The organism is Pseudomonas umsongensis (genome assembly GCF_012647205.1).
Lineage (GTDB): Bacteria > Pseudomonadota > Gammaproteobacteria > Pseudomonadales > Pseudomonadaceae > Aquipseudomonas > Aquipseudomonas umsongensis.
Genome location: NZ_CP051487.1, coordinates 2,284,289 through 2,397,200, shown reverse-complemented (window position 1 = coordinate 2,397,200; position 112,912 = coordinate 2,284,289). Strand labels below are relative to the sequence as shown.

General features: G+C 59.2%; 103 protein-coding genes and 6 pseudogenes (2 of these 109 cut by a window edge). 59 read left to right on the top strand and 50 right to left on the bottom strand.

Going from position 1 to position 112,912, the window contains the following annotated elements; all coding sequences use genetic code 11:
• From HGP31_RS10740 to HGP31_RS10730, 3 genes are all read right to left on the bottom strand, one after another.
• Nucleotides 1-116: the beginning of an AraC family transcriptional regulator gene (locus tag HGP31_RS10740; RefSeq protein WP_083348693.1), read on the bottom strand. The gene continues 859 nt to the left of window position 1, outside the view; only the first 116 of its 975 coding nucleotides appear in the window; the start codon lies at nucleotides 114-116; its stop codon lies off the left edge, out of view.
• 85 nt (nucleotides 117-201) lie between these two features.
• Nucleotides 202-1,557, bottom strand: a complete 1,356-nt coding sequence (locus HGP31_RS10735; RefSeq protein WP_033044825.1) for a spinster family MFS transporter — start codon at nucleotides 1,555-1,557, stop codon at nucleotides 202-204.
• A 41-nt stretch (nucleotides 1,558-1,598) separates the two neighbouring features.
• A complete protein-coding gene (locus tag HGP31_RS10730) occupies nucleotides 1,599-2,840 on the bottom strand; it encodes an OprD family outer membrane porin (RefSeq protein ID WP_020801120.1) in 1,242 nt (413 codons plus the stop codon).
• A gap of 373 nt (nucleotides 2,841-3,213) precedes the next feature.
• Here HGP31_RS10730 and acmB point away from each other — a divergent pair, with 373 nt between their 5' ends.
• Together acmB and HGP31_RS10720 are read left to right on the top strand one after the other, a co-directional pair.
• Nucleotides 3,214-4,398: a methyl acetate hydrolase AcmB gene (gene acmB, locus HGP31_RS10725; RefSeq protein ID WP_020801121.1), complete on the top strand. Its 1,185-nt coding sequence runs from the start codon at nucleotides 3,214-3,216 to the stop codon at nucleotides 4,396-4,398.
• Nucleotides 4,399-4,453: 55 nt separating this feature from the next.
• A complete protein-coding gene (locus HGP31_RS10720; protein ID WP_033044824.1) occupies nucleotides 4,454-5,377 on the top strand; it encodes a transporter in 924 nt (307 codons plus the stop codon).
• A 79-nt stretch (nucleotides 5,378-5,456) separates the two neighbouring features.
• Here HGP31_RS10720 and HGP31_RS10715 read toward each other — a convergent pair whose 3' ends face one another.
• Nucleotides 5,457-6,485, bottom strand: coding sequence for an AraC family transcriptional regulator (locus tag HGP31_RS10715; protein WP_168757667.1), 1,029 nt, complete (start codon nucleotides 6,483-6,485; stop codon nucleotides 5,457-5,459).
• Between the two features lie 273 nt (nucleotides 6,486-6,758).
• Here HGP31_RS10715 and HGP31_RS10710 point away from each other — a divergent pair, with 273 nt between their 5' ends.
• Nucleotides 6,759-8,249, top strand: coding sequence for an aldehyde dehydrogenase family protein (locus HGP31_RS10710; RefSeq protein ID WP_168757666.1), 1,491 nt, complete (start codon nucleotides 6,759-6,761; stop codon nucleotides 8,247-8,249).
• 92 nt (nucleotides 8,250-8,341) lie between these two features.
• The gene (locus HGP31_RS10705; protein ID WP_168757665.1) at nucleotides 8,342-8,614 is read left to right on the top strand and encodes a DUF4242 domain-containing protein; all 273 of its coding nucleotides are present in this window, start codon (nucleotides 8,342-8,344) and stop codon (nucleotides 8,612-8,614) included.
• A gap of 53 nt (nucleotides 8,615-8,667) precedes the next feature.
• Here HGP31_RS10705 and HGP31_RS10700 read toward each other — a convergent pair whose 3' ends face one another.
• Complete coding sequence (locus HGP31_RS10700) at nucleotides 8,668-10,572, bottom strand: sigma-54-dependent Fis family transcriptional regulator (protein ID WP_168757664.1); 1,905 nt, start codon at nucleotides 10,570-10,572, stop codon at nucleotides 8,668-8,670.
• A 258-nt stretch (nucleotides 10,573-10,830) separates the two neighbouring features.
• On the opposite strand from HGP31_RS10700, the gene HGP31_RS10695 reads away from it, so the two are divergent.
• The 6 genes from HGP31_RS10695 to pqqE all read left to right on the top strand — a co-directional run bounded on the left by HGP31_RS10695 (nucleotide 10,831) and on the right by pqqE (nucleotide 16,406).
• The gene (locus HGP31_RS10695; protein WP_033044819.1) at nucleotides 10,831-11,763 is read left to right on the top strand and encodes a transporter; all 933 of its coding nucleotides are present in this window, start codon (nucleotides 10,831-10,833) and stop codon (nucleotides 11,761-11,763) included.
• Between the two features lie 55 nt (nucleotides 11,764-11,818).
• Nucleotides 11,819-13,915 (top strand): PQQ-dependent dehydrogenase, methanol/ethanol family, encoded by a 2,097-nt coding sequence (locus tag HGP31_RS10690; RefSeq protein WP_168757663.1) that lies wholly within the window; start codon nucleotides 11,819-11,821, stop codon nucleotides 13,913-13,915.
• An 88-nt stretch (nucleotides 13,916-14,003) separates the two neighbouring features.
• Nucleotides 14,004-14,075 carry a pyrroloquinoline quinone precursor peptide PqqA gene (gene pqqA / locus HGP31_RS10685; protein ID WP_003243383.1) on the top strand — a complete coding sequence of 24 codons (72 nt, stop codon included), beginning with the start codon at nucleotides 14,004-14,006 and terminating at the stop codon, nucleotides 14,073-14,075.
• A 159-nt stretch (nucleotides 14,076-14,234) separates the two neighbouring features.
• Complete coding sequence (gene pqqC, locus HGP31_RS10680; protein ID WP_020796018.1) at nucleotides 14,235-14,987, top strand: pyrroloquinoline-quinone synthase PqqC; 753 nt, start codon at nucleotides 14,235-14,237, stop codon at nucleotides 14,985-14,987.
• A complete protein-coding gene (gene pqqD, locus HGP31_RS10675) occupies nucleotides 14,984-15,259 on the top strand; it encodes a pyrroloquinoline quinone biosynthesis peptide chaperone PqqD (protein WP_168757662.1) in 276 nt (91 codons plus the stop codon). Before pqqC ends, pqqD begins: the two co-directional genes overlap by 4 nt.
• Nucleotides 15,231-16,406, top strand: coding sequence for a pyrroloquinoline quinone biosynthesis protein PqqE (pqqE, locus tag HGP31_RS10670; protein WP_168757661.1), 1,176 nt, complete (start codon nucleotides 15,231-15,233; stop codon nucleotides 16,404-16,406). Before pqqD ends, pqqE begins: the two co-directional genes overlap by 29 nt.
• Nucleotides 16,407-16,423: 17 nt before the next feature.
• On the opposite strand, the gene HGP31_RS10665 is transcribed toward pqqE, so the two are convergent.
• Complete coding sequence (locus HGP31_RS10665) at nucleotides 16,424-17,380, bottom strand: LysR family transcriptional regulator (RefSeq protein ID WP_080725407.1); 957 nt, start codon at nucleotides 17,378-17,380, stop codon at nucleotides 16,424-16,426.
• Nucleotides 17,381-17,768: 388 nt separating this feature from the next.
• Between HGP31_RS10665 and HGP31_RS10660 the strand changes: the two genes are divergently transcribed.
• The 10 genes from HGP31_RS10660 to HGP31_RS10615 all read left to right on the top strand — a co-directional run bounded on the left by HGP31_RS10660 (nucleotide 17,769) and on the right by HGP31_RS10615 (nucleotide 31,874).
• Nucleotides 17,769-18,098, top strand: coding sequence for a DUF485 domain-containing protein (locus HGP31_RS10660; protein WP_020800907.1), 330 nt, complete (start codon nucleotides 17,769-17,771; stop codon nucleotides 18,096-18,098).
• Entirely contained in the window at nucleotides 18,095-19,744 is a 1,650-nt protein-coding gene (locus HGP31_RS10655; protein ID WP_033045241.1) for a cation acetate symporter, read from the top strand. The genes HGP31_RS10660 and HGP31_RS10655 overlap by 4 nt, the downstream gene beginning before the upstream one ends.
• Nucleotides 19,745-19,911: 167 nt before the next feature.
• Complete coding sequence (locus HGP31_RS10650; RefSeq protein ID WP_020800833.1) at nucleotides 19,912-21,162, top strand: OprD family porin; 1,251 nt, start codon at nucleotides 19,912-19,914, stop codon at nucleotides 21,160-21,162.
• Between the two features lie 1,708 nt (nucleotides 21,163-22,870).
• Entirely contained in the window at nucleotides 22,871-24,574 is a 1,704-nt protein-coding gene (locus HGP31_RS10645; protein WP_033044907.1) for an AMP-binding protein, read from the top strand.
• Between the two features lie 102 nt (nucleotides 24,575-24,676).
• Nucleotides 24,677-26,185, top strand: coding sequence for a CoA-acylating methylmalonate-semialdehyde dehydrogenase (locus HGP31_RS10640; RefSeq protein ID WP_033044906.1), 1,509 nt, complete (start codon nucleotides 24,677-24,679; stop codon nucleotides 26,183-26,185).
• A 160-nt stretch (nucleotides 26,186-26,345) separates the two neighbouring features.
• On the top strand, nucleotides 26,346-27,242 hold the full coding sequence (mmsB, locus tag HGP31_RS10635; protein ID WP_020800498.1) for a 3-hydroxyisobutyrate dehydrogenase: 897 nt from the start codon (nucleotides 26,346-26,348) through the stop codon (nucleotides 27,240-27,242).
• Nucleotides 27,239-28,327 carry an enoyl-CoA hydratase/isomerase family protein gene (locus tag HGP31_RS10630; RefSeq protein WP_168757660.1) on the top strand — a complete coding sequence of 363 codons (1,089 nt, stop codon included), beginning with the start codon at nucleotides 27,239-27,241 and terminating at the stop codon, nucleotides 28,325-28,327. Before mmsB ends, HGP31_RS10630 begins: the two co-directional genes overlap by 4 nt.
• Nucleotides 28,328-28,344: 17 nt before the next feature.
• Nucleotides 28,345-29,496, top strand: a complete 1,152-nt coding sequence (locus tag HGP31_RS10625; protein WP_020800496.1) for an acyl-CoA dehydrogenase family protein — start codon at nucleotides 28,345-28,347, stop codon at nucleotides 29,494-29,496.
• A gap of 63 nt (nucleotides 29,497-29,559) precedes the next feature.
• Nucleotides 29,560-31,188, top strand: coding sequence for a methyl-accepting chemotaxis protein (locus HGP31_RS10620; protein WP_168757659.1), 1,629 nt, complete (start codon nucleotides 29,560-29,562; stop codon nucleotides 31,186-31,188).
• Between the two features lie 32 nt (nucleotides 31,189-31,220).
• Nucleotides 31,221-31,874, top strand: a complete 654-nt coding sequence (locus tag HGP31_RS10615) for a TetR/AcrR family transcriptional regulator (RefSeq protein WP_083348681.1) — start codon at nucleotides 31,221-31,223, stop codon at nucleotides 31,872-31,874.
• A 116-nt stretch (nucleotides 31,875-31,990) separates the two neighbouring features.
• Here HGP31_RS10615 and HGP31_RS10610 read toward each other — a convergent pair whose 3' ends face one another.
• From HGP31_RS10610 to HGP31_RS10580, 7 genes are all read right to left on the bottom strand, one after another.
• Complete coding sequence (locus HGP31_RS10610) at nucleotides 31,991-32,998, bottom strand: Ldh family oxidoreductase (RefSeq protein WP_168757658.1); 1,008 nt, start codon at nucleotides 32,996-32,998, stop codon at nucleotides 31,991-31,993.
• Between the two features lie 93 nt (nucleotides 32,999-33,091).
• Complete coding sequence (locus HGP31_RS10605) at nucleotides 33,092-33,925, bottom strand: substrate-binding periplasmic protein (protein WP_020800492.1); 834 nt, start codon at nucleotides 33,923-33,925, stop codon at nucleotides 33,092-33,094.
• Between the two features lie 58 nt (nucleotides 33,926-33,983).
• A complete protein-coding gene (locus tag HGP31_RS10600) occupies nucleotides 33,984-34,643 on the bottom strand; it encodes an amino acid ABC transporter permease (protein ID WP_008059832.1) in 660 nt (219 codons plus the stop codon).
• Complete coding sequence (locus HGP31_RS10595) at nucleotides 34,640-35,281, bottom strand: amino acid ABC transporter permease (protein WP_020800490.1); 642 nt, start codon at nucleotides 35,279-35,281, stop codon at nucleotides 34,640-34,642. The genes HGP31_RS10600 and HGP31_RS10595 overlap by 4 nt, the downstream gene beginning before the upstream one ends.
• Entirely contained in the window at nucleotides 35,281-36,090 is an 810-nt protein-coding gene (locus HGP31_RS10590; RefSeq protein WP_020800489.1) for an amino acid ABC transporter ATP-binding protein, read from the bottom strand. Before HGP31_RS10590 ends, HGP31_RS10595 begins: the two co-directional genes overlap by 1 nt.
• Nucleotides 36,091-36,103: 13 nt before the next feature.
• Nucleotides 36,104-37,411: a M24 family metallopeptidase gene (locus HGP31_RS10585; protein WP_168757657.1), complete on the bottom strand. Its 1,308-nt coding sequence runs from the start codon at nucleotides 37,409-37,411 to the stop codon at nucleotides 36,104-36,106.
• A gap of 126 nt (nucleotides 37,412-37,537) precedes the next feature.
• Entirely contained in the window at nucleotides 37,538-39,574 is a 2,037-nt protein-coding gene (locus tag HGP31_RS10580; protein ID WP_168757656.1) for an NADH:flavin oxidoreductase, read from the bottom strand.
• 125 nt (nucleotides 39,575-39,699) lie between these two features.
• On the opposite strand from HGP31_RS10580, the gene HGP31_RS10575 reads away from it, so the two are divergent.
• Complete coding sequence (locus tag HGP31_RS10575) at nucleotides 39,700-40,347, top strand: TetR/AcrR family transcriptional regulator (protein WP_020800486.1); 648 nt, start codon at nucleotides 39,700-39,702, stop codon at nucleotides 40,345-40,347.
• Between the two features lie 245 nt (nucleotides 40,348-40,592).
• Nucleotides 40,593-41,783: a cation:proton antiporter gene (locus HGP31_RS10570; RefSeq protein WP_042955806.1), complete on the top strand. Its 1,191-nt coding sequence runs from the start codon at nucleotides 40,593-40,595 to the stop codon at nucleotides 41,781-41,783.
• A gap of 284 nt (nucleotides 41,784-42,067) precedes the next feature.
• On the opposite strand, the gene HGP31_RS10565 is transcribed toward HGP31_RS10570, so the two are convergent.
• Nucleotides 42,068-42,949, bottom strand: a complete 882-nt coding sequence (locus tag HGP31_RS10565; RefSeq protein WP_033044895.1) for a LysR family transcriptional regulator — start codon at nucleotides 42,947-42,949, stop codon at nucleotides 42,068-42,070.
• A gap of 109 nt (nucleotides 42,950-43,058) precedes the next feature.
• On the opposite strand from HGP31_RS10565, the gene HGP31_RS10560 reads away from it, so the two are divergent.
• The 3 genes from HGP31_RS10560 (at nucleotide 43,059) to HGP31_RS10550 (ending at nucleotide 46,167) form a co-directional block, all read left to right on the top strand.
• Nucleotides 43,059-44,060: a zinc-dependent alcohol dehydrogenase family protein gene (locus HGP31_RS10560; RefSeq protein ID WP_033044893.1), complete on the top strand. Its 1,002-nt coding sequence runs from the start codon at nucleotides 43,059-43,061 to the stop codon at nucleotides 44,058-44,060.
• Nucleotides 44,061-44,478: 418 nt separating this feature from the next.
• Complete coding sequence (locus HGP31_RS10555) at nucleotides 44,479-45,288, top strand: glycosyltransferase (protein WP_168757655.1); 810 nt, start codon at nucleotides 44,479-44,481, stop codon at nucleotides 45,286-45,288.
• A gap of 75 nt (nucleotides 45,289-45,363) precedes the next feature.
• Nucleotides 45,364-46,167 (top strand): 2OG-Fe(II) oxygenase, encoded by an 804-nt coding sequence (locus HGP31_RS10550; RefSeq protein WP_083348676.1) that lies wholly within the window; start codon nucleotides 45,364-45,366, stop codon nucleotides 46,165-46,167.
• Nucleotides 46,168-46,732: 565 nt separating this feature from the next.
• On the opposite strand, the gene HGP31_RS10545 is transcribed toward HGP31_RS10550, so the two are convergent.
• Complete coding sequence (locus HGP31_RS10545; protein WP_168757654.1) at nucleotides 46,733-48,067, bottom strand: HAMP domain-containing sensor histidine kinase; 1,335 nt, start codon at nucleotides 48,065-48,067, stop codon at nucleotides 46,733-46,735.
• Nucleotides 48,064-48,723 carry a response regulator transcription factor gene (locus HGP31_RS10540; RefSeq protein ID WP_083348674.1) on the bottom strand — a complete coding sequence of 220 codons (660 nt, stop codon included), beginning with the start codon at nucleotides 48,721-48,723 and terminating at the stop codon, nucleotides 48,064-48,066. Before HGP31_RS10540 ends, HGP31_RS10545 begins: the two co-directional genes overlap by 4 nt.
• Nucleotides 48,724-48,855: 132 nt before the next feature.
• Here HGP31_RS10540 and HGP31_RS10535 point away from each other — a divergent pair, with 132 nt between their 5' ends.
• From HGP31_RS10535 to HGP31_RS10510, 6 genes are all read left to right on the top strand, one after another.
• Nucleotides 48,856-49,179 carry a PepSY domain-containing protein gene (locus HGP31_RS10535; RefSeq protein WP_083348673.1) on the top strand — a complete coding sequence of 108 codons (324 nt, stop codon included), beginning with the start codon at nucleotides 48,856-48,858 and terminating at the stop codon, nucleotides 49,177-49,179.
• A gap of 92 nt (nucleotides 49,180-49,271) precedes the next feature.
• On the top strand, nucleotides 49,272-49,742 hold the full coding sequence (locus HGP31_RS10530; RefSeq protein WP_083348672.1) for a DUF2271 domain-containing protein: 471 nt from the start codon (nucleotides 49,272-49,274) through the stop codon (nucleotides 49,740-49,742).
• 25 nt (nucleotides 49,743-49,767) lie between these two features.
• Nucleotides 49,768-51,942: a PepSY domain-containing protein gene (locus HGP31_RS10525; protein WP_168757653.1), complete on the top strand. Its 2,175-nt coding sequence runs from the start codon at nucleotides 49,768-49,770 to the stop codon at nucleotides 51,940-51,942.
• On the top strand, nucleotides 51,932-52,897 hold the full coding sequence (locus HGP31_RS10520) for an FAD:protein FMN transferase (protein ID WP_083348670.1): 966 nt from the start codon (nucleotides 51,932-51,934) through the stop codon (nucleotides 52,895-52,897). The genes HGP31_RS10525 and HGP31_RS10520 overlap by 11 nt, the downstream gene beginning before the upstream one ends.
• Before the next feature lie 69 nt (nucleotides 52,898-52,966).
• Nucleotides 52,967-53,668 (top strand): VIT1/CCC1 transporter family protein, encoded by a 702-nt coding sequence (locus HGP31_RS10515; protein WP_083348669.1) that lies wholly within the window; start codon nucleotides 52,967-52,969, stop codon nucleotides 53,666-53,668.
• Between the two features lie 368 nt (nucleotides 53,669-54,036).
• Nucleotides 54,037-54,498 (top strand): hypothetical protein, encoded by a 462-nt coding sequence (locus HGP31_RS10510; RefSeq protein ID WP_141195525.1) that lies wholly within the window; start codon nucleotides 54,037-54,039, stop codon nucleotides 54,496-54,498.
• Between the two features lie 96 nt (nucleotides 54,499-54,594).
• Here HGP31_RS10510 and HGP31_RS10505 read toward each other — a convergent pair whose 3' ends face one another.
• Entirely contained in the window at nucleotides 54,595-55,368 is a 774-nt protein-coding gene (locus HGP31_RS10505) for an IclR family transcriptional regulator domain-containing protein (RefSeq protein WP_168757652.1), read from the bottom strand.
• 145 nt (nucleotides 55,369-55,513) lie between these two features.
• Between HGP31_RS10505 and HGP31_RS10500 the strand changes: the two genes are divergently transcribed.
• From HGP31_RS10500 to HGP31_RS10485, 4 genes are read left to right on the top strand one after another with little or no spacing between them, the layout of a single operon-like run.
• Nucleotides 55,514-56,332, top strand: coding sequence for a shikimate dehydrogenase family protein (locus tag HGP31_RS10500; RefSeq protein ID WP_168757651.1), 819 nt, complete (start codon nucleotides 55,514-55,516; stop codon nucleotides 56,330-56,332).
• A gap of 32 nt (nucleotides 56,333-56,364) precedes the next feature.
• Entirely contained in the window at nucleotides 56,365-58,143 is a 1,779-nt protein-coding gene (locus HGP31_RS10495) for an FAD-dependent oxidoreductase (RefSeq protein ID WP_168757650.1), read from the top strand.
• Nucleotides 58,112-58,432 (top strand): NIPSNAP family protein, encoded by a 321-nt coding sequence (locus HGP31_RS10490; protein ID WP_020800477.1) that lies wholly within the window; start codon nucleotides 58,112-58,114, stop codon nucleotides 58,430-58,432. Before HGP31_RS10495 ends, HGP31_RS10490 begins: the two co-directional genes overlap by 32 nt.
• Nucleotides 58,433-58,491: 59 nt before the next feature.
• Nucleotides 58,492-60,213 (top strand): FAD-dependent oxidoreductase, encoded by a 1,722-nt coding sequence (locus HGP31_RS10485; protein ID WP_240963533.1) that lies wholly within the window; start codon nucleotides 58,492-58,494, stop codon nucleotides 60,211-60,213.
• Between the two features lie 36 nt (nucleotides 60,214-60,249).
• On the opposite strand, the gene HGP31_RS10480 is transcribed toward HGP31_RS10485, so the two are convergent.
• Complete coding sequence (locus tag HGP31_RS10480; RefSeq protein WP_020800475.1) at nucleotides 60,250-60,885, bottom strand: response regulator transcription factor; 636 nt, start codon at nucleotides 60,883-60,885, stop codon at nucleotides 60,250-60,252.
• Between the two features lie 10 nt (nucleotides 60,886-60,895).
• Complete coding sequence (locus tag HGP31_RS10475; RefSeq protein WP_168757649.1) at nucleotides 60,896-63,166, bottom strand: PAS domain-containing sensor histidine kinase; 2,271 nt, start codon at nucleotides 63,164-63,166, stop codon at nucleotides 60,896-60,898.
• A 238-nt stretch (nucleotides 63,167-63,404) separates the two neighbouring features.
• On the opposite strand from HGP31_RS10475, the gene HGP31_RS10470 reads away from it, so the two are divergent.
• The 4 genes from HGP31_RS10470 to HGP31_RS10455 all read left to right on the top strand — a co-directional run bounded on the left by HGP31_RS10470 (nucleotide 63,405) and on the right by HGP31_RS10455 (nucleotide 67,965).
• Nucleotides 63,405-65,027, top strand: a complete 1,623-nt coding sequence (locus HGP31_RS10470; protein ID WP_168757648.1) for an acyl-CoA synthetase — start codon at nucleotides 63,405-63,407, stop codon at nucleotides 65,025-65,027.
• Between the two features lie 111 nt (nucleotides 65,028-65,138).
• Entirely contained in the window at nucleotides 65,139-66,911 is a 1,773-nt protein-coding gene (locus HGP31_RS10465) for an acyl-CoA dehydrogenase C-terminal domain-containing protein (RefSeq protein WP_168757647.1), read from the top strand.
• 177 nt (nucleotides 66,912-67,088) lie between these two features.
• Nucleotides 67,089-67,487 (top strand): hypothetical protein, encoded by a 399-nt coding sequence (locus tag HGP31_RS10460; protein ID WP_168757646.1) that lies wholly within the window; start codon nucleotides 67,089-67,091, stop codon nucleotides 67,485-67,487.
• 43 nt (nucleotides 67,488-67,530) lie between these two features.
• Entirely contained in the window at nucleotides 67,531-67,965 is a 435-nt protein-coding gene (locus HGP31_RS10455) for a VOC family protein (RefSeq protein ID WP_168757645.1), read from the top strand.
• A 234-nt stretch (nucleotides 67,966-68,199) separates the two neighbouring features.
• Here the strand turns inward: HGP31_RS10455 and HGP31_RS10450 are convergent, their stop codons facing one another.
• The 6 genes from HGP31_RS10450 to HGP31_RS10425 form a co-directional block, all read right to left on the bottom strand.
• Entirely contained in the window at nucleotides 68,200-69,531 is a 1,332-nt protein-coding gene (locus tag HGP31_RS10450; RefSeq protein WP_083348662.1) for an LLM class flavin-dependent oxidoreductase, read from the bottom strand.
• A gap of 89 nt (nucleotides 69,532-69,620) precedes the next feature.
• Entirely contained in the window at nucleotides 69,621-70,382 is a 762-nt protein-coding gene (locus tag HGP31_RS10445) for an ABC transporter ATP-binding protein (RefSeq protein ID WP_168757644.1), read from the bottom strand.
• Nucleotides 70,383-70,407: 25 nt separating this feature from the next.
• Nucleotides 70,408-71,193, bottom strand: coding sequence for an ABC transporter permease (locus HGP31_RS10440; protein WP_020799240.1), 786 nt, complete (start codon nucleotides 71,191-71,193; stop codon nucleotides 70,408-70,410).
• On the bottom strand, nucleotides 71,190-72,095 hold the full coding sequence (locus HGP31_RS10435; RefSeq protein WP_151141455.1) for an ABC transporter permease: 906 nt from the start codon (nucleotides 72,093-72,095) through the stop codon (nucleotides 71,190-71,192). Before HGP31_RS10435 ends, HGP31_RS10440 begins: the two co-directional genes overlap by 4 nt.
• Before the next feature lie 4 nt (nucleotides 72,096-72,099).
• Nucleotides 72,100-73,212 carry an ABC transporter substrate-binding protein gene (locus HGP31_RS10430; protein ID WP_083348661.1) on the bottom strand — a complete coding sequence of 371 codons (1,113 nt, stop codon included), beginning with the start codon at nucleotides 73,210-73,212 and terminating at the stop codon, nucleotides 72,100-72,102.
• Between the two features lie 33 nt (nucleotides 73,213-73,245).
• Nucleotides 73,246-74,157 carry a TauD/TfdA dioxygenase family protein gene (locus HGP31_RS10425; RefSeq protein WP_083348660.1) on the bottom strand — a complete coding sequence of 304 codons (912 nt, stop codon included), beginning with the start codon at nucleotides 74,155-74,157 and terminating at the stop codon, nucleotides 73,246-73,248.
• A gap of 379 nt (nucleotides 74,158-74,536) precedes the next feature.
• On the opposite strand from HGP31_RS10425, the gene HGP31_RS10420 reads away from it, so the two are divergent.
• From HGP31_RS10420 to HGP31_RS10410, 3 genes are all read left to right on the top strand, one after another.
• Nucleotides 74,537-75,343: a lytic transglycosylase domain-containing protein gene (locus tag HGP31_RS10420; RefSeq protein WP_168757643.1), complete on the top strand. Its 807-nt coding sequence runs from the start codon at nucleotides 74,537-74,539 to the stop codon at nucleotides 75,341-75,343.
• Nucleotides 75,344-75,418: 75 nt separating this feature from the next.
• Nucleotides 75,419-76,537 (top strand): low temperature requirement protein A, encoded by a 1,119-nt coding sequence (locus HGP31_RS10415; RefSeq protein WP_020799246.1) that lies wholly within the window; start codon nucleotides 75,419-75,421, stop codon nucleotides 76,535-76,537.
• Between the two features lie 101 nt (nucleotides 76,538-76,638).
• Nucleotides 76,639-76,782, top strand: a complete 144-nt coding sequence (locus HGP31_RS10410) for a hypothetical protein (RefSeq protein WP_020799247.1) — start codon at nucleotides 76,639-76,641, stop codon at nucleotides 76,780-76,782.
• Nucleotides 76,783-76,861: 79 nt separating this feature from the next.
• Here the strand turns inward: HGP31_RS10410 and HGP31_RS10405 are convergent, their stop codons facing one another.
• The gene (locus HGP31_RS10405; RefSeq protein ID WP_168757642.1) at nucleotides 76,862-78,316 is read right to left on the bottom strand and encodes a TrkH family potassium uptake protein; all 1,455 of its coding nucleotides are present in this window, start codon (nucleotides 78,314-78,316) and stop codon (nucleotides 76,862-76,864) included.
• A 316-nt stretch (nucleotides 78,317-78,632) separates the two neighbouring features.
• On the opposite strand from HGP31_RS10405, the gene HGP31_RS10400 reads away from it, so the two are divergent.
• Both HGP31_RS10400 and HGP31_RS10395 read left to right on the top strand, forming a co-directional pair.
• Nucleotides 78,633-78,824: a hypothetical protein gene (locus tag HGP31_RS10400; protein ID WP_240963532.1), complete on the top strand. Its 192-nt coding sequence runs from the start codon at nucleotides 78,633-78,635 to the stop codon at nucleotides 78,822-78,824.
• 22 nt (nucleotides 78,825-78,846) lie between these two features.
• Nucleotides 78,847-79,272, top strand: coding sequence for a GNAT family N-acetyltransferase (locus HGP31_RS10395; protein ID WP_168757641.1), 426 nt, complete (start codon nucleotides 78,847-78,849; stop codon nucleotides 79,270-79,272).
• 200 nt (nucleotides 79,273-79,472) lie between these two features.
• Here HGP31_RS10395 and HGP31_RS10390 read toward each other — a convergent pair whose 3' ends face one another.
• Entirely contained in the window at nucleotides 79,473-81,119 is a 1,647-nt protein-coding gene (locus tag HGP31_RS10390; protein WP_168757640.1) for a phosphoethanolamine transferase, read from the bottom strand.
• A 428-nt stretch (nucleotides 81,120-81,547) separates the two neighbouring features.
• Between HGP31_RS10390 and HGP31_RS30470 the strand changes: the two are divergent.
• Nucleotides 81,548-81,713, top strand: a pseudogene (locus tag HGP31_RS30470) (phenylacetate--CoA ligase); the annotation flags it as partial.
• A 59-nt stretch (nucleotides 81,714-81,772) separates the two neighbouring features.
• On the opposite strand, the gene HGP31_RS10385 reads toward HGP31_RS30470, so the two are convergent.
• On the bottom strand, nucleotides 81,773-81,985 hold the full coding sequence (locus HGP31_RS10385; RefSeq protein ID WP_020800164.1) for a phage integrase family protein: 213 nt from the start codon (nucleotides 81,983-81,985) through the stop codon (nucleotides 81,773-81,775).
• Between the two features lie 107 nt (nucleotides 81,986-82,092).
• Between HGP31_RS10385 and HGP31_RS10380 the strand changes: the two are divergent.
• Together HGP31_RS10380 and HGP31_RS10375 are read left to right on the top strand one after the other, a co-directional pair.
• Nucleotides 82,093-82,209, top strand: a pseudogene (locus HGP31_RS10380) (VOC family protein); the annotation flags it as partial.
• A gap of 257 nt (nucleotides 82,210-82,466) precedes the next feature.
• Nucleotides 82,467-82,655 (top strand): ribbon-helix-helix protein, CopG family, encoded by a 189-nt coding sequence (locus tag HGP31_RS10375; RefSeq protein ID WP_020800162.1) that lies wholly within the window; start codon nucleotides 82,467-82,469, stop codon nucleotides 82,653-82,655.
• A 19-nt stretch (nucleotides 82,656-82,674) separates the two neighbouring features.
• Here HGP31_RS10375 and HGP31_RS10370 read toward each other — a convergent pair whose 3' ends face one another.
• Entirely contained in the window at nucleotides 82,675-84,336 is a 1,662-nt protein-coding gene (locus HGP31_RS10370) for a SulP family inorganic anion transporter (RefSeq protein WP_168757639.1), read from the bottom strand.
• A gap of 175 nt (nucleotides 84,337-84,511) precedes the next feature.
• Between HGP31_RS10370 and HGP31_RS10365 the strand changes: the two genes are divergently transcribed.
• Nucleotides 84,512-84,742: a hypothetical protein gene (locus tag HGP31_RS10365; protein WP_033039294.1), complete on the top strand. Its 231-nt coding sequence runs from the start codon at nucleotides 84,512-84,514 to the stop codon at nucleotides 84,740-84,742.
• Here the strand turns inward: HGP31_RS10365 and HGP31_RS10360 are convergent.
• The 3 genes from HGP31_RS10360 to HGP31_RS10350 form a co-directional block, all read right to left on the bottom strand.
• Nucleotides 84,717-84,959 carry a hypothetical protein gene (locus HGP31_RS10360; RefSeq protein ID WP_168757638.1) on the bottom strand — a complete coding sequence of 81 codons (243 nt, stop codon included), beginning with the start codon at nucleotides 84,957-84,959 and terminating at the stop codon, nucleotides 84,717-84,719. The two genes, HGP31_RS10365 and HGP31_RS10360, sit on opposite strands and share 26 nt — an antisense overlap.
• 220 nt (nucleotides 84,960-85,179) lie before the next feature.
• Nucleotides 85,180-85,950 carry a class II aldolase/adducin family protein gene (locus tag HGP31_RS10355; protein WP_168757637.1) on the bottom strand — a complete coding sequence of 257 codons (771 nt, stop codon included), beginning with the start codon at nucleotides 85,948-85,950 and terminating at the stop codon, nucleotides 85,180-85,182.
• A gap of 52 nt (nucleotides 85,951-86,002) precedes the next feature.
• A complete protein-coding gene (locus HGP31_RS10350; protein ID WP_168757636.1) occupies nucleotides 86,003-86,842 on the bottom strand; it encodes a TauD/TfdA dioxygenase family protein in 840 nt (279 codons plus the stop codon).
• A 237-nt stretch (nucleotides 86,843-87,079) separates the two neighbouring features.
• Between HGP31_RS10350 and HGP31_RS10345 the strand changes: the two genes are divergently transcribed.
• Complete coding sequence (locus tag HGP31_RS10345; RefSeq protein ID WP_240963531.1) at nucleotides 87,080-87,733, top strand: TetR/AcrR family transcriptional regulator; 654 nt, start codon at nucleotides 87,080-87,082, stop codon at nucleotides 87,731-87,733.
• A 61-nt stretch (nucleotides 87,734-87,794) separates the two neighbouring features.
• Here HGP31_RS10345 and HGP31_RS10340 read toward each other — a convergent pair whose 3' ends face one another.
• Complete coding sequence (locus HGP31_RS10340) at nucleotides 87,795-88,721, bottom strand: LysR family transcriptional regulator (RefSeq protein ID WP_168757634.1); 927 nt, start codon at nucleotides 88,719-88,721, stop codon at nucleotides 87,795-87,797.
• Between the two features lie 152 nt (nucleotides 88,722-88,873).
• On the opposite strand from HGP31_RS10340, the gene HGP31_RS10335 reads away from it, so the two are divergent.
• Nucleotides 88,874-90,079, top strand: coding sequence for an MFS transporter (locus HGP31_RS10335; protein WP_168757633.1), 1,206 nt, complete (start codon nucleotides 88,874-88,876; stop codon nucleotides 90,077-90,079).
• 83 nt (nucleotides 90,080-90,162) lie between these two features.
• Here the strand turns inward: HGP31_RS10335 and HGP31_RS10330 are convergent, their stop codons facing one another.
• From HGP31_RS10330 to tnpA, 4 genes and pseudogenes are all read right to left on the bottom strand, one after another.
• Nucleotides 90,163-90,645, bottom strand: a complete 483-nt coding sequence (locus HGP31_RS10330; protein ID WP_168757632.1) for an OsmC family protein — start codon at nucleotides 90,643-90,645, stop codon at nucleotides 90,163-90,165.
• A 46-nt stretch (nucleotides 90,646-90,691) separates the two neighbouring features.
• Nucleotides 90,692-91,800, bottom strand: a pseudogene (gene tnpC, locus HGP31_RS10325) (IS66 family transposase).
• A gap of 81 nt (nucleotides 91,801-91,881) precedes the next feature.
• The gene (gene tnpB / locus HGP31_RS10320; protein ID WP_033038983.1) at nucleotides 91,882-92,217 is read right to left on the bottom strand and encodes an IS66 family insertion sequence element accessory protein TnpB; all 336 of its coding nucleotides are present in this window, start codon (nucleotides 92,215-92,217) and stop codon (nucleotides 91,882-91,884) included.
• The gene (tnpA, locus tag HGP31_RS10315) at nucleotides 92,214-92,546 is read right to left on the bottom strand and encodes an IS66-like element accessory protein TnpA (RefSeq protein WP_093935838.1); all 333 of its coding nucleotides are present in this window, start codon (nucleotides 92,544-92,546) and stop codon (nucleotides 92,214-92,216) included. The genes tnpB and tnpA overlap by 4 nt, the downstream gene beginning before the upstream one ends.
• Before the next feature lie 246 nt (nucleotides 92,547-92,792).
• Here tnpA and HGP31_RS30465 point away from each other — a divergent pair.
• Nucleotides 92,793-93,023 (top strand): annotated as a pseudogene (locus HGP31_RS30465) (cytochrome c); the annotation flags it as partial.
• 435 nt (nucleotides 93,024-93,458) lie between these two features.
• Here the strand turns inward: HGP31_RS30465 and HGP31_RS10310 are convergent.
• From HGP31_RS10310 to HGP31_RS10300, 3 genes and pseudogenes are all read right to left on the bottom strand, one after another.
• Nucleotides 93,459-94,235 (bottom strand): SDR family oxidoreductase, encoded by a 777-nt coding sequence (locus HGP31_RS10310; protein WP_083348636.1) that lies wholly within the window; start codon nucleotides 94,233-94,235, stop codon nucleotides 93,459-93,461.
• Nucleotides 94,229-94,561 (bottom strand): nuclear transport factor 2-like protein, encoded by a 333-nt coding sequence (locus tag HGP31_RS10305; RefSeq protein WP_168757631.1) that lies wholly within the window; start codon nucleotides 94,559-94,561, stop codon nucleotides 94,229-94,231. The genes HGP31_RS10310 and HGP31_RS10305 overlap by 7 nt, the downstream gene beginning before the upstream one ends.
• A 92-nt stretch (nucleotides 94,562-94,653) precedes the next feature.
• A pseudogene (locus tag HGP31_RS10300) lies at nucleotides 94,654-94,914 on the bottom strand (response regulator transcription factor); the annotation flags it as partial.
• Nucleotides 94,915-95,107: 193 nt separating this feature from the next.
• Here HGP31_RS10300 and HGP31_RS10295 point away from each other — a divergent pair.
• Complete coding sequence (locus HGP31_RS10295; RefSeq protein WP_033038972.1) at nucleotides 95,108-96,025, top strand: LysR family transcriptional regulator; 918 nt, start codon at nucleotides 95,108-95,110, stop codon at nucleotides 96,023-96,025.
• Nucleotides 96,026-96,048: 23 nt separating this feature from the next.
• Here HGP31_RS10295 and HGP31_RS10290 read toward each other — a convergent pair whose 3' ends face one another.
• A complete protein-coding gene (locus HGP31_RS10290; RefSeq protein WP_168757630.1) occupies nucleotides 96,049-97,488 on the bottom strand; it encodes an HD domain-containing phosphohydrolase in 1,440 nt (479 codons plus the stop codon).
• An 88-nt stretch (nucleotides 97,489-97,576) separates the two neighbouring features.
• On the opposite strand from HGP31_RS10290, the gene HGP31_RS10285 reads away from it, so the two are divergent.
• Complete coding sequence (locus HGP31_RS10285) at nucleotides 97,577-98,350, top strand: alpha/beta fold hydrolase (protein ID WP_033038968.1); 774 nt, start codon at nucleotides 97,577-97,579, stop codon at nucleotides 98,348-98,350.
• A gap of 26 nt (nucleotides 98,351-98,376) precedes the next feature.
• Nucleotides 98,377-99,960, top strand: a complete 1,584-nt coding sequence (locus tag HGP31_RS10280; protein WP_168757629.1) for a GMC family oxidoreductase — start codon at nucleotides 98,377-98,379, stop codon at nucleotides 99,958-99,960.
• 143 nt (nucleotides 99,961-100,103) lie between these two features.
• Here the strand turns inward: HGP31_RS10280 and HGP31_RS10275 are convergent, their stop codons facing one another.
• Nucleotides 100,104-101,003: a DMT family transporter gene (locus HGP31_RS10275; protein ID WP_168757628.1), complete on the bottom strand. Its 900-nt coding sequence runs from the start codon at nucleotides 101,001-101,003 to the stop codon at nucleotides 100,104-100,106.
• A gap of 77 nt (nucleotides 101,004-101,080) precedes the next feature.
• Nucleotides 101,081-102,160: an SDR family oxidoreductase gene (locus tag HGP31_RS10270; RefSeq protein ID WP_168757627.1), complete on the bottom strand. Its 1,080-nt coding sequence runs from the start codon at nucleotides 102,158-102,160 to the stop codon at nucleotides 101,081-101,083.
• Nucleotides 102,161-102,234: 74 nt separating this feature from the next.
• Here HGP31_RS10270 and HGP31_RS10265 point away from each other — a divergent pair, with 74 nt between their 5' ends.
• Nucleotides 102,235-102,624, top strand: a complete 390-nt coding sequence (locus HGP31_RS10265) for a MerR family transcriptional regulator (RefSeq protein ID WP_168757626.1) — start codon at nucleotides 102,235-102,237, stop codon at nucleotides 102,622-102,624.
• A 61-nt stretch (nucleotides 102,625-102,685) separates the two neighbouring features.
• On the opposite strand, the gene HGP31_RS10260 is transcribed toward HGP31_RS10265, so the two are convergent.
• Nucleotides 102,686-105,271: a bifunctional diguanylate cyclase/phosphodiesterase gene (locus HGP31_RS10260; protein WP_168757625.1), complete on the bottom strand. Its 2,586-nt coding sequence runs from the start codon at nucleotides 105,269-105,271 to the stop codon at nucleotides 102,686-102,688.
• Between the two features lie 319 nt (nucleotides 105,272-105,590).
• Here HGP31_RS10260 and HGP31_RS10255 point away from each other — a divergent pair, with 319 nt between their 5' ends.
• From HGP31_RS10255 to HGP31_RS10245, 3 genes are all read left to right on the top strand, one after another.
• Nucleotides 105,591-106,133, top strand: coding sequence for a DUF3455 domain-containing protein (locus tag HGP31_RS10255; protein ID WP_168757624.1), 543 nt, complete (start codon nucleotides 105,591-105,593; stop codon nucleotides 106,131-106,133).
• A 66-nt stretch (nucleotides 106,134-106,199) separates the two neighbouring features.
• A complete protein-coding gene (locus HGP31_RS10250; RefSeq protein WP_168757623.1) occupies nucleotides 106,200-106,805 on the top strand; it encodes a sigma-70 family RNA polymerase sigma factor in 606 nt (201 codons plus the stop codon).
• Complete coding sequence (locus HGP31_RS10245; protein WP_168757622.1) at nucleotides 106,802-107,533, top strand: anti-sigma factor; 732 nt, start codon at nucleotides 106,802-106,804, stop codon at nucleotides 107,531-107,533. The genes HGP31_RS10250 and HGP31_RS10245 overlap by 4 nt, the downstream gene beginning before the upstream one ends.
• A gap of 34 nt (nucleotides 107,534-107,567) precedes the next feature.
• Here HGP31_RS10245 and HGP31_RS30950 read toward each other — a convergent pair.
• Nucleotides 107,568-107,721, bottom strand: a pseudogene (locus HGP31_RS30950) (KUP/HAK/KT family potassium transporter); the annotation flags it as partial.
• Nucleotides 107,722-108,140: 419 nt separating this feature from the next.
• The gene (locus HGP31_RS10240) at nucleotides 108,141-108,293 is read right to left on the bottom strand and encodes a YHYH domain-containing protein (RefSeq protein ID WP_240963530.1); all 153 of its coding nucleotides are present in this window, start codon (nucleotides 108,291-108,293) and stop codon (nucleotides 108,141-108,143) included.
• Nucleotides 108,294-108,548: 255 nt separating this feature from the next.
• Between HGP31_RS10240 and HGP31_RS10235 the strand changes: the two genes are divergently transcribed.
• The gene (locus HGP31_RS10235; protein WP_168757621.1) at nucleotides 108,549-109,625 is read left to right on the top strand and encodes an ArsO family NAD(P)H-dependent flavin-containing monooxygenase; all 1,077 of its coding nucleotides are present in this window, start codon (nucleotides 108,549-108,551) and stop codon (nucleotides 109,623-109,625) included.
• Nucleotides 109,626-109,973: 348 nt separating this feature from the next.
• On the opposite strand, the gene arsJ is transcribed toward HGP31_RS10235, so the two are convergent.
• The 4 genes in view from arsJ to arsH are tightly spaced (at most 23 nt apart) and all read right to left on the bottom strand, a layout consistent with a single transcriptional unit that may run on beyond the window.
• Nucleotides 109,974-111,194 carry an organoarsenical effux MFS transporter ArsJ gene (gene arsJ / locus HGP31_RS10230; RefSeq protein ID WP_168757620.1) on the bottom strand — a complete coding sequence of 407 codons (1,221 nt, stop codon included), beginning with the start codon at nucleotides 111,192-111,194 and terminating at the stop codon, nucleotides 109,974-109,976.
• A 9-nt stretch (nucleotides 111,195-111,203) separates the two neighbouring features.
• Nucleotides 111,204-112,208 (bottom strand): ArsJ-associated glyceraldehyde-3-phosphate dehydrogenase, encoded by a 1,005-nt coding sequence (locus HGP31_RS10225; RefSeq protein WP_168757619.1) that lies wholly within the window; start codon nucleotides 112,206-112,208, stop codon nucleotides 111,204-111,206.
• Nucleotides 112,209-112,231: 23 nt separating this feature from the next.
• Nucleotides 112,232-112,744 (bottom strand): phosphatase domain-containing putative toxin, encoded by a 513-nt coding sequence (locus tag HGP31_RS10220; RefSeq protein WP_168757618.1) that lies wholly within the window; start codon nucleotides 112,742-112,744, stop codon nucleotides 112,232-112,234.
• 12 nt (nucleotides 112,745-112,756) lie between these two features.
• A protein-coding gene (gene arsH, locus HGP31_RS10215) for an arsenical resistance protein ArsH (protein ID WP_020799268.1) crosses the window boundary here: on the bottom strand, nucleotides 112,757-112,912 show its 3' portion. 561 nt of this gene lie beyond the right edge of the window; only the last 156 of its 717 coding nucleotides appear in the window; the start codon falls outside the window, past its right edge; it ends in the stop codon at nucleotides 112,757-112,759.

Below are 112,912 nucleotides of genomic sequence, written 5' to 3'. Positions count from 1 at the left end.
CGCAGCACGTTGAAACTGTGCGGACACAGGTAATGACTGACCTTGTCCTTGATCTCGCGGTAATCGGCCGAGCTGAGCAGGCTATGCCGCTCCAGTAGGTGTACGTCATTCAACATCGGGATTCTCCTGGCCTGGAAGTGCTTCAGCCCCGCTGCATACAAACGCAGCGGGGCCGAGGCACCGATCATGAACTATGACCAATCAAGCGCGGCTCGGATACTCCCGCGCATAGCTTTCGCGGAAACGCCGGCAACCACGCCAGAGCAACAACACGGTCAACACCGACGCACCGGCGATCACCAACGACATCGACGAGCCCACCGCTGCCGGCGAACCGAAGTAGCGGTCGGTCAACAGCGCCACCAGCGTGGTGCCCAGGCCCAACCCCAGCAGGTTGCTGATCAGCAGGAACACCGCCGAGACCTGTGCGCGTACCTGGTTCGGCGCGAGGATCTGCATCGCCGCCGTGGATGCCGGCATCGGGAACGAGGCGAAGAACATGGCTGGCACCAGCAGGGTCACCGACAGCCACAGCTGATCGGCTTGCGGGAACAGCACGGCCGGTACAGCCATGCCCAGGGCACCGATGACACCCGTGCGCATCGCCGCGTCCTGATGACCCTTCTTGGCCAGGTAGTCGGTGAGCCATCCACCGAACAGCACGCCGGCGGTATTGGCCACCAACAGCACGGTGCCGAGCATGTAGCCGGCCTCCATCGGCGACAGGCCGAACTTTCGGATGTACAACGCCGGGCTCCAGCTCATCATGCAAAAAAGCGCCATGGCGTAGAACGAAAAGCCCAGGTAATGGCAGGTGAAAGTGGCACGGTGACGACCCAGGAAGCGCAAGCCATCGCTCATGGCGACCTTCTTGGCTCGACCCTGGGCATCGACCTGCAGGCCTTTACGCGCTGGGTCGCGCACGGTCAGCCAGATCAACAGGCCGACCACGATACCGGGCAGGCCGACAATGAAGAACGCCAGTTGCCAGGCTTTCATCGCGCCGAGAAAGGCGACCTCGATGGTGTTCATGTCCTTGAGCATGGCGATCACATAGCCACCCACCAGGAAGGCCAGGCCGCCACCGACGAACGAGCCGATCGAGTAGATGCCCACGGCGCGACCGAGTTTCTCCTTGGGGAACATGTCGCTGAACATCGAGTAGGCCGAGGGCGACAGGGCCGCTTCGCCAACGCCGACGCCAATGCGCGCGAGGAACATGTGCAGGAAGTTCTTGCTCAGGCCGCAGGCTGCGGTCGCCAGGCTCCAGAACACCACGCCGACGGCGATGATCCTCGGCCTGGAGAAGCGGTCAGCCAGATAGGCGATGGGCATGCCCATGAAGGCGTAGAACAACGAAAAGGCCAGCCCGTGCAGCAGGCTGAACTGGGTGTCGCTGATCTGCAGGTCGGCCTTGATCGGTTCGATCATCAGCGCCAGGATCTGCCGATCCACAAACGAAAAGATGTAGGCGATCATGCACAGCGCCACCACGTACCACTCGTAGACGTAGGTTTTCTTGCGCTGCAGGACCGGGTTATCGACCTGTATATTCACTAGTCTTTGCTCCTATTTGTATTGTTATGGAGTCAATGCGCTTACCAGAACTTCCACGTGTAGGTCGTGGCGACACGGAACTCGTTGTAGTCGTAGCCGTACTTCTGTTTCACATCGATGTTACGCAGGTCCAGTCCAAGGCCTTGCAGCGCCCCGCTCTGTACCACGTAATTGAGCCCCAGGTAGCGTTCGCTTTCCTGGTTGTCGCTCAAGTTGCCGCCGCGGTCCCAGTTCGTGCCCTTGATGTAGCGCGTGTAGAATTTCAGCCCCGGCACGCCCATCCCGGCAAAGTCATAGCTGTAGCGCGCGCCCCAGGACTTTTCATCGGGGCGGACAAAACCCAGGGACGACCAGTGCACCAGGTAAGGTTGCGGGATATAGCCGTTCATGGTCGGGAACACGCTGTCACCGAGCATGCGCTGGTAACTGAGGCCGAACATGTGCGCCCCCTTGAGCAAGCTGAACAGGGCACCGTAGGAGCGGTTGTCAATTTCACCGTTCAAGGCACTGCCGTCTTCATTGTTATTGAAGTAGCGCAAGTCGGTTTTAAGTTTGTAGCCATTGCCCAGGTCAGCCATGTGCATCAGGCCGAAATAGTGCTGCTGGTAGATATCGTGCAGGACGCCGTAGAAGTAACTGGCTTGCAACGTCTTGCTGATGTCGTAAGTGACGCCGCCAAAATCCAGGCCGTCACTGTCGAGATTATCGGTGGAGCCAAACTTGTAGAGCTTTTCGTGATTGGAAGACTCCCGTGTCACGGCAGACCAGAAGCGGCCACCGGTCACGGTCAATCCGTCAATTTCCTTGGACTCGACCACGGCCCCTTGATAGATGGTATCCAGCTGTCGACTGGGGTCATCGAACGCCACCGGCAATTGCGGGCGCAGGTCACCCACCTTTAACTCGGTCTTGCTGTAGCGCATCTTGAAGGTCGCACCGGCGCGACTGTAGTCATTGGCCGTCTGTTGATCGCTCACACTGTACGGCAGCGAACCGTCGTTGCCCGAGGAATCCAGACGCACGGCGTATTGCGCATCCACATCCAGGCCAATGGCCAAGGCCGTGTCGGTGTAGCCGGAGGTAAATTGCGCATCGAAACCCTGAGACCAACTGTGCACTTCAGACACCGGTGCATGGGTGTTGGTGTAGTTTCGGTGCAAGTAGAAGTTACGCGTATCCACTTTGAAATGACTGTCATCGATCACATCGGCATGAGCTGCCAATGGCGAACAGATAACCCCGATCACACTGGCAATACCGAGCCCACGGCAAGATTGCTTCACCTGATATCTCCATTCTTATTGTTATGGGGTAAGCGCAAGGCGAGCTCAATGGAACAGTCCGCTACGACGACACGCTTCCTGTGTGCGCAAGGTAAGCGAGTAGACGCCGCGCCGGTATCAAGATGAACAGCATCCGAAGGGGGGAAATCTCCCGTGCGGCTAAAGGTTTCCCTTAGGCGAAGCAGGTAATTGGATAAATGCCGGATTCCGACACCCTCTGCCGGCAGCCGACAAACGCTCCGGTTTTATTTTCTTAATCTCCCCTGGCCCGACGTTCATCGCTTCACGTCGGCCCAATCAGTCCTGTCACTGCACATCCCGCTCCAGGCGCTAGCCAAGCGCACCAGGGTTGGGTTTAAGGAGAATAAGAATAATGAATCCAGGTTCTACATCAGCATTCGACCAGATACTCGAAACCGTCACCGTTGGGCAGCAGCGCGTCCCAGGCGTCGTTGCTGCCGTCACCGGGCGAGACGGTTTGCTCTACGAGGGTGCTTCAGGGCAACGAACGCTCGGTCAACCAGAGGCAATGACGACCGACAGTGTTTTCGCGATGTTTTCCACGACCAAGGCGATAACCGCCACGGCCGTGCTTCAGTTGGTCGAGGAAGGCCGACTGGATCTCGATGCGCCCGCCAGGGACTACCTGCCGATGATCGGCGAACTCAAGGTGCTCGAAGGGTTTGATAGCGACGGCACCCCACGGCTTCGCCCTGCGAAAAATCACATCACCACCCGAATGCTCCTGCTTCACACCGCAGGCCTGGGTTACGAATTCTTCAACGAACACTACAACAGGCTGGTCCAGGAGCAACGACAACCCAGCATCATCAGCGGATCGTTGGCTGCCCTGAAAACGCCCTTGCTGTTCGAGCCGGGTGAGCAGTGGGAATACGGTTCCAACATGGACTGGGCCGGCCTGGTGGTCGAGGCCATTACCGGCAAGCGCCTGGGTGAAGTCATGCAACAGCGTATTTTTGAGCCTCTGGGCATGACCGACACGGCCTTCACCATGACCCCGTCAATGCTCCAGCGACGGGCTGGCATGCACCAGCGTGAAGAGGATGGATCGCTGAGCCCGGTCGAAGGCTCCCTCCTCCCGCCGGAACCCGAAGTGCATATGGGAGGCCATGGCCTGTTTTCGACAGTCAAGGATTACTGCCTGTTCATCCGCGCCTGGCTGAACGATGGACAAGGCGATCACGGACGGATCCTGAAGCCGGAGACGATTCGTTTCGCCGAGCAAAACGGCCTCGACAACTTGAAGATAAAAGCCCTTCCCTGCGTGATTCCGAGTATTTCCCATACTGCGGAATTCTTCCCCGGCATGCCAAAGTCGTGGGCGTTGAGTTTCATGATCAACGAACAAGACGCTCCCACCGGTCGCCCTGCGGGCTCCTTGGCGTGGGCTGGATTGGCCAATCTCTTCTATTGGATCGATCGCAAGAATGGCATCGGTGGCTTTTGGGCCACCCAGATACTGCCATTCGTAGACCCTGTATCGACCCAGGGTTATCTGGATTTCGAAACGGCGGCCTACCGCAACCTGAGCCGCTGAGCCGGTTCCTGATTCACCCCTCTCTAAAACCTACAAAAACAAAAACAGGTGACTCATGGAGATCTCCACGCGTACCCCTGCGCGCGCTCGTTTCTCAGCTTGCGCATTGGATACTTCAATGATCGGTGCCGCATTGCTGCTGGCCACCCTGGCCGGCAACGCCCATGCCATCGATGTGGACGCCGGCGAATACGCCGCTGCGCTTCCAGCCGGCAGCAATATCGGCTTGCTCTACCTGCAGCATGCCGAGCGGCGGTCGCTCTACAGTGACGGTCACAAGGTTGCGATCAAAGCGGGACTCGACTCGGATATCGGCATACTGCGCGTCGCCAATTACCAGCAGTTGGGTGACTACACGATCAATACGCAGTTCCTGTTGCCCTTCGGTCGCCTGGAAGGAACACGCGACAACGACGCGTTGGGACAAACCAGTGGCACGGGTGATCTGATTCTGGCCTCGACCCTGTGGCTCGTGAACGATCCGGCGAAGAACCGTTACTGGGGCATTGCGCCCTACCTGTTCGTGCCGACCGGTAGCTATGACCGCAACGATGCACTCAACCTCGGTGAAAACCGTTGGAAGATGACGTTGCAGACCGGTTATGTGACCGGCCTCACTGACAGATTGTCCCTGGACCTCACCGCCGACGTCACGCTGTTCGGCAAGAATGACGACCTCACGAGTCAAGGCCTGACGTTGCGCCAGAAGCCGCTATGGCAAGCCCAGACCTACCTCAGGTACGCCGTTACACCCAAGCTGTCGGTGCACGTCGGCGCGTCTCAACTCTGGGGCGGCGAGACGCGCATCGATGGCCAGGACCAGAACGATGAACCCGGTACCAGCAAGTATCGTGTCGGAGGATCCTACTGGATGACCCCGACCTTCCAGGCCCTGCTCAATTACGGCCAGGACGTATCGGTCGACAATGGTTTCAAGGAAGAACAGCGGGTTAACCTACGGTTGCTGTGGGTGTTCTGACCCGCTGCGATTGGCTGGGTTGGTAGGCACCGAGAGTGGCGTTGACGTTACTCTCGGTGCCCTTTTTTTCATCAAGCCGCTAGCGCAACCGGCGCTGCAAGGTTTGTGACGGCAGTTCACTGAAACGCTTGCGATAGAGCCCCGCGAAATCACCCAGGTTCAGATAACCCCATCGAAAGGCAATGGCAGAAACTGTCGCGCCCGACTCTGGATCCGCCACCCATAAATCGCGGTGTACCCCCTGTAGCCGCTGCTCGCGCAGGAACGCACCGGGCGTCATACCGCGAAAGCGCGAGAAGGCCCCACTCAATGCCCGCACACTGGTCCCGACCGCACTGGCAACCTCTGCCATCGTCGGCAGGCTAGCTGCATTGGCACTCATGAATTCTTCGGCAGCCCTCACGTAGCGGGGCGCAATCCGGTTCTTTGGACTGTTGAAATCAAGTCCGGCTTGTGCGGCGCGGCCAGCCCACTCTCGCAACAGATGAACGCACAGCGCTTGCTGCAGATGAGCCCCCATACGTCCCTCAGTCATGTGTTCGCCAGCTTCGGCAACACACCGAACCGTGTACTCCAGCAGACTTAGCCAGCTCGAACCGACCCCACCGATGATGCACTTATGCCTCCAGAATCGATCGTCGGGCACGAACCCAAACCACTGCTGCGCCATCTGCTCCAACACTGCATGTGGAAGGGTCAGATTCAGTTGCAGGTGATCCGGATCCAGGTCAACCCGGTATTCGACACGACTGCAATCGGCAATGAAGGACTCACCCACTGCCGTATCTTCAGTGTCTGAACGTTGTGTCCAATGCCGGGCATTGCCGCCAATGGTCGTGAGCAGCAAGGCATTCCCCGCCTCAGGCGAAAAATCATCGACGCTCACCGCCACGCCATAACCAAAACGGGTCAGCGTCAACTCCCCAATCCTGGATGAATGCATGGTGGCGCGAGGCTTGATGGCTTGCCCTTTGGGGGTGACACGATAGGGCATGTAAACGCGATCCGACCAGGCGCTGATTTCATCCCACTCGGTTGAAAAAACTTTGTGCTGCTGGCGTATCGGCTTGCCGCTGACATCTGTTAACAACGCATGGTCGAGAAGCATGAAGACACCTGTTTTTTATTTTTCTAGGGTCGGGTGAATGCTCTTGCTGGACTGGGATCATCCGGTGCCAGTGACCCTGCGTAAAGAGCTTTTTGATGGTGACTGTCCCGTTCTGAAACAGTTGTACGGGTTCGATACAGCCCTGCCTTCGTCATACCTGTGCGCAATGCTCATTGGCAACGCATCACGCCCGGCGCCACGGCGTTTTTAGCAGGCTGGCACAGGCGTTGCTCCGGGGCTTGGGACAAAAATCACAACAACGAGGCCTCGCCCATGGAACACCTTCCACTGCATCCCAAGACCGTTGAATTCCTCTCCAGACGATCGCGCATGCTGATCGGCGCCGAATGGATGGACGCCGCCAGCGGCGCGACGATGGCCGTGCGCAATCCGGCCACCGGCAAGCTGCTGCTGGACGTGCCGTCCGCCAACCATGTCGATGTGGATCGCGCCGTGCAAGCCGCGCGACGCGCTTTCGATGACTCCGCCTGGAGCCACATGCGCCCACGCGAGCGGCAGAACCTGCTGTGGCGGCTGGCCGACCTGATCGAGCGCGACGCCCAGGTGATCGCCGAGCTGGAATGCCTGAACAACGGCAAGAGCGTGCAGATGGCACGCCTGGTGGACGTCCAACTGTCTATCGACTCCCTGCGCTACATGGCCGGCTGGGCCACCAAGGTCTCGGGTACTACTGTGGACCCGTCCCTGCCGCTGATGCCGGACAGCCAATTCCACGCCTTCATCCGCCGCGAGGCGGTTGGGGTGGTTGGCGCCATCGTTGCCTGGAACTTTCCCTTCATGCTGGCTTGCTGGAAACTCGGCCCGGCCTTGGCCACCGGTTGCAGCCTGGTACTCAAGCCTGCCGACGAGACACCCTTGAGTGCCCTCAAGCTGGCCGAGCTTGTGCTGGAAGCCGGCTACCCCACCGGCGTGTTCAACGTGGTCACTGGCACCGGTCTTAACGCTGGCGCGGCACTGAGCAATCACCCGGGAGTAGACAAGCTGACCTTCACCGGGTCCACCGAAGTGGGCAAGCAGATCGGCAAGGCGGCCATGGACAACATGACTCGCGTGACCCTGGAGTTGGGCGGCAAATCGCCAACCATCGTCCTGGCGGACGCCGACCTGCAGGTGGCCGCGGCCGGTGCCGCCAGCGCGATCTTCTTCAACCAGGGCCAGGTGTGCTGCGCCGGTTCGCGCCTGTATGTGCACCGCAAGCATTTCGACCGGGTGGTGGGCGACATCGTCGATATCGCCAATGGCATGAAGCTCGGTAACGGCCTGGACCCCAGCGTGGCCATGGGGCCGCTGATCTCCGCCAAGCAACAGGATCGGGTGCACAACTACATCGAGATGGGCCGCGAACTGGGCGCCACCATCGCCTGCGGCGGCGAGAAGTTCGGCCCCGGCTACTTCGTCCAACCCACGGTGATCGTCGACGTCGACCAGCAGCATCGCCTGGTGCAGGAAGAAATCTTCGGCCCGGTGCTGGTGGCCATGCCCTTCGACGACATCGACCAGGCCGTGCACCTGGCCAACGACAACAGCTACGGTCTGGGGGCCAGCATCTGGTCCAATGACATGAGCGCGGTGCACCGCATGATACCGCGCATCAAGTCCGGCTCGGTCTGGGTCAACTGCCACAGCGCCCTCGACCCGGTGCTGCCCTTCGGCGGCTACAAGCTCTCCGGCGTCGGCCGTGAACTGGGTGCGGCAGCGATCGACCACTACACCGAACTGAAGACGGTGATGATCAAGCTGTAACCCCTTCTCAGGCTGGGGCCGGCTTGCGCGGTCTCTGCCTTTTTAATCTCGGGTGATGCGTCATCGCTCACCACTCATTTGAAGGAACTGTCATGCCTCAATATGTCATCGAACGGGAAATCCCGGGAGCTGGAAAACTCTCGGCCGAGGAACTCCGGGCCATCTCGCAGAAGTCCTGTGCCGTGCTCAGCACCATGGGGCCTCACATCCAATGGCTCCACAGTTATGTGACAGGCGACAAGGTCTACTGCCAGTACATCGCGGCTAACGAACAGTTGATCCGCGAACATGCCGAGCAAGGCGGCTTCCCGGCCAACAGCGTGGCCGAAGTGCTCGATATCATCGGCGCGAACACCGCCCGCTAGGACCTCGTGCGCAAGGCCGCCGCTCCTCGTGGAGCGAGGTCTTGCCCGTGGCGTTAATCTTCCTGCATCCCCTTGAGCTTGCGGTACAGCGTCGCGCGCCCGATCCCCAGGCTGCGCGCGGCAGCCGAGAGGTTACCGCCGCTCGCCTCCACCGCCGCCTTGATTGCACGCTGCTTGGAGGCCTGCAGGGTATCCCCCGCCTGCGGCTGCGACTGCGGCCTGCCTGCCGCTGGCGAGGCCGGGGTATCACCAACCTCCATTACGTCGTCCGGCAAGTGCTGCAGGCCGATCTCGCCTTCATTCTCGGCCAGGGCGGCGGCCAGGCGCAGGGTCTGGTAAAGCTGGCGGACATTGCCAGGCCAGCGATAGGCCAACAGCGCCTGCAGCGCCGCCTTGTTCAGCCTGGGCGCCTGCTGTGCGGTGTTTTCGGCGCACAACAGGTGCTGGATCAGTTCCACTAGATCGTGCCGTTCGCGCAACGCTGGCAGCACCACGCGCAGGCCGTTGATGCGGTAGTAGAGATCCTCGCGGAATCCATGGTTGGCGCTGAGCTGCTTGAGGTCGCGGTGGGTGGCGCAGATCAGCGCGCAGTCCACCTTGATCACCTCGCTGCTGCCAAGGCGGGTCAGGCTGCGCTCCTGCAACACGCGCAGCAGGCGACCCTGCAGCTCCTGGGGCATGTCGCCGATCTCGTCGAGGAACAGGGTGCCTTTGTGCGCCTGCTCGATCTTGCCGCTGGCGCCGCCCTTGCGGCTGCCGGTAAAGGCACCTTCGGCGTGGCCGAACAATTCCGACTCGATCAGGCTGGCCGGAATGGACGAGCAGTTGATCGCGATGAAGGCTTCGCCAGCGCGGCTGCTGCCTTCGTGCAACAGACGGGCGAAGACCTCCTTGCCAGTGCCTGTCTCGCCGTTGATCAATACCGGGATGTCGCGGGCGAAGGCCTTGCGTGCGCGGGCCAGAGCCTCCTGCAGGGCCGGATCCTGCAGACAGGGGCCGGCTTGCGGCGGTGGCAGCGGCTCGGCGGTTTTCGCACGCGAGAGTACCGGAGGCTGTCCCCGCATCGGTTTCTGCCCGGGGCCGAGCGTGATGCAAGCATGCAGTTCGCCGCGGTGGTGACTGCGCAGGCGCAACGGCGCGCTGAGGTCGTGGCGGCAGTAACAGGTGGCATGAACGAAGGGCATGTCGAACAGTTCGGCGAAGTCCAGGCCGGCCTGGATCTCGCCGAGCGTCAACAACTGTGCGGCGATGCGGTTGGCGCAGCGCAGTTTGCCGGCAGGATCGAAGGCCAGCAGGCCTTCCAGTGGCGTGCCGAGGATGTCCAGGCGATGGTGCAAGTGCACCAGCAGCACATCGCCGAGCTGGGCGAACATGCGGTTTTCGATGGCACGCGCGGCGAACACCAGGGAATCGAGGGTGTACACCGAGGGCACGCCATGTTTGCTGCTGGCGTCCAGTACCCCGACTATGCCGCCATCCAGGCCGAAGATCGGCGTGGCCAGGCAGGAGAACTGGCGAGCCTCCTCCAGGTAATGCTCCTCGCCGACAAAAAATACCGAGTCGCGCTCGGTGAGGACGCAACTTGGTGCGGTGGTGCCGACGTTTTGTTCGGATATCTGCGCACCGACGCGGAACACCTGATTCAACTCGCGGTTGTCCGGGCTGAGTCGGCCCAGGCTGCTGAGTACCACGCCTTCCAGATCGAGGCAGGCCAGCACCCAGTCTTTCGGCGACAAGGCGGCGTGCAGCTGCTCCATCTCCGGAGCGGCGCAGGTCAGCAACAGGCGATTGCTTTCAGCGATCTGCTCGCGACTGGCAACCACCGGCGCGTCAAACAGCAGATTGTCGCGCTGGCACAGGCCGTAATTCTGCGAGCGCTGCCAGGATCTCTCGATCATTTGTGAGTCGACGAAACGCTTGCGCGAAGGGGGTGTCGCGGGGCTGTTGGATTTGGGCATGGCATGCGTCTCGCGGCCGAATGTCTCGAAGTGGGCCAGCTCGACCCCAAGCCACTGTCTCAAATTGAGCCAGCGATACAGCGGGACTCTTCCCGCACGGCCTTCGACACTTCTTATTATTACTCAAGCCATTGATTTAAAAGCTTTTTTATTAATCCAGAAAAAGCTGGCACAAGCTCTGCTCAATGACTTCACGTTAGTCCGGATAACCGCTCCGGCACTAAGTTGATCATAAACAAAAACAATAAAGGTAATGTCATGAAAATGAGCACAGAGCCGGCTCCTCGCAGCCCGGGCTGGCCACCACACAAGTTTCGCCTGGCCCATCTGTTGCACGCTTCGCTCTTCGGCCTGCTGGCCGGTTTCTCTTGCAGCACCCTGGCGGTGGACGTCGATGCCGGCGATTACACCGCACTTCCCGAAGGCACCAACCTGGGCCTGGTCTATTACCAGCATGCCGAACGCAATGCCCTCTACTCCGACGGCCACAAGGTACCGATCGATGCCGGCCTGGATTCCGACATCGGTATTTTGCGCGGCGTGCACTTCACCAAGATTGGCGATTACATCGTCGACCCGCAGTTCCTCCTGCCGTTCGGCAACTTGCGAGCCAAGGATGATCTGCAAGACCTGGGCAACGACAGCGGCACTGGCGACCTGATCCTTGCCGCCACCGTCTGGCTGCTGAATGAACCGAAAAATCGCCGCTACTTCGGCATCACCCCGTTCCTCTACGTACCCACTGGGAGCTACGACAAGGACCGCGCGATCAACCTCGGCGAGAACCGCTGGAAGCTCGCCCTGCAAGCGGGCTATATCACCGGCCTGACCGAAAAGCTGACCCTCGATCTGGTCGGCGACGTGACGTTCTTTGGCCACAACGACGACTTCGGTAGAGCCAGCGAAACCCAGAAGCAGGACCCTCTCTATCAGGGCCAGGCTTTTCTACGCTACAACTTCACCGAGCGTTTCGATGTGCGCGCGGGCGTTTCGAAGCTCTGGGGCGGTGAAAGCAACATCAGTGACATAGATATGGACGACAAGCCGGGCACCAGCAAATTCACAGTCGGCACGTCGTACTTCGTCACCCCGAGCACTCAGTTGATGGTCAATTACGGGCAGGACATCGCGGTGGACAACGGCTTCGAGGAGGACAGCCGCATCAACTTGCGCATCCTGCAGTTGTTCTAGCCACTGCCGCTCGCCAGGGTCTCATTCCAATTTCAATAACAGGAGTCCTGCGTCTATGAACACGCAGTCTGCATCCCGAATTCTCGCTGGCCTGGCCTTCGCCTTGCTGGCGCCGCTGGCCGTCGCCGCACAGGTCGACCAGGCCGCCATCATTGCCAGCAAGCAAGACGGTAGCCAATGGCTCAGCCATGGCCGCACCTACGACGAACAGCGCTTCAGCCCCCTGGACCAGATCACCGCGAAGAACGCCGACAAGCTGGGCCTGGCCTGGTCCCTCGACCTTGATAACCACCGTGGCCTGGAAGCCACGCCGCTCTTCGCCGACGGCGTGCTCTACACATCGCTGTCCTGGAGCCGCGCGATGGCGGTGGATGCGCGCACCGGCAAGACGCTCTGGACCTTCGATCCGCAGATCGCCCGCGAAAAAGCCCGCGACGCCTGCTGCGACGCGGTCAATCGCGGCGTCGCGCTGTGGAACGGCAAGGTCTTCATTGGCACCCTGGACGGGCGACTGATTGCCCTCGATGCAAAAACCGGCAAAGAGGTGTGGAGCCAGCAGACCACCGACAACAGCAAGCCCTATACCATTACCGGCGCGCCACGTGTGGTAAAGGGCAAGGTCATCATCGGCAACGGCGGCGCCGAATACGGCGTGCGCGGCTACTTCTCCGCCTATGATGCCGAGACCGGCAAGATGGCTTGGCGCTTCTACACGGTGCCCGGCGACCCGAACCAGCCCTACGAACACCCAGAGCTGGCCGAAGCGGCCAAGACCTGGAAGGGTGACGAGTACTGGAAGCTTGGGGGCGGCGGCACGGTATGGGACGGCATGGCCTATGACCCTGAGCTGGACCTGCTGTACATCGGCACCGGCAATGGTTCGCCGTGGAACCGCGAGCTGCGCAGCCCCGGTGGCGGCGACAACCTCTACCTGTCCTCGATCCTCGCGCTCAACCCGGACACCGGTCGGCTGGCCTGGCACTATCAGGTGACCCCGGGCGACTCCTGGGACTTCACCGCCACCCAGCAGATTACCCTGGCGACCCTGGAGATCGGCGGCAAGCCGCGCAAGGTGCTGATGCAAGCGCCGAAAAACGGCTTCTTCTACGTCATCGACCGCCAGACCGGCGAGCTGCTCTCTGCCGAAAAATTCGGCAAGGTCACCTGGGCCGAGAAGATCGACCTGGCGACCGGCAAGCCGGTGGAGGCACCCGGTGTGCGCTACGAGAAAGAGCCCATCGTCATGTGGCCGAGCCCCTTCGGCGCGCACGGCTGGCATTCGATGTCATTCAACCCGCAAACCGGCCTGGTTTATATTCCCTATCAGGAGATCCCGGGTGTCTATCGCAACGAAGGCAAGGACTTCATAAAGCGCAAGGGCTTCAACACCGGCGCGGGCTTCTCCGACGCCACCGAGATTCCCCGCGAGGCTGTTTCCGGTGCATTGCTGGCCTGGGACCCGGTCAAGCAAAAGGAATCCTGGCGCGTACCCTACGATCACTACTGGAACGGCGGCACCCTCAGCACCGCCGGCAACCTGGTGTTCCAGGGTACGGCCAACGGCAACTTCGTCGCTTATTCCGCAGACAAGGGAAAAAAACTCTGGTCGTTCGGCGCACAGACCGGCATCGTCGCCGCCCCCATCACCTACAGCCTGGACGGTGAGCAGTACATCGCCGTGATGGCCGGTTGGGGCGGTGTCGCCCCGCTGATCGGAGGCGATGCCGCCGTCGCGCCGGGAGCCGGTAACCTCAGCCGCCTGCTGGTGTTCAAGCTCGATGGCAAGGCCTCCCTTCCGCCACTGCCGGAAAAAGCCGTGGTGGCGGTGAACCGCACGCCAACACCGGTCGACGCTCCCGCCGCGGATATCGCCGCCGGCCAGCAGTTGTACGGCGCCTACTGCTCCGTCTGCCACGGGGTGGGCGCGCAAAGTGGTGGCTTGATCCCCGATCTGCGCAAGTCCGATGAATCGCGCCGCCACCTGTTCCAGCAGATTGTCCTGGACGGCGTACTGCGGCCGCTAGGCATGCCCTCCTTCAAGGACAGCCTCGAGCCCGCCGATGTCGAGAAGATCAAGCACTACATCATGAGCCAGGAGTACGCCGCTTACCTCAAGGCACAGCAACCGGTTGCGGCCAAGGCCACGCCGTAGACGTAGCGTAAAAGTGGCGAGTCCGGATGACCGCGCTCGCCACCCTGCCGGGCAACTAACCAACCCAAAAACAATGAGGAACTCGATCATGTGGACCAAACCTGCCTACACCGACCTGCGCATTGGCTTCGAAGTCACGATGTACTTCGCCAACCGGTGACCCTGTAGTGACGGCATGAGTCTTGTGCTGTAACCGATGGCCCCTTCGCGAGCAGGCTCGCTCCCACAGGGGGAAGGCGATCTACTGTGGGAGCGAGCCTGCTCGCGAAGAGGCCGGTAATAACGCCTCATTTCTACGGCTGTTCGTTGGAGAACCGCAATGACCGACACCCCCATGTCCCCCGCCGAATTCGAAGCCGCCCTGCGCGCCAAGGGCGCCTACTACCACATCCACCACCCCTACCACGTGGCGATGTACGAAGGCAGGGCCACCCGCGAGCAGATCCAGGGCTGGGTCGCCAACCGCTTTTACTATCAGGTGAACATCCCCCTGAAGGACGCGGCCATCCTGGCCAATTGCCCGGACCGCGAGGTCCGTCGCGAATGGATTCAACGCCTGCTCGACCATGACGGCGCCCCCGGCGAAGACGGCGGTATCGAAGCCTGGCTGCGCCTGGGCCAGGCCGTCGGTCTCGACCCGGACCAATTGCGTTCACAGGAACTGGTGCTGCCCGGCGTGCGTTTTGCTGTCGACGCCTACGTCAACTTCGCTCGTCGCGCCCGTTGGCAGGAAGCGGCCAGCAGCTCGCTGACCGAGCTGTTCGCCCCGCAGATCCACCAATCGCGCCTGGACAGCTGGCCGCAGCACTACCCGTGGATCGACCCCACCGGCTACGCGTATTTCCGCACGCGCCTGGGCCAGGCGCGGCGCGATGTCGAGCACGGCCTGGCCATCACCCTCGAGCACTACACGACCCGGGAAGGCCAGGAACGCATGCTGGAAATTCTCCAGTTCAAACTGGACATTCTTTGGAGCATGCTCGATGCCATGAGCATGGCCTATGAGTTGAACCGCCCGCCCTACCATACGGTGACGAGTGAACGGGTCTGGCACAAAGGAATCACCCTATGAGTTTCGATCGCAGCAAGACCCCGACCTGGCGTCCTGGCTACCGTTTCCAGTACGAACCGGCACAGAAAGGCCACGTGCTGCTGTACCCGGAAGGCATGATTAAACTCAATGAAAGCGCGGCGCTGATTGGCGGCTTGATCGATGGCGAGCGCAATGTCGCCGCGATTATCAAGGAACTCAACCAGCAGTTCCCCGATGTGCCTGAGCTCGGTGACGACATCGAGCAATTCATGGAGGTTGCCCGTGCACAGCACTGGATCGAACTTGCCTGATTCATCCAGGCAAGTGCCGCCCAAGCCCGAGATCGGCCTGCCTCTTTGGTTGCTGGCCGAACTGACTTATCGCTGCCCGCTGCAATGCCCGTACTGCTCCAATCCGCTGGATTTTGCCGAACAAGGCCAGGAGCTCAGTACCGAGCAGTGGATCAAGGTGTTCCGCGAGGCACGCGAGATGGGCGCGGCGCAGCTGGGCTTTTCCGGTGGTGAGCCGTTGGTGCGCCAGGACCTCGCCGAGCTGATTGCCGAAGCGCGCCAGCTGGGGTTCTACACCAACCTGATCACCTCCGGCATCGGCCTGACCGAGCAGAAAATCAGCGATTTCAAAAAGGCCGGTCTCGATCACATCCAGATCAGTTTCCAGGCCAGCGACGAGCAGGTGAACAACCTGCTGGCGGGCTCGAAAAAAGCCTTCGCGCAAAAGCTGGAAATGGCCCGCGCCGTGAAAGCCCATGGCTATCCGATGGTGCTGAACTTCGTGACCCATCGGCACAACATCGACAAGATCGACCGCATCATCGAGCTGTGCATTGCCCTGGAGGCCGACTTCGTCGAACTCGCCACCTGCCAGTTCTACGGCTGGGCGCAACTCAACCGGGTGGGGCTGCTGCCGACCCGGGAACAGCTTGTTCGTGCGGAGCGCGTTACCAACGAATACCGCGCCAAACTGGAAGCCGAAGGGCATCCGTGCAAGTTGATTTTCGTCACCCCGGACTACTACGAAGAACGCCCGAAAGCCTGCATGAACGGCTGGGGCAGTATCTTCCTGACGGTCACACCGGACGGCACCGCCCTGCCCTGTCATGGCGCCCGACAGCTGCCGGTGCAGTTTCCCAACGTGCGCGAGCACAGCATGCAGCACATCTGGTACGACTCGTTCGGCTTCAACCGCTTTCGCGGTTACGACTGGATGCCGGAGCCATGCCGCTCCTGCGACGAGAAAGAAAAGGACTTCGGCGGCTGTCGCTGCCAGGCCTTCATGCTCACGGGGGATGCGCGCAACGCGGACCCGGTGTGCAGCAAGTCGCCTCATCACGGCGTGATCCTCAAGGCCCGCGAAGAGGCCGAGCACGCGACCCAGACCATTGAACAACTGGCCTTTCGCAATGAACGAAACTCACGCCTGATCGTCAAGAACGGTTGAATGCGTTAACCCAGGATTCAGGGCGACGGCAAGTACGCCATCACACGGGACTCGCCCATCAGCAGCGGCTGATTGAGTTCCGCGCAGGCACGCAAATAGTCGGCTACCAGAGTGATCCGCTTGAGCTTGCGCAGATCCTCGCTGTAGTACATCCAGAACTGTCGAGTGACCTCGACCTCATCCGGCAGCACTTCACACAAGCGCGGGTCGGGACCGGCGAGGAAGCAGGGCAAAATGGCCAGCGCGCGGCCTTCCAAAGCCGCATGGTACTGGGAGACTACGCTGGTGCTGCGCAGGCGGCTGTGCGCGCCGGGCAGCAGGTCGTTCAGGTAGAGCAGCTTGAAGCTGAAGGCCAGGTCCTCGACATAGGTCACGAACGGGTGACTGGCCAAATCCTCGCTGCTGGTAATCGGTGGATGATCGGCCAGGTACTGCGGTGTCGCATACAGGCGCAAGCGATAGTCGCACAGGCGCGAGCACACGTAGGGCCCCCGTTCAGGACGCTCCAGGGTGATGGCGATGTCCGCCTCGCGTCGCGACAGGTTGACGAAGTGCGGGACCGGCAGGATGTCCACTGAGATGTGCGGATAGTGAATGATGAAATGGCTCATCTGCGTGGTGATGAAACAGGAGCCGAACGCTTCGGTACAGCCGATGCGCAAATGCCCGGCGAGCCCCGCGGTGGTTCCCGATACCTGCTCGCACGCTGCCAGCAATGTACTTTCCAATGATTCGGCGTGACTGATCAGGCGTTGCCCCTCGACCGTCATGACAAAACCCGACGCACGGGACTTCTCGAAAAGCAGTGCGCCAAGGCTTTGCTCAAGGGCGCGGATGCGCCTCGACACCGTGGTGTAGTCGACCCCCAGGCGGCGTGCTGCGCCACTGGCGGTGCGCGCACGGGCGACCTCGAGAAAGAAACGCATATCGTCCCAATTCACTTGGTTTTGCGTTGTGCGATTTTGCATATTCATCAGGCTTTTCTGCCAATTCTTATTGGAAATTAGCCAACATATACTCGCATCCAGCCTGGTTTTACCAGCAGCATTTCGCAAGCGGAAAGGCCCTGATTTCAATCAGGGCTGACGGCCTGAATGCAGGCTCAAAAGCCTGTTTTCAAGGCGAAAAAAGGCAACTGCGCGGCAGTGCAATCTGTCGCATTCGTACCCACCGCGGGTTCATGCGGCGGGCCCACTGTTGGCACCCGATTTCGCCATCAACATCCCCTCGCCTCCGGAAGATCGCCAGGGCAGCAACGACTCCAGCAGCATTCAGGTGACGCTCCGTTTCGGAACGTCGCCCGGGTACCCGTACGCCCCTCAAAAGGCCGACAAACAACAATTAAAAAAGCGGAGCCTCACGATGACGACTGACCATCCGAACCATGTCCAGATCTGCGCCCAGGTCAGGGCCAATCCCAACTTCCAACGCCTTACGCGCCAGCGTTCGCTGCTGGCCTGGTCCCTGAGCGCCGTGGTCCTGGCCGTTTATTACAGCTTCATCATGGTCGTGGCCTTTGCACCCGCCTGGCTGCACTTGCCAATGTACGACGGCAGCCACCTGAGCCTCGGGATGCCGATTGGCGTGGCGATTATCCTGCTGTCCTGGTTGTTGACCGCCTGGTATGTGCACACCGCCAACACCCGCTTCGACGCGCTCAGCGCGCAGATCCTGCAGGAGACCCGCGCATGAAACCCCTACTCGCCCTGCTCGCCTTCAGCCCCTTGCTGGCCACCGCCGCCCCCATCACTGCCGAGAAACAACCGCTCAATGTGCATGCCATCGGCATGTTCTTCGTCTTCGTCCTCGCCACTTTGCTGATCACCTGGTGGGCGTCCCGTCGTACGCGTTCCGCTGCCGACTTCTACAGCGCCGGAGGCGGTATCACAGGCTTCCAGAATGGCCTGGCGATCGCCGGGGACTACATGTCTGCCGCCACGTTGCTGGGGCTCTCGAGCCTTGTGTTCACCAAGGGCTATGACGGCTTCATCTACATCATCGGCTTCTTCGTCGGCTGGCCCATCGTCACCTTCCTGATGGCCGAGCGCCTGCGCAACCTGGGCCGCTACACCTTCGCCGACATCGTCTCCCTGCGCCTGGACCAGACTCGCGTGCGCAGCTTCGCCGCCCTCGGCTCGCTGACGGTGGTGTGTTGCTACCTGGTGGTGCAGATGGTCGGTGCCGGCCAACTGATCAAGCTGCTGTTCGGCCTCGACTATCGTACGGCGGTGGTGGTGGTCGGTCTGCTGATGCTGGTCTATGTGATCTTCGGCGGCATGCTGGCGACCACCTGGGTGCAGATCACCAAGGCGGTCCTGCTGCTGGCGGGCGGCACGACCCTGATGTTGATGGCCCTGAGCCGCTTCGGTTTCAGCTTCGAGACGCTGTCGGCCCAGGCCGTAGCGGTGCATGCCAGCGGCGTGCAGATCATGGGCCCGGGCACCTTGCTGGCCGATCCGGTCAACGCGGTGTCACTGTCCCTGGGCCTCGTCTTCGGTATCGCCGGCCTGCCGCACATCCTGATGCGCTTCTTCACCGTGCCCAATGCCAAGGAGGCGCGCAAATCGGTGTTGTTTGCCACGGTGTTCATCGGCTTTTTCTTCCTCGTGGTCTGCATCCTGGGCTACACCGCCATCGTCATCGTTGGCACAGACCCGCAGTACTACGTCGACGGTAAGCTCGGCGGTGCCATGATCGGCGGCGGCAACATGGTAGCCATGCACCTGGCCAAAGCGGTGGGCGGCAACCTGTTTCTGGGATTCCTTTCCGCCGTTGCCTTCGCCACCATCCTTGCAGTGGTAGCCGGCCTGGCCCTGGCCGGCGCCTCGGCGATCTCCCACGACCTGTATGCCTCGGTATTCAAGAAGGGCAAGGCGGACGAGAAGCAGGAAATGCGCGTGTCGCGCATCGCCACTGTCGGCCTGGGCATTGTCGCAATCTCCCTGGGGATTCTGTTCGAAGGCCAAAACATCGCCTTCCTGGTCGGCCTGACGTTCGGCATCGCCGCCTCGGCAAATTTCCCGGTACTGATCATGGCCATGTACTGGGGTGGCCTGACCACCCGCGGCGCCCTCTACGGCGGCTTGACCGGCCTGGTCAGCGCCCTGGCGTTAGTCATCGGTTCGCCGTCGGTGTGGGTCGGTGTACTGGGCCATGCCCAGGCGATCTTCCCCTACGACCAGCCGGCACTGTTCTCCATGCCCCTGGCCTTCCTGGTCATAGTGGTGGTGTCCAGGCTGGACCGCAGCGAGCGTGCCGATCGTGAACGCGCGGCCTATGCCGATCAGTTCGTGCGCGCCCAGACCGGCCTGGGCGCTGCCATGGCCAGCAGTCACTGACGCTGCAGTTTTTCCGGGGCCAATGCCTCGAGCGCGAGTGCGCCCCTTGGCTTCGCGCTTTTTTACGCCCGCCCTGCGCCGCCCGGCCAGGGCACCGCCAACCAGCCTTCCCTCCACCGGCCACGGCCAGTGCGGGATCGGCTTGCCCATAACAACAAGAGACAAACATGAAACCTACCCTTTTCAGTCTATTCCTCGCAGGCACCAGCCTTGCCACCCAGGCCCATGCGGACTTCATCAAAGACAGCAAGGCCAGCCTGGAGCTGCGCAATTTTTACTTCAACCGAGATTATCGTCAGGCCAACGCCGCCCAATCCAAACAAGAGGAATGGGCCCAAGGCTTCCTGCTGCGCTATGAATCGGGCTTCACCGAAGGGTTGATCGGTGTCGGTTTCGATGCCATCGGACTGGTCGGCGTCAAGCTCGACTCCAGCCCTGATCGCGCAGGTTCCGGCCTGCTCAAACGCCATCGCGACACGAGCAAGGGTGCGCAGGACGAGTACGGCGAACTGGGCCTGACCGCCAAAGTGCGCGCCTCCAAAAGCACACTGAAACTCGGTACGTTGCTGCCGAAGCTGCCGACGGTACTGGCTAACGATTCACGGTTGTTGCCGCAAACCTTCAAGGGCGGTCAGTTGACGTCGCTGGAACTCGAAGGCCTGACCGTGGACGCCGGGCGCCTGACGCAGGTCAATCAGCGCGACTCCTCGGACTACGAGGACATGGGCATCACCCGAACCGGCGCCAAGGGCATCACCACACGTCACATCGACAGCGACCGCTTCGATTTCGCCAGCCTGAACTACAAATGGACCAGCAACCTCGCCACCGGCTATAGCTACGGTCACCTCGACAACTTCTACAGCCAGCACCTGGTCAACCTGACCTACGTGTTGCCAGTGACGACCGGCCAGTCGTTGAAGACGGATCTGCGCTTCGCCCGTTCAACGGACGATGGGGGCAGCAATGTCGATAACAACGCCATTGGCGCAATGTTCACCTATAACCTTGGTGGGCATGCGTTGGGCCTGGGTTATCAAGGCATGAGCGGCGACACCGGCTACGCCTACGTCAACGGCACCGACGCCTTCCTGGTGAACTTCGTGCAGATTGGCGACTTCGCCAGCAAGGACGAACAGTCCTGGCAGGCGCGCTACGACTACAACTTTGCGGCCATTGGCGTGCCGGGCCTGACCTTCATGACCCGCTACCTCAGCGGCGACAACATCGATCTGGGCGCAAACCGCCCGCAAGGCAAGGAGTGGGAACGGGATACCGACATTGGTTACGTCGTACAGAGCGGGCCGCTGAAAAATGTCGGCGTGAAGTGGCGCAACGCGACGGTGCGCTCGACCCATTTCGGCAGTGACCTGGATGAGAATCGACTGATCCTCAGCTATACCCTGGCGCTCTGGTAAATCCCCCCCGCCACTCGGTGCCTCGCTGGGGTTCGGCATGCCCTCTCTCCGGCCATCGTGGTTAACGGGGCGCTCGCGATCAACAGCAAAGCGAGGCGGCCTGACAGCCGACCTGCTTTTGGTGATGCCTGTGTTTTGATCGTTCCCACGCTCTGCGTGGGAATGCCGCCAGGGACGCTCCGCGTTCCACTGACAACGTATTAATTGAGCCGTGCGCAACGTTGATGCGGGGGCGTCACAAGAAGCCCTGTGTGAAATTGGTTGTCGGAGTACATATCCATTGCTGCGGTTACGGCCACTTATGGTTTTGATCGTTCCCACGCTCTGCGTGGGAATGCCGCCAGGGACGCTCTGCGTTCCACTGACAACGTATTAATTGAGCCGTGCGCAACGTTGATGCAGGGGCGTCACAAGAAGCCCTGTGTGAAATTGGTTGCCTGCGTGCATATCCATTGCTGCGGTAACGGCCTCCTATGGTTTCGCCCTTACGGCGACTCCCTTTTTCAAACGCCAAAAAGGAAGCAAAAGGCTTTGCCCCACCACTCGGTGCCTCGCTTGGGCTCGGCATGCCCTCTCTCCGGCATTGCTCCGTGGGTCGCCGCGATGGGCCATCCTTGGCCCAGCGCGGCTAAACCGGCGTCCTGCCGGTTTCCCCACTGCGCAATGCCTGCGTTCGGCCAGCGTGGTTAACGGGGCGCCCAGATCAAAAACAAAAGCGAGGCGGCCTGACAGCCGACCTGACTTTGACGGGTGTACCTCGATCCCCTGTAGGAGCGAGCCTGCTCCGGGCGGCGTTCCGACGATGGTCGTCAACGATAACGCGGGGCACCTGGTAGCCCGCGGTGCTCTCGGGTTCATCGCGAGCATGCTCGCTCCTACAGAAGGTACGCGCATGGCTTCCGATCAGGCCGGCCGGTCGGCCGCCTCGCTTTTGATTGTGATCTGGCTTTTGATGTTCTTGCCCCCTCGAGAGGCCGAGTGGAGGTTCTGCGCAGTGGGTAAACCGGCATGGATGCCGGTTTGGCCGCGCTGGGCCAGGGATGGCCCATCGCGGCGACCCACGGAGCAGGACCGGAGCGAGGCACCGAACGCCAGGGGCAAGAGCGTTTGGTTACTTTGCGCCGGGCGGCGTTCCGCTTCTCAAAGTGACTCGCTGTAAAAGCGAAACCATAAGTGGCCGTTACCGCAGCAACGGATATGTACACCTGAAAGACAACTATCGTCTGCCAGGACGCCTTCGCCGGCAAGCCTGGCTCCTACAGTAAAAGCGAAACCCTAAGTGGCCGTTACCGCAGCAATGGATATGTACTCAGTCACAAAATCTCCATTGGCCGCCTGGACGCCTTCGCCGGCAAGCCTGACTCCTACAGTAAGGGCGACCCGCATTACCTGACAGTGCGATTGGCCTGCCATCCAACGCACCACAGCTATGACTTTTCTGCACAACGCACCGGCTTTTATGAGCATTTTTAATTCATTTTTGCATGCATATACTGGACTCAAGCACCGGTCATGATCCGGGCCAGACCCAACAAAAACAAACAAGGGCATACACCGTGAAGACATCCATGCTTGCCATCGTCTCCCCGCTCTCAGGTACCCGCACGCGTCACGTACGCATCGCCGCCCGCAGCGAAGCGCCCCTCGCCGCCTGACCATCCCGTACCCGTTACCGCGCCGATCGCCCCCGCGATCGATGGAGACTCCAATGAACAGCAACTGCCAACCCTTCATCAAAGCTCGTGATTTCCTGCTGGCCCACCGTACCGACTACGCCACTGCCACACGGGACTTCCAGTGGCCGCAACTGAGTGAATTCAACTGGGCGCTGGATTACTTCGATGCCATGGCCGAAGGTAACCAGGCCAACGCCCTGTGGATCGTCGAAGAAGACGGCAGCGAGCAGCGCTACAGCTTCCAGCAACTGGCCGCGCGCTCCAACCAGGTGGCCAACCACCTGCGTGCCCTTGGCGTGCGCCGTGGCGAGCGCATCCTGCTGATGCTCGGCAACGACGTAGCCCTGTGGGAAACCATGTTGGCCGCCTTCAAGCTGGGCGCCGTGGTCATCCCTGCCACCGCACTGCTGACTTGCGATGACCTGGCCGATCGTATCGAACGTGGCCAGGTTCGCCATCTGGTGGTCGGTGCCGCCCATGTCGACAAGTTCGACGGCCTGGGTGAAGGCTGCAGCCGCGTCTGCGTCGGCCCGGCCCCCGCCGGCTGGACACCCCACAGCGCCGCCAGCGAATACTCCGAGCAGTTCGACAGCGAGGGTCGCACCCTGGCCACCGACCCGATGCTGCTGTACTTCACCTCCGGCACCACCTCCAAGCCAAAGATGGTGTTGCACAGCCATCAGAGCTATCCGGTCGGCCACTTGTCGACCATGTACTGGATCGGCCTGCAGCCGGGCGACCTGCACTTGAACATCTCGTCACCGGGCTGGGCCAAGCACGCCTGGAGTTGCCTCTTTGCCCCCTGGAACGCCGGCGCCTGCATCTTCATCCATAACGTCGCGCGCTTCAGCGCCCCTGCCCTGCTGGGTGCCCTGGAGCGCTATGGCGTCACCAGCCTGTGCGCCCCGCCCACGGTCTGGCGCATGATGATCCAGGAGGACCTGGCCAGTTACAAGGAGCGCCTGTGCCTGCGCGAACTGGTGGGCGCCGGTGAGCCGCTCAACCCGGAAATCATCGAGCAGATCCTGCATGCCTGGGACTTGCCATTGCGCGACGGTTTCGGCCAGTCGGAAACCACCGCCCTGGTCGGCAATACGCCCGGCCAATTGCTCAAGCCCGGTTCCATGGGTCGTCCGCTGCCGGGCTACCGAGTGACCATGCTCGACCCCGACGGGGCACCTGGCAATGAGGGCGAAGTCGCCTTGCCGCTGGACGTGCGCCCACTTGGCCTGATGCTGTGCTATGAGGACAGTCCGGAAAAAACCGCCGAGGTGATGCGCGACGGTTACTACCGCACCGGCGACACCGCGCAGATTGACGATGATGGCTACGTCACCTTTGTCGGTCGCGCCGACGACGTGTTCAAGGCCTCCGACTACCGCATCAGCCCCTTTGAACTGGAGAGCGCTCTGATCGAGCACCCGGCGGTGATGGAATGCGCCGTGGTCCCCAGCCCCGACCCGCTACGCCTGGCCGTGCCCAAGGCGTTCCTGATCCTGGCCCATGACGAACCCGGCAGCGCCGAGCTCGCCGGCAATATCCTCGCCTTCGCCCGCGAGCACCTGGCGCCGTACAAGCGAGTGCGACGCATCGAGTTCGTCACCGAGCTGCCCAAGACCATCTCCGGGAAAATCCGTCGGGTGGAGCTGCGCCAGATGGAAGTGCAGCGTCGGCAGAGTGACGCGCGCGGCGCACAAGAGTACTTCGAAGAAGACTTCCCTCAGCTCAAGGGCTGAATCCGGGCCGGTGCGCCGGCCCTCCTGAACTCACCTCCGACCACTCGGCCAACCAGGCCGAGGGGCCACTCTCGACTCAAAGAAAGCAGACAGGACCCGAAAATGACCTCATCCAGCGTTCCAAGCGTCAAGCTCCTCATCAACGGCGAGTTCGTCGAATCGCGCAGTACCGAGTGGCGTAACGTGGTCAACCCGGCCACCCAGGAAGTCCTCGCTCGTGTGCCATTCGCCACCGCCGAGGAAATGGATGCCGCCGTGGCCAGCGCCAAGGAAGCCTTCAAGACCTGGCGCAAGACCCCGATCGGCGCCCGCTCGCGGATCTTCTTCAAATACCAGCAGCTGATCCGCGAGAACATCAAGGAACTCGCCGCCCTGCTCACCGCCGAACAGGGCAAAACCCTGCCGGATGCCGAAGGTGATGTGTTCCGCGGCCTGGAAGTGGTCGAGCACGCCACATCCATCGGTAACCTGCAGATGGGCGAGTTGGCCAACAACGTCGCCAACGGCGTCGACACCTACACCTTGATGCAGCCGCTGGGCGTGTGCGCTGGCATCACCCCGTTCAACTTCCCGGCGATGATCCCACTGTGGATGTTCCCGATGGCCATCGCCACCGGCAACACCTTCGTCCTCAAGCCGTCCGAGCAAGACCCACTGGTGACCATGCGCCTCGTCGAACTGGCGCTGGAGGCCGGTGTACCCAAGGGCGTACTCAACGTCATCCACGGCGGCGTCGATGCGGTGAACCTGATTTGTGATCATCCGGACATCAAGGCCGTGTCCTTCGTGGGTTCGACCAAGGTCGGCACTCACGTCTACAACCGCGCTACGCAAAACGGCAAACGCGCACAGTGCATGATGGGCGCGAAGAACCATGCCATCGTCCTGCCCGATGCCAACAAGCAGCAGACCTTGAACAACCTGCTGGGCGCCTCCTTCGGCGCCGCTGGCCAGCGCTGCATGGCCCTGCCGGTAGTGATTCTGGTAGGTGAAGCGCAGACCTGGTTGCCGGACCTGATCGAGCGGACCAAAACCCTCAAGATCAATGGCGGCACCGAACCTGGCACCGACATCGGCCCGGTCATTTCCTGCGCTGCCCTGGATCGCGTCAACAGCCTGATCGCCAGTGGCATCGAAGAAGGCGCCAAACTCGAACTGGATGGCCGCAACCCGAGCGTGCCTGGCTACCAGGACGGCAACTTCGTCGGCCCGACCATCTTCTCCAACGTCACTGCGCAAATGTCCGTGTACCGCGAAGAAATCTTCGGCCCGGTGCTGTGCGTCATGCAGGCCGCCAGCCTGAGCGAGGCGATCGAGATCATCAACGCCAACCCGAATGGCAACGGTACCGCCCTGTTCACCCGCTCCGGCGCGGCGGCCCGTCACTTCCAGGAGGAAATCGACGTTGGCCAGGTGGGCATCAACGTGCCGATCCCGGTACCGGTCCCGCTGTTCTCCTTCTCCGGTTCGCGCGCCTCCAAGCTCGGCGACCTGGGCCCTTACGGCAAGCAAGTGGTGACCTTCTACACCCAGACCAAGACGATCACCCAACGCTGGTTCGACGAGGACGACGACGTTGGCGCGGTGAACACCACTATCACCCTCAAATGATCTGTGGCGAGGGGATTCATCCCCGCTGGGGCTGCGAAGCAGCCCCAGCGACCGTTCAAACAGACCGAGTTGTCTGGATTGGGGCCGCTTCGCGACCCAACGGGGCGGTGCAACGTTTCGGTAGATCCCCTCGCCACCACACACGCAAAAGGTAGCCATCATGCATATCGGATTTCTCGGCCTCGGCAACATGGGCGGCCCAATGGCCCGCAACCTGCTCAAGGCGGGCCACAGCCTGACCGTCTTCGATCCCTTCGCGCAGGCAGTCGCCGCGTTGGTGGAGGCCGGCGCCAGCGCCGCCGACTCACCCGCAGGCGTGGCCAAGGCCGGGGTGGAAGTGATCATCACCATGCTGCCAACCGCACACCACGTGAAACAGGTCTATTGCGCCAAGGACGGCCTGTTGGCCAACATCGGCCCAGGTGTGCTGTTGATAGACAGTTCGACCATCGACCCGCTGAGTGCGCGCGAAGTTTCCAGACTCGCCCTCGCCCAAGGCAACTCGATGCTCGACGCGCCGGTCTCCGGCGGCACCGGCGGTGCGACGGCAGGCACCCTGACGTTCATGGTCGGCGGCCCCGTCAGCGTATTCGACCAGGCCTTGCCGATCCTCTCGGCCATGGGCAGGAACATCGTGCGCTGCGGCGAAGCCGGTAACGGCCAAGTGGCCAAGATCGCCAACAACATGCTGCTCGGCATCTCCATGGTCGGCGTCGCCGAGGCCATGGCCCTGGGTGTGGCCCTGGGCATGGACGCCAAGGTGCTGGCCGGTGTCATCGGCACCTCCACCGGTCGCTGCTGGAGTTCGGAGATCAACAATCCGTTCCCGGGCGTGCTGGAAAATGCTCCGGCCTCCCGTGGCTACAGTGGCGGCTTCGGCACCGACCTGATGCTCAAGGATCTCAGCCTCGCTACCGAAGCAGCCAAACACGCGCGTCAGCCGGTGGTGCTCGGTGCTGCCGCCCAGCAGCTGTACCAGACCTTCAGCCTGCAAGGTCATGGCGGCCTGGACTTCTCCGCCATCATCAAACTGTTCCAAGGGGAAGCCCAGGCATGAGCGAGCAGCAAGCCCCGGTGCTGGCCTGTGTGCGCAACCGCATCGGCCACCTGACACTGAACCGGCCCAGCGCGCTGAACACCCTCGACCTGCCGACGGTGAAGCTGCTTTGCCAGTACCTGTGGATCTGGGAACAAGACCCGGACATCGTCGCCGTCACCCTGCGTGGTGCCGGGGAAAAAGCCTTCTGCGCCGGTGGCGACATCCGCATGCTGTACGACAGTCACAAGGCCGGAGACAACCTGCACGAGCTGTTTCTCGAAGAGGAATACGCCCTGGACGAGTACCTGCATGGCTACTCCAAACCGGTGCTGGCGCTGCTCGACGGGTTCGTCCTGGGCGGTGGCATGGGCCTGGCGCAGGCGGCCTCGCTGCGGGTGATCACCGAGCGCACGCGCATGGGCATGCCGGAAGTCGGCATCGGCTTTTTCCCCGATGTCGGTGGCAGCTATTTCCTGCCGCGGCTTCCCGGTGAGCTGGGTATCTACCTGGGCGTCACCGGCTGCCAGGTACGGGCCGCCGATGCGCTCTATGCCGACCTCGCCGACTACTACCTGCCCAGCGAGCGCCTGGTCGAACTGGATGCCGCCCTGGATCACTTGAACTGGACCCGTGCGCCCGCAGAAGACTTGCAAGACCTGCTGGCGGGGCTGGCCGCCGAGCGTATTGCCGGATCGGAACTCAAGGCTTACCGCCAGGTGATCGATGACTATTTCTCCCTGCCTGATGTGTCGGCGATTCGCAATGCGCTGCAGCGCGAGCAACGTCCCGAGCTGCGCGACTGGGCCGAACAGACGGTTGCGCTGCTCGACAGCCGCTCGCCACTGGCAATGGCTACGACCCTGGAACTGTTGCGCCGCGGTCGATACTTGAGCCTGGCCGACTGCTTTGCCCTGGAGCTGCACCTGGACTACCAGTGGTTCGACAAAGGCGACCTAATGGAGGGTGTGCGCGCACTGATCATCGACAAGGACAAGACCCCACGCTGGAACCCGCCAACCCTGACGGAACTGGTGCCAGCGCGGGTGCAGGCTTTCTTCAGCGACTTTCGCCCGGCCTCTGGCAAACCCCTTCGTACCGCCTGAACGGCAGGAGACTCGCAATGCACGATATCGAATTGACCGAAGAACAACGCATGATCCGCGACATGGCACGCGACTTCGCCCGCAGCGAAGTCGGCCCGCAGGCACAGGCCTGGGAAAAGGCCGGCTGGATCGATGATGCCGTGGTGGCGCAGATGGGTGAACTGGGCCTGCTGGGCATGGTGGTGCCGGACACCTGGGGTGGCAGTTACACCGACTATGTGGCCTACGCCCTGGCCGTGGAGGAAATCTCGGCCGGCGACGGCGCCCTCGGCGCCTTGATGAGCATCCACAACTCAGTGGGCTGCGGCCCGCTGCTCAAATATGGCAGCCCTTCCCAGCAAGACACCTGGCTGCCGCTCCTGGCCAGCGGCCAGGCCATTGGCTGCTTCTGCCTGACCGAGCCACAGGCGGGCACCGAAGCCCACAACTTGCGCACGCGCGCCGAACTGCGCGACGGTCAGTGGGTACTCAATGGTGCCAAGCAATTCGTCAGCAACGGCAAGCGTGCCAAGCTGGCCATTGTCTTTGCCGTCACCGATCCGGAACTGGGCAAGAAGGGCCTGTCGGCGTTCCTGGTGCCCACCGACAATCCCGGCTTCGTGGTCGATCGCAGCGAACACAAGATGGGGATCAAGGCCTCCGATACCTGCGCGGTTACGTTGGATAACTGCACGATCCCCCAGGACCATTTGCTCGGCGAGCGCGGCAAGGGCCTGGCCATTGCCCTGTCGAACCTTGAAGGCGGTCGCATCGGCATCGCCGCCCAGTCCCTGGGCATCGCCCGCGCCGCCTTCGAGGCTGCGCTGGGGTATGCCCGCGAACGCATCCAGTTCGCCAAGCCGATCATCGAACACCAGAGCGTGTCCAACCTGCTCGCCGATATGCACACCCGGCTCAATGCTGCCCGCCTGCTGGTGCTGCATGCCGCGCGCCTGAAAAGCGCCGGGCAACCGTGCTTGTCAGAAGCGTCCCAGGCCAAGCTGTTCGCCTCGGAAATGGCTGAGCGCGTGTGCTCCAGCGCCCTGCAGATCCATGGTGGTTATGGCTACCTGGAGGATTACCCCGTGGAGCGCTACTACCGCGATGCGCGCATCACCCAGATCTACGAAGGCACCAGCGAGGTGCAGCGCCTGCTGATCGCACGCGAGCTGGCCCACTACGCGCTCTGAGCCCTTGGCCGGCCGCACCCTGCGCGCCGGCTGCCCCCTTGCCTGCCCCTTCTGGAGTTGCCCATGCTCGGCCTGCGTAATTTTTCCATCAGCCGCCGCCTGTGGTTGATCTTGCTGACGTCCATCCTGATGCTGCTGATTCTCGCCGGCCTGATGCTCAAGCAGAACCATGACGATCTCTATGCGGCCAAGGCCCTGAAAACCCGTCACGTGGTCGAGACCGTCAGCGGCATCCTGCGTCATTTCCAGGCCCTGGAAGGCCAGGGTCTCGAGCGTGGGCAAGCGCAACAACAGGCCAGCGCGGTCATACGCAACCTGCGCTACGGCCACGACGACTACTTCTGGATCGAAGACCTCGACACTCGCATGGTCATGCACCCCAATGCCAAGCTCGAGGGCAAGCGCATGGCGGGCACCCGCGACCCTGACGGCAAGGCACTGTTCGACGAGATGGTCGCCGTGGCAAACCGCAACGGCTCCGGCCTGGTGCACTACCGATGGCCAAAGCCGGGCTCCGACGCGCCGGTGGAGAAGGTTTCCTACGTCGAACTGTTCAAGCCCTGGGGCTGGATCGTCGGCTCGGGCATCTACATCGACGACGTACAAGTGGAGTTCCGCCGCCAGCTGATACAGGCTTTCGTCATCGTACTGACCATCGCCCTGCTGCTCAGCGCGCTGATCCTGCTGATTGCCCGCAGCATCGCCTTGCCCCTGGCGCAGGTGGTCAATGCCATGGAGAACATCGCCAGCGGCGAAGCCGACCTGACCCACAACCTGGACAGTCGCTGGCGCGATGAACTGACCGCTCTGAGCAGCCACTTCAACGCGTTCACCCACAAGCTGCGCGCTGTGATCGGCCAGTCCATGCAGACCGCTGGCAACCTGGACCAGGCCTCGCAATCGCTGGGCGAGATTGCCAGCAACAGCCAGCGCCACAGCCAACAGCAATCCCAGCAAATGGAACTGGTGGCCGCCGCCATCCACGAAGTGTCCTATGCCGTGCAGGACGTGGCGAAGAACGCCGAACACGCTGCCAATGAAGTACGCCAGGCCGATGAGCAGGCACGCCAGGGCCAGCACAACATCGACAGCAGCCTGCGCCAGATCGACCAGTTGTCCGAGACCATCGGCCAGGCTGTCGAAGTGATCCAGAGCCTGGCGCAGGAAAGCACGCAGATCGGCAGCGTGCTGGAGGTGATCCGCGCCATCGCCGAACAGACCAACCTGCTCGCGCTGAACGCCGCCATCGAGGCCGCGCGCGCGGGTGAACAGGGTCGTGGCTTCGCCGTGGTGGCAGACGAAGTGCGCCTGCTGGCGCAGCGCACCCAGCAGTCCACCGCGCAGATCCAGGGCATGATCGAACGCCTGCAGGGCAACTCCGAAGCGGCGGTCGATGTCATCAATGCCAGCAGCCAGGCCGCTCGCCAAACCGTGGTACAGGCCCGCGAAACCGGTGAAAGCCTGCACCTGGTCATCACCGCGCTGCGCAATCTCACGGAACTGAACGCCTCGATTGCCAGTGCCACCCTGGAGCAATCCCACGTGGTCGAGGACATCAACCAGAATGTCACCCACGCCGCCTCGCTGGCCCACGAGAATGCCCTGGCGGCGGACCAGTCCAACGAGGCCAGCCAGAACCTGGGGCAGTTGGCGGGCCAGCTCAATCGGCTATTGGGGCAGTTTCGCCTTTGAAATGGATCAGCAACGATGGAGGTATCGCCTAGATGACAGCCTCGCAACCCATTGCCTCCCGCCCCGGCTCTTCGTTTGCGGGGGCCATCGACCAGGTGCACCACTCCCGCTACCTGGAAACCCGGCAAAAAGCCCTCGAGCTGTTTGCCCGATGTGGTTTCAGCCGGGTCAGCATGCGCGACCTGGCGGCTTATCTGGGGATCAAGGCCGGCTCCATCTACAACCACATCGACAGCAAGGAGGCACTGCTGTTCGAGTTGATCGAGGAACTCTACGAACAGTTGCTGCACGGCGCCAACCTGGTGAACCGGCGCAAATCCAGCCCCGCGGCACGACTGCAGGCTTTGCTTGAGGCGCACCTGCTGCTGCACGAGCGCATGGCGGCGCATTTTCGCCTGGCCGAGCATGACCTCCATTGCCTGGACAGCGAACAGCTTGGCTCGATCCTGGCGTTGCGCAGGCGCTACGAGGAACACCTGGTGACCACGATTGAACAGCTCACCGGTGAACCGGCGAGCGTCCCCCTGCGCTCTACCTTGAGCGGCATCGTGTCCCTGCTCAACCAACTGCCGGCCTGGATTGCAGAGTCGCCGGCCGGCAAGGGAACACGGCGCAAGCTGCTGCATGACATGGTCATGGGCGCCCTGCAGGGGGCGTTGCAGGCTCCCGGGCTTAAAGCCTCATGATCGGCCGTGGCAATGCCTGGCCGGTAGCGCAGTGACAGCAGCTGGGCAAGCACGGCCCAGCGTGACCGCTGCGCTTGAAAGTTTTCTGCCGCGGCCGGCGGTGGCGAAGGGTTTGACTATTCCACCTGCGCCTTGAACGCGTCGTACGCCGATAACGGCAGGCTGATGCCCTCGCGGACCGCACGGGCATAAGCTTGCTCTTTGGCCTTGCCCGGCAGGTAAACGCCCAAGGTTTCAAGCCGCGTCATCTGCTCGCCCAGACGTGAGGCAAAGCACTCGTCCAGCAACCTGGGAGCAATGCCAATCACCAGCATGCCAGCCCCTGGGGATTCGCTGCCGGAACGAAAATCGGCTGCATCCAACGACCAATTGGCCCCCGTCAAACCCGCCGCGAGCACCTCGACCATCAACGCGATGTTGGCGCCGCGCCCGCCCCCGAACGCCAGCAACGTCCCGCGCAGTGCCTCCCGCGCGCTGCGCGTTTCATTGCCTTGTGCATCAACCGCCCAGCCTGGCGGTATCGCCTCCCCCGCTTCAGCGGCCCGAAGCAGGTTTACGTAGGCCGTGGCGCTGCTGGCTTGGTCGATCGCCAGTAAACGACCTGCAGCACTGGCGGCGGCAAATGCGATGGGGTTGGTGGAGTACAGCGGCCGGCTCTGGCCAGCCACGGTGAGCAGCGGTGAGCCATTGGTGAACGCCAACGCGACCAGCCCCTCGCGCGCCAGGCGACGGGTGTAATAGCCCAATTCGCCACAGGTGAAAGCGTTGAACTGCGCGAACAGGGCAATACCCAGTTGATGCGCATTGCTACACAGCACTGGGAAAGCGCGATCGAAGCCCAGTTGCGCGATGCCTTGGGCCGCATCGCAGCGGATCATGGCCGGCGCGACCTGGGACACGAAGGGCTCGGCAGCCCTGGCGATTCGGCCGGTGGCAAAGCCGCTGAGGTAGTCAGGCAAATGACCGAAACCGACCTCGTGTTGGCCATGGGCCTGGGCTGATACCGTGGCGTTGGCAAGCGCCGAGGCCACGGCGTGGCTGGTGCCGTGGGCCAGGCAGAGCTGTTGTGCGAAGGTGGTGGCCTCGGCCAGAGACAGGCGCTTGTGGGGTTTGTCGTCGTCCATGGTGGCTTCAGTATTCTCGGATTGTAGGTGTGCCGCAGCTTGAGAACCTGCAGGAGCGGCGCTGGCCGCTCCTGCTCGTCCAGTTGATTATCTTTACTGGATCATCCTCGGTTCACCCACCTTCGCAGCCTCGCGGTCCAGGCCAAACGAGGCGAGGATTTCAGCGATTTCGCCCGAGGCATGCAAGGCCTGGATGTTCTTGCCCAGCGCCTCGCCCAAGGCTGCGTTGGACTTGGTGTACGGGAAGGCGCTCTGCCCAGGCTCAAGCGTGGCCTTGACCCGTTGATCGGGCTCGGACACCTTGATGCTCTTGCCGGGGTACGCGCCCTTCTGCTGCGAAGAGACCCCCACCGCGAAGCTGTCCGCACCGACCTGGATGCGCTTGGACGCCAGGTCCTGCGCCATGGCCACCGGGTTCGGGTAGAGCACCAGATTGTCGCCAAAGGTCTTCTTCAAATCGTCCACCCACAGGTAGCCCTGCACGGTGCCGATGCGCTTGCCGTCCAGTTCGGAAATCTTCGTGTAGCCCTCATCCGAAATAATGCCCATCACGTCCAGGTACAACGGTGCCGACAACCCCAACGCCTTGCTGCGCTCTGCCGTGCGGTACCAGTCACCGATGCCGACATCGGCGCGCTTTGCCACCACCGCCTGCACCACCGCTGCGGTGTCCACCACCATGGTCTTGACCTTCAGGCATTCGCGCTCGGCGATGCGCTTGATGATCTCGCCATCCACGCCGCTCAACTGGTTGTTCGGTCCCGGTATCGAGTAAGGCGGGAAGACGTACGCCGCCACGGTCAGCACACCCGGCGTAATGGTTTCAAACTGGTTCGCCGGGGTGCATTCGGCCAGGGCGTATGGCGCGCCAGCCAGGGTCGAACACAAGAACATCCAACGGGTAAAATGTTTGAATGAGCGAGTCATGACGTCACCTTTGCAATAAGAGAGCAGCAGCCGAAAACGGCGTGAGTGGCATTTGTTGTTATGGCTGGCTGGGTGCCAGTCTTTTTTCCAGCGCCGCCACGCCCAGGGTTGCCGGAGCACAGACAGCGGCATACATCAAACCGGCCAGGATCAGCACCGGCATGTACTCAAACGTGGAGGAACCTATGGAGGACGCCCGGCTGACAATTTCTGGCAGGGCGATGGTGAAACACAGCGACGAGGCCTGGAACATCATGATCGAGAACCCCAGCAGCGACGGCAGCGCTACCCGCAAGGCCTGAGGCAGGATCACAAAGCGCAGGGCGTCGAACCGGTTGAGGCCGATCACCTCAGCGGCCTCGGTTTGCCCTGGGGCCACGGCCTCGATGCCACCGCGAATGATTTCACTGGTGTAGGCCGCCGTGCAGTACGCCATGGCCAGCGCGGCAGCCCAGAACGAGGTCAAGGTCAGGTTGACGCTGGGCAGGCCAAAGTAAAAATACTGCAGCAGGATCAACGCCGGCGCACCGCGCCCCAACTCCACGATGACCAGAGACGGGTAACGCAACCAGCGGCTCGGGGCCGAGACACCGAGTGCCAGCACCAGCCCCAGTACAATGCCCAGGCCCAGGCTCACCGCCGTGACCTGCATCGACAACACAAAGCCCTTCCACAACTCCGGCAGCCATTGGGCCCACATCGTCAGCAGTTCGCTCATCGGGCAATCCTCTGTTTCAACGTCGCCGAGAGCCAACGGGAGAACAAGGCCACCGGCACGCTGAGCACCAGGTAAACCACCGCCGCCGCGCTGTAGACGCTCAGGCCCTGAAAGGTTTGTTGTGAAACTTGATAGGCCTGGAAGCTGATATCGCCGACGCCAATGGTCGAGGCCACGGCCGAATCCTTGAGCAGGCCAATGGCGTAGGTGGCCGAGGTGGGAATGGCGATGCGCACCAACTGCGGTAACACCACATCGAAAAACCGTTGCGATGCCGACAGGTTAAGCACATAGGCGGCTTCGAATTGCCCGGTGGGAATCGCCGCGAAAGCACCGCGGTATACCTCGGACATGTGCGCCGCCGTGATCAGCCCCAGGCCGACCACTGCCGCTGTAAACGGCGACAGGCTGATATAGCCGCCACCGATGCCAAAGAAGATGAAAAACAGCCAGACAATCGGCGGAATGGAGCGCAGGGTCAGCACCAGCATGGCCGCCAGAAAACGCAGGGGCTTGACCCTGGACAGGCGCAGGGCACAGATCGGAAACCCCAGCACCACGCCGACGCAGAAGGCGAGCACGGTGACAGCAATGGTCCACGGCACACCGTTCAACAGCATCATCAGGATGTCTTGCATCAGCGATTCCTCACGGCCTGGAGGAACTGGATCACCCGTTCATGCTCGGGCTGACGCATCACTTGCTGGCTCGGCCCCTGCTCGATGATTCGCCCCTCGGCCATCACCACCACGCGGTCGGACACGGTTTCGGCGAAGTGCATTTCGTGGGTCACGACGATCATCGACATGCCTTCGCAGGCGAGCTCTTTCATCACCGCCAGCACCTCCAGGCCCAGCTCGGGGTCCAGCGCCGAGGTCGGCTCATCGAACAGCATCAATTCAGGGTCCAGTGCCAGGGCACGGGCGATGGCGATCCGTTGTTGCTGGCCACCGGAGCAGCGCGCCGGATAGTGCTGGGCCTTGTCGGCCAACCCCACGCGTTCGAGCAGTTGCATGGAGCGGGCGTCGGCCTCTTTGGCGCTGCGGCCCAAGGTACGGATTTGCGCCAGGCTGACATTGCGCAGTACCGTCAGGTGCGGAAAAAGATTAAACGACTGGAACACCATGCCAATGCGCCGGCGTAGCTTGAGCAGCTCTGTACGGGGTAACGCCTTGCCAGCTTCGATGTGCACGCCATCCATACTGACCCGGCCCTGGGTTGGCGGCTCCAACTGATTGATACAGCGCAGCAAGGTACTCTTGCCCGAACCACTGGGCCCGATAATGGCCACCACCTCGCCCTTGCTCATTTCAAAACACACGTCGTGCAGGACGGGATAGGGGCCAAACTGCTTATGAATTCCCTCCAGGCGCAAGAACGGTTCGGCGCTGGCCACTGGGCGCGGTGCCAAGGAGGGCGCGGATTCGATCACGGTCATACTGCTCATGTTTTTGCTCCAGCTATCGATCGCCGTCGACTAAGGGCGTGCGCGAAAGTTTTATCGGCCCGTTGGCGCTGATCAGCACCTGTTCTTCGAGCTTCACCCCTTCCCCACCGCCTTGTTCTCCGATGTAACTTTCCACCGACACCACCATGTTTTCCTCGAACAGGCCGTCGTAACCCCACTCGGCGAAATCCACGGCGTAGGCGACGCTGGGGTACTCGTCCACCAGGCCGACGCCGTGCAGCATCATCATGTAGCGGTTGTGCTCAAAGCGCTTGGGCACAGGCCAACAGTGTTCGGCAAACTCGCGAAAGGACAGGCCAGGGCGCAGCAGTTCGACGTTGTGATTGATCTGCTGCGAGGCGATTTCCAGCAAGTCGCGCTGGGCCGTTGTCGGCGCCTTGCCGGGGCAGACGAAGCTGCGAGAGATGTCCGAAAGGTAACCACCGGGCCCGACCATGTCGGTGTCAAAACAGACCATCTCGCCTGCCTTGATGACCTTGTCGGTGGCGTCCTGGAACCACGGGTTGGTGCGCTGCCCGGAGCTGAGCAAGCGGCTTTCGGCCCATTCTCCGCCGTGCGCGACATTAGTCCCGTGCATGATGCTCCACAGCTGGTTTTCAGTAACCCCCGGCACCAGGCTTGTGCGCATCCGGGCAATGGCCAGGTCGCACACGCCCATGGAGACCCGGTGGCTGGCCACCTCTTCCGCCGATTTGATCAAGCGTGCCTGCTCCATCAACGGCTGCGCATCGAACAGCTCAATGCCCTTATGCGTCAGGCGTTGCGCGCCCCAAGGGTCACAACGGTCCACCGCCAAGCGGCGATTGCCGCCACCGTGGCGGGCCATCAGGTCCGCCACTTCCTGGGCCCAGCGCTCGGCTTTTTCCTGCACGCGGGGGCCGGCAAGAAAATACAGCCAGGGAATCGCCGGGCGAATTTCATCGATGGTTTCCACGTGCTCGCTGTTGTGCCGGCTGCTGGTGAACTCGAACAGCACCACCGGGCCGTCGGTGGCCACGAACACATAGCGGCTGGGCGAGTGCATCACCCACAAACCGAGGTTATTGGTGTCGGTGGCATAGCGAATATTGATCGGATCGGCCAACAGAATGCCGGCGTAATCCTGGGCACGCAGTTGCTCGCGAATGCGTTCCAGGCGGTAATGACGCAGGGCTTTGCGGTCGATGGCGCAATACTCATCGAGTAACGCCGTGTCGACCGGCGCCAGGGCATGTTCAGTGACCTTGGCATCGCTGCGAAAGCGCAGGTCGCGTTCGGTTAACGCCGTGAGCAGCTCAATGGAATCAGAACCCGTATGCATGCAACAACCTCCGCTGGGAAGAGTTTGATGTTCATCAAATTCAATCAGTCCAACTGTTGGGGCAGTAACTAAAGGCTTCTAAATCAGGTGACGGCTGTCTTTATTGTTGTGGGCGACACACGGCAGCTAGAGGTCCTTGACCAGCCGCAGGGCATCGTAGATGGCCGCATGGGTATTGCGCGACGCCACGGCATCACCAATGCGGAACAACTGGAAGCGCCCTTCGGGGTTGCTCGAAACGGTTTGCGGCTTGCCGACAATCAGGTCCATGTACTCCACGGCGCCTTCGTTGCTGGCCAAGGGCTTGAGTTCGAAATACAGCTCATCCAGCGGCCGGGTGCCGTGGTTGACCACCACCTGATCCACCCGGCGTGTTTTGGTCAGGTCGCTGTAATCGGTGCCGATCGTAGCCAGCAATTGGTCGCCTTGTTTCTCCACAGCCTTGAGCCGGTAGGTGACGGTAAAGGTGGTGTCCAGTTGCTGCAACGAGCGCATGTAGGGAACCAGGTTCATGCCCATGACTTCCGGCGCGAACGAGCGGTCGGGGGTCATGATTTCAGTCTTGGCGCCACTGCGGGCGATGAATTCGGCGGCTTGCAGGCCGGCGTGGTCACCCGCATCGTCGTACACCAGCACATTGCGCCCAGGCTTCACGTCGCCGGAAATAATGTCCCAGCTTGAAACCAGGAATTGATTGCCGCGTTCCAGCACTTCGGTGTGCGGCAGGCCCCCGGTCGCCACGATCACCACGTCGGCATTTTCATCGAGAACAATCGCGGTGTCTGCCCAGGTGTTGAAGTGAAACGTCACGCCAAGGCGCTCGCATTGCGCCATGCGCCAATCGATGATGCTGATCATTTCCTTGCGCCGCTCGGACTGCGCGGTCAGGCGAATCTGTCCGCCGGGTTTGTCCGCCAGCTCATACACCACCACCTCGTGGCCGCGCTCTCCTGCCACCCGTGCCGCTTCCAGGCCACCAGGGCCGGCGCCGACAATCACCACTTTGCGCTTGTGCGCAGCCTTGGGTATTTCATGGGGCATGGTGGTTTCACGCCCGGTCGCGGCGTTGTGGATGCAGTAGGCAGCGCCAGCGTTGTAAATGCGGTCCAGGCAATAGTTGGCGCCCACGCAAGGGCGGATATCGTCTTCACGGCCTTCGATGATCTTGCGCACGATGTGCGGGTCGGTCATGTGCGCGCGGGTCATGCCGACCATGTCCACCAGCCCCGAGGCAATGGCATGACGCGCCGTGGCCACGTCGGGAATTTTCGCTGCATGGAAGGTCGGGAAGCCGGTCAGCGCCTTGATTTCGCCGGCAAAATCCAGGTGCGGCGCATTGCGCATGCCCTGGATCGGGATGATGTCGGTCAGCCCGGCGTCGGTGGCGATGTTGCCGCGAATCACATTGAGGAAGTCGATCATGCCACTGTCTTTCAACAGTTGGGAGATCTGCAACCCCTCCTCTTTTTGCAGGCCGCCGGCAAGGACTTCGTCCCCGGTATAGCGAATGCCTACGATAAATTCCGCGCCCACGCGTTTACGAATGGCCGTGAGCACATCGAAGGTAAAGCGCAGGCGGTTTTGCAGCGAGCCGCCGTACGGCCCTTCCAGTTCGTTGGTCAGCGGCGACCAGAACTGATCCATCAAGTGACCGTAGGCTTGCAGCTCGATGCCGTCCAGGCCGGCGGCTTTCATGCGTTCGGCGGCATCGGCGTAGTCGCGAATGATGCGGTCGATGTCCCACTGTTCGAGCTGCTTGGGGAAGGCGCGGTGTGCGGGTTCCTGATTATGGGAGGGCGACACCACCGGTAGCCAGTCGCCTTTGTCCCAGCGGGTACGCCGGCCCAGGTGAGTGAGCTGGATCATCACCGCCGCACCATGTTCATGGCACTCGTCGGTCAGGTCTTTCATCCAGCCGACCACTTCGTCCTTGTAGGCCAGAATGTTGTTGAACACGGGCGGGCTGTCACGGGAGATCGCGGCGGAGCCCGCGGTCATGGTCATGGCTACACCGGCTTTGGCACGTTCAACGTGGTAGGCCCGGTAGAGCTTTTTCGGCATCCCGTCTTCCGGGTATGCCGGTTCATGGGAGGTGGTCATGATGCGGTTGCGCAGGGTCAAATGCTTGAGGCGATAAGGCTGAAGTAGCGGATCGTTTTTCATATCGGTCTCGCAAACAGGTCATCAGGCACGCCGACAATATGCCCCTGTGTACACAGGTGTCAATAGGCTTGACACTGGTGTACAGTTGACCACGAAAAGCAAATTTCAGCAGGGAAGAAATGCCCATGAAAGCAACCACCTCAACGGCGGAACCGGCAGGCCGAGGCTCCCTGGAAGCCTGGCTCAATGCGGCCTACGAAAGTCTGACCGAGTCAGGCGTCGATGCCGTGCGAGTGATGCCGCTGGCGAAAAAACTGAATTTGTCGCGCACCAGCTTCTACTGGTTTTTCGAAGACCGCGATGCCCTGCTCGTCGCCTTGATCGAGCAATGGAAAAACAAGAACACCTTCAACCTGGTGACCAAATCCCAAGCCTATGCCGAGTCCATCACCGAGGCGATTCTCAACGTCTTCGACTGCTGGCTGAACAGCGATTTGTTCGACTCGCAGTTCGAGTTCGCCATGCGCAGTTGGGCGTTGCAATCACCGGAAGTGGCGCAGGAAATCGGCGAGGCTGACGAGCAGCGCGTCGAGGCATTGCGGCAGATGTTCGACCGTTTCGGCTTTGAACACGATGCGGCGATAACCCGCGCCCGTTCGATCTACCTCACGCAAATCGGCTACATCAGCATGAAAACCCGGGAGCCCCTGGCCCAGCGGATGCGCTACATCCCCGAGTACCTGAAGATTTTCACCGGCAGGGAGCCGGAAGCCCGTGAGCTGGAGCGCTTTTATCAGCGCAACGGTTTTAGCCGTGCCGATTTGAACGTCTGAAAACATCGACTTTAAGTCAGTTTCTTTGTAGAGCGTCCCGGTAGGCGCTCCCTTTGGCGCACCGCTGCCAGGCATTCCTTCAATCGGTGCCTGGCCCGAATAGCCGATAGCCCCGTCCGGGGTCGGTACCTGAACCATTGCGATTGTTCCGGTGTTCTCCACGAAACTGCAAATGGGGCTACCCTGAAGGTGTTTACTTCAAGGTCGCGTGCTACATCTGCCCACCCTTAACAGGCAGGTCGTCGATGTATCAGAACTTGGCGCTGCTTGCCGCCTTCCTTCTTACCTACAGCCTATTTGCGGGGCGCTTCGAGTCACGCCTGCTTAATGGCCCGCTTATGTTCATGCTTGCCGGCCTGCTTCTCGGCCCGGCATTCCTGGGCGTTCTGCAACTCCGGATTGACAGGGAGGGCCTAAAGTTCTTGGCTGAGCTGACGCTGGCGATTGTTCTGTTCAGCGATGCGGCCAACGCTGATCTGAAGGTCCTTCGGGCCAATGAAGGGCTTCCACTGCGCTTGTTGATGATAGGGCTACCGCTGACCATAGCGGGTGGTTGGCTAGTCGGCGTCTGGCTGTTCCCACAGGTCCCACCGTTGGAACTGGCAATACTGGCAACCCTTCTGGCGCCCACCGATGCTGCGCTCGGTAAGGCGGTTGTGAGCAACCCTCAGGTTCCCGCGTCCGTGCGTGAAGGGTTAAACGTTGAGAGCGGGCTGAATGATGGAATCTGCGTTCCAGTGTTGCTTATGTTTTTGGCATTGCTGGTCGAAGAACAGACACGGTCCCCTATCTCACTGGCATTAGAGTTAGTGATCGAGGAACTGGGCATCGGTGCACTCATCGGTATTACCCTGACGCTCATCGCCTGGCGGTTGCAGCGCTACTCCGTAAAACACCAGTGGCAAACGCCAGTGTGGTCACAGTTGACCCTGCCCGGGCTCGCCATCCTGTGCTTTGCCACAGCGCAAACACTAGGCGGTAGCGGGTTTATCGCCGCGTTCGTCGGTGGGTTGCTTGCAAGTTTTCTGTTTACCGAGCAAAAGCACCAGATGCTCAAGGCCAGCGAAGAGTTCGCCAGTCTGTTATCGGTCATTACCTGGGTCGTATTTGGCGCACTGGTGATCCCTTGGGCCTGGAGCAGCCTCACCCTCAACATCTGGCTTTACTCGGTGCTCAGCCTGACCATGATTCGCATACTGCCCGTGCTGATCAGCCTGGTCGGAACCCGCTTCGATTTCGAAACTCGCCTCTTCATCGGTTGGTTCGGCCCGCGAGGCCTGGCCAGTATTGTCTTCGCCGTCATGATATTGGCCTACCCCCTGCAAGCAAGTCGTACCTTGGTGGCTACTGCTGTCTGTACCGTTTTACTCAGTGTGCTATTACATGGTCTGAGTGCCAATCCATGGGTTGCACGGCTGGCCAGTCGTGATCATTGATGACCGTGTTCGTTCAGTAATCTCGAACTGCACTGGCCGCTGCGTTTTCCGCTGCATCACCCTGCGAACGACCCGGCTCTCACGCTCATCACCCGCGAGAAAATCATCGACGACAACCTTTCTCCTTCCCTTGGCCCATGCCGACCCGAACGATTCTTTCAACATTCGTGACTATCAGCCTGCGTTTGATGCTGCCCTCTATGGACTGAATCTTGCGGCCTGTCTCCGGCCGCTTTGGGTCGAACTGCGACCACCAAGAGCGGACGGTGGATGACGAGGCGGTTTTACATTAAGCGCTCGCGGAGAAAATCGATGAAGGCCATCGTCCGCGCTGAACGTCGCCGCTCCCGACTGAGCACAGCGCTGACAGGAAGCGCGGTGGTCTGATAATCGTCGAGCACGATACGAACGCTGCCCTGTTCGACGTCAGCTGCGAAGAGCCATTCTGGAGAAAGGGAAATACCCACGCCGCAGAGGACCATTTCGCGAATGGCCTCGCTGCTGTTGCTGGTGACGTTGCCTTTGATGGCCACATCGAGCTCTTTCGCACCGTTAGTGAAGTGCCAACTGTCGTAATGCTCCAGCAATGTGAAACCGATGCAGTTGTGGCCTGTCAGTTCATGGGGCTCGCATGGCAGGCCGTGTCGATCCAGATAGGTGGGCGCGGCATAGACCCGCCGCGTGCTGGTACCCAGTGGCACTGCCACCAATCCCTCGCTCTTCACCACGCCAATCCGGATAGCCAGGTCTATATTTTCCTTGAGCAGGTCTTCGTTGTGATCGCTCAGGCGCAGATCAATCCGGACCTCTGGATGGCGTTGCAAGAAAGGCCCTATCAGCGGTGCTATGCACAACCTCCCATAGCTGACCGGTGCGGCGACTCGCAGAGGGCCGGCGATCTGCTCCTGACCGCTGGTAAAGCTGCGCGTGGCGGCTTCGAGGTGGCCGAGAATTTCCTGGCAGTGGCTGTAGAAGCGTTGCCCTTGGTCGGTCAGGGCCAGGTACCGGGTGCTGCGGGCGAACAATGGCCCGCCCAGATACTGCTCCAAAGCGCGAACCTGCTTGCTCACTGCCGGCTGCCCCATGTTCAGCTCGCGAGCAACCGCAGAAAACGACCCGCGCTCCACGACGCGTACAAAGATGTGCATGCTGTCGAACAAGTCCATCTGCGATTAGACCTCTTTGTGGAATAAGTTATATGCAAATTTAGTTTCTTATCGGAATGATGAAAGCGCGGCAATCTGTAAGCGTCCACTCAATCAAAGGTTCCCCGCCATGAATCACTTCATGCTCGCCGCTATCGCCGAGTCCGCCCAGGCCCCTCTGGCTGTCCGCCAAATCGATCGCCCCGTTCCCGGCAAGGGACAGGTGCTGGTCAGGGTTCACGCCGCAGGGGTAAACCCTCTCGATACCAAGATCGCCGCCGGCGCAGGGGCTCACGCCCGCCAGGCGCTGCCGGCAGTGCTCGGCCTTGATCTCGCCGGCACGGTCATCGAACTGGGCGAGGCGGTTGAGAGTTTCACCCAAGGCCAGGAAGTCTTCGGTATGCCCGGCGGGATCGGCGGTGCTCAGGGTACTATGGCCGAATACATTGCCGTGGATGTCCGGCTCATCGCGCCAAAGCCGCACACTCTCGACATGCGTGAGGCAGCTGCATTGCCTTTGGTATTCATTACCGCATGGGAAGGTTTGGTAGATCGTGCCAATGTCCGTGCCGGTCAGCGTGTGCTGATTCATGGCGGCGCGGGTGGGGTCGGCCAAGTGGCTGTGCAACTGGCCAAGGCTCGCGGTGCCGATGTCTACGCCACCGGTTCGGCGGCGAGTCTCGACTTCATTCGCTCGCTGGGGGCTACGGCCATCGACTATCAGGCACAGAGCGTAGAGGACTATGTCGAGCATTATACGGCTGGTGAAGGTTTCGACATCGTCTACGACACCGTAGGCGGCAGCACGTTGGATGCGTCATTCAAGGCCGTGAAGCCTTATACCGGGCACGTGCTGAGCTGCCTGGGTTGGGGGCAGCACAGCCTGGCACCGTTGTCGTTCAAAAGTGCAACCTATTCCGGCGTATTCACCCTAGCGCCATTGCTCACCGGCAAGGGGCGCGAACACCACGGCGCTATCCTTCGCGAGGCCGCCGCGCTGGCCAACGCTGGTCAACTGACTATCCGCGTGGATCAACGGCACTTTGAGCTGCCAGACGTCAACGAGGCGTTTCGCCAGGTCGCGGAAGGTCGCGGCAAGGGCAAGACGGTAATCCAGTTGGTGAATGAATAGTTCTTGGTGCTCTAAAGCTCATTCAGTACAAACGGCCGGATGCGGCCGCTACTGGCCGATTTATGCCTGTCACCAACGTCAGCTTTGGGACGTTTTCAGCCGGACGCGACAGGCAGAAAACGGCCAGGAGCTGACCCTGCCAGTGTCTACAACTGAGGCTGCATTCACTGATGCGGCCTACCGCCTACTGATATAACGATTCAAGTCATGGATATTTACCTGTAGAGCAGATCCTTATAGGATGCAGTCCGATTCACTCTCCTTCAGGTTTGGGTGAACCACGACTATTATGCATGACAAAACGACTGACAAACTGTGCTCTATAGCCGCGCAAGATTTTTCGCGAAAGAACAAGCACAAGCCGGAAGCAGGTTAAGTTACTTCTAAAAATAAATACAACACCATGAGCACATGAACAATGATCAATCCGGGTTTTCCAGCTGAAAGTTTTAAACCCTTCAGCATAGTCATAGTGAATTACAAAACACCCGAAATCACCAAGATATGCCTGGATTTATTACACCAACACCTAGGCAGCGACAACGTCCCAATATGGGTAGTTGACAACAATTCTGCCGATGAAAGCACTGACTACTTACGAACTCTCGATTGGATCAATTTGATCGAGCGCTCTGCCCCTGAACCAGAACCTGGCCACATCGCACATGGCAAGGCACTGGATCTAGTTTTGCAGCAAGTTGAAACTGATTATTTATTCCTGATGCACACAGATACATTTGTTTTCGACAAAAATGTTTTTCCAATGATGTTGAATAAGTGCTTGAATAACCCGAAAGCCGTGGCAGTGGGTTGTGTTGAGCAAATCAACCGTGGCACCGCAAGAACGCTTTGGCGCTTTAGCTCACGACTATTCAAACATCATTACAGACACCTGAAACTCTCTATGGGATTACGCTCTAGAGAGCCAAAACCTTACAGAGAAGTCTACTTAAAAAGTTTCTGCACATTATGGAACTGCAAACTTATCAAGCAAAATAACATGCATTTCTCCATGGATGAACGCGTACCAGGATATACTCTTCAAGACCGCATGACAGAGCTCGGCTATGTCGTAGAAATGTTATCACCGCGTAAAATCTTCAGCTATCTGGATCACATTCAAGCCGGCACTGTCGCAGCGGCTGGCGGCTATGACAAGACTCATAGACGAACCAAAATGTACAACAACATCCTTAAGCGCCTGAACAAGGATGACAGAAAAAGCTAAGCGACGAGCAGACGCAGCCTGCTCAAGGCTGCTTCAAGCCCCCCACAAGTCTTATATTAAGTTATTGGAGCGGTAATGGCACCCATCACTCAAGCACTACCTTTCACCCTGTCCCCGGAGCTTGATTTCGACCAAAACGCTGCCAGCACCTTTGGCGACTCTTTGACCAGTCACTATGTCCAGGCTGCGCCATTTCCGCACATAGTCATCGACAACTTCTTGCATGAAGAGCTGATTTCGAGTATCTGCTCGCACTTCCCAATCGAGCCGACCAACAATGAAATGCTCTACGAGCGCGGCTATAAAGGTCAACTAAAACGTCAAATAAGCCCCAACGAATGTGCCCCCTTTTTGAAGACTGTTTTCAACGCCTTTAACTCGGCGCCCATGTTGCAGTTTCTTGAAAATCTCACAGGCATTCACGGTTTGATACCCGACCCCTACTTTACCGGTGGCGGCCTGCATGAAACGAAAAGCGGTGGTTTTCTGGGCGTGCACTCGGACTTCAGGCTCAACAAAAAGCTGAACGTCGAGCGCAGACTGAATGTCATTATTTATCTGAATGAAGATTGGCGAGAAGAATACGGCGGCAACTTAGAACTTTGGGATGCCGGCATGAGGATCTGCCTTAAGAAAGTCCTACCCGTTTACAATCGCTGCGTCATTTTCAACACAGACAAAGACAGCAATCATGGGCACCCAGAACCTTTGACTACTCCAGAGCACATCAGCCGCAGGTCTATAGCGCTTTACTATTACACCGCCGCAACCATGTCGATCGATCCCACACAAAGAAACAAAACCCACTACAAACCAAGGCCTAAAGATCGTTTGAGCCTAAAATACTACATCAATAAACTAATCAAGAAAAAAAACTAAACGGTCTCGTCTGACGATCGAACTCGTGCACTTTAGCGTTAGGTTGCAAAGCCGGTATGCCCCACACTCATTTATGCCATGACATAGGTTTTTCATCTCTCCGGCTCTAAGTCGTGGCACTACCGACTGTCGACTTCGGGGTTGCTTGCAGCCCATCGCGGCAGGCAGCAATCGGCCGATTCTGTTGAAAAAGTCGGTTCTTACAGACCGCCCACATACTGACCGCTGAAAATGCGTTTTTTTGCGCGCCGCTACACGAAATCTGCCCCCGAAATCCTCTGCTCAATGTAAAGATTTCAATCTCAAGCGCGTACTTTTCTACCGTGGAAATCAGAGCCTACTCTTTCAACAGAATCGGCCAAAAGCAGTCACTGCATTGAATCTATTCAATCAAATTCACAACTAAGGCAGATTGTCATCAAATGCATGAGACAGCGTATTTTTCTATCGCCCTCAATGCTTTAGAACAAAACCATCGGCATTCTGTGCATTGAACACCATTCTGCCCAGGTAATGGCTGCAAGATTCACATCGATAAAAGAACGTTGGCGAGCCCCTCAGTCTTTTATGATGGGGCAAGCGGTAACCAGACGCAGACTTCGAACCCATCTTGTCGACCTGTTGCCGGGGAGAACAATTTCATTCTGGCGTTTACCCCCTGCACTATGGTTTTGGCAATCGCCAAGCCCAGTCCTGAACCACTGATCTCACTGTGACCGCGCACAAAACGCTCAGTCAGGTGCTGCAATACCGACTGCGGCACCGCCGGGCCGCTATTGACCACCCGTAGCTGTGCCTGTTCGGTGAGGCTGACTTCGATCGGTTGATCCGCTGCCCCGTACTTCAGCGCATTTTCGATCAGGTTCCGCAACAGGATGCCAAAGGCGTCCGGATCAATGGTCGAGTACAAGCAGGACTGGTTTGGCAGCTGCAACTTGATCCGGTGCCCACTGCGGTTGTTCCACTCATCAACCACATGGGCAAGCAACGGAATGAGGTCCTGAGGCGTTTCGGACAACAGGCCACCGCCTTCGGCCTTGGCCAGTTGCATGAGTTTTTCCGAGAGCCGCGCCAGGTCGCGCAACGCGTTTTCGATTTTCGCCGCACGTACTCGCAACGGGCCCTCGGGCGCCTCATGGTGGAGTCGCTGGATTTGCGCCAGGGTCGCCGCCAGTGGCGTACGCAGTTCATGGGCGCTGTTGGCAGTAAAGCTGCGTTCACTCTCCAAGGCCTTGCGCAAGCGCTCCAGCAGATGATTGACCGCCTCCGCCAGTGGTGCGATTTCCGCCGGCAATCGCGCCCCGCTGATCGGCGACAGATCACCCACCCCACGAGTCTCCACGGCACGACGATAGGCCAATACACTGCGCAAGCTGATGCGCACAAACAACCACGTTCCCAACAGAATGATGGGAATCAGCGCCAATAATGGCAACAACAAGGCAAGCAACGCTTCACGTGCCGCTTCACGGCGGTGTTCCAGAGGTTCGGCAATCTCGATAAACACTGTTTCACGTAGCGCACTGGCGCCGTACAGACGGTATTTTTTTGTGGTTGAAAAGCCTTCGGCCGGTTGTTGGTTGAAGATCTTCGGGTTGGCGTCGTGGGACTGCATCAGGATCTCGCCCTTGGCATCGCGCACCAGGTACGTCAGGTATTCCTTGTGCATTTTCAGGGTGGCGACGTGTTGGGCGTCACGAGGACTTTCACGGTTGCTGATTTCCAGCACGGCCAGAGGCAGGATGCGCTGCGCAGTCTCTTCCAGCGCACTGTCGAACGCCTCGTTCAATTCATGCTGCACCACCAGCCAGGCGCCAACGGTCGCCGCCAGCCATAGTAAGGTCGTGCCCAACGTCAGCCCCAGGCCGAGGCGTTTTTGCAGGCTCGAAGACGGCTTCATGCGGACATCAACCGGTAGCCCATGCCCCGCACGGTTTCAATCAGGTCGCGCCCGAGTTTTTTACGCAGACGGCTGATGTAGACCTCAATGGTATTGCTCTCGATTTCGGCACCGAAGGCATACAGCCGTTCTTCAAGCTGCGACTTGGAAAGCAGCGCGCTGGGGCGTTGCACAAACGCCTCGAACAGCGCCCACTCCCGCGCGGTCAGGTCCACCGTCGCACCGGCCCGCAACACCGTGCGGGCACTCATGTCGACCTGCAAGTCGCCGAGTCTGATCTGTGGATTGGGGTTGCCGCTGTAGCGCCGGGCCACCGCCGCCACACGGGCCGAGAGCTCGAACAGGTCGAACGGTTTGACCAGGTAGTCGTCGGCGCCCGCGTTGAGGCCAGCGATACGATCGGAAATCTGATCCTGGGCAGTCAGGATAATCACCGGGGTCACGTCCCCTGCCGAACGTTGCTGACGCAAAAAATCCAGCCCGCGACCGTCCGGGAGCATCAGGTCCAGCAGGATCAGGTCGTAAGGCGTGGTGCGTACGCTGTTGCGCGCGTGGTCCAGACGCTGCACCCAATCGACGGCGTGGCCGTCATCGGCAATCTGCTCGCGCACCGCTTCCCCCAAGCCTTGAGCGTCCTCGACCAATAAGACCCGCATCTGGCGCCTCCTGTGATGGTTGTCGTGCAGCACCTTAATCGCCTTACCTGACGTGAATCTGAAGATTCAGCTGGTTGTCAGGAATGCTCCTTAGGGTATGCCACAGGCGCCGACCTCGGCAGGAGACAGATCATGAAAACAGGTTTTATTGCCAATGCCACGCTGTTGAGCTTGCTGCTCAGTGGTTACGCCCTGGCCGATGACGATTGCAGCGACCCGGTGAGCGACTGGCAACCGCGCGAAACCTTGCGTCAGCAGGTCGAGCGGCAATACGGCTGGAGCGTGCAACGCATCAAGGTCGACGACGGTTGTTATGAGCTCAAGGGGCTGGATCGAAAAGGCAACGCCATCGAAGCCAGCTACTCACCGGCCTCGCTGCGTTTGCGCACACTCGAGATCCATTTCCGCGACGACGGCGATGTCAGGGACTACCTCGGCAGCCCGCTCACCGAATGACGCCTCACCTGTCGATGAGTTTTTCCTGCGCTTCAGGTTGCTGTCAGCAAGCAGGTCCAGGCTCTCGACCTAACGATCAAAGGGACACCCTCATGAAAAAGATCATCGCAGCCACCTGCCTTGCCGGCGCCATTGCCCTGCCGGGGCTGGCCCAGGCCCGTGAAGTGACCTTGACCACGCAGCTCAAGGACTACAGCGGCAATGATGCCTACCTGGCGATCTACGTCACCGACACCAATGGCCAATACCAGAAAACCCTCTGGGTAGCCGGCAAGAAGGCCAAATATTACAAACACCTGGGCGACTGGGCCCGTGGCAGCGGGATGAACCCGAGTGAGTTTGACGGGGTCAGCGGCGCCAGTGTCGGCAGTGGGCGCACGCTCAAAGTCAGCGTCGAACTGGCAGACACCCTGATTGATGCCGGGTATCAGATCCGCATCGACAGCGCCGTTGAGGACAAACGTGACGCACGCGCCGATGTCAGCGTGCCGCTCACGTCCAAGGGCGCAGGCCAGCCGGTGACCGGTAGCACCTATGTCGAGTCCTTTACTTACGATCTGTAGCACCTGCCATTTCTGGAGGCTGAACATGCTTCGCCAGTCCCATTCCCTGCCCGGCCTGATCGCGGCCCTGTTGGTCATGCTGTTGGCCATCAGTGGTGCGATCCTGTCGGTCGACCCGGCGCTGGAACACTTGCACAGCACCGCCACCGGGCAACTCAACGTCGGCCAATTGGCCGGACGTGTGGCCAATCACTTCCCGGGCGTGGAGCAGATCCAGCGCACAGCGTCCGGGACAGTCATCGTCTACTACAACCAGAACGGTCAGGCCGGGGTTGAAACGGTCGATCAACTGACCGGCGAAGGCCTGGCACCCTATGCACCCTCCGCGTTCACGCGTTGGGTGAAAGAGCTGCACCGCTCGATGTTCCTCGGCTCACCAGGCCATGGAGTATCGGGTGTCGGCGCGCTGTTCATGTTGATGTTGTCGGTGTCTGGCGCGCTATTGCTCGCCCGGCGCCTGGGTGGCTGGCGCAACCTGCTGCGGCCGCTACGGGGCACTGTCAGCCAGCGCTGGCATGCTGAAGTTGGGCGACTGGCCTTGCCCGGGCTGCTGCTGTCGGCATTGAGCGGGCTCTACATGTCCGCCACCACTTTTGGGTTTATCGCCGACGGCAGTCAAAGTGAACCCGCCTTCCCCGCCCACGTCAGCGCCGGCCCGGCCTTGCCGGTGGCTACACTGCAAGCCTTGCAGGCCACCGACCTCAACGACCTGCGCGAGCTGGTCTACCCGAGCCCCGGCAACCCGCGCGATGTGTTTTCCCTGCGCACGGCCCAGGGCGACGGCTACGTGGATCAGGCCAGCGGTGCCTTGCTGTCCTATCAAGCCCACGACTTGATGCACAACCTCTACGAATTGATCTATCAGTTGCACACCGGCGAAGGCCTCTGGTGGCTGGGCCTACCGCTCGGGCTCTGCGCCCTCTGCATACCGTTGATGAGCGTGACCGGCATTCTGTTGTGGTGGCGCCGCCGAAAGGCTGGCCCGAACATTCGCCACAACAGCCCTGCCCACTGCGCCGACAGCGTGATTCTGGTGGGCAGTGAAAATAACAGCACTTGGGGCTTTGCCAAAACCTTGCACGACGCCTTGCACCAGAGTGGCCATCAGGTGCACAGCGCGGCGATGAATGAATGGGTGGGCGATTACCGCAATGCCCAACGGGTGTTCATCCTCACCGCGACCCACGGTGACGGCGATGCGCCGTCCTCGGCTTCGCAGTTCCTGGCGCGACTGGCCAAAACCGGCCTCAAGCCCGGCCTGCCCTTTGCGGTGCTGGGCATGGGCGACCGCCAGTTTGCGCAGTTCTGTCAGTACGCCCTTCAAGTGCAGGACGCCATGTTGCGGGCCGGTGGTTCGCCACTGCTGGGGCTAGAAACCGTCAACCGTCAGTCCCCTCAGGAGTTTGCGCGCTGGGGCCACGCATTGGGCGACGTGTTGGGGCAGGAGCTGGCGCTGGTTCACACCCCGCAGCATCCGCGCACCCATCCATTGGAGCTGACAGAGCGGATTGCCTATGGTGAACAGGTAAATGCGCCAACCCACATATTGCGCTTCAAAGCCTGCGGCGAGCTGCCGGCCTTTCTGGCCGGCGACCTGGTCGGGATTGTGCCGCCGGGCAGCCCGATCCCGCGTTTCTATTCGCTGGCCAGCGGTTCCCAGGACGGCGTGCTGGAGATCTGTGTGCGTAAACACAACGGTGGCATATGCTCGCAATTCCTTCATGACCTGGACATCGGCGCATCGATCGAAGCGTTTATCCAACCCAACCCACAATTTCGCCCGGCGTCGGGCACGCACCCAGTGATCCTGATCGGTGCCGGCACCGGCATCGGTCCTCTGGCCGGGTTTATCCGTAACAACAAGGCCCGACACCCGATGCACTTGTATTGGGGCGGGCGCAACCCGGCCTCGGATTTTCTCTACGAGCCGGAGCTCAACCAATACTTGTCGGACCGCCGCCTCACGGCATTGCGCGCCGCCTTCTCTCAGGCTCAGGACCGCAGCTATGTGCAAGACCGGCTGATCAGCGATGCCCTGGCCTTGCGCCGGCTGATTGAAAAAGGTGCCCAAGTGCTGGTGTGTGGCAGTCGCGAGATGGCCAAAGGCGTGATGCAGGCCCTTGATGAAGTGTTGGCGCCTCTCAACCTGAGTGTGCTGACCCTAAAGGCACAAGGACGCTACCGTGAAGATGTCTACTGAGTTGCAGCGCTATAGCCTGAACGGCGAAACCATGGGCACCCGCTACACCGCCCTGTTTTATGCCGGGACCGGGATCGATACCGACGAAGCTCGCCAGCGCCTGGCCCACGCCGTGGCCCGGGTGGACCAGCAAATGTCCACCTGGAAACCCGACTCGGACCTCAACCGCCTCAATGCCGCCCCCGAGCAGGAATGGGTGTCGGTGCCCAAGGAACTGGCCACGGTGCTGTCTACTGCACTGCGCGTCAGTCAGCAATCCGGCGGCGCCTTCGACATCGCTGTCGGTGACCTGGTGAACGCCTGGGGCTTCGGCCCCGGGGAGCAGACGGTCACAGAGCAGGCGATCGGCACGATTGCGCCGCGGGCCCGGCTGTTAGCCAGCGCCGCATTGGTGGTTGAGCCACAACGCAATCAGGTGCGCAAACGCGTGCCGCTGAACCTTGACTTGAGTGGCATCGCCAAAGGTTTTGGCGTGGATGAACTGGCCCGTTGCCTTGAGGGATTGGGCATCACCCGTTACCTGGTCGGCATCGATGGCGAGATGCGCGCCCGGGGCGTCAAACCTGACGGCCAGTGCTGGACCGTGGCCCTGGAGAAGCCCAACCGGGGCGTGCGTGAAGTCATGGGCGTGATGGAACTCAGCGATGCCGCAATCGCGACCTCCGGGGACTATCGACACTGGGTCGACGTGGCGGGTCAGTCCTATACTCACACCATGAACCCGGCCACTGGCGCGCCGCTGTGCAACCCGCTCGCCGCCGTCACCGTGGTGGCAGCCTCGTGCATGCTCGCCGATGCCTGGGCCACGGCGCTGATGGTCCTGGGCGAAACCGAGGGCCCACGTCTGGCTCAGGAACGCGGGATGGACGCGTTGTTCGTGCTGCGCGAGGGTGAACAATTCAAAGAAATATCCATTGTCGGCGGCCAGTTGCAGGCGCAAATTGAAACCCGCTGACGCCGATTGCCGGCCCGCTCGGAACCCGTTCGACGTGAACCGCCTAATGACAGGGAGTCCTGTTAAACAATGAAATTCATGCACAGGCACACCGAGGCACACCGAAGCGATCGTATCGGCTGGCTGCGCGCCGCCGTCCTTGGGGCCAACGACGGGATTGTCTCTACCGCCAGCCTGCTGATCGGCGTCGCGGCCGCCAACGCCAGCCATGCCACATTGCTGGTCACCGGAATGGCGGGGCTGATGGCCGGGGCCATGTCCATGGCCGCTGGCGAGTACATTTCCGTGCACTCCCAAGCCGATACCGAGCGGGCCGACCTGTCCCGCGAACGGGCAGAACTGGCCAGCGACCCGAATGCCGAGCACATTGAACTCGCCAACATCTACATGCATCGCGGCGTATCACCCGAACTGGCCCATCAAGTGGCCGATCAGTTGATGGCCCATGACGCACTGGGCTCTCACGCCCGGGACGAGTTGGGCATCAGCGCCACTCTCACCGCCAAACCGTTGCAGGCCGCCCTCGCCTCCGCCGCCAGTTTCGTGGTGGGTGCCGCGTTGCCGCTGGCGGTGACATTTGTCGCGCCGGAGCACAGTGTGGTGCCCTGGATATCGGGCATGTCATTGGTGTTTCTCGGGACATTGGGCGCCATCGCCGCCAAGGCTGGCGGAGCCAAGGTCATCACCGGGGCCTGGCGGGTGACCTTCTGGGGGGCGCTGGCCATGGGCATTACGGCCCTGGTGGGGCACTTGTTTGGCGCGGTGGTCTAGCGGGGGGCTTCCAAAAACAAAGTGCGCCCGCTAGCCAAACGAGCGCCCTTTACAGAACAGCAGTGATGCGCGGTATGCGTTAACAGATCAGTGCGCTGCCAGCGCTGGCAGTCAATGGCAAAGGCACGAGCGCTGGCAAACAGCCGTTCCTGCCCACTCGATAACTGTCCCATCATGCTGCGTGCTTCCCTGCTGGCCAATGTAGAGATTTTGCCGCAGGCCAGACAGGGGAGCTACTTTTTCAACAGAATCGGCCGATTTCTGCCTATTGCAAGGACCGCGGTCGCCCCAAAGTGGACCCGCCGAGCAAGAACGTTCCCGTCGGCTACGCTATTCCACCAAGCACGATGCTGAAAGCGAGGCTAGGAATGACAGTTGGTCGCAGAGATGATATTGCCTATTCCATCCTGTTAATCACTCCTGTTCTCCTTTACGCCAGCATAGGTGCTAACCCGCTGTATACAGGCAGTGGGTACCTTGTCGCAGTACCTGCGGCGGTGTTTGTACTGGGCTTGATTATCCGAACGCCCGCCCTGTTTCTGACGGGTACGACAGCCGCGGCGGTGGCCACGCTGTTGATCTACATGAACATCATGGCCAGCCTCGACCACCCCGAAGGGTTGTTTGGGCTCGGGCACGTGTTCTCCATGCCCGGCATGTTGGTTGGCGCAGCAGCGTCGGCCTGGCTGTTAAGGTACCGCGTGAAAGCAAGTTTGCCTTGGATCGTCGCGGGCGTTGGCTTTCTGGGAACTGCATTGGGATTCACGGTCGCCCAGATGGTGGTGTGCAACACCCTGATGTATTGCGGCCCGCTGTCTATTGGGGTTTAACGCTGGCAACGAGCTTCCGCTTCTGGCCGCTTGTTGCCCTTATCAACCGTCCAAGCCGGATCAATCGCAACCCTCCCCACAGGCAACACCATCGCCCTACAACGTCATGATCGGCCGCAGCAACGCCTGACCCTCATACAATGCAGACAAATAACGTTCGCGCATTTGCTCCACGGTCATTCGCGATGCATGGGTGGTGAGCGTCAAGGTGGCCTGCAACTGCCCTTCGCGATCAATCAATGGCACGCTCAGCACCCGCATGCCCACTTCGTATTCCTGATCCACCAGGACGTAGCCACGCTGCGCCGCCAAAGCGATTTCGGCGCGGATCTGTTTTTCATCGGTGAGCGTGTAGGGGGTAATCGCTTGGGGCGGGTTGCGTGCGAAATACCCGTCCAGCGCTTCGCCAGACAAACTCGCCAGCCAGAGCCGGCCACTGCCGGTGCAATACATGGGCACCCGTGAGCCAGGCCGAATCGACATCGAGGTGATGTGGCTGTAGCGGCTGCGCACCACATGCACGATGTCATCCCCGTCGCGAATGCCCACCGACACATGCTCCTGGGTGGTTCGCGCCACCTGTTCGACGATCGGCCGCAGCATGCGCGGCAGCACCGCCGAATCGACATAGGCCTGGCCAATGCGCAGGGTCTTGGCGGTCAGCCAGTAGAAACGACCATCGGTCTGCGCGAAGTTGTCATGCACCAGCGTCAGCAGGAAACGTCGGGCGGCGCTCTGGGTCATGTCGGCCATGCGTGCCACCTCCGGCACACTCAGGCGTGGATGTTCCTGGGAAAACAGTTGCAACAACGCCAGGCCCTTTTGCAGGCCGACGATCAGGTCCCGTTGATGGATGGTGGGCTGCTTCATCGCGACGACTCTAATTCAGGCAAGCAATGCGATTATCGCATTGATGCTGCGATTATCAACTTAAACGCCCGCCGGCCTGATTGTCCGCTCCCCTCCCCGCTCGCACTATCGGCCCCACAACACAGCCAATAAGCGGGTACATCAAATGATTCAGGGTTCGACTGAACTGGTCGCCATCGTCGGCTCGCCTGTGACACAGGTCAAATCACCGGAAAACTTCAACCAATGGTTCGCTGGGCACCGGCAAAACGTTGCCATGCTGGCCATCGACCTTGCGCCGAGCGCCCTGCAGAACTTCGTCGAGACCTTGCGTGGCTGGCAGAACCTGCGCGGCTGCGTGGTCACCGTCCCCTACAAACAGCTACTGGCCGGCCGCCTGGACAGTGTCAGTGCGCGCTCGGCGGCGCTGGGTTCGGTCAACGTGATCCGGCGCGAGGCCGACGGCCGGCTGGTGGGCGATATCGTCGACGGCGAAGGTTTTCTCAGTGCGGCGCGCCAGCAGGGTTTCAATCCGCAAGACAAACAGGCGCTGGTGATCGGCACCGGCGGTGTCGGCAGTGCGATTGCTTATTCACTGTGCCAGGCCGGGATCCGTCATCTGGTCATCAGCGACTTGAGCGCGGAGCGCGTCGAGATGCTCGGCGAACTGTTGCGCGACACGTTTCCCGAGACAGTGATCAGCGCCAATCCCACCTCGCTTGAGCAGTTCGATCTGGTGGTCAACGCCTCGCCGGTCGGCATGGGCGCCACCAGCGAGGAAGGTCCGCTGCCATTGCCGCAAGGCCTGATGCAAAGCTTGCAAGCGTCGACGCTGGTTGCCGATGTCGTGACTTCGCCAGCGCTGACGCCGTTTCTCGTCTTCGCCCAAGGGCGTGGCTGTGCGATCCAGACCGGCCCGCAAATGGCCCTGGCGCAACTGAGCAACCTCGGCCACTTCATGGGCGTAACACCGCTGCAGATCTGATCTGCGGCCGTGTCCTTAACAGGCGATAGACGATGAACATGACGACTACCCAGCTCCCTGCCGGTGCCGACCGGGTCTACGACGTGATTGTCCTGGGCAGCGGCGCCGCCGGTTTCGCCGCGGCGGTGACCGCCAGTTGCCGCGGCCTCCAGGTCTTGCTGGTGGAAAAGACCGAAACCTTCGGCGGTACCTCGGCGATCTCCGGTGGCGCGATCTGGCTGCACGACACTGATCAGGCCCGGGCCGCCGGGTATCACCTGGGCGCCGACGAAATGCGCCGCTACCTCAAGGAGGTGATCGGGGCTGGCTACAACCCAGCGCTGATCGACGCCTTCATCGACAATGGCCGCGAAGCCTTGAGTTTTCTGCAGGCCCACAGCGAACTCAAATACAGCCTGCGGCCACTGTCGCCCGACTATTACCCGGACTTGCCCGGTGGCACGCAAACCGGTCGCGCCCTGGAAATCGACGAGTACGACGGGCGCAAGCTCGGTGAGCACTTCAACGACCTGAAGCGGCCACCGGACGGCATGCTGCTGTTCGGCGGCATGATGGTCAATCGTGTCGACATCCAGCACTTCCTCAGCTTCAAGCGCTCGCCGCAATCGCTCTGGCACTGCCTGAAACTGATGGGCCGATATGCTATTGATCGCCTCAGCCATCCACGCGGTACGCGCCTGACCGTAGGCAATGCCTTGATCGCCCGGCTGGCGACCACCGCCTTCGCCAACGGCGTCGACTTGTGGCTCGAGGCGACGCCCGACGCGCTGCTGATCGAACAGGGACGCGTAGAGGGCGTGCAGATCACCTGGCGCGGACAAACCCGCAAGGTATTGGCCAAGGGCGGTGTGGTATTGGCCATGGGCGGATTTGCCGCCGGCGCCCAAGCCGCGGCGCAGCGGCCAGCGACCGACTCGGAACACTGGAGCATGTCCCCGGCGGCCAATGTGGGGGACGGACAACGACTGGCCGCTGCGGTCAACGCGGCCATTGGCGACAACCTGTCGGCAAACTTCTTCTGGGCGCCGGTTTCGGTACTGCGCAAGGCCGACGGCAGCCTCGAGCGTTTTCCGCACCTGGTGACCGATCGGGCCAAACCCGGTGTGATCGCGGTCAACCGCGCCGGACGACGTTTCGTCAACGAGTCGGACTCCTATCACTGCTTCGTCCAAGGCATGTTCGCCAACGGCGGCGCGAATGCGCCCTGCTGGCTGATCTGTGACAGCGAAGCCTTGAACCGATACGGCATGGGCCTGGCCCGTCCGCGGCCGGTCGACAACAGCGCATTGATCGAAGCCGGTTACCTGCTGCGCGCAGACAGCCTCGCCGAACTGGCCCTTATCGCGGGCATCGATGCCACGGCCCTGGAGCAGACCCTGACGCAGTTCAACGCCGATGCAGTGCTTGGCGTCGACCGGCAGTTCGGCAAAGGCAGCAGCGCCTACAACCGCTACATGGGTGACCCGCTCCATGGACCCAACCCGTGCCTGAAGCCGTTGCACAAGGCGCCGTTCTACGCCATTCGCCTGTTTACCGGCGACCTCGGCTCTGCCCGCGGATTGGTCACCAACGGCCAGGCCAACGTGCTCGACCGCAGCGGTGCACCGATCCCCGGCCTGTACGCCGCCGGCAATGAAATGAATTCGATCATGGACGGCACCTACCCAGGCCCCGGCATCACCCTCGGCCCGGGCATCACCTTCGGCTACCTCGCCGCCAGTGATATCGCCGCCCGTCTTGAGCACAACACACACCCACACGCCCAAACTGGAGCTCCGCATGTACTACGAACTGCGCACCTACACGATTAAACCGACCCGCCTTGGCGACTGGCTGGCCCTGTACAAAACCGCGGCACTGGCCGTGCAACAAGAGCACCTGGGCAACCTGGTCGGTTTCTTCACCACCGAAATCGGCGAGGTCAACCAGGTGGTGCACATCTGGGCCTATACCAGCCTCGACGATCGCATGAACCGCCGCAACGCCATGGCCGCCGATCCGCGCTGGCAGGACTTCGCCAGGCAGAACAAGGCGCTCGACGCCGTGGTGACGCTGGAGTCGCGCTTGCTGCGCCCGACCGACTTTTCACCGTTGCAATAACCGTCCCCTGTAGGAGCGAGCATGCTCCTACAGTGAAAAGCCCAAATATGGAGGTCGCCATGAGCGTCTTGCCGTCGATGAATGTCGACGACCTTATCTGTGATGTCCTGGTCATCGGTTCCGGCGCCTCGGGCCTGGCGACTGCCGTCACCTGTGCCGAGCTCGGCCTCGACGTCATCGTGGTGGAAAAAGAGCCGGTGCTCGGCGGCACGAGTGCCTGGTCGGGCGGCTGGCTGTGGGTCCCACGCAACCCGTTGGCAGTCGCCGAAGGCGTCGTAGAAGAGCTCGAACAGGCGCGAATCTATATGCGCAACGAGCTGCACAGCGATGTGCTCGACCCGCGCATGGAGATGTTCCTCGAGCAGGGCCCGAAGATGGTCGAGTTTTTTCAGCGCCATACCGAAGTGCAGTTTTTCTCCGGCAGCAAGATGCCTGACTTTCATGCCAGCGAAGGTCATGCCCGAGGCGGCCGCTCGCTCTGCGCCCTGCCATTCGATGGTCGTCGACTGGGTCCGTGGATCGACAAGCTTCGGCGCCCGCTGGACCTCATCAGCCTCGCCGGAATGGGCATTGCCGGCGGCGCCGATCTCAACCACTTCCTCAATGCGACCCGCTCGGCAAGCTCACTGCTGTATGTCGGCAAACGCCTGTTGCGCCATGCCCGGGACCTGATGTGCCACGGCCGGGGCATGCACCTGGTGAACGGCAATGCCCTGGTCGCCCGGCTGTTGAAAAGCGCCCTGGATCGCAACGTCCGCCTGCTGACCGATACACAGGTAGGTGAGCTGCTGCGCGAGGACCAACGTGTGGTCGGCGCGCGTATCGACCGCGGCGCAGGCCTGCTCGAGATCCGTGCACGACGGGGTGTGGTGATGGCCTGCGGCGGCTTCCCCCACGACCGGCAACGTATTGCCCAGCAGTTCGCCCACGCCCCTGATGGCAGCGCACACTTGAGCGCTGCGCCCAAGGGCAATACCGGCGATGGCTTGCGCCTGGCTGAAAGCGTCGGCGCTCGCGTCGCCTGCGACCTGGCGCAGGCCGCTGCGTGGGCACCAGTGTCTCGCGTGCCGCGCGAAGACGGCAGCTTCAGTGGCTTTCCCCATCTGATGGATCGGGCGAAACCGGGTTTTCTCGCCGTGCGCCGGGATGGTCGACGCTTCGTCAACGAAGCAGACTCCTACCATGACTATATGTGCGCACTGTTCGATGCCTGCGGACCGGGAGAAACCCCGGTGTCCTGGTTGATTTGCGACCATCGCGCCCAGCGGCGCTATGGCCTGGGCTGGTCCAGGCCCTTTCCCTTCCCGACAGCGTCCTATGTGCGCATGGGCTACCTGTTCAAGGACTCGACCCTGGCAGGACTGGCACGCCAGTGTGGGATCGATGCGCAGCAACTGCAGGCCACGGTCGATACGTTCAATCAGTTTGCCGAGAAAGGCTGCGATCCGCAGTTTCGTCGCGGTGAGTCGCTGTACAACAAAAACCAGGGGGAAATCCTCCACGGTCCCAACCCGTCCCTTGGCAGCCTGCGCCAAGCCCCCTTCTACGCCGTGAAGCTGGTGCCTGGCAGCCTCGGCACCTTCGCCGGGCTGCACACCGACGCCTGTGCCCGGGTGCTGGACGACAATCAAGCGCCGATTCCAGGACTGTTCGCCGTGGGCAATGACATGAACAGCATCATGAACGGCCGTTACCCCAGCGGCGGCATTACCCTCGGGCCGGGCATGACGTTCGGCTACATTGCAGGAAGAACACTGGCAGGCTCAGCGGCGGGTCAATGAGTGCAACATCAAGCAGATGCCGGCCAGGGCGAGGGCTCAACGCAACTTCAGCGGATCGACCATCTGCGCCGCGATGGCCATGCCCACCAAGTCCGGCAACGTATTGGCCTGCATGCGTTTCATGACGCGCGCGCGATACAGGTCGACGGTTTTTGCACTCACGCCCAGTTGCTCGGCGATTTCGCGGGTGGTGTAACCCTGCACCAGCGGCAACAGGATATCGCGCTCGCGCGGGGTCAAGGTCAGCAAGCGCGCCTGCAAGGCTTCGTGGCCCTGGTTACCCGAACGGTGGGTGGCACAGTTGCTGAGTGCCTGTTGCACGCTGTCCAGCAACAGCTGTTCGTTGTAAGGCTTCTCGATAAAGTCATGGGCGCCGGCCTTGAACGCGCGCACCACGATCGGCACATCCGCGTGCCCGCTGACAAAGATGATCGGCAGGTTCAGTTGGCGCACGCGCATTTCTTCCTGCACGTTCAAGCCGCCCATACCGGGCATGCGCACATCCAGCAGCACGCAGGCGTCGAGGCTCGCATCGCAGGCGTCGAGGAATGCGACACCACTGGTGAACGGCAGGGCCTTGAGCCCGACCGACTCCAGGAGCCAGACCGTCGACTCGAGCATGCCCTGGTCATCATCGACCACGTACACCACCTGCTCCGTTACACCTGCCATTACCTGATTCCTATTGTTGTTTTGTTAGGCCGGCCAGCGGCAAGCGGCAACACATCAGCAGCCCGACAGGCTGGCGCCGGGCATTCAATTCGCCACCGAAACCTTCGATGATGCTGCGGCTCATGGACAGACCGAGCCCCAGGCCATCGGCCTTGCTGGTGTAGAAGGGGGTAAAGATCTGCTGAAGTTGCGGTTCGCTGACGCCCGGCCCCTGATCTTGCACATGGATCTCCACGCACGTGCCACTGCCCTGCCCCACGGTCATCACGATCACCGAAGGCTGCCCGGGATGTTGCTCACGGTTGGCATCGATGGCGTTACGCAACAGGTTGAGCAGCACCTGTTCCAGCAACACGCGGTCGGCATAAACGGGCGGCAGATTATCCGGCAGTCGATCCTCGATTGTCACTTGGCAATTGCTCGCCTCCCAGGCACATAAACGCACAGCTTCGCGGGCCACGTCAGTCAGGTTCAGCGCCTGCATGCGACGTTGTCCCTTGCGTAAAAAGGCGCGTAGCCGCCGAATCACTTCGGAGGCGTGGGTGGCGTGATGGGTAATGCGCTCCAGGCCCTGGGTCACTCTTGCTGCCGCTTGAGGATTGGAGTCCAGTGTCTGCAGGTAGCGCAGGCTCGCGTTCGCATAATTGACCACGGCCGCCAGCGGCTGGTTGATTTCGTGGGCGATTCCCGAAGCCAGTTCACCCAGGGTGACCAGGCGTGCGGTGTGCGCCAGTTCATCCTGATGACGCCGCTGTTGCGCTTCGCGCAGTTCGCGCTCGGTCATGTCACGCGCGACCAATGAGTAATAGCGCTCGCCGCTGGCGGAACGGTGCGCCAGCAACACCAGCGACACCGGCACCGATGTGCCGCCGTCCGGTGGTTGCAGGCGCGCATCGGTGCTCCATACACCGTCGCGCTCGGCGCTGTGCCAACCGTCGCGCTGCAGGCGCGCAAGGTCTGCGCTGGCGAACAACGTAGCCAGGGCCGGCATGGGTTGTTGCTCATCAATCCCGAGGATGCGGCGTGCGGCTGGATTGAGGTAAGTGACCAGGCCCCCGGGAGCGATGAACAACACCGGATCGATGTTGGCCTCGACCACTTCGGCCAGGCGTCGCTTGTTCTCCTCGGCCTGCACGCGGGCCGTAACGTCACGGGACACGCAGACGATTTCAACCACCGCGCCGGTGTAGGTTTCCCGGATCGCCCGGCTGGCCGTTTCGAACCACAGGTAATGGCCGTCGCGATGGCGGATGCGGTACGTCATGGTGTGATAACCATCCTGCTCCAGCGCATCGCGCGCACGCTGCACGAGACCGGCCAGGTCCTGGCCATGGAACAGGCCCTGGGCCATTTGCCCGCGCAGTGCTTCGGGCCAATAGCCGAGCAAGGTCCAGGAGGCCGGTGACGCATCGATCACACGCCCATCCGGTGTGTGGCGGGAAATCAGGTCGGTGGTGTTTTCGATGATCAGCCGGTAAAGCCGTCGTGCAGTGGCCGCCTCACGCTCTGCCAGCACCTGCGCCGTGGCGTCGCGGCAACGGGCGAGCACCCGGTTTTCCTGTGGGTCGGGGATGAAGGTCCAGATCAGGACCTGTTTCTCAAACTGAGCCTCGACGCCTTCGACAGCACGTTGCTGGGTCAGGCAGGCACGCACCAGCTCTCGGTGATTGACCGGTAAAAAACCCAGCACATCGCCCAGCGATTTTTCCGCGAGCAGCGCCATCAGTGCCGCGTTGAACTCCAGCGGTCGACCTTGCGCGTCGAGCAACAGGCTCGGTTGCGGGTCGAGGCCCAGCAGAGGCGAACCGCGCAGCATGCCGTTGACACTGCTCAGCAGCGTCGTCAGCAAATCCCGGACCCAGCCCAGCCAATCGAGACTCACACCCTCGCGCACTTGCACCAGCAACAAGCCCGGCTGCCCGGGCGTCAAGGCCAGGTCGAACACCTGGCCATGGCTGATCGCGGCCCGGCGCAACCGGCCGGACAACCAGCAATCGAGTTGACGCACTTCAGCCAGGGCCAGGCGCCCTGTGTCTGCCAGAAGATCGAAGAGCAATTGGTCGCTGGCCAGCGCAGGGTCGCCAAGTCCCGGTGGAAACTGCTGGGCCGTGCCCTCATGGCGGTAGATTCGCGAAGGCGGCTGCCAACTCAGGTACACCGCCCGCTGCACTTCGGGACAGTCCTGCAGCGCCAGACACAACGCATCAGCCCGGGCGGCCAGGGACACACTCTCGCGCTGCAGGCGCAACCAACTGTGCAATCGAACGGGAGTAACGGTCATTACGCGCCCACTTTGTCAGGGAAACCAAGCCTATACCAACTTGGAAGGTCGGTGGCGTCGACTCAGAATCAGAAGAATCACATATAGTACATATAGTACATATACTATAGTGCTTAGGTTGTATTTCCATATAACAGACAAAATATTATATAACGTCATCCGGACTTAGAAGGTGACCTCGGCGACTACGCCGCAAGGTCAGCCATAGAGCTAACAATCAGCCAACGAGTATCCGTACATGTCTATCTATGACCAGGGCCTGGGCCCTTCGGCTGTCAATCACATTGCCCTCTCGCCGCTCAGTTTCATCGAGCGCACCGCCAGTACCTACCCGAACCACCCTGCCGTTATCCACGGTTCGATTCGCCGTACCTGGGCCCAGACCTACACCCGTTGCCGCCGCCTGGCCTCGGCGCTGGCCGGTCGCGGCATCGGCAAGGACGACACGGTGGCGGTGATGCTGCCCAATATTCCCGAGATGCTGGAAGTGCATTTCGGCGTGCCGATGATCGGTGCCGTGCTCAACCCGCTCAACGTCCGGCTGGATGCCGAAGCGATCGCATTCATGCTCCAGCATGGCGAAGCCAAAGTGCTGATCACCGACCGCGAGTTCCATGACGTGATCAAGGCGGCGCTTGGCATGCTCGATCACCCACCCCTGGTGATCGACGTCAATGACCCGGAATACGGCGAAGGCCAGGCCGCGAGCGACCTGGATTACGAAGCGCTGTTGGCCGAAGGCGACCCGGCGTTTGACTGGAAATGGCCGCTCGACGAGTGGCAGGCCATTTCGCTGAACTACACGTCAGGCACCACCGGCAATCCCAAGGGGGTGGTCTACCACCATCGCGGCGCTTACCTGAGCGCGCTTGGCAACCAGATGACCTGGGCCATCGGCAATCATCCGGTGTACCTCTGGACGTTGCCGATGTTCCATTGCAACGGCTGGTGCTACCCGTGGACCATCACGGCCCTGGCAGGCGTGCACGTGTTCCTGCGCCGGGTCGACCCGCAGAGAATCCTCACGTTGATCCGCGAGCATCAGGTCACTCACCTGTGCGGTGCGCCGATCGTGCTCAATGCATTGGTCAACATGCCGGAGTCGGCGAAAGCGGCCATCGATCACCCGGTCAATGCCTTGGTCGCGGGCGCTGCGCCACCGGCCAAAGTGATCGGTGCCGTCGAAGAGATGGGCATCAAGGTCACGCACGTATTTGGCCTGACCGAAACCTATGGCCCGGTGACGGTCTGCGCCTGGCACGCCGAATGGGATGAGTTACCCCTGGAGCAGCGGGCGCAAATCAAGTCGCGACAGGGTGTGCGCTTCCCGACACTGGAAGGCGTGATGGTCGGCGACTGCACAACGCTGGAACCAACCCCGCGCGATGGCCAGACGATCGGTGAGATTTTCCTGCGCGGCAACACGGTGATGAAGGGCTACCTGAAGAACCCGACCGCCACTGCCGAAGCGTTCGAAGGTGGCTGGTTCCACACCGGTGACCTGGCGGTCTGGCATCCCGACGGGTACGTCGAAATCAAGGACCGACTCAAGGACATCATCATCTCCGGTGGCGAGAACATCTCCACCATCGAGCTCGAAGGCGTGCTCTATCGCCATCCCGCTGTGATGGAAGCCGCCGTGGTCGCCCGTCCCGATGAGAAATGGGGCGAAACGCCCTGCGCCTTCATCACCTTGAAGGCGGATCACCAGGACGTTCGAGAGGCTGACATCATCGCTTTCTGCCGTGAGCATCTGGCCGGGTTCAAGGTCCCGCGCACCGTGATCTTCACGCTCTTGCCCAAGACGTCCACTGGCAAGATCCAGAAGTACGTGCTGCGCGACCGGGCCAAGGCGCTCTAATCCCTTCTACCATGCTTGCATCAAGCAGCAGGTCTGCACCTGCTGCTTGGGGGTCGTGCAGGCCACATTCGGCTGTGCCCGTGACACAACCGTCCCAACGAGGTTTACGTTATGCCAGAATTCAAAGCCCCCCTGCGTGACTTGCGCTTTGTGCTGCACGAAGTGTTCGAGGCCCCGGCCCTGTGGGCGCGCCTGCCCGCCTTGGCCGACAGCATCGACGCGGACACCGCGGATGCCATTCTTGAGGAGGCGGCAAAAGTCACCGCGCACCTGATTGCGCCCCTCAATCGTAGCGGCGACGAAGAAGGCGCACAGTGGCATGAGGGTCGAGTCAGCACCCCCAGCGGTTTCAAACAGGCTTACGCAACCTACATCAAAGGCGGCTGGGTAGGACTGTCCGGCAACGCCGAGTTCGGTGGCATGGGCATGCCAAAAATGCTGGCCGTGCAATTCGAAGAGATGCTCTATGGCGCCAACTCAAGTTTTGCGCTGTATTCGGCCTTGAGCGCCGGCGCCTGCCTGGCACTGGATGCCCACGCCAGCGACACCCTGAAAAATCTCTATCTGCCACCGATGTACGAAGGCCGCTGGGCCGGCTCCATGTGCCTGACCGAAGCCCATGCGGGCACCGACCTTGGGCTGATCCGCACCCGCGCCGAACCTGAGGCTGACGGCAGCTACAAGATCACCGGCAGCAAGATCTTCATCACCGGGGGCGACCAGGACCTGACCGAAAACATCGTTCATCTGGTACTGGCCAAACTGCCGAATGCACCGGCGGGTCCGAAAGGCATTTCGCTGTTCGTCGTGCCTAAAGTGCTGGTCAATGCCGACGGCTCGCTTGGCGCTGCCAACGCCGTGAGTTGCGGTTCCATCGAACACAAGATGGGCATCAAGGCCTCAGCCACCTGCGTGATGAACTTCGACGGTGCCAGTGGCTGGTTGATCGGTGAAGAGAACAAAGGCCTGGCGGCGATGTTCACCATGATGAATTACGAACGCCTGTCCATCGGCATTCAGGGCATCGGCTGCGCCGAGGCGTCCTACCAGAGTGCCGTCGCCTACGCGCGTGAACGCCTTCAGAGTCGGGCCCCCACGGGCGCCGTGGCGGCGGACAAACCGGCCGACCCGATCATCGTTCACCCGGATGTGCGGCGCATGCTGCTGGGCATGAAAGCCATGACCGAAGGCGGCCGCGCGTTCGCCAGCTATGTCGGGCAACAACTGGACCTGGCGAAGTTTTCCGCAGATGCCGGCGAGCGCGACAGTGCGCAGGTCCTGGTCGCGCTGCTGACGCCCGTGGCCAAGGCATTTTTCACCGATAGCGGCCTGGAAAGCTGCATCAATGGCCAGCAGGTTTTCGGCGGCCACGGCTACATTCGCGAATGGGGCCAGGAACAATTGGTCCGTGATGTGCGCATCGCGCAAATCTACGAAGGCACCAATGGCATCCAGGCACTGGATTTGCTCGGGCGCAAAGTGCTCGCCGACAAAGGCCTCGCACTGCGCCAGTTCACCGGCGAGATCCGCCGCTTCGCGGCACAGCCTGACGCCCCCTATGCCACGCAACTGCTGGATGTCGTGCAGCGGCTGGAGGACATCAGCGACTGGCTCCACGACAGAGCGGCAAGCAACCGCAACGAAGTCGGCGCGGCGTCGGTGGAGTATTTGCACCTGTTCGGTTACGTCGCCTACGCCTGGCTCTGGTCGCGCATGGCTCAGGTTGCGCGGCAAAAACGCAGCGAAGACGAAGATTTCTACGACGCGAAAATCGCCACCGCCGACTTTTACTTCCAGCGCTTGCTTCCACGCACCTTGAGCCTTGAGCAATCCATTCGGGCAGGTAGCGACTCGTTGTATGGCCTGCGCGCTGAACAATTCTGATTGAGCGACGCCATGGCGCTCTGGCGGGCGTTGCACTAATTGCAACGCCTGCCTAGAACTTTTCCTTGATTGTCGGTCTATTTGGATAGGCTCATCCGCTCGGTAGGCGCGAACCCGCAGGCTTCGCGCAGCCAGATGGCCACACGTCCAATTGCCAATCAGAGGTTGTCTTCGCTCATGAAATTCCATGTCCCACGGATGGTGCTCCTCGGCCTGTTCGCGTTCGCGGCAATGGGCTCGGCATCAGCAACACAGATGAAGACTTCAACCCCTGTTTTCGCCCCCCCAGTCACAGCCGTCCAGGCGCCCGTGCGGGCCGCCGACACCCCCTGGCCGACCTTGGCCAGCACGGCCGACAAGCAGCCAGGAGCGTTGCTTGCCCATGACGATCGATACTGGCACGACGGTCGTTGGCATGATCGCCGGGACGAATGGCGTCGAGACGAATGGCGCAGGGCCCAGTGGCGCAGAGAGCAAGCCCGCCGGGAAGCCGAACGCCACCGCTATTGGGAGCGCCACCGCGACCGGGACACGCGCTACCGCTACGACGACGATCGCCGCTACTATCGTCGCTAGCGCCAGGCTACGCGACTTCGTTTAAAAACAGGGAGCGAAGGACATGACCATCAAGCGCATGGACAACGTCCTGATCGTTGTCGACGATCTCGAAGCGGTGAAGGCATTCTTTATCGCGTTGGGTCTCACGCTCGAAGGCCAAACCACCGTTGAAGGGGCTGCTGTCGGCAGCCTCATTGGACTGGGCAACGTGCGAGCCACCCTCGCGATGCTGCGCACCGCCGACGGACAGGGCATTGAACTGGACAAGTTCCACACCCCGGACGCCGTCCGGTTCGGCCCCGTGAACACGCCAATGAACGCCCTGGGTCTTCGTCGCATCATGTTTGCCGTCGATGACATCGATGCGCTCGTGACACAGATGCAAGCCCATGGCGCCGAATTGATTGGCCAGATGCAGTACGAAACATCGTACCGGCTCGCCTATGTTCGTGGGCCTGAGGGCATCATCGTCGGGCTTGCGGAGCAACTCGGCTAATGCGTGTGCGGTTTTATCAGACCGCTGCACAATGCCTGCGTTCGGCAATCGTGGTTAACGGGCGCTCGCGATCAAAAGCAGAGCGTGGCGGCCTGTCCGCGTTGTTATCGTTCCCATGCTCCGCGTGGGAACGATCGCAACGCGGACAGATCTGCGATCAGGTCGGCTCTAAGGCCGCCTCGTTTTGGCTTTTGAACGCGTACATTCAGACAATCCCCCGATCGCTGCGCGCCCTCAGGCAGACTTCAACGCAAACCGCGAAACCGGGCGACTCAGACCGTAATGCTCGCGTAGCGTGGTACCCGTATAGTCCTCGCGAAACAGCCTGCGCTTGCGCAGGATCGGCAACACTTCATCGAGAAACACTTCAAAGCCCTCGGGAAATGCCGGCGGCATCACGTTGAAACCATCGGCGGCGCCGCTGCGGAACCACTGTTCGATCAGGTCGGCGATTTGCACCGGCGTGCCTACCGGCACCCAATGCCCGCGAGCACCGGCCAGGCGGTTGATCAGTTGGCGCAAGGTCGGTTGCTCGCGGTCGACTATATCGATGACCAGCTTGAAGCGACTCGCCTGGCTCTCACTGCCTTCAAAGTTGACCAAATGACGAGGGAAAGGCGCATCCAGATCCTGACCGGACAGGTCGACACCCAGCAGTCGGCGCAGCTGGCCCAGGGCAACGTGCGGCAGTACCAGGTCGTTGAGTTCATCGAACTTGCGCTGGGCTTCCGCTTCGGTGCTGCCGATGTAGGGGCTGATACCCGGGAGAATTTTCAGCTGGCGCGGGTCGCGCCCCACTGCCCTCGCCCGCCCGCGGATATCGTTGGCGAATTCGGTCGCGCTTTGCAGGGTCTGGTGCGCGGTGAAGATCGCTTCGGCATGCCTTGATGCGAAATCACGGCCGTCCTCGGACGAGCCGGCCTGCACTTGCACCGGCCGTCCTTGCGGAGAGCGTGGTGAGTTAAATGGGCCCTTGACCTGGTAGTGCGTACCCACGTGGTTGATCGAGTGCACTTTCGCACCGTTGGCGAACACCCCGGTGGCCTTGTCCAGCACCAGCGCATCGTCCTCCCAGCTGTCCCACAGGTCACCCACCACCTGCACGAATTCTTCGGCCTTGGCATAGCGGTCATGGGCCGACGGATGCTGGTCCAGGCCGAAGTTGGCGGCGGCGGCCGCCAGGGACGTGGTGACAATGTTCCAGCCGGCGCGGCCCTTGCTCAGATGGTCCAGCGCACTGAACGAACGCGCCAGGTTGTATGGCTCGCTGTAGGTGGTGCTGGCCGTGGCGATCAGGCCGATGCGTTGGGTCACCGCCGCGATGGCCGCCAGCCAGGTCACTGGTTCGAAACGTATGCGCACACCTTCGCGATCGCTTTCGGCCAGGGATGGCGAATCGGCAAAGAAGATCGCATCGAGCTTTTCCCGTTCCGCTCTCAGTGCAAGCTGTTGGTAGTGAGCGATGTCCATGGACGCTTCCGGCACCGACTGTGGGTGACGCCAGGCGGCTTCGTGATGACCATTGGGGTAGATGAAGAGGTTGAGGCTGAGCTGACGTTCGGACATTTCCCTTCTCCTGAAAATAGAGAGCCTGAAATTAGAGAGCCTGAAATAGAGAGCCTGAAAAAACCTGAACAGGCGGGACAGCACGCGACTCAATGCAGCTCTGCAAAGTCGCTCAGCACGTCATCGCGCAGGGCGATGAAACGGCTGTCACTGCGATTGCGTGGACGCGGCAGATCGACGTCGACGATGCGCCGGATGCGCCCTGGGTTGGGTTGCATCACGACCACCCGGTCGCCGAGGAATACCGCCTCGTCCACATCGTGGGTGACCAGGATCATGGTGATTTTTTCCTTGGCCCAGATGTTCTGCAGCTCGCCCTGCAGCCGCGCGCGGGTCAAGGCGTCGAGGGCGCCCAGTGGTTCATCCAGCAGCAGCACGCTCGGACGATTGACCAAGCCGCGGGCGATGGCCACGCGTTGGGCCATGCCGCCGGAAATCTGATGCGGGTAGGACTCGATGAAGTCTTGCAGGCCGACCAGTTCAATGTGCTCGCGCACGGTGTCGCGCTTCTGCCCGGCGCTCAGCGGTGAATTCTTGAGGCCCACGGCGACGTTCTGCTCGACGTTGAGCCAGGGGAACAATCGGTGGTCCTGAAACACGATGCCGCGCTCCAGGCCCGTGCCCTTGATGGGTGTGCCACCGAGCAGGATGCGCCCGTCGAATTCCTCGTCCAGGCCGAGGATCAGCCGCAGCAGCGTGGATTTGCCGCAACCGCTGGCGCCGACGATGCTGATGAACTCGCCAGGGGCGATGTCGAGGTGGATGTTGTCGAGTACCTGCAATTGCGTCGAACTGCCAGGTTTGGAGATGAACCGCTTGCTGATGTGTTCCAGGGTCAGGCCGTTGCTCATGTTGCGATCCTTTTCAATGTGGCAATCAGTTAGTCGTGATGCCATACAGGCGCTGCATCCGCCGCTCAAGTGTCCGGGCCAGGGCGTTGAGGCCCCATCCCACCAGGCCGATAACCACCATTCCAAACAGCACCAGGTCCATCATGAAATGCTCGCTGCCATCGATCAGCGTGTTGCCGATCCCCTCCCCCGATACCAGCAGGTATTCGGCGCCGATGGTTGCCAGCCAGCTGTAGACCAGCGCCAGGTAGAGCCCGGTGAAAATCGACGGCAAGGCAGCAGGCAGCATCACCCCGATAATGGTTTGCCAACGGGTGAAGCCGTACACCCGCGCCACTTCCAACAAGTTGGGTGGGACGTTGCGCAGCCCATCGCAAGTGTTGACCACCACCGGTACCAGTGCGGCCAGTGACAGGAACACCACCTTGGCCACATCGCCCAGGCCGAACCACACCGAGATCAGCGGGATCCAGGCGAACAGGGAGATTTGCTTGAAGGTGTTGAAGCTTGGCCCCACCAAGCGCTCGAAATGCCGCGAAAGACCCAGCAGGCAACCCAGTACCAAGCCCAGCGCGGTGCCGATGAAAAAGCCACTGAGGTTGCGCGCAAGGCTCGCCGAAATCGCCCGCCAGAATTTGTCCGAGGTGATTTGATCCCAGGCTGTCGCCGCGACTTTTTCCGGCGAAACGAACAGCCCCGATTCACTCCAGCCCTGGTTCGAAGCCAACCACCACAGGGCAATCACCGAGATTGGCAAGACCCAACCGCGATACCGGTGGCTACTGCTACCTGATGACAAAGCCGCACTCATGACTGACGCCCTCCAACCGTTGGCCGTCCGCGATCTAGACGTTTCTGCGCGTAATCGAAACTGCGGTCGATCAGCAGGCCGAGCGCACCCACTATCACGACGGCCGCCATCACCAGGTCCAGTTGAAACAGCTGGCGTCCATAGACGATCAGGTAGCCCAGCCCTTCACTCGAGGCCACCAATTCGACCACCACCAGCGATAGCCAGGCCTTGGTGAAGCCCAGGCGGAACCCGGTAAACAGTGTCGGGATTGCCGCCGGCAGGACAATGGAGGTGACGCTTTGCCGACGGCTGAAGCCGTAGGTCCGGCCGACTTCCAACAAGCCCTTGGGCGCCTGGCGGAACGCCTGCAAGGTACACAGGGTGATTGGCACCAGGGCGGCCTTGGCAATCAGCACATACTTGAGCGTCTCGCCGATGCCGAACAGCAGCAAGGCGAACGGCAGCCAGCCCAATACTGGTATTTGCACCAGTGCGTTGAAAGTCGGCAGCAGGTAATCCTCCAGCGTCCGGGACAGTCCCATGGCCAGGCCCAGCGCTACACCGAGCAATGCGCCGAGGCTGAACCCGACGACAACCCGCTGCAGGCTGGCCGCTGCGTTGAGCCCCAGATCCCCGCTGACAACCAGGTCCGACAGCGCCTGGTAAACGTAGGCTGGCGGTGGCAGCACCTGCTCCGAAAGCCAGCCGCGTTCCACCCCCAGGTACCACAAACCCAGCAACAGCAACGGCAACAGCCAGGGCAAGGCCTTGTCACCCAGGTTCACGGACCAGGCTGAAGTGCGCGGTACCTCGACCTTGCGGACCGGGCGAGCGGGCGACGGTGGAAGACGTTTGACGTTGTCGCTCGGCAATGCCGGCGCCCCATACTTCTCGAGTCTTGCGGTCTGTGCCCTGGCCATTTTCCTAGCTCCCTTGCTTGCTGGTCGTCGTGGCCGCTACCGCGTTACCCGCCGGTTGCTTGCCATCCGGGCCGTAGGGCGTCCAGTAGTTTTCCAGTCCCTTGGCCTTGAGAGATTTCTGCAGATAACTGCTTTCGAACCAGCCATCGATACTGACCGGGCGACGGATGAGTTTTTCTTCCTTGGCCTGATCCGCCACGGCCTGATAGCGGCTGATCAGAAAGTTGTCGACCAGAGGCGAGGCCCGGTCCCTTAGAGGAACCCCGGTGAAGTCGGCACGCAGTGAATCGGCGGGGTCATTGCTCTTGGCCCATTCAGCGAAGACGTCATCGCGATGGCTCTCGTCCGATGTCCACTTCGCCGCGTCCACCAGCGTGTCGACGACCTTTTGCACCTTGTCCGGATGCTCTTTTTCATATTCACCGCGAACCACCAGCGCCGTCTGCCGGGTGTAGCGCACGTCCTGCTCGGGATTGTCGTAAACGATGTCGATCAGGCCCTTGTCACGCAGCTTGAACAACTCACGCCCACCGAATGCGGCATCCACGCCATTGGAAATCAATGCGGCCTGAGAGCTGCCGGTATCGAGGTTGATGGCCTTGATATCGCGCTCGGTCAGCCCGTGCTCCGCCAGCAGATTGATCATCACCAGATGGCCGTTGGTACCGCGGAAGATCGCGACCTTTTTGCCTTTGAGGTCCTCGATGGTCTTGAGGGGGGAGCCCTTGGGCACCGCCAGGTAGAGGTTGGCGCGCACACCCAACGCCGCCAACAACTTGGTGTCCAGTCCGTTGGAGCGCCCGACAACTGCAGGCAGATCGCCCTGGTAGGCGAAGTCCAGTTGCTGGTTGGAGAACGCTTCGTTGACCGCAGGTCCTGCCCCCTTGAAGAAGAACCACTGCACTTCGGTCCCGGTTCCGGCGAAGGCTTTTTCCAGCAATTGCTGATTGCGCACGATGCCCAGAGGCGAGCCGCTGAAGGTCACCGGGTCACCGCCACCGGCCGTGGCGACACCGATGCGCAAGACATCGGCCTCGGCCCCGGATACCGCAAGAACCGCAGCCAGCGCTGCAGCGATGCTGCCTTTTTTAAACAGGCGAATGCCATTGAGCTTCATGTCAGCCTTCCTTGTACCAATGAGAGTCGCTCGTCAGGCGGCGAGGTGTTTTTTGTCGGCTTCGGTTTTCGGCGAACGCGCCTCGGGGCTCGGCTTGAGCGCCTGGCTCAAGCGACCATCCACCCCGACCGGCACATCACCGTCGATGGTGGTACGGCGCACGATGCGCGGGGCATCGCCGTAATCGTTGATCGCGATGTGCTGGGTGGCGCGGTTGTCCCAGATCACCACATCGCCCTCCTGCCAGCGCCAGCGAACGGTGTTGTCGACATGGGTGATACGGTCGTGAAAAAGGCGAATCAGTTGTTTGGAATCGTTGCTACTGACACCTTGAATTTGTTTAACAAAGTGCCCCAACAACAAACTTCTTTCACCCGACTCCGGATGGACTCGCACTAATGGATGTTCGGTTTCGTAGACTTCAGCAGTGAACTGTTCACGATAACGCTTGAGTCCCGACTCGTCGGTATTACGCGGCGCCGCGTAGTCATATACGTTGGTGTGCAATGCGCGAAGATTATCGGCCAATTGTTTTAACGGGTCGGGTAAATCAGCATAGGCTGCTGCAGTATTGGCCCATACCGTATCACCGCCAAAGGGCGGAATTACAACACCACGCAAGATGGAAATCTTCGGGTAGTTGGCCACGAAGGTCACATCGGTGTGCCAGGAATTGGCGCGGGTTTCCTTGGCGTCCAAATGCAGGATCGCAGCGCCTTGTTCAGCGGAACGCACGGTCGGGTGCGGGACCTGATCGCCGAAGCGGCGGGAAAAAGCCTCGTGCTCGGCGTCATCCAGATGTTGGTCGCGAAAGAACAGCACTTTATATTTCAACAGTGCCTGATTAATGAAATCGAATGCCTCGGCGCTGATGCCGCCCCCCAACTTTACGCCTTCCAGTTGTGCCCCAATTCGACCGGCGACCGGTTTGATTTGAATAGTCATCGAGCTACCTCCTGTCTCACGAGTTGTTGTGGGACAGATCATAAAGTCATAAAAGCAGCGATGACTAATCACAAATTATTCTAAAGATAGATTAAGCCCGATATACCTGTCCCGTTATTAAATCCAGATAAAAGCTATAAGCCTCTTGTTATTAGCTAATAACTTTTTAGTAGCAATATAACGTTGATGGTGTGTTTGGGATTACGTTGGTGGGGTTGCTGAGGGGCTGGTTCCAGTCCGTACGTCAACGCAAGTCCCAGCGCCGGCTACAAGGGGTATAACTGTCAGAAACAGCAGGCGGGTCCCCCCAGGCCCTCCAAAGGCAACGTCCGGGTCAGGCGCCCCCACCTGATCGACGCCTGCGGCGCGGAGCGATGTGATGAATTCCAGGGCATGGCGATGGGCTCGCAAGAGCCTTATTGGCGGCATCGAGCTGGCCTTGCTGGTCACGCCACTGTACGCCAGCGCCATGTTCAAGTGCCAAGCCAGGGACGGAGCCATCAGCTACACCAGTCAAGCCATCGCCAGCGCCCGCTGCACTCGCGTGGATGGCATGGCTGGCGCCGGTGTCGGCGCCAAGCCCAAGGCCTTGCCACGGCTTGTGCAAGACGACGACTCCGGCGCGATGCGGATTCGGGTGTTCACTTTCATCCACAAGGGTGTTCGTCAATATGTGAGCCGGCGCCCGGAAGGAATTTCCGCGCGGGTCGATGTCCTTGAAGTCTATTACATCAAGGGTTGCTATCTGTGCAGGGCGCCGAAGGATTTCAAGGTCGCCTCACTGCGCCTGGACACCCGTTCCTATCGGCGGGAGATCGAAGCCGCTTCGGGTCAATATGGCGTCGACAGAGCGCTGGTCCGCGCGGTGATACATGCCGAATCGGCGTTTCGCCCCAACGCCATTTCCGAAGCCGGCGCCCAGGGACTGATGCAATTGATGCCCGCCACCGCCGAGCGCTTCGCCGTGGACGATCCGTTCGACGCCCGGCAGAACATTCGTGGCGGCGTGCGCTACCTGGCCTGGCTGCTCAAGCGCTTCAACGGCAACCAGGTGCTGGCGTTGGCCGGTTACAACGCTGGCGAAGCGTCTGTGGTCGAGCACAATGGGGTGCCTCCCTACGCCGAGACGCAATCCTACGTCACCCTCGTGCAGTCCTTGACCGAACGCTATCGTAACAATCGCTAGTTATTCCCGGCCACCCGTTCGCTTATCCGTTAGTTTCCTTCTACATTAAAGAGGTGCAGACGGAGCCAGCAGCGCATGAAGTCCTTGAAGTATTATGACAAAAATCGACACGCCACATGGTTAGAGTTGTTTTTTGACCTGATTTTTGTTGTTGCAATTGGCAAGGTTACGCACATTCTCGGTCATGTTCATCACGGGCACTTTGAGCCTGAGCAAGTATGGACGTTTTTACTGCTTTTTGTTCCATTATGGTGGATCTGGTCTAGTCACACGATTTACGCCAACAGGTTTGATACAGACAGTAACCCTCACCGCCTGGCAACATTGTTTATGATGTTGCTGCTCATTGTGCTCTCTGCACTGATTGAGAAAATACCAGAAGTAAACTATCCGCTTGTTATGGCCTGTTATTTTGGTATACGTGTCATCATCAGCATTTTGTACATATCGTCCAGAAGAAAACACGATGACCGTGGCAAATTCTCCGCCAGGCTTGGCTTCGCCCTGTTAGTCAGCGCAGTTATTAGTCTTTCATCCATTCTTTTTGACCCACCCATGCGTTACCTTGTTGCTTACCTTGGAATTTTTCTTGACATTCTCTTGCCTGTAATTGTCGGGAGCAACCTAAAGCCATTGCCAGCACATACAGAACACTTGGTTGAACGACTGGGCTTGCTCACCCTCATCTTATTGGGCGAGTCAGTCATTAGCCTTTCTGCAGGTTTATCCAACATTGAATGGGATCGTTATACCGTAATGACGGCAATCACCGGATTTATCATGGTTTGCAGTATCTGGTGGATCTATTTTGAAAGCTTTTACCTGCTGAGCAACAAAGAAAGCAGTATGAGTGGGCACTCCCTGATCTACTCGCACCTTTTTCTGTTTATGGGGCTAGCACTCCTCGCCAATTTGATCAGGCATGCGATCCTGAATGACATTGCGATACGCGATTTCCAGATTATGTCAATCATCGGCATGGCCTTGTTTTTCCTAGGCAAGCAATATGGCTATTTCGTAGCCGTGCCCAAAATAAGGAAATACATAATACAAAACACCTTGATCGTGTTGTCTTTGGGTGGGCTGGTTATATTCCTGCCCCGCGTCCAGTACATATTGGTCGGCCTGACAGCCACCATGATCTGTTATGTTTTCCTGAATTTCAGATATCGTGGAATGTTTATCAGGCCATAGGTAGGCCGGTACCTTCGGCAATCTGAGCGAACGACAGGTCTTTGGCTGGCTGGAGCTATCACGACAGGTGGTGGCAAACCCATAATGAGCATCGTGCCTTCATGGCCCGAGGTGTCTATGGCCAGGCACTGTATGTTGATCCGAAGGCCGAGGTCGTGATAGCGCGGTTCGCCAGCCATCCCGCCGCCGCCAACGTGGCTAACGATGCGACTTCCTTGCCGGCCCATGATGCTGTTGCCAAGTAGTTGATGAGCCAGTAACGCCAAGTTGTTGGCTCTGATTTGATTCTGAACCCGGGCTGCCAGGCCGTCGCTATCGACTCGATCAGTACCTCCAAAAGACAGGTGTGAGCAGCACCAGCACCGTCAGAATCTCCAGCCTTCCCAAGAGCATGCCGACCGTCAGCAGCCATTTTGCCGCATCCGGCAAGGTCGAGAAGTTGCCTGCTGGACCAATGATCGTCCCCAGGCCGGGACCCACGTTGCACACTGCGGTGGCAGCACCGCTTAAGGCTGTCGTCCAGTCAAGACCGATCAGCGCCAACCCCAGGGCAATGCCACCGATGGTGATGGTGAAAAAGAATGAAAAGGTCAGCAGCGAACGTGCGATGTCTTCGTCAATGGGATGGCCGTTGTATTTTTTCCGAATCACCGCACGAGGATGAATCAGTTGTTTCAAGCTGCCCATCAGCAAGGAGGAGGCGACCTGAAAGCGGAATATTTTAAGCCCTCCCGCCGTAGACCCAGAGCAGCCGCCGACGAAGGTCAAATAGAAAAACAGCAGAACAGAAAAGCTGCCCCATAAGGTGTAGTCCCCGAGGGCTAACCCCGTGGTCGTGACCACCGAGGTTACATTGACGGCCACGATACGAAACGCTTCCCACCAGCTGTAGTCGCTGTTAATGCACAACCACGTACCAAATAGCAGCCAGGTAATCACTAGAAATCCAATGAACCCTCGCACCTGATGGTCTTTTAATAATGCACTTTTGTTGCCCCGCAGTGTGGCGACATACAAGGTGAAAGGCAGGCTGCCCACTATCATGACGACCACGGATACCCAATGAATAGCCGGTTGAGGCCAGTGCGCCAGGGAGGCATCCGAGGTTGAAAAGCCGCCCGTTGAAATAAATGACATTGCATGATTTATCGCTTCGAAAGGTGTCATTCCCGCGACCCATAGCGCCAGAGCGGACACCCCGGTCAGCCCGAGGTAGAGCACCAGGATATATTTCGCCGCGACGTGAGAGCGTGGTGTGACTTTCTCTGACCAGTCTGAAGATTCTGTCTGGAACAAACGCATGCCGCCGACTCGCAACAAAGGCAGAATCGCCACGGCCATGCCGATAAAACCAATTCCCCCGAGCCAGTGCAGCATCGAGCGCCAAATCAACAATCCTGGTGACGCGGTATCCAGCCCCGTCAAAATCGTCGAGCCGGTGGTGGTGATGCCGGACATCGTTTCAAAAAATGCATCGGTATAGCTGATGTGATGGATGAGCACCATCGGCAAAGCCGCAAAGGCGCAGACGACAACCCAACTGGCCGTGGTCAACAGGTACATATCTCGTGGACGAAGTTGGGCAACCTCTGGACGCCCGCGAATAATCAGCGCCAGCCCACAGACGAAGGTGATCAGGCCCGACCAGAGAAACGCCGACAGATCATCACTGCGGTCATAAACCACCAGTGTAAACATGGGAATAACCATGCTCACGGCCAACGTGATCAAAAAAATACCCAGGATAAATCCGATAAGCCGCAGTACTGCAATGGACATAAAAAACGCCTGGCTGATGAGCGCCGCACAGTATCAATTGAGTCAACAGGGCTAGCCGTAAAATTTACGTAAAATTCCCCTGCAGAGCTGAGTCTAGCTAATCGGCATCAGCCATCTGCGCGAACGCTGGGCAATTCAATGCCCCTCGGAAATGACTGTATAGGCCGACACGATCGCTGATATGTTTGCCGCGCACACGATCACGTCCAATTGACGCCGATCCCATCAAGGAAGATGAAAACAGTGCTTGGCGCCCTGCTCCTTTTTTGCCTGAATACATCTGCATTCGCTGGCGACAACCCTATCGGTTTCCAACATGGATTTACGCCTGGCCGATATGGACGAATCAAGACTTCCAGATTCCGCACAACGTTTTGCTCTCGACATCAGGGATCAAGCCAGCTGTCTTCAAGCCTGCGCAGGCATCCACACCGTGATTCACCTGGCGGGCGACCCGAACCCGGACGCTGATTTCATGAGTTCCAGAACTGCCTTGTCGACCCACTGATTCATTGCTCAGGGAGAGCGCCATGCCTTTAGACATCCTGCTGTCGGAACATCCAACGGAAGAACAGCGGTCAGCCATTCTGGCTCCGTTGCTGGCCCACAATCTGGCCAAGGGTGGAGACGACGCCCATGAAACTTTTGCCCTGTTGCTGCGAGATCCTGACAGCAATGAAATCATTGGCGGGCTATACGGAAAGGTTTCCTATCGATGGCTGCTCATCGATCTTGTCAGTGTGCCCGAGTCGATGCGGGGCCAGGGCATTGGACAACGGCTTATGCACATGGCCGAAGACATCGCGCAGAAAAAGCACTGCATAGGTATCTGGCTGGAGACATTCAGTTTTCAGGCACCGGGATTTTATCAAAAGCTGGGCTACTGCGAATTTGGGCGCCTGACGGATTATCCGCCGGGACATACCCGAATGTTCTACCAGAAGCTGTTTTGCTGACGGCACACTGAACCTTGAACCGATTGCTGCACTTGATACCGGATTGCTATCAATTATTGGGCGCTCGTATTCGATGTCCGCCCCGGGTCGGCTTCGGCCCTTCGTGGCAGGCGAATTACGACAAGGCAGCATGCCTTTCCACACCTCGTCTTTTTCACCTGATGGATCAACGCCTTGCGGCGTTGTTCAGCGAGGGCTATTTAATGGGTGTCAAAATCAAACGATGGAACATAGCCTGCGCCGAGCAGATGTGGACACTTCGACGACACAAAATCATCACTTAATAAATCATCCGGACTTTTATACCGACTCGTGAAAACCCCAGTGATATTTAAAAGAGTATGTGGCAAGGATGATATGCTGATTTTCTGACTCTCTCTTTCCCTCAGCTTTAAAAGCTTGAGCGATTGCTGGCTTGAAACATTATCGGACGCCCAGATAAATGCCGAAACCGGGAGGTCATATTTATTGCCAATTCCATGACCCAAGAGCCCTCGACTGTCATCCATCATGTTTTCACCATGATCCGATGAATAAAACAAGACAGATGGTTTTTTGCTTAACTTCAATTGATCAATAATTGCGCTTAATAGCCAGTCCGTATATAAAATACTGTTATCATATTCTGCGGTAATTTTGTCCTTGAAGCTGTTTGTTGACGGCTGGAATTTATCAAAATGTTCTGGGTATCGGCGTGAATACTCAAAATGACTACCCTTGACATGAATAAATATGGCTTTCTTTTCTGTATCGCTTTTTTTTAGTATTTTTTCATATTCTGAAATTAATGCTCCATCATAGCTTCTCTCGAAATATTGACGGTACTGTGCCTCTGCAGCTATTTGTGGAATTATTCCTCCAAAACTATCAACTTCCTGTACAGACAACCAATAGGTCATGTACCCGGCTGCGCGATATATACTCACCAATGATTTTGTTGATACAATGGATTCCCAATCCCATATAGGCTCAAGACTCAGCATTGAAGGAACCGCGAACGAGGTATATGGGGCTGTCGTGCAAATATTGTTAAACTTGAAAATCCCCGCCTGCTTACCGAGATTTGGGGTTGTTTCCTTGTTATAACCGTAGAGGGACCAGTTGTGCGGCCGTGATGACTCACCGATCACAAAAACAATGGTTTCTATATTTGATTGATTCGACATGCTGGTTATTTTTACATCAGATTCTCGACGGCGCTTGATAAGTTTCTCCGTCCCCAAATACAAGTTTGCAGTAAGGGCCATTTGCGATAAATAACCTACTGGCGTGCTTTGATCTTTTGCAAGGAGATCCATGACTGCAGATTTCCCGAGAGAATTAAGTTTGACGGTTTTATAAAAATACGCCCCATACCCCACTAGCAAGGCGCTAACAACCAGAACAAAAATACCTTTGTTTTTATATAATTCGCGCTTATGCAGGCCTATTAATCCAGCCCCATAGCAAATAACAAAGATCACCAAAACGATACTGATGGACTGCCAATAGGTCGGTAAAAATTCGCTGGCCTCCTTATGGTTTGTCAAGCCAATAAACATATAGGCCGCTGTTAATTTCGAGTTGAAATTTAAAACCAAAAAGAGATCAACAGCTGCCAGCAAATAAAATGGCAGCAGAATGATGTGAACTTTGAATTGATTGGATGAAATAAATCTAATCGCCAAAAGCCACAACACCGACATGCCAAGGGTGTAAAAGACCAACAAATCAATTTTAGAGTATTGATAGTTTGTTAGCGTTCTAACAATCAACGGTGAAAGCAGATATGACCACAGTACTAAATTTGGCCATTCTGCTTTTAGTATTTTAGATGAGTAATCGATAATTTTGGCGGAGTTTTTCATTTGATAATTATTCTCGCAGGACACCCACATGCCTCCTCAGAGGGTAGCTCCAATTGGCGCGCTCGCTGTATCCTGTTAAAAATATTCTCTCCTTTGGCGACCAAACGTAGCGAGTCTCGGCTATTGCCAGCAAGCTTGTCGCGAAAAATCCAACTTGCAGAGCCCTCGAGGGCACGCTAACCCTCCAGGCGCCGCAAGGCTTGACACTGTTACCCCAGGCATTCTGGGGCAAATGAAGAAGCAGCCCGCGACCTACCTTGATGGCCGTTATACAATCAAGTTCGACGGCGTGCAGGGTTCGAACTGACGTTGCAATCTGTGCTTGCACAGCAATAGTGCCCAGGAAATCGGAGACAGCCCCTTATATAAATAATCAATCAGGCTTCTTATAAATTCGCTAATTTCGCTTGATTACATGAAAACGGCCACGTCAACACCAACTAAGTCGTTTGCGCTGGAGCCTCCGTCATGCCTTCGAAAACTTGCGCTTTATCGAAAGCGTTTCGCCGAAGCCGGTGCGCCCCCGACGACCTCGAATTCCTCGATGACCCGGCGAAATTTCCCTTTACGTGCAACAGCGATCTACGCGACAACTGTGCAGGAGCAACGTCTGGTCCCGCGCGCGCGCAACCGCATAGCCAACTGATCGGCAGTCAGTTACCCGCCCAGACCCTCGATGTACGCCTCTGCCGCTGTAACTGCAGCGCTTGCGCCTGCTTGATCGGTTGCGGACGCAGCGCCTGAATGCCACGCAAGACATCACGTACCCGCGACGCTTTGGTCGGGTCATCGAAGCCGCATTGCTGTTGCCACTGAGCCATAGCCGCCAGGTGCGTGCGCGGTGTTGCTGGACAATTGAGCGCCATAGGCCGCCAGGTAGCGCGCCGGCAGCACCCCCGCCCCACTCCGTTTCAAAGTGCTCGACCGCTTGCGCATGGCGCCGCTCGTACTGTCGCTGCGCGCCGCTGGCAGTGGCGGCGCCGACGAAGGTGCACCGGGTCCGCGAGGCTGGGCGCCTAACGCTTATGCGGCTTACGCGAGGGACCTGGACGGTAACAAGCTGGCGGCTTACTGCTTCAAGGCCGCGTAAGCCGCATTGGCGCTGCGCTTAAATAGGAACATGGTTACTTCGCGAGTTGGCCGGTGACCCTGTTCCACCTTTTGTGTAGCGGGCAGCCGGTTGAATCCACAGCCCGCGGGAGACGCTCATACCAGAGCGCCTTTTGAGCGGGCTTTCCAGTGTGTTAAGTGGAGGTACCGAACAACCCACCGCCGCAACAGTGACAGCACCGGACAAGGCAATTACAATTTGATTAACATCCAGCGACTTGAGCGATTGAATACCCCATGGAAAGCAAGACTGCGCGCCTCACTGTGCTCATTGATCCCGTCAAGAAAAAAGCTTTCGAGGACCTCTGTGCAGCACAAGACCTGACGTCTTCGCAGGTGGTCCGCCAACTGATTCGTGACTACCTGGACACTCACGGCGCCAGCTATTCGACCAAGAGCAAGCATGCCACCAGCACCAAGTCATAACTACGACGGACAGTAGTCTCTAGAGAGTCGACGTGCCCTCTACATGACTGACAGCTTTAGCCAACGCAGTGTTGAAGTCGGCGTGGTAATGCTCCGGACCAATTTCTTGCAGGATACCCACTCTATCGAGCTTGTTGAGCACCTTCGTGTTCGCTTCGCAGAGCTTCACCACGATATGCCGCTTGTGCAGCTGCTGAATAACCTCCTCCAACACTTGCAAGCCCGTGATATCCATAAACGGTACGCGCTTCAGACGGATAATCAGCAGGTTTGGGTCAGTGTGGGTCTGAGCTATCACACGCTCGAAGGTCTCGGCCGCAGCAAAAAACAATGGCCCTTCAATCGTATAAATCAAAAGCCCTGGCGGTAGGCGAGTATGGCCATTGGTCCTCAGCTCTTCTTCAAGCTCGTGCTCCACGACCTGTTGCACTTCCACCGATGAGGCCATGCGGCGCATGAAGTGCAGCATCGCAAGAATGACGCCGATATTCACGGCGATCACCAAGTCACTGAACACCGTGAGGCTGAAAGTGATGAGCAGGATGGATACGTCTGCGCGTGGGGCTCGTTGGACCATGCGTTTGAAATGCTTCAACTCGCTCATGTTGTATGCGACCACGAATAGAATGGCAGCCAGGGCGCACAGTGGGATGTTTGAGGCTAGAGGTGCCAGGAACAGAACAATAAGCACCAAGGTGACTGCATGCGTAATGCCGGCCAGCGGGCTCGTACCGCCGTTACGGATATTGGTTGCAGTACGGGCAATGGCCCCGGTAGCTGCAAAGCCGCCAAACAATGGTGTGACCAGGTTGGCGACCCCCTGACCGATCAGCTCCTGATTGGAATCGTGCTTGGTGCCCGCCATGCCATCGGCCACCATCGCGGACAGCAGTGATTCGATTGCTCCAAGCATGGCGATAGTGAACGCCGGACCAATCAAATCGATGACGCGGGACGGCGTGATTTCAGGCAGGCTCAACGCTGGCAAGCCTTGAGGTATACCACCGAATGCACTGCCAATCGTGGCTACCCCCTCGAAATGAAAGGTTGACTGTATTGCTGTAGCGACCGCCATTGCGACCAGCGGCCCAGGCACCCGTTTGAGACCGGGAATTCTGGACGCGGTGATGACCAGGAAAAGGCTAAGTAGCGCCAGCAGGGTGGTGACCATGTGAAGATCCGGCAGGGCCTGTAGTAGATGCCAGAGCTTTTCATGGAAATGCTCTCCACTGATCGTCGGTAAACCGAAAAAGTCTTTCCACTGCCCGATCCAGATGATCACACCGATGCCCGCGGTGAATCCGACAATCACCGGGTCGGGGATAAACTTGATGATCGCACCGAGCCGTGCCATCCCCAGCAATAACAAGATGGCCCCCGCCATCATCGTGGCGATTTGCAGACCGTCAACGCCATGCTTGGCCGTGACCCCCGCCAGAATCACGATGAACGCACCTGTCGGTCCGGCGATCTGCAAGCGGCTTCCCCCAAAGAGTGAAACCAGCAGACCACCGATGATTGCGGTGTAAATGCCTTGCTCAGGTTTGACGCCAGATGCAATGGCAAACGCCATTGCCAGAGGGAGCGCCACGACCCCGACGATCACGCCAGACACCATATTTCGAAGCCAGTGTTCTCGCCCCAACAACCCCGCCTTCCATGCCTCACCTATCGCAATCATGGCTAGCCCCTCAGTGGATGCATGTGCATAATATTAACATACAGTGATAATTCAAATGCCCTAGATCCACTGCTTCGAGCGGCTGGAGATGTTTATAGTGAAAGCTCAGATGGAGCTGGGCGGGCATGCACTGCAAATAGAGAATTTTGAGAGCGCGCGTAGCGTGGTGACCGACATGAATCGTAAAACTGTGCAAACCAAACATGCCGAAGGCGTGACCTTCGACACCCATGTGATCGCAAACCCGACCAACCCCAAGGAGTGGATAGTGTTCTTCAAGAAGGACGCTGGCAGGAGTTATTTCTTGGTTGATGACAACGAGGAGGTCGAGTCTTTTGGGCATCTGGATGACTTGATCGCCGAGCTTCGAGACCTGGGCCTCAAGACCGCTGAAATCCACTTTTAACCCTTGGATCACGCTTTGGAGACATGATCATGTCAGTGAAGATCGAGTATCTGCCAAGCTCTGCCAGCACAGCCGCGTTGATCAGGCCGCGAGTGTCGGAGCCACCGCTCGCGCACACCACCAGATAATCGACACTCGCCGCCAGTGCTTGTACATCGTTACACCAGCGATAGGGCACATCAGCCTTTCGCGTGCGCCCCGTATACGCAATGCTCATACCGAACGCCTGGGCTCGCAAAGCCACTGCTCTGCCAATCCTTTTCGTCGAGCAGCGAATACGAGTGGCAGTCAAAATGCTCGCGCAGGCGGATGATCAAACTATCGGGCAAGCGCGACAGCAGTAGCAAGGTGGGTTTCATCGCGTGGTCACTCTCGACAAGGTTCAAGGCACCAGCGGCATGGGCGTCCGCCATGCCGCCGCGACTGGAGAGGAAGGCTTACTCAAGAACGCCTGGATCGCGCCGGATTTCCTCGCGAGCCATGGCTTCCCACAGGAATGGAAACCCATTGGCATCGGTGCGCCCTCCCGTTGCAACCGCGACGCTGGCGGGCAACGGTGAGCCGCCGCCGAGCATTTCGACATGCCAGGCCAAGCGGCTGCGCCACTCCAGGGTGATGGCGCGCAAATGTGCCTGGCGAATGCCGTTGGCCACCACCAGTACGCCATGGTTGGCGAGCAACGCCCATTTTTGCGTTCCAAGAGCGTCCACGACGGCACGGCCTCGCTCTGTGTCTTCAACGGTGCCCTGATACTCGTCGTAGAGCACTGGGTCCGTGTCGACCAAGGCGGACGTCTGGTCATAGATCGGTGGAACACGCCCGGCCGCCGACCACACCGATCCCCACTGTGGGTGGTTGTGGATCACTACGCCGACATCATGCCGGGCGTTATGTACATCAATGTGCAGGTTGATGGCCGGGGTGATGTTCCACTGCCCTTCGATCACCGTGCCTTGTGGATCGAGGCGCACGATATCCGAGGCGGTCACTTCACCCCAGGTCAGCTCCCATGGGTTGGCCAGGTAAGTGCCGTCGTCCTGGCGAACGGTGATGTGGCCGGCGATGTGGTCGTTATAACCCTCGCGATACAACACCCGGCACAGCAATGCCACGGCCTGGTGCGGTGTCAATTCGGGCAGCAGCGCATGGCGACCCGGCTTGGGCGCGTAGCGGGCCAGCAATTCCTTGTTCAGCGTGTCCTTCAACATAGCTGTTTCCTCTTCTGCGACTGTCAAAAGCTGTGATTGACCCAACAATGGATTACCCGTGGAAAGGTCCGCGAGCGAATACCGAGGTGCGCTGCATGCGCCGTTGGTGCGGTTGATAGTCCAGGATGGCGTTGTGGAGCACGCTGCGGTTGTCCCAGAGCACCATGTCACCGACGCGCCAGCGATGGCGGAAACCGAATTGAACGTGTTGGCAGTGCGCATGCAGGTAGGCAAGGATGGCGTCGCCCTCGGGGACCGCCAGGCCGTCGATGTGGGTGGTGTAGGTGGGGCTCAGGTACAGCGCCTTGCGTCCTGTCACCGGGTGCCGAGTGACCAGCGGATGCAGGTGTCGTCGGTTTGCCTTGATGACCTCGACATAGCGCTCGTGCGTGACCACGTTTTGGCGCAGCGCCGTCGTCATGGGCCCGTTCATGTCATGCCAGGCGCTGAGGCCTTCGAGGTAGTGCTTCATGCCTTCGGACAGCGCGTCGTAGGCCGTGGTCATGCTGATCCAGCAGGTGTCGCCACCACACGGCGGCAGGATCTGGGCGTGAGTCATGGTGACAATCGGCGGGCTGGGCAGGAAGCTCTCGTCGTGGTGCCACATATCAGCTCGATCGCCCAGTTTGGAGTCGATCACGGTGATTTGTTCAAAGCCCTCACCCAGGTTCGGGTAGAAGGTGTGTACTTCCGGCTCACCGAAATACCGTGCAATCGCCAGATGTTGCTCCGGCTTAAGCCCTGGGACGTGCAACACGACGGCTTCATGCTTGATGAGTACGGCCTCGAGCGCCGCCAGCGTTTCTGGCAAAACGACTGAAGCCGGATCCAGGTCAAGCACTTCGGCACCCAGGCTTGGGCCAAGGGGCCGGACGGTGAAAAATGAAGACATGGGCAATCTCCCGGTAGGTTGGAACATCCGATCTCATGGGCGCATCACTACGCGTTTGAACGATGTCTGATCGACGAAAACGATCATACTCAGGTCGCGACTGCTGGAATATTCGCATTCCGGAAGCGCCTAAAAACCAAATTAACTTATTGATTAAATTGATAAATATTGAATTTTTAGTACCGCGCGAAATACAACACTCGGATTTCCATGAACAAGAAAGGCCCTGATACCAGGATGGCCCCACACGCTTCGCCGGAGCAGCTTCCCGCGTTACGCAAGCGTCCGACCCAGTCACGCTCTCGCGCACTGGTCGAAGCCGTGGAGCAGGCGTGCCTGCGGATTCTGGATGAGGCCGGGGAGCAAGCGCTGACTGTCGCCCGCATCGCGGAAATATCAGGGGTCGCCGTTGGCTCGATCTACCAATATTTCCCCAACAAGGACGCGATTGTCGCCTTGCTGTACGAGCGTGTTCTCGACGAGGAATCGGAGGAGCTACTGAGGGTGCGCGAACGGCTGGTTGGCATGCCATTGAAGTCGGCACTGCGCGATATTCTGGCCAACATCATTCGTGTCGAAACGCGCCTGTTCAAATTGAACAAGGCCTTTCACTTGCGCTACCACTGTGCCCTTCATCTGGGAATGTGGCGTGGCCCTTACCGCACGACGGGTGAATTCATCGAAGCGACCTGGCTGCCGCTCCTGCATCTGTATGAGCACGAGATCAGCACGGAGCACCCTGCCCTGGCGGCTTATCTGCTCGGGCAGGGGTTGCGCAGTGTGATCCGCTCGATACTGGAAGACATGCCGGCGCAGCTTGAGCATCCGGCCTTGCTCGACAGCCTGGTCGCCATGGCCATCGGTTGCCTGCGTCCATCTGCAGTCGACTGACTGGCGGACATACAGCAGTCCGGTAAGAGCCCCGTTTTTACACACTCTGGGCCAAAAGAGGTCATTGGATTTTGCTGGCAGACGGCACCAAACCAGCGGCGAGTGCCTCCAATAATGCACTGACCTTGGGAAGCGCCTGACGGCTCTTTGGCCAAATCAGATTGATCGCCAGGCCATCGGTGGCCAAGTGGGGAAGCACTTCAACCAATGTCCCCTCTTCAAGCTGACGTTTGATCAACCATGTGGGTAACTGCGCGATCCCGCATCCCGCCGATACCGCGATCACCAGTCCTTCGCCATCTCCCACAACGAACTTTGCAGCTATCGCCCTGCGTTCAATTTCGCCCGGGTGCTTTCCCGAAAAACTCCAAGGGCTAACCGTTCCATCCGCCCAGCCGTAAGCGATGCATTGATGCCGTTCCAGATCGCGATCGGTCACAGGTGTGCCGTGCTTACTCAAATATTCGGGAGACGCACAGAAGATATGCCACTCACTGCCCAGGTAGCGGTGCTCCAATGCGGCGGGCCAAACGTCCGAACCGCCGATGCGTACGACGATATCGACACCTTCCTCGATAGGGTCGATGAAACGGTCGGAAAACGAAATATGCGGGAGCAGCAGCGCATGTTCCTGGGCGAATTGCAGAATAACCGGAAGTGCCTGGAGGCGGCCGAATGCACCTGGAAGGTCAATGCGAATCCTGCCGCGAGGCTCAGTGTTTTCGGCAAGTAGGGACAGTTCAGCCTCTTCGAGGTCAGCCAGCACACCTGTACATGTGCGATAGAACGCAATCCCCGCATCTGTCAGCGACAAGCTTCGAGTTGTGCGATGGAACAACCGAGTCCCAAGCCTGCTCTCCAATCGAGCGATCCCTTTGCTGATGGCCGAAGCCGTCAGGTTCATCCGCTCGGCAGCGCCTTTGAAACTGCCGGAGTCGGCGACGCAGACAAATACATCAATGCCCTTTAATCGTTCGGAGGAAAACATGGACGCCCGCATTCATGAATTGAGTTCTGTCGACAGGATAAAAAACATCATAAATCAGAACACAATTCCCCAGTAAGCTAGATTCGCGCATCAATCAACACTGTGCGACTGACGAACACCCTAAAAACAACCTGCTGAACGATGAGGCAAGGATGCTGACCACGCTAAAAAATTATCCGACGACAATAAATTTGCTGCTGTCAACATCCCTGATATTGACCCTGGCGCGAGCAATCACCCTGCCCTATCTGGTCATTTACCTTTCCGGCAGTTTCAGCTTGAGCGTCGCCGATATCGGCCTGGTTGTGGGCAGCACACTGATCATCGACTCGTTATTGAGTCTTTACGGTGGCTTTCTTGTCGACAAGATGTCCAGTTACCGGCTGATCCTGGGCTTTAGTGGGGTGTTCACGCTGGGGTTTCTCGGGACGTTCCTGGCTCGCGATCTTTGGCTGTTCTACAGCTGCCTGGTACTGATCAACCTGGCTTATGCGGTCATTGATATCGCGGTCAAATCAGGATTTGGCAGCCTGCTTCCCGTCACTGATCGCAGCGAAGTTTTCTCGATCAAATATACCCTGACCAATATCGGGTATGCCGTCGGCCCGTTTCTTGGCGCTGCCATGGCCAAGCTGGATATCAGCTTGCCATTCCTGTTGTCTGCCGGGCTTGGAGCGGGATTCTTCTTCATCTATTTCGTTTGGGGCAACAGATACCTGAACGCTACCGATGAAGTTCAGCAACCAGTACCGTTTCTGGCCGTGGGAAAACTGTTACTGCAGGATTATCGGTTGGTGTGTTTCACCCTTGGAGGGCTACTCAGTGCAGTGGTCTTTGGCCAGTTCACCGCCTATCTCTCGCAGTATCTGGTGGTCATTGCTACCCCAGAATCCACCTACCAGATCATCAGTACCGTTGTGGCGACCAATGCGCTGATGGTGATCAGCTTGCAATACGCCATAGGCAGAAGGATCTCTCACAGACACCTGAATCTGTGGCTGGCCGCAGGGCTGAGTATGTTCATGATGGGCCTGGCGGGTTTTGCCCAGTCGACCTCTATTCTGCTCTGGGTCATCTCCATGGCCATTTTCACGGTCGGCGAGATCATCGTATTCCCCGTCGAGTACATGTTCATCGACAGAATCGCTCCGGACAACCTGCGCGGCATGTATTACGGAGCACAAAACCTGTCCAATCTCGGCGCGGCACTGGGACCGGTGCTTTGCGGAGTCGTATTGGCGACTCAGCCTCCCCACTACATCTTCTACATGCTTGCGCTCTTCATTGTTGCAGGGGGAATGTTTTACATCCTGGGAGCTACCCCTTTGAGCGCTACAACGGACAAGGAGCCTGATTGATGGTAAGCGTCCGGCAATGTCGTCTAGGCAGTTACGTAGACTTTGAGAGGGTGCCCGACTATGCGGACACCATCTCTGGCTAACTAGGCGCCTGGGCTTATCGATATTTCGGGTGCGTGGCTGACTGGAAAGTTTACCGAACGAGCAATGAAGCATTTTTCATGAGCTATTTTGTGCAGCGTCTGAGCTTTAGCGATTTCAGAACCCGATGCCAGGATCACTTTTGGCCTCAAAATAACTGAGGTGAACTGACCAGCGCCGTTGCTCTCCTCGACCATTGTTCCTTGAGCGTTGTCCTCGTAGGCCACCACAACGATCCCTGCCTCAGCGCAAAGGCCAAGGTACCAAAGCTTGTGACACGCAGATAAGGATGCCAAGAGCAATTCCTCGGGATTCCAGCGCGTGGGGTCTCCTCGAAAACTGGGATCGGACGACCCCTCTATTGGTGTTTTGCCGTTAGCTGCGATTACGTGCGCCCGGCTGTATCCCCGATAAGATGACGTTCCTGTCCCGTTGTTGCCGGCCCAAGTTACCTGAACTTCGTACTCGTGCGCTTTATCTACCATTGATCCCTCCTGGAAAAGTTTTCGAAAATTCCGTTAAAAAACGGACTCATTGAGCAAGCACCCATCGATAAGGTAGCAGCTCCATAATCTCACTGGCTCGCTGCGTAGGCAGGCGAGTGAGGACGTCCTTCAAATAATCATACGGATCATGCCCGTTGAGTCGCGCCGACTGGATCAGGCTCATGATCACCGCCGCCCGTTTGCCGCTGCGTAGTGACCCTGCGAAGAGCCAGTTTTTGCGACCCAACGCCCACGGCCGAATTTGGTTCTCGGCCCAATTATTGTCAATGGGTACGGCCCCGTGAACTGGCTGGTGGCGTAGGCCCAGACATAGGCGCGATGGGTCTTCTTCGCGCCTGGGGTGAGCATCTGTACCGGCGTTTCGTCGGCATGGATTATGTTCTGCCCAAGCACCACCTCGCGAAGTGCGTCGACCAGAGGCTGCAACTGCACACCGCTCACGCCAATCCATTGCGCTAGGGTTGAACGTGGGATGGCCAAACCGGCGCGACCAAAAATCGATTCCTGACGGTAAAGGGGCAAATGGTCGGCATACTTCGCGATCATGACGTGGGCCAGCAACCCGGCTGTCGGGATACCCTTATCGATGACCTGTGCCGGCACCGGCGCTTGAATCAGCGTTTCGCAGTCATCACAGACCCACTTGCCACGGACATGGCGTTCGACGGTAAACACGCCCGGCGTGTAGTCCAGTTTTTCGCTGACATCTTCACCGATACGCTTGAGTGCGCAGCCGCAAGGACAATGAGTGTTTTCCGGTTCATGGTGGATCAGCGTGCGTGGGAACTCCGGCGGCAACGCCGAGCGCTTGGGCTTTTGCTTTTTCTCGATTGCAGGCGAAGGTGTTTGCAAGGCCTGAAGCTCTGCTTCAACCTCCGCGATATCGGTATCAATCAAATCGTCCAGCAAGCTGGCCTGTTGCGGATTCATCTGTTCGCTACGCTTGGCAAACTTCAAGCGCTTGAGCTGCGCAATCTCAGTGGTCAGTTTCTCGATAACCGTTTGGTCGCGGTGAATCTTTTTGCCCATTGTCTCGACTGTCTGATCGAGACATTCCACACGCTGCATCAGCTGCGCTGCCAGAGTGCGCATTTGTTCAGGAGTTAAGTGGTCGAGATTGGGCAGAGAAGTCATCCCGCCGATTTTGCCAGAGCGGACGAAAACCGACGACAGGCTGATTGGACAATTGCACGGCAAGGCTGGAGGTGGCAGAGATTACAGGATGGAAATCGCGTAGCCTGGCCCGACTCTTTGCCAAGGCAAACCCAGCACCAGAGCATGCAGTTGCTCAGCGGCCAACTCTATCTGCGAGCCGTGCCGAGAACCGGGCCAGAGAAACCTGCCCTGATGCAGGCGACGGGCCGCTAGCCAGATGCCCAGCCCATCATGCACCAGCACTTTCATGCGATTGGCGCGGCGGTTGGCAAACAGATAAGCACAGTGCGGCTGCGCCGCACCGAACACCGCGACTACCCGCGCAAGCGTGGTTTCGGTGCCGGCGCGCATGTCCATGGGCTCGGTGGCGAGCCAGATGGAGTCGATGCGGATCATCGCAACAGGTCTCGCAGAAAGGTCGCACAGGCCGCCGCGTTTTCAGTCGGCCAGTTTACTTTGACGGTGCCGCGAGGGTGTGGGATTTCGAGGCAAATAGTCGCAGAGTTGATATCTGATCGTGACGTCGGCGACGGTAATGTCAGCGGAATAAAGGCAGGTTGCAGGGCAATAGTTTTTTGCGATTGCAGCCGAATCCACTTATGGACGAGGTTTGCGTTGAGGTTGCGGCCCAGCGCGACGCTGGCAATCGAGGCGCCAGGTTCGGAGCACTCTTGAATGACTCCAGCTTTGAATGATTTGGAGTAGGAACGGCGTTGTGGCTGCATGAAAGACCCGCTTAAAAGGCTAGAAATGGTGTCCACTTAAATTTAAGTGCACACCATCGCCCTTTGGCGTCGGGGTCAGGAAGGTGTGTTCGCCGGACGCATACGATTGATGCGTCGGGAAAACGTGTTGGTTAATGGGCATCAGAAATAACTGTGTGTGTCGACGCGATGGCTGATACCTTCCCCGCGCTCCAAATCGCGTCCAATTGACGCCGATCCCATCAAGGAAGATAAAAACAATGAAAGGCGAATAAAAGCAAACCGCCTACACCCGATCTGACAACGTCCGCTTTCAAAAAACGATTGGATGATTATCCGGGGGTGATTGTCTCTTCGATAATACTTCGCCCAAATGGCGACTTGATTCCAAGAACCTTGCGCGAGAATGGTGTAAAGCTATCGCCGCACTCATGGAGCGTTAAGGATCTGCGCGATTTGAATCAATACATGGGCGGTGTGATTTCACAAAACCGATGAACTTTTAAGTGCCTGGTCCTGGCGCCAACGCTTGACTCTGTCCCTTGGGGCAACCCCTACCCTGCCTTGTCCATTTCAGGTTCCGCCGTCAGCGGATAAGGCAATCGATGAATACACTATCGCTGGTCACAGGTGCCAATGGGCATCTGGGCAACACCCTGGTCCGGGCACTGCTCGCCTGGGGGCAACACGTGCGCGGCGAATGGCTTTGGCAGTGCACCCCGACAACCTGGCCAGTTCACCTATGTACATGTGACGCTCCTCCCTGATCCAGCTACGACCCGCAGTTTACTGGCTGTGGCTGGATGTTGTCCTGGTGCAGGCGGTGTTCATGCAGAATCGGTGAGCGGCACCGCGACAGGCAGAAAACGGCCAGAAGCGTCGACACGATGGCCGATAGGGTCACTAGTTGTCGCCTTCCGTGCAAACAGTTGGCTAAACCGTTGGTACTGTTCCGCCATCGATCACGAACTCACTTCCCGTGATAGATGCCGCACGCTGTGAAGCCAGGAAACAGATCAGGTCAGCAACTTCGGAGGGCGTCGATGGGCGTCCGAGCGGGATACCTCCAAGTGCTTTCATGATTATGTCCTTACCTCCTTGATAGTCAGTACCTGCCTCCTGTGCGAGTCGCTCGGCTAATGCGACCGACGCTTCGGTTTCAACCCAGCCCGGCGAAACCCGCACTACGCGAACGCCTTTGGGCGAAACCTCTTTCGATAAACTTTTGCTGTATGCCGAAAGCGCTGCCTTGGCCGCCGCGTAGGCTGTTGTAGATTCCGGCAGTGGCAGCCGACTCTGGATGGAGGTGACGTGGATGACAACCCCTTCCTTGCGCTCGAGCATTCCCGGGAGCAGAGCGCGATCAAGGCGCACCGCCGGCAATAGGTTCAGGCTGAGCTCTCGTTGCCAGTGCTCCTCGTCCAGCGCGGCAAAACCGCCGCCAGGTGCCGACGAACCACCGAGGACGTGGATCATTATGTCTACGCCGCCTAACCGCTCCTGGATCGCGGCGATCAGCACATCACAACCTTCCCGGGTCGAAAGATCCGCCGCAATCAGAAGAGCGCCCGACAGTTCAACGTCTACCTGCCTGGCCGAAGTAATTACCTTCGCGCCCTCGGCCAGTAGTAACTCGACGACAGCCTTGCCGATGCCTTTGGTGCCACCGGTGACCAGGACCCGCTTGCCAGTCAAACCTGGATTCAGCATGGCGTGATCTCCAGGGAACGGATTCGACGGCCTTCCAGCGTGAAGGCGTGACTCAGTTGAACCGGGCTACCGGGGAAATTCCCGACAAGGTTCGCAATGACCATCAGTCTGCTCTGTCCTTGCAGGGCTTGGATTGGTTTGACCTGATAATTGAAGGCCTTGCGGGCATCCTGTTGCCAGGCTTTGATATCAGCGATTCCTTCGTATGTTTTTCTCTCATCGCATACCGTGGCGTCAGAGCAGAAGCAGCTAGAAAGTTGTGCTGCATCGCCACCATTGCTGACCGCAAAGTACATCTGCACGACGTCGGGAAGCTGGAGGGTCATGTTTTCGTTCTCCTGAATCTGGTTGTATGAAGCGATCTTGGGCGTTTTATTAAACGAGCCTGATGCAATGAGGCCTCAATCTCGGTCGAGCATCAGGAGATCAATCCCAGTTTCGCTGCCTTGAAGGTGGCCGCCGCTCGGGTCGAGCATTCCAGTTTTCGGAAGATACTTTCCACGTGCGTGCGAACGGTGCTCGGGCTTATTTCCAGTAACCTCGCCACTTTCTTGTTGTTGGCGCCATCGCTGATCTCCCTGAGAATGCGACGCTCGCGCCCAGTGAGTAAAAGCCCACCCGGCTGCTGAATCTGCTGCTCGCCCTGCGCAGCCAGCCTCAGCGACGCATTACATGCTTGAGGTGGCGAGAATTCAGCAGCAACCAGATCGCTTCCGCTGACGATGTCAAAGTACGTCTCGACGCTGCTGACAGGCTGAAGGCTCATTCGCTGATCTCCTGGATGGATTCCCTGCAGCGATCTTGCTGCCTGACGGATAGTTTGTTCAACTGGGACAAACCTTTATGACCAATCCCGAAATTCAGGATAATCCATGTCACACGACCGTTTTGGCCTTAGCGAGCTGGACGCAGTTATAGCGGTCGCCCGCAGGGGGTCGTTTCGGCAAGCCGCGATCGATCTCCACATCTCCACCACCGCGTTGAGCAACACCATTGCGCAACTGGAAGCCCGCCTCGAATCGCGGTTGTTCAATCGCACTACCCGTAGCGTGGCCATCACAGAAGCGGGCAGGATATTTCTCGAACAGGTGGGGCCCGCCTTGCAGGATTTGCGTGCCGCACTCGATGCCGTGCGATCGCATAATGCCGGGCCCTCGGGCACGCTGCGCTTCAATGCGTTTGCCAGCGCTGCCCGATCAGCGCTCATGCCCCTGGTGATGGAGTTCTTGCAGCATCATTTGAAAATACACATCGATGTCGTCACCGAAGGTCGTCTGGTGGACATCGTTGCTGACTGCTTCGATTTCGGCGTGCGCTCGGAAAGTCTCGTTCCGAACGACATGATTATGATCCCCCTCGGCCCGCCACAAAGGTACGCCGTGGTCGGTTCGCAGGCGTACTTTGAAAAACACGGCAAACCGCGAACTCCATCCGAGCTGCTCCAGCATCGGTGCATTCGCGTCCGACTACCGAATGGGGGGATTTTCCCGTGGTATTTCGAGCGAGACGCAGAAGTGACGCGTCTCGATGTGAGCGGGCCGCTTACGCTGGATGAACCTAGTCTGGTCAAGGTGGCGGTGCAGGAAGGCATGGGGCTCGGCTTTTTCATGGAACAGGACGTTCACCACGAAATCCGCGCCGGACAGTTCGTGCGGGTTCTCGAAGAATGGACACCGCCCAGAGACAAGCTGTGCCTGTACTACCCGAACCGCCGCAACCCCTCTGCGGCAGCCAAGGCATTCATCGAACTGGCACGCGCCCATCAAGCCGATCAGGACGGGCTCGCATGATTAAGGCGTAACCCGGACGTAGCTCAGGCAATCAATCCCAGTGTCAGCCCCTTCAAGGTGGCGGCTGCCCGGGTGGAGCATTCCAGTTTGCGAAAGATGCTTTCCATGTGCGTACGAACCGTGCTCGGACTGATGTCCAGCAGCTGCGCCACCCGCTTGTTGCTGGCGCCCCGGCTGATCTCCAGCAGGATGCGGCATTCGCGAGTCGTCAGTATCGAAGCCTTCGGTTGACGCATCCGACGCTCGCCACCTGCGGCGGCAATGACTGCTTCGCAAACATCGTTGTCGAACAAACCACTGTCCGCATCGTGTTTGAGTAACCTGGCTGCATCCGCTTCGCCGTGGGCAGGCCGCCAAGGCCTGGCTTCCCTTAACGCGACCCAGGCGACCGACGTGGCGAACAGGCGATATTCGGCACACAGCGCATCACCCGCCACGCCTCGAAAATAGCCACTGCCGTTGAGCCGCTCATAAGCATGGGTTGCAATCTCTGCGGGCACGGCCAGTTCAGTGATAGGTCTGAGGGCCTGTTGCGTCCAGTAAGGGACAAGGCGCACCCGCTCCGAAGCGCCGTATGGCAGCGTCCCTGCGGTATTCCAAAGGTGGTTCGAAACGGCTGCCCGGCCGAGACCGTAGATGAACGCGGATTTACCAATTTCTGTCAAAATGGGTTCACGCAGCCCCCACAGGCGTGCAGCTTCCACGGCGACATGCGCTACCTGTCGCGAATGCCCTGCCAACCAAGGGAGCTTCAAGTCGATTATGTCTCCCACCAGCGTCAGTGAGACGCAACGCTGCTCAGGTGCGTGGTCAACCGTTTTCGAAAGCGTTTCCAAACTCGCCAGCCAGTCCTTTGCGTTCTCCAGAAGCAACGATACCAGCGACGCTGGATAGCGCCGATCCGACTGCTCTCTGATCCAGCGTAGCGCCGCGTCCGGGCCGTGTGCGCGACTGAGAATATCCAGATCGCCTGCCAGCACTACCTGATAGGCGACGTCTGGAATGTGCTCATGGGTCAGACCCAGCGGCCGTCCGGTGCCGTCGTAGGTTTCGAACACGCGACACAAACCCGCCTCGACGGCGGCACCGAGCTGGAGCGTTTTAGCGATTGCTCCTGATACCTCACAGTGCACGACGGCAAGCGGGGTCGCCTGATGCACCGCGTTCATTTGCTCATTGCCCAGCGTCAAGTCGAGCATCGCGCGGCGGCCATCGACGTCATCGCCCAGAAGGTCCGCAAAGCCTTCGGCATTGGCGGTGCAACCGGACCAGCGCAGCAAGGCAACCTGTTCCGCTACCTTCAAGTGCTCACCGTCGCCGTGCCGGGCCTGCGCCAGCATCCGCGCCAGTGCGGCAACGCGCCGGGAATGACCGAGTGGTTGGCCCATGCTGAGATCACCGATCTGGGCGATCGTCGCCAGTGCCCCGTCCAGGGAGATGTCCAGTTGCAACGCACTATCCATGAAAAATGTCCCGGGGTCGGATAATTGACCGATGCCCTCAACGCAGGCCAGTCAGCAGAATTTGAACTCCCGAACAGGAGCTCATCCAATGAAAACATTCAAATCGAAAGTCGCTACCGTCGCCTTCGCACTCGCTGGTACCTTCATCGCAAGCGCCAGCCACGCGCAGGATACAACGCCTTCCGTGGTGATCGTACACGGCGCGTTCGCCGACGGCTCCGACTGGGCCAAAGTGGTGCCACTGCTTCAGGCCAAAGGAGTGGCCGTTACGGTCGTGCAAAACCCGCTCACCTCGCTTGCCGACGATGTTGCCGCTACGCGCCGCGCGTTGAGCAACCAGCAGGGCAAGGTAGTTCTTGTCGGGCATTCTTGGGGCGGTACTGTGATTACCGAGGCCGGTAGCGACCAGAAGGTCAGCGCGCTGGTATATGTCGCCGCCTTCGCGCCAGAGGCGGGGCAAACCAGCGGCGAACAAGGTAAAGGCGCGCCCACGCCCCCTGGCATCAGTCAGATCAAGGCAGACGGCAACGGCTTCCTATACCTGACGCCTGAAGGCATGGCCAAGGATTTCGCCCAGGATCTCCCGGCAGGGCAAACAGCCGTCATGACCGCCACCCAAGGTCCCATCAAGGCATCTGCCTTCGAAGATAAAACGACCGTGTCGTCCTGGAAGGCCAAACCGTCCTGGTATCTGCTCGCCACAGAAGACCGGATGATTCACCCCGACGTCCAGCGCTCTGCCGCCAAGCGTATCGGTGCCACCCTTTCAGAGGTGCACACCAGCCATGTTCCCCAGCAGTCGCAGCCCGCTGAGGTCGCCGCAGTGATTCTCAAGGCAGTGCACAGCGTTGGCGAGCAGTGATCGCTGCATCGATACGGAGCGGGCGCATGAAAAATCTACATGATCAACACTATGACTTCATTGTATGTGGTGCAGGTACGGCGGGCTGCGTGGTCGCTGCCCGTCTTGCCGATCAGAAAAGCGCACGCGTCTTGCTGATTGAGGCTGGCGAAGAGTACACGGGCCCCGAGGTTGCCGAACCGGCGCTATGGCCGATGAATCTCGGTTCAAAGCGCGACTGGGCATTCGAGGGGCAACCCAATCCACACCTCAATGGTCGACGGCTACCCCTAAGCATGGGTAAGGGACTCGGCGGTGGCTCCAGCATCAATGTGATGGTCTGGTCGCGAGGGCACTGCTCCGATTGGGACCATTTCGCTGCCGAGTCCGGCGACCCGGCCTGGGGCTACGACTCGGTACTCAATTACTACCGCCGGATCGAGAACTGGCAAGGCAGCCCTGATGCCACTCGGCGTGGTTCAGGTGGACCGGTGCATGTCGAACAGCCGGCCACACCTCAGCCCCTCGCGTGGGCAACGCTGGAGGCGGCCAGCCGTCTGGGCATCCCCAGATTCGACAGTCCCAATGGGGAAATGATGGAAGGCCCGGGCGGGGTCGCCATTACCGACCTGCGCATTAAGCAGGGCAAGCGCGAATCCGTTTACGACTCCTACATCAGGCCACGGTTGCACTATCCAAACTTGACGGTTCTGACAAGAGCACTGGTGACCCGCGTATTGTTTGTCGGTACACGGGCAATCGGTGTGGAGGTGGTGATCGCAGGCGAACGGCAGTGCTTCCATGCCGCAGCCGAGGTCATCCTGTCCATGGGCGCGGTGCAAACACCCAAAGTGCTCATGCAATCGGGAATCGGCCCGGAAGACGAACTACGAAACCACGGCATTGCACCGATCCATCACCTCCCCGGCGTGGGCGAGAATCTACAGGACCATCTGGCCTTTGGCTGTACGTGGGAGTACATGCAACCCCAGGCAGTCGGTAGCGGCGGGTGCGAAACCACTTTGTACTGGAAAAGCGACAGTCGCCTGGAAGTCCCGGACCTGTTGCAGTGTCAGCTGGCGTTTGCGGTGCCGTCTCCGCCTGAGGTCGCAATTGAGCCGCCACAACATGGCTGGACAATGTTCGCAGGGCTGGCCAGGCCTGCCAGTCGAGGACGCTTGCGCCTGTCGGGCGCCGGGCCGCTGAATGCCCCACTCATTGAGCCGAACTCCCTGAGTGCGCCCGAGGATATGAAAGCGGCGTATGCGTCGATCGAGCTGTGCAGGGCACTCGGTAACAGCGAAGCCTTCAATGGGCTGGTCAAACGCGAAGTTGTGCCCGGGCCGAAAGAACATCGCGCTATGGAGCAGTTCATCCGCGACTCTGCCGTGACTTACTGGCACCAGTGCTGCACCGCTAAAATGGGCCGAGATGCAATGTCAGTGGTCGACCATCAACTGCGTGTGTATGGGATCGATAAGCTGCGCATTGCGGATGCCTCGATCATGCCGCGAATTACCATTGGCAATACGATGGCGCCGTGCGTCGTCATCGGCGAACGAGCAGCAGATCTCATCCTCTCCGCGCACGGAGTAATCGCAGCGGCCACAGTGCCGGACGGTAGTTCGTGAGAATACTGACAAACCCCTGGCTCGCTGGCAGATATTGGCCGATTTCTGCCTGTCGCAAAGGGCAGAAAACGGCCAGAACCGGTCAATCGCTCAAGCCACTTAAAAACCACTGATTGCCAAAGTAAACAGAATCCGAAAATAGCTCACTCGGTCGAAGGGACGGATGCTCTTCTGCCCAAGCGGATTAGTTCATTGGAGAAACACAGGCCGACGATGATCAGTGCCGCTCCCGCGTACAGGCTTTCGCGCGGTACTTCATTGAGCGCCACAAACGCCAGCAGCGCGGCGAACAGTGGCTCGGTGAGCTCCAGCGCTTGCACTTGGGATGGCTTGAGATACTCGATGGCCTTGGTGGTGCAGAAGAAGCCCAGGATTGTCGGCAGCGTGGCCAACGCCAGCAGCGCGGCGATTGCCAGCGGCGACAGCTCGCCTATCGCGAAACCATCGGCCGCAGCCGGCATCAGCAGGTACAGGCTGCCAAAGAACAACAATTGTCGGGTGAAATGCAGCCCGCCCGACACTCCCATACGCTTCATGGCAACCGAAAAGGCTCCATAGCCGGAGCCGGCCATGCAGGCGAGCGCAGCACCTTGCAGGGTAAAGCCCTGCTGCAGGTCGCCGCCGAAGATCACCGAGATCCCGGCGATGGCCAGTGCGGCGCCAACGGTAGCGTTCGCGGTGATGGCATCCTTGAGGACAATGCGCCCAAGGATGATCGAGGAAATAGAGGCACTGGCCATCAGCACCACCACCACACCTGCTGCAGCGTAGTGTCGATAGGCGGCCGTTTCGAAATGGAACAGCACGAAGATGCCAAGGAATGCGCAGATAGCCGCCTGAGTCCATTTGGTCGACGCCGCCGGGCGCTTGAGGAAAAACAGTAAGATCGAGAGAAGCACGCAACCCAGTACGGTCTTGATGACAGCGACACTGCTAGCGGTGAAACCATGACTCATGAGTACTTTGCTGAGTACACCGATCGTTGCGTTCAGTGCCGCAGCGGAGAGTGCAAATATGACGCCTTTGCTGAAAGTAGATTGCATTGATGACGATCCCTGTCGCTGAATTGTCGTTCGATGGAATGGCGGGGCTAACGACTTTGTCACCCCCAAGGTAGAAGTCAGAGGGCCTGGCCCTTGGTTATGCAATACGAGTTGATGAACGTTGCAGTGTGCTGCAACGACTGACGTATATCCGGTTTGGCTATTCCATGCCTGTTGGCAAATTGCTCGACCGCCGCTGTATCAAAACGAGTGGTCTGGATAAAGTCCAAGGCTTCGGGTTTTGTATTCAAAAACCGCGCGACGGGAGGAATACTCAGTAGCCACTTCAGCAATCGGAGTGAAATGTAATGCCTGGGAGACTTTAAGCCCAAAGGTTTTGCCACCTGTACCAGGAGTTCTCGCAAGTTGGGAGTTCGGTCATCAAGCGCCAGTAGTTCCTGGCCCACCATGGCAGGATCAAAAGCACAAACCGCCACCAGCTCAACCAGGTAATCCACGGTGACCAGTGGCAGCCAGTGCTCGGCGGTACCGGGCACTGCAGTCAGCTTTCCCTGCACAAGGTTGCGTATCAGCTCTACCAGCGGCTGACCGTCAAGGATATGCCCCGTGCGGCTGTGGCCACAAACCGTCGCGGGGTGGACAACGGTCATCTCCCCGCCCTTGGCGGACATGACCTCCAGGGTCGCAAAATGCGCCTCCAGCTTACTCCCCTCGTAACCACCGACACGTCGGTAGACGGCAGGCCAATTCGTCAGCTGCGGATAACGAGGATCAATTCCGATGCGTTGCAGATGTTCATGATTTTTCAGCATGTAGCCGCCGATCATCACTAGCCGGCTTTTTTGTTCAGCCGCCAACAGCGCCACGCGCTTTGCCCCTTCCACATTCACAGCACGAGAATGCGCCACTGAAAGCCCCCATGCGAAGTGGGCGCCCAGGTGGAATATGACACTGGCGTGCCTTAGCACTTCTCGGTCAGCAAGACTCAGCCCGAGGTTGTCCCGTTCCAGATCGCCAGCTACGGCAAATACCCGGGTTGCGCACCCGCCCAAATTGTCGACTTGCTCCCGCAGTGCAGCTAGTCGCTCTGGGCGACGCATCAACACCCGAATGGTGTGACCTTTTGCACTCAGGTTCGCCACCAAGTGTTGACCGATGAAGCCGGTACCCCCCGTGACAAAGCACTCCACGCTCATTTCCCTGCTCCTTGTTCAAGGTGAAAAATCAAGCGTAAACTATCGACCCAACTCTATAGTCAAGCGGTGTTTTCATGAAAATCGGCGAACTCGAAGCCCGCAGCGGCGCCAGCCGTCATACGCTGCGTTACTACGAGCAAATCGGCCTGATCTCACCGCTGCGGCAAGCCAACAAATATCGTGTTTACACAGCGCAAACTCTGCAGGATCTGGACTTTATCCAGCGCGCGCAAAGCATGGGGTTTTCCCTGGGGGAAATAGGCGAGATTCTGGATGCGCAGCGCAACAAACTGATCGATTGTGCTGACGGCGCTAAGCTAATTGAAAAGAAGATGGCGGAAATCAAACAGAAAATCGCCAACCTCCAAAGCATTTATCGGTATCTGGATGAAGAGCGTGCAAACCTCGAAGCCAGTGCCGCCAAGCAACTTGAGCTTCAGCAGTTGAACAACTCTTCCAACTGAACTGTCAGCATCGGAAGGCGCTTCTTCGCAAAAGCGGTCCAATCAACCGCCGATGTTCCGCTCATGGTTTAACGGTCACCGCAGCGCCCTCGGTCACCCGAACCAGAGCGCTGAAGCCATCCGTATCCAAAGGGCGGCTAAGAAAGTAGCCTTGGCCCTCATCGCATAGCACAGACCTCAACAATGACAGATGTTCCTGGGTCTCGATCCCCTCGGCGGTCACGGTGAGCGAAAGAGCGTGACCCAGGCCTACGATCGCTTCGATAACGGACCTGTCGTCGTCGGTAGCTCCCAATCGAGACAAAAAGCTTCGGTCAATCTTCAGTCCGTCGAACGGGAACGTGCGCAGGTAGCTTAGTGATGAATACCCTGTGCCAAAGTCATCCATGGCGATGCGGATGCCCAGGCGTTTCAGCGTTCGCATGATCTCCAGAGCACCCTGCGGATCTTCCAACATAACGCTTTCAGTGATCTCAAGCTCCACCCGCCCAGGCTCAACTCCCGACTGGTGCAATGCCCGCTGCACGCGCTCAACCAGACTGCCGCGCTTGAACTCGGTGGGAGAAAGGTTGACAGAAACAAACAGCTGATCAGGCCAGCTGGAGGCGTACCGCAAAGCGGTCTCCAAGACCCAGTTGCTCAAGGCCAGAATCAACCCTGTTTCTTCAGCAATCGGAATGAAAGTATCAGGGGGAATCAAGCCACGTTCCGGGTGCTGCCAGCGCACCAGCGCTTCAGCGCCCACCATTTTGCCGTCCGCAATACGAAATCGCGGCTGGAAGTGCAAGCGCAGCTCACCGTGCTTGATGGCGAACCGCAGATCGCTCTCCAGGCGGCGGCGTTCGACGATCTTCGAGTTCATGTCGCCAGCATAGAATCGCCAGGTATTGCGACCACCCGACTTAGCCTCATACAGCGCGATATCCGCGTAGCGAAGCAACTCGGTGGCTTCGGTGGCATCAGTGGGTGCCATCGCGATACCGATGCTCGCGCTCACGAACACCTCCTGCTCGCCGACCTGAATCGGACGTTCGATCGATTCGATCAGGCGCTGGCACAACGCTTCTACTTCGTCCTGACCTTTGAGATCCGTCAAAATCAGCACGAACTCATCGCCGCCGATACGCGCTACCAGATCCCCATGGCGAACGCGGTTGGCAAGACGGCGAGAGATTTCGCTCAACACCGCATCGCCCGCCGCGTGGCCCAGCAGGTCATTGACCGGCTTGAATCGATCAAGGTCGAGGCTGAGCATAACCAACGGCCGCTCGGCTGTGGGCTGCGTCTTGAGTTTGCCATCGAGAAACTCTCTGAGCCGAGTCCTGTTCGGCAGCCCCGTAAGCGAATCATGTTGGGAGAGAAATTCAATGCGTCGACGCGACTCGACTTCTTCAGTGACATCTGTCGCCGTGCCCCGAAATCCCTTGTCAGCCATCGCTCTGGCGGACAGGCGGGTAATGCGGTGCTGGCCCTTGGTGTCGACATAGCGGCACTGGACGCTTATATCCGGGCGACGATTCGGGATACAAAGCCACTGGGTCACCGTGCCAAGTTCAGTGCACAGCAGTTGATCCATGGGTGCGCCCAGCCAGTCATGCCTGGACAGACCCGAGACACATTCAAATCGCTCGGACAAATAGGTAAATCGCCCCTGCCTGTCAATCTCCCAGATCCAATCGGTACTGGCCTCTGCTACGTCTCGAAAGCGCGCCTCGCTGATGGCCAACGCAGACTGACTGCGCTGCAACGAGTCGTAACTGGCATCGAGCGCCTGAGCACTGGCAGTCGTGCGGCGCAATATCGCCCAGGCCATCAGGCACACCAGCAGTGCAGCAATGCCGATCAAGGGCAAGCCGAGGCCTAGCAGGCGTTCACTCGGTTTTGGCGGCTCCCAGTGCAAGCTCCCGGCAACGCCGTTTTCGCCGAGCGCCAAGACTGAACGCCCCTGAAGTTCGGAGGCCGTAGCGATGCGTAGTTCATCCACCCCGTAGTCTTTGCCCAGTGTTTCCAGCCTGTCGTCTTCGAGGATGTCAACGAAGATCAAAACCGAAGGCGGCTTGTCATCGGGCGTCACCGTCGGATCTGTGCCGGGGGTAATCGCGGCCGCGCCCACCAGCGCGGGTCGACCACCGATATTGATGAAAAGGGTCGTCGGCGTTTCCGCTTCGGCACCCGCCCGGGCTTTAAGCAATATGTCGGGGAGCGCTTGCTTGAGCCAACCGGATGCATCGTTCGACGTCAGTTGTCCATCGACTACGGAATACGCCGTCTGATCGGTGGCGTTGACGACAAATATGCCTTGGAATCCATAGTCGGTATAAAGCGTGGGCCCGATATTCTGCCGTACGTAGGCCCAATCGGTGTCGACCCTCGCGTGCAGATGCTTATAGGCATCGCCCCAGAACGCGTAATCCTTGACCGTGGCGCTTATGGACTTCTCCAGGGCTCGCACGGCTTTCCTGGTATAGAACGCGCTTTCGGTTTCCTCGTTGCGATCCAGGTCGTGCGCCAGGTACAGAATCAAATAACCGGCGAGGAAAAACACCCCCGTCAGCAAGCCAACGAATTTGAACAGTGAAACACGAATGATGCTCACACTTGAGCGACGGTGCGCTAGGCCAAGGACAGAAGGTGGGTGTTCAGGCATGAGGTACATCGCTAGGCATTGAGGCAGAAGGGGTATCAGGCTATCGGCCGCACGGTGACAAGTTTGAGGGGATTGAATGGATCACCCTCAAGTAGGTCAGTTAGACCTGAATGGCAGCTTCGGGTCGCACTCAGCCCCTCACCACGGGCAGAAATCGGCCATGAGCTGACATTAAGCACAGTCAAATGATCTAGCGATAACGCTTCAACCCTTCCTGTACTGATATTTTTTCAATCAGCTGCATCCAGTTCGTCCTCCAGCGGGTAGTACAGGTAGTAGCCACAGCTGCTGAACTGATTACCTTTCTGGAGAGATTTACATGAACGCTAAACGATTCTTGGGGATTGTCAGTACTACGCTTACTGCCACCTGCTTGTTGGTCACAGTGCCGGCTGCCTATGCGCAAACAGATCTGCCCGACAGCATCAAGGTCCCGGACGGTCATAAGGTCGCGCTGGAGACCGTGGGCGTGGGCGAAATCACGTATGAGTGTCGCGACAAGGCAAACTCCGCCGGCCAGACTGAATGGTTTTTTGTCGGGCCTAAAGCGGTGCTGAATGATCGCAGTGGCAAACAGGTGGGTACCTACTTCGGACCACCTGCCACCTGGCAAGCCAAAGACGGCTCTAAAATCACCGGGACACAACTGGCTGTTGCACCCTCAAGTACCGGTGACCTCCCTTATCAGCTGGTCAAGGCCAACCCTGCTGAAGGCAATGGCGCGATGAACGGCGTCAGCTACATCCAGCGGGTGGCCGTTAAAGGTGGCGTAGCGCCCAAGATCGAATGCACCGCCGCAAACAAAGGTAATCGCGAGTTAGTCAAATATCAGGCCGACTATATTTTTTGGGCCGCCAATTAAGCCAACGATCAAAACAGGCTGTCAGCGCACAAACTCGTCTACTCTGCTCCGATGGAACCCCAGCCCATGGCTGGGGTATTGACCACCTGCTGGCGGCTGAAAACCTTGTCCTTACCAGAGCCCTATTTTGACTATGAAGCCTGCCTGATTGCTTGCGCCCGAGGCGAGCGGCAAGCGTTGCGGGACTTGTATCAGCAGGAAAGTGCTCGTCTTCTAGGAGTCGCCAAGCGAATCGCTCGCGATAACGCCTTGGCTGAAGACATCGTGCACGATGTCTTTATCAGGATCTGGACCCGTGCCGCCAGTTTCGATCCGACACGAGGCAGTGCGCGTGGCTGGATTTTCAGCGTCACGCGGCATTTGGCGCTCAATTTCATGCGAGATAACGCCCGGGAGGTTCAAGTTAGCGAGCACAGCGAAATGGCACTGCAAGCTTTAGCGTCCATCGAGACATCGGTAGAGAGTGCAGACCCCTTCGATAGTCGAGCCCGTTCAGGACGGATTTATCTGTGCCTTGAGCAATTGGAACCGGCACGTCGCAACTGCATACTTCATGCGTACGTAGACGGCTACTCGCATTCAGAAATATCACAGAAACTGGGCGCCCCGCTGGGAACCGTCAAAGCCTGGATCAAACGCAGCCTGGTGGCATTGCGGGAGTGCATGGGATGACCTCAAGCCCGGAAGGAGACACCCCCGACACTATTGACGAGCTGGCGAGTGAGTATGTGTTAGGCACGTTGCCGGCCGAGCAACGCATCGAGATACAAAAGCGTCTCGCTGAAGACGCCGATTTGCGAGCTGCTGTAGATGCGTGGGAACAACGATTGTTTGCGTTGACTGAACTGGCTGAACCGCAATCCCCTACTCCGCAGCTCTGGGGGCGAATCGAGCGCAGCCTGAGTAGCAATGAACAGCCAGCACCACGCGTGACGGCTGCCGCGCAGCCAATCTCCTGGTGGAACCTGCTTGCACTATGGCGCGGGCTCGCGGGAGCGGGTCTTGTCGCAACGCTTGTGCTAGCAACAGTCATGCTGACACGAACCGCGCCGGAGAATCCGACCACCTACCTGGTCGTTCTAGTGGCTCCGCAAAACCAGGCACCCGGCTGGGTGATTCAAGCGAGCAACCCGAAGGAAATCCAACTGATACCTTTGGGGGTAGCGCAAGTCCCAACCGACAAGGCACTTGAGTTCTGGACCAAGGCGGACGGCTGGCAAGGACCGGTGTCCCTTGGATTGGTCAAACCCGGGCAGACGCTTTCAGTCCCGCTGGATAAATTACCACCGCTGGAACCCAACCAGCTCTTTGAACTGACTCTCGAGAATCCCAATGGATCGCAGACCGGCAAACCCACAGGACCGGTGCAGTTCATTGGCCGGGCCGTTAAAGTGATCTGACCAGGAGCCTTTGGATGAAAAGGCCGTAGATCCGTTACATTTCTACCTGAGTTCCCAGTTCAATCACTTTGCTCAGCGGCATGTTGAAGTACTTCAGGTTGCTGTTGGCGTTCTTCAGCAGAAACGCGAATAAACTCTCCCTCCAGCGCGCCATACCAAACGCACCTAGTGGGGATCACCGTCTCCCGGATATCAAGTCGCGCGCCGCTGTAGCGGGATTCGCAGAGGAAACGCCAGTGACCGGATAAACCGGAGACATGTATGACCCGCCCCGTCCATTCAACCCTTCGGGACAGGCAACAATCGGCCGATCCTGTTGAAAAAGTCGGCCATGGTTTCCACGGCAGTAAAGTACGCGCTTGAGATTGAAATCTTCATTTAGAGGAGAGGATTCCGGGCTCAGATTTCGCGTAGCTGCGCGAATAAAAGGCATTTTCAGCTATCAGTGCGAGCGCAGTCTGGAAGGACCGACTTTTTCAACAGAATCGGCCAAGAGCAGCCCTTCACTTTAAAGTCTGAAGCGCATGAAAGAAGCCTTTCTTTAACTGGCCTCCACAAATGTGAGAAAGCCACCTTGCGGCCCAGCCGCAAGGTGTGCTCTAGCTGTTTAGTGGCAGTGGTAGTCGTTCGTTTTATGGTTGCGATGGCAACCTTTTGAATCAGTACCGCCACTGTGCGCCAAGACAGCAACGGACGTAATCGAAAGTAAAGCGGCGATCAAAATGGCGGACAGTTTCATCAGGGCTTGCTCCATGCTCATGTTTTTTTATCCGTGAGGTATCTCACGCTTCGCAGCGTATGGCTAATTGCCTTCATTGGGCAAGCGGCATCCCCAACTGTCTTCCCAACATTAGATGAACGGCTGAGCGCCTACTTCCTCCCCTTTTTTTTCGCATCGGCAGATAACGTCAATAAACAGAAAATTCGAAGCATCCACTCCATATGAGCTAGATCAGTTGGCGTCAAAATTGAATCGCTATACTGGACCGTCTTGCATCGACCTAAGGTTCGTCCGATGACTGATTCGCTCAGCGCTCAACTAGACGTGGTCATTATCGGCGGGGGGCAATCAGCCTTGGCTGTAGCGTATTTCCTGCGCCGCACACCTCTTTCGTTCGTCATCCTCGACTCAGAGGAAGAACCCGGTGGTGCCTGGCGACATGGCTGGAACTCGCTGCGTCTATTCTCGCCCGCCACCTGGAGTTCGATACCTGGCTGGATGATGCCACCCACGCAAGATGGCTATCCTTCACGAAATCATGTGATCGAATACCTCAACCAATACGAACAGCGCTACCATTTCCCGGTCGAGCGCCCGGTTCGGGTCACTTCTGTTGAGCGAACGGAATCTGGCCTGCGTGTACGTTCTGAAGACAAGCATTGGGATGCCAAGGTTGTTGTCAGCGCTACAGGCACCTGGAGCAATCCCTACATCCCTCACTACCCCAATGCCGAGCTATTCGCCGGTCGGCAGTTACATTCCGCTAACTATGTCGAAGCACAAGCATTCGCGGGCAAGAAGGTGTTGGTGGTAGGTGGCGGTAATTCAGGGGCACAGATTCTGGCCGAAGTATCAAAGGTCGCTGAGACCACGTGGGTAACCCCCGTTGAACCGATGTTCTTGCCTGACGATGTGGATGGGCGGGTACTGTTCGAGCGTGCAACTGAGCGCTGGAAAGCCCAACTGGAGGGGCGCACCATCGAGCAGCCAGTTGGTGGGCTGGGCGATATCGTCATGGTGCCGCCAGTTGTCGAAGCCCGAGAGCGCAATGTTCTCAAGTCTGTACGACCTTTCGACAGTTTCACTCGCAACGGGGTTATTTGGAGCGATGGTTCCGAATCTGAGGTGGACGCGGTAATTTGGTGCACCGGTTTCAGGTCAGCCCTACAGCATCTTGAATCACTGGGGCTGGTCAACGCCGAGGGCCGCGTTGAGGTCGAAGGCACCCACTCGACCGAAGAGCCAAGGTTGTGGTTGGTTGGTTACGGTGAGTGGACAGGTTCGGCGTCCGCCACACTGATCGGTGTGACACGAACAGCACGAAGCACTGTCAATGAGATCGTAGCCTTTCTCGCCGGTCAGTCCGCCTGAGGCGGACTGCAATCGGCCTTGGTGTATACCGCTGACTGTTGCGGAGAGCCTTGCCTGACATCTTCCGCAGAAGCGTAAAGTTGGACACTGACCACGCAGTCGTTTATGCGCAGAAGCAGGATATCCTTCAGCAGTCCTTGGTTGTTGGCTGGACAGTTGCTGCCCTCTTTCACCGCCAAGGATGCTCGCTTCTCATCGCGGCTAATCAGGCTGCCAAACTCCACCGTGCAATCCCCCCATTGCAGCCTGTCGGCGGAAAGTCGAAGTGACGGTAGCGCTGAAGCATCTGCCTGGTTACTGCGCCACTCTCCTATAAACCATGTCCCCACCGCATCCTGTTTGACGGTTTCATATCGCCTCGGCATGCTTCGGCAGCCCGATAGAAATCGATGCAGCGAGCAGAACGAATGCGCTCGATATCCACAAGCATGCTTCCAGCCCATACACCTGATAAACCCAGCCGGACAGCACCGTGCCTATCAGCCGCCCCATGGCGTTGGACATGTAATAAAACCCCACGTCCAGCGACACGCCGTCTTCCTTGGCGTAAGAGACAATCAGGTAGCTGTGCAGCGACGAATTCACCGCGAACAGCGCGCCAAAGACCATTAATCCGCCGAGCAGCACCATCTGCTGCGACAAACCAGTGTTCAGCCCGAGAGCGATTGCCGCAGGCAAGCCTGCCAGTGCGAGTGCCCACAGAAACGCCGCACGACCATCCGGTACGTGCCCTCGTTTCTTGCCGGTGATGTTGGGCGCGAAGGATTGCACAATGCCGTAGCCAATCACCCAGGCTGCGAGGAATCCGCCAACCTCCCAGAAGTCCCAGCCGAAAACGCTGCTCAGGTAAACCGGCAAGGCCACCACGAACCAAACGTCGCGGGCGCCGAACAGAAACATCCGTGCTGCCGAAAGAATATTGATCGCCCGGCTCTTGGACAGGATGTCGCGAAACTTAGGCTTGGCTTTCGCTTTGCCCAGGTCCTTCTTCAACAGGATCAAGCTGCTGATCCAGATCAGCGCCAAGACACCCGCCATGGCCAGCAAGGCACCTTTGAAGCCGATGAGTGCCAACAAGGCTCCGCCCAGAAAGAAACCCACACCCTTGAGTGCGTTCTTCGAGCCGGTGAGAATCGCCACCCACTTGTAGAGCTTGCCCTGCTGCCCATCAGGAACCAGAAGCTTGATGGAGCTTTTGGCACTCATCTTATTCAGGTCTTTGGCGATCCCCGACAACGCCTGAGCGCCCATCACCCAGGGGATGGTCAGCCAGGCCGAGGGCACTGTCAGCATCAGCAGCGCCGCGACCTGTATGCCCAGCCCGATGTTCATGGTTCGGTTCAGACCCAGCCGAGCACCGAGATAGCCGCCCACAAGATTGGTGATTACGCCAAAGAGTTCGTAGAACAGGAACAACGCCGCGATTTGCAGTGGGCTGTAGCCCAACGCGTGAAAGTGCAGCACCACCAACATGCGCAAAGCGCCGTCGGTGAGGGTGAAGGCCCAGTAGTTGCCCGTCACGAGCAGATACTGCCGCACTTCCGGAGCGAGGGCTGACAACGCTTTCATGATCGCTCCTCAGACTGCCAGGCCGACCATTTTGGCCAGTTCGACGGTACGGTTGGCATAGCCCCATTCGTTGTCGTACCAGGCGTAAAGTTTGACCTGGGTGCCGTTGATGACCATGGTCGAGAGCGCATCAATGATCGATGAACGCGGGTCGGTACGGTAGTCAATGGACACCAATGGACGCTCCTCGAAACCGAGGATGCCTTTCAGCTCTTTCTCGGAAGCGTCCTTGAGGAGCTGATTCACCTCCTCCACAGTGGTGGCTCGCTCGACCTCGAAGACACAATCAGTCAACGAAGCGTTGGCCAGCGGCACGCGTACAGCGTGACCATTCAGGCGTCCGCGCAGCTCCGGGAAGATTTCGGCGATGGCAGTGGCCGAGCCGGTACTGGTTGGGATCAGGCTCATGCCGGAAGCACGCGCACGGCGCAGATCCTTGTGCGGCTGATCGAGAATGCTCTGGGTGTTGGTCAGGTCGTGGATGGTGGTGATCGAACCGTGGCGAATGCCCAGCTTCTCGTGGATCACTTTCACCACTGGCGCCAGACAGTTGGTGGTGCACGAAGCGGCGGTGACGATGCGATGTTCAGCCGGGTTGAACAGCTGATGGTTGACGCCCATGACGATGTTCAATGCGCCTTTTTCCTTCACCGGAGCGCAGACCACCACACGTTTAACGCCCTGATCCAGGTAGGCCTGCAACACCTCCACAGTTTTCATCTTGCCGCTGGCCTCGATCACCAGATCGCAACCCGACCAGTCGGTGTCGCCAATCGCTTTGTTCGCAGTCACCTTGATGCGCTTGCCGCCGATCACTACATGATCGCCCTCTGCGCTGGCTTCGCTGTGCCAACGACCGTGCACAGAGTCGAAGTTGATCAGGTGCGCATGGGTTACTGCATCGCCTGCCGGATCGTTGATCTGCACGAATTCAAACTCCGGCCAGCTCCAGGCGGCTCGCAGCGCGAGGCGACCGATCCGACCAAAACCATTGATGCCAACTTTGATAGTCATGTTGATGTGCTCTGTATCTGTTGTCAGAGGGAGTTCGACTGGGTGTCGAACTGACCGATGTATTCAATGTGGGCAGGATGCTGAATGGCGCGTGGACGCAACGACTGGACATCGCGGATGGCATCACTAAATGGCACACCGCTCTCGATCAATAACTGAGCGGCGACCAAGCCCGTACGACCCGAGCCGCCCTTGCAATGGATAGCAATCGTGTTCCCTTCGGTCAGCAGCTGCTGGAGTCGCGGATGATGCTGTTCCCATGCGGATTTGAATGCTTCGCCAGGCGCTTGATCGTCTTCTATTGGCAGGTGAAACCACTCGATGCCGAGCATTTGGCACTCTTCGGGCAGCAGGTCGATCTCGTTCTGAAGCAACTCCTCGGTCGGCATCAGCGTCAGCAACGCCGATGTGCCTGCGTCCTTGAGGGTTTGCAACGCCTCGAAAGGCTTGGTGCCCTTTGTGCCGGGGCACGGGGTGAAGATCAATTGGCCATTGAACTGTGCCAGAGGCAGTACGGAATAAGGGTGTTGTGTCAAGGTGAAAAATCCTCAGATGGAGCGCTGATTAACACGTTTCATGAGTGCTTCCGCTGACTCTTTGCGCTCGGAATAACGATCAACCAGATAGTCCTGGCGGTCACGAAGCAGCAGCGTGAATTTCACCAACTCTTCCATCACATCGACGACACGGTCGTAGAACGGAGA

What these genes read in the sequence shown, in the direction of transcription:
- HGP31_RS10290 (WP_168757630.1), bottom strand. Translation starts at nt 97,488, where the DNA reads ATGGATAGTGCGTTGCAACTGGACATCTCCCTGGACGGGGCACTGGCG.
- HGP31_RS10540 (WP_083348674.1), bottom strand. Translation starts at nt 48,723, where the DNA reads ATGCGGGTCTTATTGGTCGAGGACGCTCAAGGCTTGGGGGAAGCGGTG.
- HGP31_RS10455 (WP_168757645.1), top strand. Translation starts at nt 67,531, where the DNA reads ATGACCATCAAGCGCATGGACAACGTCCTGATCGTTGTCGACGATCTC.
- HGP31_RS10580 (WP_168757656.1), bottom strand. Translation starts at nt 39,574, where the DNA reads ATGAAAAACGATCCGCTACTTCAGCCTTATCGCCTCAAGCATTTGACC.
- HGP31_RS10310 (WP_083348636.1), bottom strand. Translation starts at nt 94,235, where the DNA reads ATGCTGAATCCAGGTTTGACTGGCAAGCGGGTCCTGGTCACCGGTGGC.
- HGP31_RS10545 (WP_168757654.1), bottom strand. Translation starts at nt 48,067, where the DNA reads ATGAAGCCGTCTTCGAGCCTGCAAAAACGCCTCGGCCTGGGGCTGACG.
- HGP31_RS10280 (WP_168757629.1), top strand. Translation starts at nt 98,377, where the DNA reads ATGAAAAATCTACATGATCAACACTATGACTTCATTGTATGTGGTGCA.
- HGP31_RS10605 (WP_020800492.1), bottom strand. Translation starts at nt 33,925, where the DNA reads ATGACTCGCTCATTCAAACATTTTACCCGTTGGATGTTCTTGTGTTCG.
- HGP31_RS10275 (WP_168757628.1), bottom strand. Translation starts at nt 101,003, where the DNA reads ATGCAATCTACTTTCAGCAAAGGCGTCATATTTGCACTCTCCGCTGCG.
- pqqD (WP_168757662.1), top strand. Translation starts at nt 14,984, where the DNA reads ATGAGTTTCGATCGCAGCAAGACCCCGACCTGGCGTCCTGGCTACCGT.
- HGP31_RS10350 (WP_168757636.1), bottom strand. Translation starts at nt 86,842, where the DNA reads ATGTCTTCATTTTTCACCGTCCGGCCCCTTGGCCCAAGCCTGGGTGCC.
- HGP31_RS10520 (WP_083348670.1), top strand. Translation starts at nt 51,932, where the DNA reads ATGTCTACTGAGTTGCAGCGCTATAGCCTGAACGGCGAAACCATGGGC.
- HGP31_RS10630 (WP_168757660.1), top strand. Translation starts at nt 27,239, where the DNA reads ATGAGCGAGCAGCAAGCCCCGGTGCTGGCCTGTGTGCGCAACCGCATC.
- HGP31_RS10245 (WP_168757622.1), top strand. Translation starts at nt 106,802, where the DNA reads ATGACCTCAAGCCCGGAAGGAGACACCCCCGACACTATTGACGAGCTG.
- HGP31_RS10575 (WP_020800486.1), top strand. Translation starts at nt 39,700, where the DNA reads ATGAAAGCAACCACCTCAACGGCGGAACCGGCAGGCCGAGGCTCCCTG.
- HGP31_RS10590 (WP_020800489.1), bottom strand. Translation starts at nt 36,090, where the DNA reads ATGAGCAGTATGACCGTGATCGAATCCGCGCCCTCCTTGGCACCGCGC.
- arsJ (WP_168757620.1), bottom strand. Translation starts at nt 111,194, where the DNA reads ATGAAAGCGTTGTCAGCCCTCGCTCCGGAAGTGCGGCAGTATCTGCTC.
- HGP31_RS10690 (WP_168757663.1), top strand. Translation starts at nt 11,819, where the DNA reads ATGAACACGCAGTCTGCATCCCGAATTCTCGCTGGCCTGGCCTTCGCC.
- HGP31_RS10570 (WP_042955806.1), top strand. Translation starts at nt 40,593, where the DNA reads ATGTATCAGAACTTGGCGCTGCTTGCCGCCTTCCTTCTTACCTACAGC.
- HGP31_RS10430 (WP_083348661.1), bottom strand. Translation starts at nt 73,212, where the DNA reads ATGAAGCTCAATGGCATTCGCCTGTTTAAAAAAGGCAGCATCGCTGCA.
- HGP31_RS10295 (WP_033038972.1), top strand. Translation starts at nt 95,108, where the DNA reads ATGTCACACGACCGTTTTGGCCTTAGCGAGCTGGACGCAGTTATAGCG.
- HGP31_RS10445 (WP_168757644.1), bottom strand. Translation starts at nt 70,382, where the DNA reads ATGAGCAACGGCCTGACCCTGGAACACATCAGCAAGCGGTTCATCTCC.
- HGP31_RS10485 (WP_240963533.1), top strand. Translation starts at nt 58,492, where the DNA reads ATGAGCGTCTTGCCGTCGATGAATGTCGACGACCTTATCTGTGATGTC.
- HGP31_RS10420 (WP_168757643.1), top strand. Translation starts at nt 74,537, where the DNA reads ATGAATTCCAGGGCATGGCGATGGGCTCGCAAGAGCCTTATTGGCGGC.
- mmsB (WP_020800498.1), top strand. Translation starts at nt 26,346, where the DNA reads ATGCATATCGGATTTCTCGGCCTCGGCAACATGGGCGGCCCAATGGCC.
- HGP31_RS10260 (WP_168757625.1), bottom strand. Translation starts at nt 105,271, where the DNA reads ATGCCTGAACACCCACCTTCTGTCCTTGGCCTAGCGCACCGTCGCTCA.
- HGP31_RS10525 (WP_168757653.1), top strand. Translation starts at nt 49,768, where the DNA reads ATGCTTCGCCAGTCCCATTCCCTGCCCGGCCTGATCGCGGCCCTGTTG.
- HGP31_RS10475 (WP_168757649.1), bottom strand. Translation starts at nt 63,166, where the DNA reads ATGACCGTTACTCCCGTTCGATTGCACAGTTGGTTGCGCCTGCAGCGC.
- HGP31_RS10365 (WP_033039294.1), top strand. Translation starts at nt 84,512, where the DNA reads ATGAATCGTAAAACTGTGCAAACCAAACATGCCGAAGGCGTGACCTTC.
- HGP31_RS10720 (WP_033044824.1), top strand. Translation starts at nt 4,454, where the DNA reads ATGGAGATCTCCACGCGTACCCCTGCGCGCGCTCGTTTCTCAGCTTGC.
- HGP31_RS10600 (WP_008059832.1), bottom strand. Translation starts at nt 34,643, where the DNA reads ATGAGCGAACTGCTGACGATGTGGGCCCAATGGCTGCCGGAGTTGTGG.
- HGP31_RS10385 (WP_020800164.1), bottom strand. Translation starts at nt 81,985, where the DNA reads ATGGCGCTCAATTGTCCAGCAACACCGCGCACGCACCTGGCGGCTATG.
- HGP31_RS10390 (WP_168757640.1), bottom strand. Translation starts at nt 81,119, where the DNA reads ATGAAAAACTCCGCCAAAATTATCGATTACTCATCTAAAATACTAAAA.
- HGP31_RS10500 (WP_168757651.1), top strand. Translation starts at nt 55,514, where the DNA reads ATGATTCAGGGTTCGACTGAACTGGTCGCCATCGTCGGCTCGCCTGTG.
- HGP31_RS10305 (WP_168757631.1), bottom strand. Translation starts at nt 94,561, where the DNA reads ATGACCCTCCAGCTTCCCGACGTCGTGCAGATGTACTTTGCGGTCAGC.
- HGP31_RS10530 (WP_083348672.1), top strand. Translation starts at nt 49,272, where the DNA reads ATGAAAAAGATCATCGCAGCCACCTGCCTTGCCGGCGCCATTGCCCTG.
- HGP31_RS10535 (WP_083348673.1), top strand. Translation starts at nt 48,856, where the DNA reads ATGAAAACAGGTTTTATTGCCAATGCCACGCTGTTGAGCTTGCTGCTC.
- HGP31_RS10285 (WP_033038968.1), top strand. Translation starts at nt 97,577, where the DNA reads ATGAAAACATTCAAATCGAAAGTCGCTACCGTCGCCTTCGCACTCGCT.
- HGP31_RS10465 (WP_168757647.1), top strand. Translation starts at nt 65,139, where the DNA reads ATGCCAGAATTCAAAGCCCCCCTGCGTGACTTGCGCTTTGTGCTGCAC.
- HGP31_RS10235 (WP_168757621.1), top strand. Translation starts at nt 108,549, where the DNA reads ATGACTGATTCGCTCAGCGCTCAACTAGACGTGGTCATTATCGGCGGG.
- HGP31_RS10655 (WP_033045241.1), top strand. Translation starts at nt 18,095, where the DNA reads ATGAAACCCCTACTCGCCCTGCTCGCCTTCAGCCCCTTGCTGGCCACC.
- HGP31_RS10595 (WP_020800490.1), bottom strand. Translation starts at nt 35,281, where the DNA reads ATGCAAGACATCCTGATGATGCTGTTGAACGGTGTGCCGTGGACCATT.
- HGP31_RS10715 (WP_168757667.1), bottom strand. Translation starts at nt 6,485, where the DNA reads ATGCTTCTCGACCATGCGTTGTTAACAGATGTCAGCGGCAAGCCGATA.
- HGP31_RS10610 (WP_168757658.1), bottom strand. Translation starts at nt 32,998, where the DNA reads ATGGACGACGACAAACCCCACAAGCGCCTGTCTCTGGCCGAGGCCACC.
- HGP31_RS10410 (WP_020799247.1), top strand. Translation starts at nt 76,639, where the DNA reads ATGGCCCGAGGTGTCTATGGCCAGGCACTGTATGTTGATCCGAAGGCC.
- HGP31_RS10640 (WP_033044906.1), top strand. Translation starts at nt 24,677, where the DNA reads ATGACCTCATCCAGCGTTCCAAGCGTCAAGCTCCTCATCAACGGCGAG.
- HGP31_RS10650 (WP_020800833.1), top strand. Translation starts at nt 19,912, where the DNA reads ATGAAACCTACCCTTTTCAGTCTATTCCTCGCAGGCACCAGCCTTGCC.
- HGP31_RS10425 (WP_083348660.1), bottom strand. Translation starts at nt 74,157, where the DNA reads ATGACTATTCAAATCAAACCGGTCGCCGGTCGAATTGGGGCACAACTG.
- HGP31_RS10345 (WP_240963531.1), top strand. Translation starts at nt 87,080, where the DNA reads ATGGCCCCACACGCTTCGCCGGAGCAGCTTCCCGCGTTACGCAAGCGT.
- HGP31_RS10395 (WP_168757641.1), top strand. Translation starts at nt 78,847, where the DNA reads ATGCCTTTAGACATCCTGCTGTCGGAACATCCAACGGAAGAACAGCGG.
- HGP31_RS10470 (WP_168757648.1), top strand. Translation starts at nt 63,405, where the DNA reads ATGTCTATCTATGACCAGGGCCTGGGCCCTTCGGCTGTCAATCACATT.
- HGP31_RS10490 (WP_020800477.1), top strand. Translation starts at nt 58,112, where the DNA reads ATGTACTACGAACTGCGCACCTACACGATTAAACCGACCCGCCTTGGC.
- HGP31_RS10460 (WP_168757646.1), top strand. Translation starts at nt 67,089, where the DNA reads ATGAAATTCCATGTCCCACGGATGGTGCTCCTCGGCCTGTTCGCGTTC.
- HGP31_RS10370 (WP_168757639.1), bottom strand. Translation starts at nt 84,336, where the DNA reads ATGATTGCGATAGGTGAGGCATGGAAGGCGGGGTTGTTGGGGCGAGAA.
- HGP31_RS10695 (WP_033044819.1), top strand. Translation starts at nt 10,831, where the DNA reads ATGAAAATGAGCACAGAGCCGGCTCCTCGCAGCCCGGGCTGGCCACCA.
- pqqC (WP_020796018.1), top strand. Translation starts at nt 14,235, where the DNA reads ATGACCGACACCCCCATGTCCCCCGCCGAATTCGAAGCCGCCCTGCGC.
- HGP31_RS10375 (WP_020800162.1), top strand. Translation starts at nt 82,467, where the DNA reads ATGGAAAGCAAGACTGCGCGCCTCACTGTGCTCATTGATCCCGTCAAG.
- HGP31_RS10440 (WP_020799240.1), bottom strand. Translation starts at nt 71,193, where the DNA reads ATGAGTGCGGCTTTGTCATCAGGTAGCAGTAGCCACCGGTATCGCGGT.
- HGP31_RS10505 (WP_168757652.1), bottom strand. Translation starts at nt 55,368, where the DNA reads ATGAAGCAGCCCACCATCCATCAACGGGACCTGATCGTCGGCCTGCAA.
- tnpB (WP_033038983.1), bottom strand. Translation starts at nt 92,217, where the DNA reads ATGATCCGCATCGACTCCATCTGGCTCGCCACCGAGCCCATGGACATG.
- HGP31_RS10495 (WP_168757650.1), top strand. Translation starts at nt 56,365, where the DNA reads ATGAACATGACGACTACCCAGCTCCCTGCCGGTGCCGACCGGGTCTAC.
- HGP31_RS10355 (WP_168757637.1), bottom strand. Translation starts at nt 85,950, where the DNA reads ATGTTGAAGGACACGCTGAACAAGGAATTGCTGGCCCGCTACGCGCCC.
- HGP31_RS10620 (WP_168757659.1), top strand. Translation starts at nt 29,560, where the DNA reads ATGCTCGGCCTGCGTAATTTTTCCATCAGCCGCCGCCTGTGGTTGATC.
- HGP31_RS10660 (WP_020800907.1), top strand. Translation starts at nt 17,769, where the DNA reads ATGACGACTGACCATCCGAACCATGTCCAGATCTGCGCCCAGGTCAGG.
- acmB (WP_020801121.1), top strand. Translation starts at nt 3,214, where the DNA reads ATGAATCCAGGTTCTACATCAGCATTCGACCAGATACTCGAAACCGTC.
- HGP31_RS10240 (WP_240963530.1), bottom strand. Translation starts at nt 108,293, where the DNA reads ATGAGCATGGAGCAAGCCCTGATGAAACTGTCCGCCATTTTGATCGCC.
- HGP31_RS10550 (WP_083348676.1), top strand. Translation starts at nt 45,364, where the DNA reads ATGGCACCCATCACTCAAGCACTACCTTTCACCCTGTCCCCGGAGCTT.
- HGP31_RS10515 (WP_083348669.1), top strand. Translation starts at nt 52,967, where the DNA reads ATGAAATTCATGCACAGGCACACCGAGGCACACCGAAGCGATCGTATC.
- HGP31_RS10340 (WP_168757634.1), bottom strand. Translation starts at nt 88,721, where the DNA reads ATGTTTTCCTCCGAACGATTAAAGGGCATTGATGTATTTGTCTGCGTC.
- HGP31_RS10585 (WP_168757657.1), bottom strand. Translation starts at nt 37,411, where the DNA reads ATGCATACGGGTTCTGATTCCATTGAGCTGCTCACGGCGTTAACCGAA.
- HGP31_RS10560 (WP_033044893.1), top strand. Translation starts at nt 43,059, where the DNA reads ATGAATCACTTCATGCTCGCCGCTATCGCCGAGTCCGCCCAGGCCCCT.
- HGP31_RS10225 (WP_168757619.1), bottom strand. Translation starts at nt 112,208, where the DNA reads ATGACTATCAAAGTTGGCATCAATGGTTTTGGTCGGATCGGTCGCCTC.
- HGP31_RS10565 (WP_033044895.1), bottom strand. Translation starts at nt 42,949, where the DNA reads ATGGACTTGTTCGACAGCATGCACATCTTTGTACGCGTCGTGGAGCGC.
- HGP31_RS10400 (WP_240963532.1), top strand. Translation starts at nt 78,633, where the DNA reads ATGGATTTACGCCTGGCCGATATGGACGAATCAAGACTTCCAGATTCC.
- HGP31_RS10405 (WP_168757642.1), bottom strand. Translation starts at nt 78,316, where the DNA reads ATGTCCATTGCAGTACTGCGGCTTATCGGATTTATCCTGGGTATTTTT.
- HGP31_RS10710 (WP_168757666.1), top strand. Translation starts at nt 6,759, where the DNA reads ATGGAACACCTTCCACTGCATCCCAAGACCGTTGAATTCCTCTCCAGA.
- HGP31_RS10255 (WP_168757624.1), top strand. Translation starts at nt 105,591, where the DNA reads ATGAACGCTAAACGATTCTTGGGGATTGTCAGTACTACGCTTACTGCC.
- HGP31_RS10480 (WP_020800475.1), bottom strand. Translation starts at nt 60,885, where the DNA reads ATGGCAGGTGTAACGGAGCAGGTGGTGTACGTGGTCGATGATGACCAG.
- HGP31_RS10645 (WP_033044907.1), top strand. Translation starts at nt 22,871, where the DNA reads ATGAACAGCAACTGCCAACCCTTCATCAAAGCTCGTGATTTCCTGCTG.
- HGP31_RS10625 (WP_020800496.1), top strand. Translation starts at nt 28,345, where the DNA reads ATGCACGATATCGAATTGACCGAAGAACAACGCATGATCCGCGACATG.
- HGP31_RS10510 (WP_141195525.1), top strand. Translation starts at nt 54,037, where the DNA reads ATGACAGTTGGTCGCAGAGATGATATTGCCTATTCCATCCTGTTAATC.
- HGP31_RS10700 (WP_168757664.1), bottom strand. Translation starts at nt 10,572, where the DNA reads ATGCCCAAATCCAACAGCCCCGCGACACCCCCTTCGCGCAAGCGTTTC.
- HGP31_RS10450 (WP_083348662.1), bottom strand. Translation starts at nt 69,531, where the DNA reads ATGTCCGAACGTCAGCTCAGCCTCAACCTCTTCATCTACCCCAATGGT.
- HGP31_RS10555 (WP_168757655.1), top strand. Translation starts at nt 44,479, where the DNA reads ATGATCAATCCGGGTTTTCCAGCTGAAAGTTTTAAACCCTTCAGCATA.
- HGP31_RS10665 (WP_080725407.1), bottom strand. Translation starts at nt 17,380, where the DNA reads ATGAATATGCAAAATCGCACAACGCAAAACCAAGTGAATTGGGACGAT.
- HGP31_RS10335 (WP_168757633.1), top strand. Translation starts at nt 88,874, where the DNA reads ATGCTGACCACGCTAAAAAATTATCCGACGACAATAAATTTGCTGCTG.
- HGP31_RS10270 (WP_168757627.1), bottom strand. Translation starts at nt 102,160, where the DNA reads ATGAGCGTGGAGTGCTTTGTCACGGGGGGTACCGGCTTCATCGGTCAA.
- HGP31_RS10705 (WP_168757665.1), top strand. Translation starts at nt 8,342, where the DNA reads ATGCCTCAATATGTCATCGAACGGGAAATCCCGGGAGCTGGAAAACTC.
- HGP31_RS10435 (WP_151141455.1), bottom strand. Translation starts at nt 72,095, where the DNA reads ATGGCCAGGGCACAGACCGCAAGACTCGAGAAGTATGGGGCGCCGGCA.
- HGP31_RS10250 (WP_168757623.1), top strand. Translation starts at nt 106,200, where the DNA reads ATGGCTGGGGTATTGACCACCTGCTGGCGGCTGAAAACCTTGTCCTTA.
- HGP31_RS10615 (WP_083348681.1), top strand. Translation starts at nt 31,221, where the DNA reads ATGACAGCCTCGCAACCCATTGCCTCCCGCCCCGGCTCTTCGTTTGCG.
- HGP31_RS10415 (WP_020799246.1), top strand. Translation starts at nt 75,419, where the DNA reads ATGAAGTCCTTGAAGTATTATGACAAAAATCGACACGCCACATGGTTA.
- HGP31_RS10265 (WP_168757626.1), top strand. Translation starts at nt 102,235, where the DNA reads ATGAAAATCGGCGAACTCGAAGCCCGCAGCGGCGCCAGCCGTCATACG.
- HGP31_RS10330 (WP_168757632.1), bottom strand. Translation starts at nt 90,645, where the DNA reads ATGGTAGATAAAGCGCACGAGTACGAAGTTCAGGTAACTTGGGCCGGC.
- tnpA (WP_093935838.1), bottom strand. Translation starts at nt 92,546, where the DNA reads ATGCAGCCACAACGCCGTTCCTACTCCAAATCATTCAAAGCTGGAGTC.
- HGP31_RS10360 (WP_168757638.1), bottom strand. Translation starts at nt 84,959, where the DNA reads ATGAGCATTGCGTATACGGGGCGCACGCGAAAGGCTGATGTGCCCTAT.